The sequence below is a fragment of the Streptomyces sp. NPDC048612 genome, from assembly GCF_043199295.1.
Classification (GTDB): Bacteria; Actinomycetota; Actinomycetes; order Streptomycetales; family Streptomycetaceae; genus Streptomyces.
Genome location: NZ_JBICVV010000008.1, coordinates 1 through 112,714, shown reverse-complemented (window position 1 = coordinate 112,714; position 112,714 = coordinate 1). Strand labels below are relative to the sequence as shown.

Genomic DNA, 112,714 nt, shown 5'->3' with positions numbered 1-112,714 from the left:
TCCTTCGTGTTCGTGGTTCCGGCCGGTGCGTCGTCGGTCCGTCTACAGCCCGTGGACCGCCTCTTCGATCGCCACCGCCAGGGTGGCCAGGGCGGTGAAGCCCGGGACCGCGCCCGCGAGCGCCCTGGCGAACAGCCGCAGCTTGCCCTTGCGCGGGGTCTCCGAGGCGGCCTCCTCGCGGGCGTCCTCGGCGGCCTCGATCAGGTCGTCCCGTTCGGGGTGCTCGGACCGGCCGAGCTCGTCGATCAGCCGGGTGAGCAGCGCGCCGAGGTCCTCGGGAGAGGGCTGCTGCCCGCCGGTGTGCTGGGTCAGCCCGCTGTCGCGGACCTCCGCCTTGGCGTTCCGGCCGCTGGCGACGGCGTTGCCGACGACGTTCGAGCCGCCGGTGGCGATGATTCCGTCGTTCCTGCGCATGCGGATTCCTCATTCCTTGTGCGGTTGTCAGCCGAGTTGCGGTGGTCAGTCGAGCTTGACCCCGGGGATCTTGTTGAGGAGGTTCATCGCGATCCGGGCCCGGTCACCGGAGGCGACCGGACTGGAGTCCACGCGGGCGCCGTTGGACGCGATGATGCCGTTGTTGATGATGGCCTGCTGACGCTGGATCAGTTCGCCCGCGTCGATGCCGCGCTCCTCGGCGAACTCGACGAGGGCGTCCAGGACCCGCTTCTCCACCGTCTTCAGGACCATGCTGCTGTCGGCCTTCTGGAAATGGCGGTGGTGACGGGCGGACGCGGCCTGCCGGCGGACGCTCTGCCGCGCCCCGTAGTCGAAACAGCGCAGCCGGATGATCAGCTTGTTCTGCCGGCGCACCCGCCGGGACATCCAGAAGTCCGGGGCGAACCCCGCGACGGCGCGCGCGGGGGAGGCCAGCAGGACGAAGAAGGTGCTGATCGCTGTCCTGGGGAGCAGCGCGGCGACCTCCCCCACGGGCGGCCGGGGCATGAGGGTGTCGATGACCCGGTAGCGGTCGAGCAGCGGGAACAGCACCGTCGGGACGGCCTCCACGAAGAGGTTGGAGTCCGACCGCACGAAGCGGAGGAAGAGCGAGGTGACCAACTCGCCGCCCCAGCCGGTGGAGTGCACGGCCAGGTAGGGGCGGGCGCCTTCCTCGGGGGTCCGTTTCAGCGCGTCCATCTGGTCGAACGGAATCCGGGGCACGGGCCGGCCCAGGGGGTCGGGCAGGAAACGGGTGTCCCCCAGGATGGTCCCGCCATCGGCGAAGAGCCGCTCCTCGATCTCCAGGCAGGGCAGCGCCAGGGTGCCGACGCGTGCCGCGATATGGGTGTACAGCTCCGTCACGTCGAATTCCTGCGGCTCCTCTCCCGACTCGTCCGGCGTGGTGACGTCGAAGGTCAGTGACCAGGAGTCGAGTTCGGCGCCGTAGCCGAAGAACGGTGAGTAGCCGCTGTAGGTGGTGACGTTCCCTTCGGCGTACGCACCGATCTGGCGCAGCCGGGTCGCGATGGCGTTGTTGAGCGGCGGCGGCGCGTCCGCCGGGTCGAACCGGTCCGGGCGGAGGCTCTGGAGGTGGCGCCCGTACTTCGTGGAGAGTTCGAAGGAGAACACCGTCACCCAGGCGAGGAACAGCACCAGCAGGGTGATCAGCCCGTCGCCGAGCCAGAAGGTGAAGACGAAGGCCAGCACGAAGAGGACGGTGAGCACGAGATCCCGGCCGTGGCGGCGCGCGTTGGCCAGATAGGCGTGCCGGAGCACCACGGGGATGTCGCACGCCGGGGCCGCCGCCACACCCAGATGCGGTTCGGCGGCCACCTGTTTGATGAGCGAGGCGGCGTAGGCGCGGTCCAGGTAGGCGGCCGCGCACAAGTACCGGGTCAGCTGACGGCCGTTGCCCCACCGCGGCACGGTGGTGCGGTGGGCGGCGGCCTGCGTGGTGCCGGCCGTCGTCGCCACGGCCGGCGCGGGCGGTGGAGCACCGTCCGCCTGCTGCGGCAGCGTCAGGGTCGCGGTCCCGTCGGCCACCACGGCCGCACCGCACCTGCTGCAGAACGCGGCCTCCGGGGCGGTACTCCCGCCACATCCGGGGCATGTCGTCGATTGCGTCATATTTTCCCCCCCACACATGAGCCGGGCTCACGTCCAACAAGTGCACCACAAGAGCATTCTGAGAAAATGTCGGAGTCACTCTTTGAGGCTGGACCGTTACAGATCCGGAACGGGGTCTGGCGGGGGCGGCCGGAGAGCGGCACCGACCAGTCCCCGATCAGCGACCGAAGCGGTGGTATCCATGGCAGATCACGACCTGACCGGTTTCGAACGAGGCACCTTCACCCACGACGGCACCACCCACCGGATACTGCGGCGGGGCACGGGCCCCGCCGTGATCGTGGTGGCGGAGATACCGGGGATCACGCCCAAGGTGCTGGAGTTCGCGACGCGGGTCGCCGGCCTCGGCTGCACCGCGGTGCTCCCGGTGCTCTTCGGTACGCCCGGCCGCGATGCCGACCCCGCACACGTCGGCCGGCTGAGGGCGGGCCTCGCCATGGCCTCGTCGATCGGGAAGGTCTGTGTGAGCCGGGAGTTCACGGTGCTGGCCACCGGGAGAACCTCCCCGGTGGTGACCTGGCTGCGGGCCCTGGCCGCACACGAGCACGAGCGCTGCGGCGGCCCCGGGGTCGGGGCCGTCGGCATGTGTCTCACCGGTGGCTTCGCCCTCGCCATGGCCACCGATGAGCGGCTGCTCGCGCCTGTCGTGTCCCAGCCGTCGCTGCCGCTCGCCCTCGGCAGGAGACGGGCCGCCGCCATCGACCTGTCCGCCGAGGACCTCGCGCTCGTGCGGGGGCGCTGCGAGCGCGAGGGCCTCCGGGTCCTCGGGCTCCGCTTCCGCGGCGACCGGCTGGTGCCGGGGGACCGGTTCGCCTTGCTGCGCCGCGAACTCGGTGCGGCGTTCACCGCCGTCGAGCTGGACGATTCCGCAGCGAACCCGCAGGCCGTGCGCCCGCCGCACTCTGTCCTGACCGAACACCTCGTCGACGAGCCCGGCCAGCCGACCCGTGCGGCGCTGGACGAGGTGCTCGACCTGTTCCGTACCCGGCTGCTCGGGCAGGACCGCGGGCCGGTCGCGGAGGCGCCGGCCGCCGGAGGAGGGGAGTGAGGCCGGGGGTGCCGGGAGTGCGGTGACCGGCGGGGTCAGCCGGGTGCGGCCTCCGGGGCGGTGAGGAAGGACGTGACCAGCCTGCTCGTCTCGGGACGGCATTCCTGGAAGTAGGCGTGACGGGCGCCGGGGAAGAGGTGCGTCCGTGCGCCGGGGATGCGGGCGGCGAGCAGCGGGGCGTTGGCCGCGGGGGTGAGCCGGTCCTGCGCGCCGTGCAGCACCAGGGTGGGGGCGGTGAGCTGACGGAGGGCGTCCCAGGCGTCGTGCTCGTTGCTTGCCACCAGGTGCCCCCGGCGGGCGTGCGGCGGCATCGCGGGATCGCCGAGCGTGGTGTACGGGCCGGGGTGCTCCGCCCGCCAGGCGGGGGAGTACATCAGGTCGAGGAGGGCCCGCCGCGAGGCTGCCGGATCGGCCTGGGCCAGGGCGCGCCGTACCGAGCCGTCCTGCTCCGGCGCCCGGGGTCCGCCGGGGGAGGTGCACCCCAGGACGAGGCGGCGGACCCGGTGCGGATGGCGGGCGGCGAGCCACTGGGCGACGCGGCCGCCCATGGAGGTGCCGTACACGTCGGCCCGCTCGATCTCCAGGGCGTCCAGCACCGTGATCACGTCGTCGGCGAACAGCTGTGTGGAATACGGCCCGTCGGGTGCGCCGCTGGCCCCGGTGCCGCGGTAGTCCATGGTGAGGGTGGCGTGCGTGGCGTGGAAGTCCTCGCGTACGCCGTCCCACCAGTGGTGGTTGTTCGCCTGTCCGGCGAGGAGCACCAACGGGCGCCCGGAGCCGTGCCGTTGCCAGGCCAGGACGGTGCCGTCCTGGGCGCGGGTCGAGGTGTGGAGCTGCTGGGAGTGGTCGGTCATGCCGTTCCCGCCTTCCTGGACGGAGTGGTCCGCGTATCGTTCCGCGCCCGCCGCCGGGGCGTCGCGGCGCGTCGCGCGGAGCATGGCACCATCAGTTTGCCGAGGCTGTCATGAGTCCTCATGAGGCCCCTGCTCAGGTGGCGCTCTGCCGGAGTCCGCTCGCATGCTTCCCGCGGTGGCCGCCGGGCCGCCGTGTTCCCCTCAGGACCTGGAGGTCACCGCATGACCGAGCTTCCGCTCTCCGGCATCACCGTCGTCAGCGTCGAGCAGGCCGTGGCGGCGCCCTTCGCCACCCGGCAACTGGCCGACCTCGGCGCCCGGGTGATCAAGGTGGAGCGTCCCGGGGAGGGGGACTTCGCCCGCCGGTACGACACCACGGTGCAGGGGCAGTCCAGCTACTTCGTGTGGCTCAACCGGTCCAAGGAGTCCCTGACCCTGGACCTGAAGGCGCCGCGTGGACGGGAGATCCTGGAGCAACTCCTCGCCGGCGCCGATGTGTTCGTACAGAACCTGGCCCCGGGGGCGGCGGCCCGGCTGGACCTGGACGCGGCCTCTCTGGTGGCGCGGCATTCCAGGCTGATCCCCTGCACGATCTCCGGCTACGGCACCACCGGGCCCTGGGCCGACCGCAAGGCCTACGACCTGCTCGTCCAGTGCCAGACCGGTCTGGTGTCCCTCACCGGAACCGCCGGGGAGACTGCCCGCGCGGGGGTGTCGGTCGCCGACATCGCCGCCGGTATGTACGCCTACTCGGGCGTCCTGACCAGCCTGTACACCCGGGCGGTCAGCGGTGTCGCCCGCCCCGTGGAGGTCTCCCTCTTCGAGGCGCTGGCCGAATGGATGAACCAGCCCGCCTACTACACCCGGTTCAGCGGCACCCAGCCCCCGCGGCTCGGCACCCAGCACGCGACCATCGCGCCGTACGGGGCCTACCCCGCGGCCGACGGCCAGGAGGTGCTGTTCTCCATCCAGAACGAGCGCGAGTGGGCCGCCCTGTGCGAGCAGTTCCTCAAGCGCCCCGACCTGGTGGACGATCCGCGCTTCGCCACCGGCCCGGACCGGGTGGCGCACCGGGACGCGCTGAACGCGCTCGTCGCCGAGCGGTTCCGGCAACTGGACAGCCGGGAGGCGGAGGAACTGCTGGACGCCGCGGGCATCGCCAACGCCGGGGTCAACGACGTCGCGCAGTTCCTCGACCACCCGGTGCTGCGGGAGCGGAACCGCTGGCGCGACGTACGGATTCCCGGCGGGACCGTGCCGGCGCTGCTGCCGCCGGTCGACCTCGCCGGCACCGGCCACCGCATGGACCCGGTCCCCGCCGTCGGCGAACACACCGCGAGCATCCTGGCCGAGCTGGGACACGGCGCCGCCGACATCGAGCGCCTCCGCGCCGACCACGTCGTCTGAGGCCGCCCCGGCATCCGGCACCGAGCGTGCATCCGGCACCGCACCCACGCCCGCCAGTGAGGAGCAGCAGAGCATGAGCACTCTCGACATCCTGTCCGAGGACGAGCGGTGCATCGTCGGCACGGTGCGCGATTTCGTCGACCGGGACGTCAGGCCGGTGGTCAGGGAGCTGGAGCACGCCGACACCTACCCCGCGGCGTTGATCGAGCGGATGAAGAGCCTCGGGGTCTTCGGCCTGGCCGTCCCCGAGGAGTACGGGGGCACTCCGGTCTCGACGCCCTGCTATGTGCTCCTCACCGAGGAACTCGCCCGCGGCTGGATGAGCCTGGCCGGTGCCATGGGCGGCCACACCGTGGTCGCGAAGCTGCTGCTCCACTACGGCACCGAGGAACAGCGGTCCCGCTACCTGCCGCGGATGGCCACTGGCGAGATCCGGGCCACCATGGCGCTCACCGAACCCGGCGGCGGCTCCGACCTCCAGGCCCTGCGGACCGTGGCGCGCAGGGCCGCGGACGGGTACGTGATCAACGGCTCGAAGACCTGGATCACCAACTCCCGGCGCTCCCGGCTGATCGCTCTGCTGTGCAAGACCGACCCCGAGGCCACCCCGGCACACCGGGGCATCTCGGTCCTCCTCGTCGAGCACGGCCCCGGGCTGACGGTCTCCCGCGATCTGCCCAAGCTCGGCTACAAGGGCGTCGAGAGCTGTGAACTCGCCTTCGACGACTACCGGGCGCCGGCCGACGCGGTGCTCGGCGGCGTCGAGGGCAAGGGGTTCGCCCAGATGATGCGGGGGCTGGAGACCGGCCGGCTCCAGGTCGCCGCACGGGCCCTCGGGGTCGGCCGGGCCGCACTGGAGGACGCGCTCGCCTACGCCCAGGAGCGTGAGTCGTTCGGCAAGCCGATCTGGCGGCACCAGTCGATCGGCAACTATCTGGCGGACATGGCCACCTCGCTCTCTGCGGCGCGCCAGCTCACCCTGCACGCGGCCCGCGAGGCCGACGCCGGGCGGCGGGTGGACATGGAGGCCGGTATGGCGAAGCTGTTCGCCTCCGAGACCGCGATGCAGATCGCCCTCAACGCGGTGCGCATCCACGGTGGTTACGGCTACTCGACCGAGTTCGACGTCGAGCGGTACTTCCGTGACGCGCCGCTGATGATCGTCGGCGAGGGCACCAACGAGATCCAGCGCAAGGTGATCGCCGCCCAGCTCGTCGAGCGGGGCGGCCTGGACGGCGCCCGTTGACGGTGTGCGCCGTCCACCACCCGGAGAGCTGAGGGCCCCACCGCCGGCCCCGTCACCCCCGCCCGCAGACCCCCGCGGGCACCGGTGCCGGTGCCGGCGGTCCGCCGTTCAGTTCGGCCAGCGCGCCGTCCAGCGCCTCGACGAGATAGCTCTGCTGACTGGACGTCAGGAAGGGGTGGCAGGGCAGATTGAGGTGCTGCTCGAACCAGCTGCGTTCGGCGACCGGGCACTCGCCGCGCAGATGACCGCGGTGGCGCCACTGCGGCAGCAGATGCTGGGGGAAGTACCGCAGCTGGATCTCCACGCCCCTGCGGTCCAGTGCCAGGACCAGCCGGTCGCGCAGCTCCTGGTGCCCGGCGAAGCAGGTGTAGAGGTGGTAGGCGTGGGTGCTGTGCGCGGGCGCCGACTGCGGGGTGAGGAACGGGTAGCGGGCCAGCACCTCGTCCAGCCGCCCGGCGAGCGCGCGCCGCTGCGCCCCGGCGGCCTCGGCCCCCGCGAGCTGGGCCTGCCCGAGGGCCGCGACCGCGTCCGGCATGGTGGCGTCCCCGCCGTGCCGCCCTACGCCGCCGCGCGGCAGGGCCGTGGGGTACGAGCCCGAGAGCCCGGCCCCCCGCGGCCGGGGGGAGATCGTCCGGCCGTCCGTGCCGTGGGCGCGCAGCCGGTGCAGCCGCTCCGCCCAGTCGTCCCGGTCGCAGGTGACCAGACCGCCCTCGCCGAGCACGGTGCTGGTCCGGGCGCCGCGGAGGCTGAAGGCGGCGAGGTCCGCCAGGGACCCGGGGCTCCGGCCGCGGTAGCGGGCGCCCAGCGCGTGTACACAGTCCTCCAGCACCAGGAAGCCGTGGCGCCGCGCCAGTGCCATGACCGTGTCCATCTCGGCGGGGCAGCCGCCGTAGTGCACCAGCAGCAGGGCCCTGGTGCGCGGGGTGATCAGCGTCTCCAGCACGGCCGGGTCGAGATTGAGGGTGGTGGGGTCGATGTCGCAGAACCGGACCCGTACGTCGTGGTCGAGCAGTGGCTGGACGGTGGCCCGGTGGGTCTGCGGGGTGGCGATCACCTCGTCGCCGGGGGCCAGACCGAGCAGCTGGACGGCCAGTTGGAGGGCGGCCGGTCCGCTGTTCACCGAGACCGCGTGCCGGCTGCCGACCGACGCGGCGAAGGAGCGCTCGAACCGTGCGCGGCGGGCGCCGGCCGGCGGCGGTGTGCTCTCGTGGACCAGCTCGGCCAGCACGGCCGCCTCGGTGTCGGCCGGCAGGCCGCCCCGCCTCTCCCAGGGCACGGCGTAACTCTTGTCCAGCATCGGTTCCCCCAGGTCGTCTCCGGCGCGGCACCAACAAGGCGCGGTCCCATGACAGTCGAGGGGCGGCCGCCGGTGAAAGGGGCGGCGGCGGTCAGCAAGGTCAGTTAGGTCAGCTTCCGCCGTCCGGCGCCGGGCCGGCCCGCCGCGGGCCCGGCGGCCGGCACCGTCAGCGGGCGTTCCTCGGGTGCCGCCGCGCCGACCGTTCGTTGCCCCGCCGGTAGTTGCCCGTCCACCGGGCCATCACCAACTGGGCGTCACCGGCCGCCACTTCCCGCAGGAACCGCTCGGCACGGTCACCCCGCACCACCGCCGCCCGCCGCCCGTGATGCCGTACCACCACGGTTCCGTCGCCCAGCTCCTCGTACCCGAATCCCTGTGCCTTCGACACCCGCATGCCCCCCCTGTTCGTCCCCGCGCCGGGCCCTCATCGTGGCGCCGCGGCCGCGCCGGCGCGAGGCGTTTTCGCGGGCGGTCAGGTCGCCGCGGGCGGTGGCGCGGTGCTGCCGCGCGGGACGAGTTCGGTCGGCAGCACGATATGACGCTGGTGGGCGCCGTCGGAGTCGTCGATCACCGACCGGGCCAGGTGGACCGCGGCGCGGCCGATCTCGGCGGCGGGCTGGGACAGCGTCGTCAGGCCCAGGACCCCGGCCATGACGTGGTTGTCGAAGCCCATGACCGAAACCCGCCCGGGGACCGGGACATTGGCCTCCCGGAGCGCCGCCAGCAGCCGGAACGCGAAGTCGTCGGTCTCGGCGAACAGCGCGGTCGGCGGGTCCTGGAGGCTCAGCAGCCGCCCCACCGCGGCGCCCATCCCGCTGCCCTTCCAGTTCGGCACGCTCATCACGAGGGCGTCGTCGTGCTCCACCCCCGCCTCGGTGAGGGCCCGCAGATGGCCGGCGAGCCGGTTCTTGCTGCTCCAGGCGAAGCCGGTCCGGTCGGACGTCTGGAGGAAGGCGATCCGCCGGTGGCCGAGGTTGAGCAGATGGCGGGTGCCGCGCAGCGCCGCGTCCGCGTCGTCCACGTAGACACTGGGGCGCCCGTCGGCGTGCTGGCTGACGAAGACCAGGGGCATGCCCAGCTCGTCCAGCCGGGCCCGCTCGGCGGGGGTCAGCGCGAAGCTCACCACGAGCAGGGCGTCGGCGTTGCGGCGGGCGGGCAACCGGTCGAAGAAATCCGCGCGTTCGCGCACATCGGCCACGCTGTAGACGAGCAGGTCGAGACCCGCCTCACGCAGCGCGGGCGCCATACCGGCCAGCGCCGCGCTCAGGAACCACGTCTCCAGGTGCGGGGTGAGTACGGCGACCCGTCCGGTGCGGCCGGTCACCAGACTGGAGGCGCTGCGGGTGATCGCGAACGAGAGCTCGCGGGCCGCCTCCTCCACACGGGCGCGTGTGGTGTCCGAGACCGTCGACAGTCCGCGCAGTGTGCGCGAAACCGTGGATACCGAAACCCCCGCCCGATGGGCCACATCGGCCATCGTGGCCTCGCTCCGAGCTGAGGACATGCCGGGACGCTAGCACAAAAGGACGATGACAGCGTTGCCAGAAGTTTCTTTAGGGAAATCCGTTGTTCACGAGCCGTTGACCTGGCTACAAGGCCACTTCTAGCCTGCAAGCGCTGTCATCGAAGACAGGTAAGACGTCAGGAGCACTCATGGCCTTGAGCCGCAGAACCCTGCTTGCGGGCGGTCTCGCCGCCGGAGCCGGGCTCACCAGCGGTTGCGCGGGCAAGCCCCTGGACACCCTGCTGACCCAGGCTGCCCATGTCCCGCGTACCCCGGCCACCCTCGTCTGGTGGGTGTCCGAAATCCCCTCCCGGGACGGCCCGGTGGTGGCCGACCTGATCATCCGCGCCTTCGAACGCCGCTATCCGCACCTCCGGGTCCGGAAGTCGAACGCGCTGAGCGCCACCGACGGCAACCGCGCCGCGGTCACCACCCAGCTCGCGGGGGCCTCACCCACCCCTGACGTCTACCTCGGTGACACCACCTGGCCCGCGCAGTTCGGGGCCAACTCCCTTGCCCTGCCGGTGCAGAAACTGCTGCCGAAGGACTTCTGGGCGGACTATCCGGCCGCCCTGCGGCGGGTGAGCGAATACCGCGGAGCCGCGTACGCGCTGCCCTTCTACACCGACAGCTCCTTCCTCTACTACCGCAAGGACCTGCTGGCCAAGCACGGCCTGCCGGTGCCCCGCACCTGGGAGGAGCTGCTGCGCACCGCGCGCAGGGTGCAGCGCGCCGGGGACGCCGCGTACGGCTTTCTCTGGCAGGCCTCCGTGTCGGAGTCGCTCACCTGCAACGTCACCGAGTTCCTGGCCGACGCCGAGGCGCCCGTACTGGACGGAACCGGCACGGTGGCGCTGAACGGGCCGGGCGCGGAGCGGGCCTTCGCGCTGATGCGGGAGTTCACCGAGACCGGTGTCTCGCCCCGTACGGTCACCACCTACGCGGAAGCGGACTCGCAGGACGCCTTCGCCGGCGGCCGCGGCGTCTTCCTGCGCAACTGGTCCTACGCCTGGGGCAACGCGGCCGACCGCTCGGCCTCCAAGGTGGCCGGCCGGGTCGGTGTCGTCCCCCGGCCCGGCTTCGACGGCGACGGTCCGCGCGGAGTGAGCTGCGCCGGCGGCTGGAGCAACTTCGTCAATCCCAACTCCCACCACCTCGGGGCCGCGGTCGCCTTCGCCCGCTTCTGCGCCGGAGAAGAGGCACAGATGATCCTGCTGAGGCACGCCGGGGTGATTCCGGCACTCGACGACGTCCTGACCCGGCCGGAGGCCCGCCGGGCCGGTGACCCGACGCTGCTGCGGGCCAGGGAACTGCGGCTGGTCGCCCGGCCGGTGCAGACCCCGTACTACTCCCAGGTCAGCAAGGCGCTCTACACCCAGGCCAACGCCGTGACCGGCGGCCGGGCCACGCCCGCCCAGGCCGTGCGCGCGGCCCGCGCGGACATCCGGACCGCGCTGGAAGGCAGGGCGCTGTGAATGCCGTGACCTCCTCCGCGACCGTCCCCCGGCACCCGGAACCCCGCCCGGCCGGACCGCACGGACCCGCACCGCACGGCGGCGGCCCGGCCCGGGGCAGCCGCCGCCGGCCCGCGCGCACCGGCTGGCTCTTCGCCTCGCCGGCGCTGCTCACCATCGCCGCCGTGACGCTCTTCCCGGTGCTCTTCTCCGTGCTGCTCAGCTTCGCCGATGTCCGCCTGGAATACGGCGGGTTCAGCCTCGCGTCCCTGACCGGCGACCACTACGCCGCCGTGCTCAGCAGCCCGGAATGGCGCCATGCGCTCCTGTTCACCTTCGGCTTCACCGTCGTCACCGTCCTGCTGGAGCTGGTGCTCGGCACCGCGGCCGCGCTCGTACTGGAGCGGCTGGGGGCCGCCCGCGGCTGGGTGCTGGCGGTCCTGCTGCTGCCCTGGGCCCTGATCAATGTCGTCGCCGCCCAGTTGTGGGGCTATCTCTACAACGGCACCTACGGCGGGCTGACCTGGCTCTTCGAGCAACTCCTCGGCAGCCAGCCGGACATCCTGGGGCAGCCCGCCTCCGCCATGGGCGCCATGGTGGTGGTCGACGTCTGGAAGACCACGCCCTTCGTCGCCATCGTCGTCCTCGCCGGGCTGATGCTGATTCCCGGCGACGTCTACGAGGCGGCGGAGATCGACGGCGCCGGCGCCTGGACGACGTTCTGGCGGGTGACCCTGCCGCAGCTGCGGCCGATCATGGCCATCGCCGTCCTCTTCCGCATCCTGCAGGCCTTCGGCATCTTCGACCTGCCCTTCGTGCTGACCCAGGGCGGACCGGGCACCGCCACCCAGTCCCTGGCGATCCTCGGCTACAAGACCCTCTTCCAGAACCTCGACATCGGCCGGGGCGCGGCGGTCGCCACCACCACCGCCGTCATCGTCATCAGTTGCTGTCTGCTCTTCCTGCGGGTCTTCAGGACGCAGGCCGACGAAGGAGGGCGGGCATGAGCCGCCGCGCACCGGCGTCCGGAATCCGCCGGTACCTCAACGCCGTCAACCTCGGCGGTCTGGCGATCGTCGTGCTCTCGGCACTGCCGCTGTACTGGATGCTCGCCTCGTCCTTCAAGGGGCCGGGCGAGATCAGCGCCGCCCCGCCGAGCCTGGTGCCGGAGTCCGCGACGCTCGGCAACTACGCGGAGGCGTTCATCCGCAACGGCATCGGCCGCTATCTGCTCAACAGCGTGGTCGTGGCGTCCGTTTCGACGATCGCGGTGCTGGGACTGTCCTTCTTCGCGGGGTACGCCCTGGCCCGCACCCCGATGCGCGGCCGCGGCGCCCTCATGACCGCGCTGCTGATGCTGTCCGTCTTCCCGCCGATCGCGCTGGTCGTGCCGCTGTTCCTGCTGGAGCGGCAACTGGGGCTGCTCAACAGCTACGCGGGCCTGATCGTGCCCTACGTCGCGCTCAACCTGCCGTTCGCCATCTGGATCATGCGCAACTACCTGGTCGGTATCCCCCGTGAGCTGGAGGAGGCGGCCACCGTCGACGGCGCCGGACCGCTGCGCACCGTCCTGACCGTGATCGCGCCGCTGGCCCGGCCGGGCCTGTTCACCGCGGGCATCTTCACCTTCACCGCGACCTGGTCGGAGTTCCTGCTGGCGCTGACCTTCAACAGCGAGGACGGGCACCGCACCGTCCCGGTCGGCATCGCCCTGTTCACCAGCCAGTACACCGTCCCCTACGGGACGCTCTTCGCGGGCGCCGTGGCGGCCACCCTGCCGATCGGCGTCCTGGTCCTCGTCTTCCGCCGCTCGATCGTCTCGGGCATGACCTCGGGGGCGGTCAAGGGATGACCCCGGCCCCCGTGCCGGCCGCCCCCACCGGCCCCGCCGCACCCGGCGCGGCCCGGCGCCGCGCCGTACCCCTCTCCCAGCCCCTTCTGGGAGGTACCCCCATGCGTCCGCTACCGCCCCGAAAGGCCTCCACGTGACCGCACAGCACCTCGACCCCGCCCGCGACACCACCGACTGGTGGCGGCAGGCCGTCGTCTACCAGGTGTATCCGCGCAGCTTCGCCGACTCCGACGGCGACGGCATCGGCGACCTCCCCGGGGTGACCTCCCGGCTGCCCTACCTCGCGGCCCTGGGGGTGGACGCCGTCTGGCTGAGCCCCTTCTACCCCTCGGAGCTGGCCGACGGCGGCTACGACGTCGCCGACTACCGCGATGTCGACCCGCGGCTGGGCACCCTCGACGACTTCGACGCCATGGTCGCCGAGGCACACCGGCTGGGCCTCAAGGTGATGGTGGACATCGTGCCCAACCACTCCTCCCATCAGCACGCGTGGTTCCAGGAGGCACTGCGCGCCGCGCCCGGCTCCGCCGCCCGCGAGCGCTACGTCTTCCGCGAGGGCAGGGGCGAGCACGGTGAACTGCCGCCCACCGACTGGGTCTCCTGCTTCGGCGGCCCCGCCTGGACCCGGCTGCCCGACGGCTGGTGGTACCTCCACCTCTTCGCCCCCGAGCAGCCCGACTTCAACTGGGACAACCCCGAGGTCCGCGCCGACTTCCGCACCACCCTGCGCTTCTGGTCCGACCGCGGCGTCGACGGCTTCCGGGTCGACGTGGCACACGGCCTGGCGAAGGACCTGGCCGCACCGCTCCGCGACATCGGCACCGTCGAGGGCTACACGCCCGGCGACCTGCCCGAGGACGGCAGCCACCCCTTCTGGGACCGCGACGGGGTGCACGACATCTTCCGCGACTGGCGCAAGGTCTTCAACGAGTACGACCCGCCCCGGGTCGCCGTAGCCGAGGCCTGGGTGCGCAGCTCCCGCCGCACCGCCTACGCCACTCCGCAGGAGCTGGGCCAGGCCTTCAACTTCGACTTCCTCAAGGCCTCGCTGGACGCGCCGGAGCTGCGTGCGTCCATCGACAGCGCGCTCGCCGACGCGCGGGCCGCCGGGGCGACCGCGACCTGGGTGCTCTCCAATCACGACGTGATCCGGCACGCCTCCCGCTACGGCATCCCCGACGGCCGCGACGAGGAGGCCTGGCTGCTCTCCGACGGCCGGGAGCCGGTCCTGGACCGGGAGTTCGGCCTGCGCCGGGCCCTGGCCGCCACCCTGCTCATGCTGGCACTGCCCGGCTCGGCCTATGTGTACCAGGGCGAGGAACTGGGCCTGCCCGAGGTCGCCGACCTCTCCCGCGACAGCCTCCAGGACCCGGTGTGGACCCGCAGCGGCGGCCGGCTCAAGGGCCGGGACGGCTGCCGGGTGCCGCTGCCCTGGCGGCGCGGGGGCAGCGCGTACGGATTCGGCAGCGGCGGCTCCTGGCTGCCGCAGCCGCCCGGCTGGGGCGAGCTGTCCGCCGAGGCGCAGGAGGGCGTGGCGTCCGCGCCCCTGGAGCTCTACCGCACGGCGCTGGCCACCCGCCGCCGACTGATGGCCGACGAGGCACTGGAGTGGGCCGACGAGGCCGCGACGGGCCGGGGCGTCCTGCACTTCCGCCGCTCGGGCGGCTGGGAGTGCGTGAGCAACCTGTCCGGCGAGCCCCGGCCGCTGCCGCCCGGCGAGCTGCTGCTGAGTTCCGCACCGGTCACCGGCGACGAGCTGCCACCGTGGACCACCGTCTGGCTGCGCACCGCGGGCTGAACCACCGCGCCCCGGGGACCTGTCAGGCGCTCAGCGCGGGCAGGTCCCCGCGGGCGTGCGCGCGCACCGCCCCGTCGTAGCGCCGCAGCAGCAGCCGGGCCAGCTCGGGCGCCGGTCCGAGCACGGGGGCCAGCAGGTCGGCGCGGGCCTCACGGGCACCCGCGGCGATCCGGTCCGGGAGGAACCCCGGAGCGATGACGTACGGCGCGACGGCCACCCGCCGCACGCCCTCGGCCCGCAGGGCCCGCACGGCGTCCGCGGTGCGGGGAAGAGATGCGGAGGCGAACGCAGGACGCACTGCGCACCAGCCGGCGGTGCGCCACCACTCCCGCGCGATGTGAGCGATCACTGCGCTCGCCTCCGGGTCGGAGGAGCCCGCCGAGGCCAGGACGACCCCGGTCGAGCGGCGGTCACCGGGCCGCAGCCCGGCTTCCTCCAGCCGGCGCTCCAGCGCGTCGGTCAGGAGGGGGGACGGGCCCAGCACCTCGGCCTGACGGATGGTCAGCAAGGGCAGCCGCGCGGCCGCCTCCCGCAGGACCGCCGGGATGTCCGACTTGGCGTGGAAGGCCCGGGTGAGCAGGAGCGGCAGCGCCACCACGTCCCGGCTCCCCTCGGCCGACAGCCGCTCCAGCACCCGCGGCACCCGGGGGGCGTTGAAGTCGAGGTAGCCGACCTCGACCCGCAGCCCCGGCCGCAGCGCCCGGACCCGCGCACAGAGCGCGGAGACGGTCGCCGCGTGCCGCGGGTCGCGGCTGCCGTGGGCGATGACGAGAAGCGTGGGGCGGGTGTCCATGGGTCAGCTCTTCACGAGGAGGCCGCGGCTGCGCAGCACCCGGCGTTCGACGGGGGCGAAGATCAGCAGCTCGATGCCGATGCCGACGATGAGGATGAGCAGGATGGCGGACAGCACCCAGGACATGTCCTGCAGCTCCCGGCCCTGCTCCAGCAGCTGGCCCAGGCCGGTGCCCAGGTCGGGCGCGTTCACGATGAGTTCGGCGGCCATCAGGGAACGCCAGGAGAACGCCCAGCCCTGCTTGAGCCCGGCGATGTAGCCCGGCAGCGCGGCGGGCAGCAGCACATGCCGGACCCCGGCGAGGCCCGTGGCACCGATGGTGCGGCCGGCCCGCAGGTAGAGCGGGGAGATCTGGTCGACCCCGGCCACCAGCCCGTTGGCGATGGACGGGACCGCGCCGAGCAGCACCACCGTGTAGATGGTGGCGTCGCTCAGCCCGAACCAGATGATCGCGGCCGGGACCCAGGCCACCGAGGGCAGGGACTGCAGCCCGCTCAGGATCGGCCCGATCGCGGCCCGTACGGCCTTGACCCGGGCGACGACCAGACCGAGCACCGTGCCGAGGGCCACCGAGGCCAGGAAGCCGAGCGCACCGCGCGAGACGCTGGTCCACACGAAGCTCAGCAGGGTGCCCTCCAGCCACTTCTGCTGGAGCGAGCGGCCCACGTCGACGGGGCTCGGCAGCAGGTAGTGCGGCTTGAGCTCGAAGTGGTAGGCGAGCTGCCACAGCCCGAGCACGATCGCGATGGCGATCAGCGGGGGGAACGCCTTCGAGACGGCGGTACGCAGCCAGGGCTGCCGGTCGACGACCCTGGATTCCAGGGCGTCGAGCCCGGCCTCCAGTCCGGCGATGTCCCCGGCGGTGCCGCCGGGGGTGCCGTCGGCGGTGTCGGTGTCCCCGGCGGCGGCCGGGGACTTGGTCTCAGTGCTGGCCATGGCGGCGGATCTCCCCACGGAGCTGTTCGGTGATCTCGATGGAAAGGTCGGCGACCGCGGCGTCCTCGATGCGGCGCGGCTGCGGGATGTCCACCCGCCACTCCCGGGCGATCCGGCCGGGGCGGGAGGACAGCAGGACCACCCGCTCGGCGAGCCGTACGGCCTCCCGGACGTTGTGGGTGACGAAGAGGACCGAGAGGTTCGTCTCGCGCCAGATGCGGGTCAGCTCGTCGTGCAGCACATCGCGGGTGATCGCGTCGAGCGCCGCGAACGGCTCGTCCATCAGCAGCAGCTGACTGTCCTGGGCGAGCGCACGGGCCATCGCGACCCGCTGGCGCATGCCGCCCGACAGCTCGTGCACCCGCTTGCCGTGGGCGCCCTTGAGCCGGACGAGTTCGAGCAGCCGCTCGGCCTCCTCGCGGCGCTCGGCGCGCGGCACCCCGCGCAGCCGCAGCGCCAGTTCGATGTTGCGGCCCGCGGTCAGCCACGGGAAGAGCGCGTGCTCCTGGAACATCAGGGCCGGCCGACCGCCCGGCGTCTCGATGGCGCCGGCGGACGGCGCGTCGAGGCCGGCCACCAGGTTGAGCAGGGTGGACTTGCCGCAGCCCGAGGCCCCCAGGATGCAGACGAATTCGCCGGGCGCCACATCGATGCTGATGTCGTCCAGGACATGCTGCTGTGCGCCGGTGCGGCCGAACGACTTCGAGACATGGTCGATGCGGGCCGCGTACGGCACGGTGGTGCCCGTGTCCGCCGTGGCGGGCTGCTGCTTGGTGAGCGTGGTGGTCGTCATCGGTGTCACCTCCTGGGGGAGTGCGTGCTGCGGGCGGGCTACTTGCTGCCGAGTCCGGCGTCGTCGACGGGCGGCTTGCCCTGGGACTTGAGCACCTTGTTCAGCAGGGTGAGGTCGTAGATGCCCTTGAGGTCGGGCTTCTTGAGCAGGCCCGCCTTGACGGCGTGGTCGGCCTCCTCCTGCAGGGTGGCGGCCAGCGGGTCGTCGGTGAGGTCGACGTTCCGGAACGCCGGGTCGATGACGTTCTGCGGCAGGGCCTTGCCGGCGACGTCCGAGGAGGAGAGCTTCTCGTTGAGGGCCTTCTTCGCCTCGGCCGGGTGCGAGCGAATCCAGGCGTTGGTCTTCACCGAGGCGCGCAGCACCGCCTCGACGGCCTTCGGGTGCTCCTTGAGGAACTTCTGCGAGACGATCATGTTCGTGATGACGAACTTCCCGTCCTTCCACAGCTTCTTCTCGTCCAGGATCGTCCGGCCGCCCTCGGCGACCAGCTTGGACGCGGTGGGCTCGGGAACCCAGGCGCCGTCGATGCCGCCCTGCTGGAAGACCGTGGGCGTCACCTTGTTGTCGGTGCGCTGGACGGTGACCTCGCCCTTGCCGGTGGTCGGGTCGACCTTGTAGCCCTTCCCGGCCAGGTAGTTGAGCAGCGCGACGTCCTGGGTGTTGCCCAGCTGCGGCGTCGCGATCGTCTTGCCCTTGAGGTCGTTGATGCCCTTGACCTTCTTGGGGTTGACCACCAGCGAGACACCGCCGGAGGCCGAACCCGAGATGATCTTCAGGCTCTTGCCGTGGGACTTGGCGTAGCCGTTGATCGCGGGGGAGGGGCCGATCCAGCCGATGTCGATGGCGCCCGAGTTGAGCGCCTCGATCTCCTCGGGGCCCGCGTTGAAGACGGAGGACTTGACCTCGGTGCCGCCCAGTTCCTTCTGGAACGTGCCGTTCTGGAGGCCGATCAGGGGAGTGGCGTGCGTGGTGTTGCCGAAGTACCCGATCGTCAGGTGATCGAGCCCGTCGGTCTTGGCGCCCTTGGGGGCGACACCGGCGGAGGTGTCCTTCTTGGCCTCGGAGCCGTAGCCGCAGGCGCCCAGCGCTCCTATCAGGAGCGGGACGGTCGCGGCGGCCGCCAGCAGGCGGTGTCGAACGGCAGACACGGGAGGAGGTCCTCTCGGAGGGCCGGGCGGTGCGCGCCCGTTACGGCGCGCCCGGCGAAGCTGTGGATCTTCGGAAGGGGGGCGTGGGGGGTACGGAGTGGAGCATCGTCAGCGCACACATCGGCCGACTCCGCCCTGCCCGCTGCCCAGGGCGCCGCTGCCGATGCGGCCGCCCTCCTTGGCGAAGGTCGAGAACACGTCCTGGAGCATGCTCAGAAGTCCCATCCCTCGTCGTCCGCCGCCTCGGCCCGGTCCGCTTCCGCCGCCTCGGCCGCCTCGGCGAAGGCGGTGCCCGCCATGCCCGCGGTCAGCGTCGTCCCGTCGGCCGGGTCGATCAGCAGGAAGGAGCCGGTGCGGCGGGAGTCGGCGTAGGCGTCCAGCGCCAGCGGCCCGGCCGTGCGCAGCACGATCCGCCCGATGTCGTTGGCGGCCAGCTCACCGGGCGCCGGGTGCTGGGAGAGGTCGTCGAGGGTCAGCCGGGACGGGATGTCCTTGACGATCGCCTTGACCGTGCGGGTGGTGTGCTTGAGCAGCACCCGCTGTCCGACGGTCAGCGGACGGTCCGCCACATGGCAGACGGTCGCCTCGATGTCCTGCGAGACGCCGGGCGCGGTGGCGGTCGGGGCGATCAGGTCGCCGCGCGAGATGTCCAGGTCGTCGGCGAGCCGGACGGTCACCGACTGCGGTGCCCAGGCGACGTCCACGGACTGGCCGAGGACGTCGAGCGCCTCGATGGTGCTCGTCCGGCCCGAGGGCAGCACGGTGACGGCCTCACCGACGCGCAGCACACCGGAGGCGACCTGGCCCGCGTAGCCGCGGTAGTCGGGGTGTTCGGCGGTCTGCGGACGGATCACGTACTGGACCGGGAAGCGGCCGGGGTCCTCCGAGGGGTCGGCGACGACCGGCACCGTCTCCAGGTGCTCCAGCACGGTCGGGCCGCCGTACCAGTCCATGTGGGCGGACGGCGACACCACGTTGTCGCCCGCCAGCGCCGAGATCGGGATCGCGGTGATCTCCGGGACGCCCAGCGAGGCCGCGTACGTCGTGAACTCCTCGGCGATGGCCGCGAAGACCGGCTCGGCGTAGTCGACCAGGTCCATCTTGTTGACGGCCAGGACGACGTGCGGGACGCGCAGCAGGGCGGCGACCGCGGCGTGCCGGCGGGTCTGCTCGACCACGCCGTTGCGGGCGTCGACCAGCACCACGGCCAGCTCGGCGGTGGAGGCGCCGGTGACCATGTTGCGGGTGTACTGCACATGCCCCGGGGTGTCCGCCAGGATGAAGCGGCGGCGCGGGGTGGCGAAGTAGCGGTAGGCGACGTCGATGGTGATGCCCTGCTCGCGCTCGGCGCGCAGTCCGTCGGTCAGCAGCGCCAGGTCGGGCGCCTCCTGCCCGCGGCTGCGGGAGGCGTGCTCGACGGCCTCCAGCTGGTCGGCGAGCACCGACTTGGAGTCGTGCAGCAGCCGTCCCACCAGGGTCGACTTGCCGTCGTCGACGGAGCCGGCGGTGGCGAAACGCAGCAGCGAGGTGGCACCCGTGGCCAGGGCGTCGATCGCACTCGTGGACGTGCTCATGGTTAGAAGTACCCCTCGCGCTTGCGGTCCTCCATGGCGGCCTCGGACATCTTGTCGTCGGCCCGGGTGGCGCCCCGTTCGGTGAGCCGGGAGGCGGCGATCTCGGTGATCACGGCCTCGATGGTGTCGGCGTCGGAGTCGACGGCGCCGGTGCAGGACATGTCGCCGACGGTGCGGTAGCGCACCTGCCGGGTCTCCAGGCGCTCGCCGTCCTTCGGGCCGCCCCACTCACCGGGCGCCAGCCACATGCCGTTGCGGGCGAAGACCTCGCGCTCGTGGGCGTAGTAGATGGCCGGCAGCTCGATCTTCTCGCGGGCGATGTACTGCCACACGTCCAGCTCGGTCCAGTTGGACAGCGGGAAGACCCGCACGTGCTCACCGGGGGAGTGCTTGCCGTTGTAGAGCTGCCACAGCTCGGGGCGCTGACGGCGCGGGTCCCAGCCGCCGAACTCGTCACGCAGCGAGAACACCCGCTCCTTGGCGCGCGCCTTCTCCTCGTCCCGGCGGCCGCCGCCGAAGACCGCGTCGAAGCGGTTCTTGTCGATGGCGTCCAGCAGCGGGACGGTCTGCAGCGGGTTACGGGTGCCGTCGGGGCGCTCGCGCAGCTCACCGCGGTCGATGAAGTCCTGCACGGAGGCGACGTGCAGCCGCAGCCCGTGCCGCTCCACCGTGCGGTCGCGGTAGTCGAGCACCTCGGGGAAGTTGTGCCCGGTGTCGACGTGCAGCAGTGAGAACGGCACCGCGGCCGGCGCGAACGCCTTCAGCGCGAGGTGCAGCATGACGATGGAGTCCTTGCCGCCGGAGAACAGGATCACCGGCCGCTCGAACTCCCCCGCCACCTCACGGAAGATGTGCACCGCCTCGGACTCCAGGGCGTCCAGATGCGACAGCGCGTAGGGGTTGTCGAGGTCGTCGGTCACGGCAGCGGTGGTGGTCATGCCAGTCCCCTCTCGGTGAGCAGCGTGTGCAGCGCCGCCGCGGACTCCTGCACGGTCTGGGTGTGCGACTCAAGACGCAGATCGGGCGACTCGGGGGCCTCGTACGGGTCGTCCACGCCGGTCAGCCCGGAGATCTCGCCCGCCGCCTGCTTGGCGTACAGGCCCTTCACGTCCCGCTCGGAGCAGACCTCGACGGGCGTCGCCACATGCACCTCCAGGTAGGCGGTGCCCTCGCTCTGGTGGCGCCTGCGCACCGCCTCGCGGCTGTCCGCGTACGGCGCGATCACCGGCACCAGCGCCTTGACGCCGTTGCTCGCCAGCAGTTCGGCCACGAAGCCGATGCGCTGCACGTTGGTGTGCCGGTCCGCGCGGGTGAACCCCAGGCCCGCGGACAGGAACTCGCGGATCTCGTCACCGTCGAGCACCTCGACCCGGTGGCCCTCGCCGCGCAGCCGGCCGGCCAGCTCGTGCGCGAGGGTCGTCTTGCCCGCGCTCGGCAGACCGGTCAGCCAGATCGTGGCGCCCGTCATGGATATCTCCTGATGCTCGGTCATCCGTGCAGCCCGCACTCGGTCTTGTTGCTGCCGGCCCAGCGGCCGGCCCTGGCGTCCTCGCCCTCCAGCACCCGGCGGGTGCAGGGCGCGCAGCCGACGGAGGCGTAGCCGTCCGTCAGCAGCGGGTTGGTGAGCACCCCGTGCTCCGCCACGTACGCGTCCACGTCGGCCTGCGTCCAGCGGGCGATCGGCGAGACCTTCACCTTCCGCCGCCTGGGGTCCCAGCCGACGACCGGGGTGTTCGCCCGGGTCGGCGACTCGTCCCGGCGCAGCCCCGTCGCCCAGGCGTCGTACCCGGCCAGGCCCTCTTCCAGGGGCTTGACCTTCCGCAGCGCGCAGCACAGGTCGGGGTCGCGGTCATGCAGCTTCGGGCCGTGCTCGGCGTCCTGCTCGGCCACCGTCTGCCGCGGCGTCAGGGTGAGGACGTTGACGTCCATCACCTCGGCCACGGCGTCCCGGGTCCCGAGGGTCTCCGGGAAGTGGTAGCCGGTGTCCAGGAAGACCACGTCGACGCCCGGGAAGGCCCGCGAGGCCAGGTGCGCGACGACCGCGTCCTCCATCGAGGAGGTGACGCAGAAGCGCGGACCGAAGGTCTCGGCGGCCCAGGCGAGGATCTCCAGGGCGGGCGCGTCCTCCAGGTCGCGGCCCGCCTGCTCGGCCAGCTGCTGAAGGTCGGTAGCGGTGGTCACGAGGTACCTCCGTCGGAAGCGGAAGGGGTCCCGCCGGTGCCGCCCGGCGCCAGCAGGCCCAGGAACTTCAGCCGGAACGCCCGGCTGCAGGCCCGGCATTCCCAGGCGGCGCCCTGCCGGGGAGGGGAAGCCTCCTCGGAGGGCCGCAGGTCCTCGTCGCCGCAGTACGGGCAGTAGAACGGCGCCGCACGCTCACTCACTTCAGCGCACCTTCTTCCGCACGGGCCGCCCAGGTGGCGAAGCGCTCGCCCTCCTCGCGCTGCGCGTCGAAGTTGCGCAGCACCCGCTCGACGTAGTCGGGGAGTTCGTCGGCGGTGACCTTCAGGCCGCGGACCTTGCGGCCGAAACCGGCCTCCAGACCCAGCGCGCCGCCCAGGTGCACCTGGTAGCCCTCGACCTGGTTGCCGTCGTCGTCCAGGACCAGCTGGCCCTTGAGACCGATGTCCGCGACCTGGATACGGGCGCAGGCGTTGGGGCAGCCGTTGAGGTTGATGGTGACGGGCTCCTGGAAGTCCGGCATCCGGCGCTCCAGTTCGTCGATGAGCGAGGCACCGCGGCCCTTGGTCTCGACGATGGCGAGCTTGCAGAACTCGATGCCGGTGCAGGCCATCGTGCCGCGCCGGAACGGGGACGGCTGGACCCGGAGGTCGAGCGCCTCCAGTCCGGAGACCAGCGAGTTCACCTGCGACTCGTCGATGTCCAGCACGATCATCTTCTGCTCGGCCGTGGTGCGCAGCCGGCCGGAGCCGTGCTCCGCCGCCAGTTCGGCGATCTTGGTGAGGGTGGCGCCGTCCACCCGGCCCACGCGCGGGGCGAAGCCCACGTAGTAGCGGCCGTCGTTCTGCTGGTGCACGCCGACGTGATCGCGCCACCGCTGGTCGGGCTGGGCCGGCGCGGGGCCGTCGGTGAGCTTGCGGTGGAGGTACTCGTCCTCCAGCACCTGACGGAACTTCTCCGGGCCCCAGTCGGCCACCAGGAACTTCAGCCGGGCGCGGGTGCGCAGCCGGCGGTAGCCGTAGTCACGGAAGATCGAGATGACGCCTTCGTAGACATCGGCGGCCTCGTCACGGGAGACCCAGGCGCCCAGCCGGACACCGAGCTTGGGGTTGGTGGAGAGTCCGCCGCCGACCCACACGTCGAAGCCGGGGCCGTGCTCGGGGTGTTCGACGCCGACGAAGGAGATGTCGTTGATCTCGTGTGCCACGTCCAGCAGGGGCGAACCGGAGACCGCGGACTTGAACTTGCGCGGCAGGTTGGAGAACTCCGGGTTGCCGATGATCCGGCGCTGGATCTCCTCGATGACCGGCGTGCCGTCGATGATCTCGTTCTCGGCGATACCGGCGACCGGGGAGCCGAGGATCACGCGCGGAGTGTCACCGCACGCCTCGGTGGTGGACAGGCCGACGGCCTCCAGCCGCTGCCAGATCTCCGGGACGTCCTCGATGCGAATCCAGTGGTACTGGACGTTCTGCCGGTCGGTGATGTCCGCGGTGCCGCGGGCGAACTCCTGCGAGATCTCGCCGATCACCCGCAGCTGGTCGGTGGTCAGCCGTCCGCCGTCGATGCGGACCCGCAGCATGAAGTACTTGTCGTCCAGCTCCTCCGGCTCCAGGATCGCGGTCTTGCCGCCGTCGATCCCGGGCTTGCGCTGGGTGTACAGGCCCCACCAACGCATCCGCCCGCGCAGGTCGTTGGGGTCGATCGAGTCGAAACCGGCCTTGGAGTAGATCGTCTCAATGCGTGTCCGCACATTGAGACCGTCGTCGTCCTTCTTGAACTGCTCGTTGCCGTTGAGGGGCGTGTGGTGGCCAACGGCCCACTGGCCCTCACCGCGGTGGCGTCCGGCCTTGCGGCGGGTCGTGGCAGCTGCGGGGACTTCGGAGGAGGCGGCCATGGGTGTACGTCCTTCTGGGCGGGCTCAAGGGTCGGGACGATCGCCGGACACACGACGACCTGCGCGGACACACCGAAAGGCGGCGCGTGGCAACGCGTCGGGGAGGTCTGCGGGTCAAGGGGGTGTCAGCGCGTCCGCGACGATGGGGACGGCGTGAGATGCGGTGCTGCTGGGCGCTGCCGGGGGCGGGGAGCCCCTGGTGGAGGCAGCCTCAGCCCGCCCGACAAATGGCGCTGGACATGCGGCCGAGGTCGACGTGCCGCCGACTCACCAAGGCAATTCCAGCTCGAGACATGACGGAAGCCTGGCACGCCGTTCTCCGGCCAGTCCACCGTCATCCATTATTCGGACAACTCTGTCCCGCATGGCGAGACGGTGTGCTGTCGGTCACTCTCCGGCGGGACGGCCGGCCGTCACCGGACCCGCGCCGGGCCACGGTCCGGGAACCGGTGTCTCGGGCTCGTCGGCGACCGTGGTCTCGTACAGCCGGAAGCCGCGCCGCTGGTAGTTCGCCATCGCGTGCGGGCCGTCCTTGCTGCACGTGTGCAGCCACACCCGCTTGGTCGGCGTCCGCCCCGGCCACCGTACGGCCAGGTCCCAGGCCCGCTCGACCCCGTACGAGAGCAGCTGGCCACCGATCCGGCGCCCCTGGAACGCCGGTATCAGCCCGAAGTAGGTGATCTCCACGGAGCCGTCCGCCTCCGCCGCCAGCTCGATGAACCCGGCGGGCGTCCCGCGCTCGTACGCCACCCAGGTCTCCACGCCCGGCCGCCCGAGGAACTCCGCCCACTGGGCGTACGACCAGGTCAGCCGGTCGGTCCAGAGGATGTCCCCGCCCACCGCCGTGTAGAGGAAGCGGCTGAACTCGGGCGACGGCACCTCGGCGCGGACGATCCGGACACCCTGTCCGGCCGGCGGCGCCTGGGCGGGAGCCAGGTCGGCGGGCGAGGTCTGCTCAAGGTGCCAGGTGGTGACCGAGATGCTCATGCGGCCAGCACATCACACCGGCGCCCGGACACCGGGCGCAGCCCGCCGGGGATGGGGTACGGCGGAGGTAGGGGCGAGGGGGGCAGGGGGTGTGCGGGAGCGGTGCCCGGCCGCCGAGGACCGGGCGCGTCCCGCATCGTGAGACACCGGTTCACTTAGTGGGGCACCCCGGCCCGCCGGACCCTCCCCGGCTCCCCAGCTCCCCAGCTCCCTGGGGTCACCGGCCCGGCGGCTCCCCCTGCCCAGATCCCGTCATCCTGGCGAAGACCACCACATTGCCCGCGTAGCCGGAGCCCGCCGTGTAGGCGCCGCCGCAGGTCAGCACGCGCAGCTCGGGACGGCCCGTGGTGCCGTAGACCTTCCGGGACGGGAACTTCCGCTTGTCGAAGACCTGGGTGCCGTAGACCTCGAAGACCGCGGTCCGCCCGTCCTCGCGGGTCACCCGGATCGCCCGGCCCTTCTCCAGCGCGCCCAGCCCGTAGAAGACCGCGGGCCCGCTGCGGCTGTCGACATGCCCGACGATCACGGCGGTGCCGTTCTCCCCCGGCGTCGGCGCGTCCGCGTACCAGCCCGCCAGCCCGGGGTCCTCGGCCGGCGGGGCCTCGATCCCGCCGCGCTCGTCCAGGCCCAGCGGCATCAGCGCGGCCGAGACGTCGAGCGAGGGAATCGCCACGCGGGCCGGGGCGGAACGGGGCAGCGGCGGCGGTGGCGGGCCGGCGGGCGGAAGATCGCCGGGGAAGAGCGCCGAACCGGCTGCCGGCTGCGGCGGCCCGTCCGCCTCACCGGACAGCCCCTGCCGCACCATGCCGAGGCCGACGAGACCGGCCAGCGCCAGCGCGCCCCACCGGGGCCGACGCGGGGCCGCCGGCTCCCCGGGCGCCGCGTCCGGCGGGCCTGGCGGGCTCATCACTCACCTCCCGCGGCCGCGCGTCCGGGAGGCACGCGGCCCGCAGTCGGCACGCTAGGCGGGCCCCGGCCCGCCAGCGACAGCAGCCGGGCGAACGGGTGGCGGGGGAGGGATCGCCCCCGCCCCCGCCCCGCTACGCGCCCCGGAACACCGCCCCCGCCAGCCGCTCGACCTGGTCCGGGTCGGGGGACCAGCAGTAGAGCATCACCTCGTCCGCGCCGATCGCGCGGAACGCGGCCACCGCCTCGCGGATCTGCTGCCCCGAGGTGAGCAGGCCGTTGACCACGTGGTCGGTGTAGCTGTCCGGCGCGTAGTAGGCGCGCAGTTCCGCGCGGGCGCGGTCGAGGGTCGGCTGCGGGCCGAGTGCGGCGTTGACCTGGGCCAGCAGCCGCGGGCGGCCCGGGCGTCCGGCCCGGTCCCAGGCGTCCTCCACCTGGCGGAAGAGCGGCTCCATGTGTCCGGGCGGCAGTGCGGCGCCGAGAAAGCCGTCGCCCCAGCGCGCGACCCGTTCCAGCGCGGCGGGCACGAAACCGCCGAACAGCACCTCGGGTCCGCCGGGCCGCGCCGGGGCGGGGCCGACCGGGCCGACGTCAGCGGAGAGCGGCTCACCGGACCAGAGCCGCCGCAGGGTCGCCATCTGCGCGTCGAGCCGCCGGCCGCGGGTGCGCAGGTCGACCCCGGCGGCCAGGTAGTCGTCGTCCCGGCCGCCGATGCCGATGCCGAGGGTGAAGCGGGAGCCGGACAGTACATCGAGTGTGGCGGCCTGCTTGGCGAGCAGCGCCGTGCGGTGCAGCGGGGCGAGCAGTACCTCGGTCTGCAGCCGAATCCGGGAGGTGGCGCCGGCCAGGGCGGCCAGCGTGACCAGCGGCTCGGGGTTGGCGCACACCAGCCGGTCGAGGAGGGCGACGGTGCTGAACGGGGTGGCTTCGGCGCGCCGGGCCCAGCTCAGCAGCTGTGCGGGGTCGCCGATGGGAAGGCCAAGGCCTACGGACATGGTGGGGTCCTCCAGAAGAGCATGCGGGCATGCGTGAACACGGATCGTCGTGTCGCCCGCTCGTTCGGCTCCGCACGTGCGAGGCGCGCGGGGCTGCTCCCGTTCTGCGACGTCCTTCTGGAGAGCTGCTTCAGAGCACCGTCACTCTAGGAGCGGGCGTCGCGGCACCGCACCCTGTTTTTCCCGTACCGGTCCACGGGGGACTTCCGCCGAACGCTCCCCTCCCCGGCTACCGGCGTTCCCTGCGGGACGGCCTCAACCCCGCCGCGCCGCAGTCACCGCCGGAGCCAGTGACTGCGGCAGCAGATGCACCGGCTGTGGCGGCAGCCGGAGTTCGACCTCCACCCCGTCCGTGAAGCGGTACGGCCGGTGTGCCAGCACGCTCGGGAGATGGCGGCGCAGCCGGGACAGCTCCGCGCGCACCGTGACCGTGCGGCTGTCGTCGCCGAACAGGTCCCGGGCGAGTTCGGCGGCGCTGCGCCCCTGCGGATGCGCGGCCAGCACGAACAGCAGCTCGGCATGGCGCGGCGTCAGCTCGTGCGACCAGCTGCCGGCCGGTCCGCTGACGGTGACCGTCGAACCGGCCCGGCCGCTGACGTCCAGCACCACCCGGCTCGGCCCGGTGTCCCGCTCCCGCTGTCCGACGCGGATCAGCCAGCCGCCGGGCAGCGGCTCCAGGGCGCACATGCCGTAGCGCGGCAGCCACAGCGGCCCGGCCTCGGGCGGCTTGGGCAGCGCCACCCGGTCCGGTGGGGTCAGGCCCGTCACCCCCACCACCCAGCCGTTCGGGTCGACGGCCAGCGCCCGGCCGCCGATCCGCGCCAGCACCGGCGCCGCGGTCGACCGCAGCCGCTCCAGGGTGAGCTGATGGCGGGTGTGCAGCTCACCCTCGGCGAGCCGGGCGACCGCGGACACCAGGGACAGCGTCGTGGGGTGGAAGCCGGGCGCCGGGCCGCTGACGTCCACGGTGCCCAACAGCCGTCCGTCGCGCGGGTCGTGGAGCGGCGCCGCGGCACAGGTCCACTGGCGGTGACTGCGGACGTAGTGCTCGGCGGAGTGCACCAGCACCGGACGGCGGGCCACCAGCGCGGTGCCGATGGCGTTGGTGCCGACGACGTCCTCCGCCCAGTCGGCGCCCTTGTCGAAGCCCAGCCGGTCGGCCATCCGCCGGACCGGCGCGCTGCCCTCCCGCCACAGCACCCGGCCCTCGGCATCGGTGACGACCATGATCTGCTGCGCGGCGTCGGCCGCCGCCAGCAGCCCCTCGTTGAGCACCGGCAGCACCGGCGCCAGCCCGGAACTCTGCCGGCGGTGCTCCAACTCCGCGACGGGCAGCAGGCTTTGGGGCCGGTCGCGGTCCGGGTCCACGCCCGAGACCCGTACCCGGCGCCAGGACTCACCGATGAGCGCCCGGGGCGCGCCGGACGGACCGTCGGACGGTGCCTCGCCCCCGAGTACGGCGTCCCGGACCGAGGCGAGGCGGTGCGCGGTCACCCGGATGTCCTGGGCCGACCAGATGGCACTGTCGATCGGTCTGTCGCTCACACTGCTCTCCGTTGTGCACTGTCCCGGGGCCGCGGCCCCTCGTGCCGTCACCAGGCAGTCCTGGAACGGCCATTGTCCAGGTCCGTACCGGCGCACTGCAACGGACTGCAACCGTTGTGGCCCATGACGCGTTCCCGGGAATCTGGGCGCAGCGGCCGATGGTGCCCCGCCACTGCGGGTTCGCCGGTCACCCGTCGGGGAACCCGCCGGCAGCGCCGGGGACGCCATCGGCCGCCGTGTGTGATGTCGGCAGTGCGGGGAGGGGACCCACCAGGATGGCCGCTGCCCCGCGCGTCGTGGTGATCGGAGCGGACGAGGGCGTACGCGGTGTGCGTGCGGCCCGGCTGGCGGAGCACTACGGGATTCCCCGGCTGCCCGCCGTCGACCTGCTGATCAGGCGTCAGCCGCTGCCCGCCGAAGGCTATGTGATCGACGGCGCCCCGCAGCTCCTGGACCGGGTGGCGGGCACCGGCGGTCTGCTGCCCGCGCTGGCCTTCGCCGACCTCGTCGTGCTGCTGCTCGGCGCGGAGTGGAGCGGCGACGACGAGGCCTGCCGGGTGCTGCGCTACTACGAGGCGCGCGGGGTGCTGCTCGCCTTCCCGCCGGACGCACCGGACGGCGACATCGTCGTGGCCATCGACGCGGCGGCGCGCGGGCGCACCGCGGACCCGCCGGAACGTCCCGGCCGCCCCTGAGACCGGGGAGCGGTGCCGGGTCGGCGCGGCACCGCTCCCTGACCGGCGCGGCGGCGGCAACCCCCTGTCCCCGCCTGCTCCGTGCGGCAAGGCCCGGAGCCGGCGGGGAGCCGCCGCCGCGTCGCTGACCGGCCGGTCCGGCGCCGGCGCCGCTCAGCGGCCGACCACCGGCCGGGCCCGCTCCACCACCGCCGCCAGGTCCAGGGTGTGCGGCAGTGTGCCGAACGCTGCGCCGGCGTCGCCGCCGAGCCGGGAGGCGCAGAACGCGTCCGCGACCTCCGGCGTCGCGTGGCGCACCAGCAGCGACCCCTGGAGCACCAGCGCCATCCGTTCCACCAGCCGCCGGGCCCGCGCCTCGATGCCCTCCAGGTCGGCGAGTTCGGTGAGCATCCCCTTGATCGCCCGGTCCAGCCGGTGGTCCGCGCCCCGCGCCGCCCCGATCTCGGTCAGGAACGCGTTCAGCGCCTCGGGCTCGCGCCGCAGCGCCCGCAGGACGTCCAGCGCCTGGACATTGCCGGCGCCCTCCCAGATCGAGTTGAGCGGCGCCTCACGCAGCAGCCGCGGCAGCCCCGACTCCTCCACGTAGCCGTTGCCGCCCAGGCACTCCAGCGCCTCGGCCACCATCGGGGTGCACCGCTTGGTCACCCAGTACTTCGCCGCCGGGACCGCCAGCCGCAGAAAGTGCCGGTCCCGCTCGGTGTCACCGTCGTACGCCGCCGCCAGCCGCAGCGCGAGCGTGGTGGCCGCCTCCGACTCCAGTGCCAGGTCGGCCAGCACATTGCGCATCAGCGGCTTGTCGATCAGCGGGCCGCCGAACGCCTCCCGGTGTGCGGTGTGGTGCACCGCCTGCGCCACCGCCTGCCGCATCACCGCCGCCGACGCGCTGACACAGTCCAGCCGGGTCGCCGCGACCATCTCGATGATCGTCGCCACCCCGCGGCCCTCCTCGCCGACCCGGCGCGCCCAGGTCCGCCCGTCGAACTCGACCTCCGCCGAGGCGTTCGAGCGGTTGCCGAGCTTGTCCTTGAGCCGCTGGATGCGGAAGGCGTTACGGCTGCCGTCCGGCAGCACCCGCGGCAGCAGGAAGCAGGTCAGCCCCCCAGGCGCCTGCGCCAGCACCAGGAAGGCGTCCGACATCGGCGCCGAACAGAACCACTTGTGCCCGGTGAGCACATACTCGCCGGGCGCGGCCAGCGGCTCGGCGCGAGTGGTGTTGGCCCGTACGTCGCTGCCGCCCTGCTTCTCCGTCATGGCCATCCCGGCCAGCGCGCCGCCCTTCCTGGCGACCGGCCGCAGCTCCCGCTCGTACACCCGGGAGGTCAGCAGCGGCTCCCATTCGGCCGCCAGCTCCGGCTCGGCGCGCAGCGCGGGCACCGCCGCATGGGTCATCGACACCGGACAGCCGTGCCCCGCCTCGGCCTGGGTCCACACGATGAAGCCGGCGGTGCGGCGGACATGGCCGTCCGGCCGGGACCAGGCGTCGGTCAGTCCGGCGGTGACGGCGTGGCCGAGCAGCCGGTGCCAGGCCGGGTGGAACTCGACCTCGTCGATGCGGTGGCCGTAGCGGTCGTGGGTGCGCAGCACCGGGGGATGGGTGTCGGCCTGTTCGGCCCACCGCCGGGCGTGCGCGGAGCCGGCCGCCTTGCCCAGCGTGCCCAGCTCCTCGCGCACCTCGTCGAGCCGTTCGGGGGCGATGTACCGGGTGATGCCCTCCGTGAGGGCCGGGTCGTTCGCGAAGACGTCATAGCCGACCAGCGGCGGGGGCTGGTTCGTGACCGTGTGAGTGGTGGCTGCCATGCCGGATACGGTAAGGAGGTGCAGCAGGAGAACGAACCAACCGAGTGGCCCGCGGGCCGTCTGACCAAGGCCCGCGCCCTCTACCGCAATGTCTCCAAGCGCCGGCTGGCCTGGCTCCTGCTCAAGGACACCGTCCACTCCTGCATGAAGTACCGGGTCACCGGTCTGGCCGCCGAGGCCGCGTTCTGGAGTCTGCTGTCGCTGCCTCCGCTGATCCTCGGGCTGCTGGGCGTGCTCGGCTACACGGACGCCTGGATCGGCCACGACACCATCGACAGCGTCCGGCAGCGCATCCTCCAGGGCGCCGGCACCGTGCTGTCCGACAAGGGCGTGAACGAGATCGCCCGGCCGCTGCTCAACGACGTCTTCACCGGCCGCCGCCCGGATGTCATCTCCTTCGGCTTCGCCATCGCGCTGTGGTCCGGCTCCCGGGCGATGAACGTCTTCGTCGACACCATCACCATCATGTACGGGCTCGACGGGCGCCGCGGCATCGTCCGGACCCGGCTGCTGGCGTTCCTGCTCTACCTCGCCGCGCTGCTCGTCGGCGCCGTCGCGCTGCCGCTGATGGTGGCCGGCCCCGACACCGTGGTGAGCTGGCTGCCCGCGAGCGAGCACATCATCCGCGCGCTGTACTGGCCGGTCGTCCTGCTGCTGTCGGTCGCCTTCCTGACCACCCTCTACCACGCCTCCGTACCCGTCCGCTCACCCTGGCCGGAGGACATCCCCGGCGCGGTCGCCGCCCTCGGCATGTGGCTGCTCGGCAGCTTCCTCCTGCGCCTCTACCTCACCTCGACGGTCGAGGGCCCCACGATCTACGGCTCCCTGGCCGCCCCCGTGGCCGTCCTCCTCTGGATCGGCGTCTCCGCCTTCGCGGTCCTGGTCGGCGCCGCCATGAACGCCTCCCTCGACCGCGTCTGGCCCTCGGTCGCCACCGCCGCGGCCCGCGAGGAAATCGCCCGCCGGGCGGCGGCGAAGGGCGGGTCGGCGGGGGAGACCGAGGGCGCTTCCGACGCGGAGGAGGGGGACGCGGACGAGGGCGGTCACGGGGACACGGACGCGGACGCGGACGGGGACAGGGACGGTCACGGTGACGGGGGCGGCGAGGGCTGAGCCGGCCGGGGCCGGGAGCACATCAGCCGCCCGGCCCGACCCGCTCGGCCCGCACCATGTGGTGTGGTGCGGGCCGTTCTGCCCGGCTCCTCGCCGCTACCCCTCGGGTGGACGAGCGCGCGCCCCGGCAAGAGGCCCCTACCTGGGCCCCGGGAGCCGTCCCACCCGTCTTGTCCGTCCTTGTAACTCCCTGATTGCACTGAGTGGAAATCCGCCGTTAACTCCCCAGGGAATGGCGGGGTAATGCGACGGTTTCCAGCCGTTGTGGAGGGCGTTGCTCTGTGGGTGGGGGCGCCCTCGCCAGGCACCCCCTCATCTCCCCTTCCTCCGAACGGAGTTGCGCAAGGTGGCCGCCCGTCCCGTATTCTCGTGCAACGTACGATAATTAGTGGAGGGGAACCATGACGCCGCACACGCATGACGTCGTACCGGGGGCCCGCTGGGTCGCGCCGGACGGGAAGCCGCCGTTGTCCTCGCGGATGATGCGGGCCACCTGGAAGGGGCTCCCGGCCAGGCGGTACGAGACCGGCTGGGAGCCGGGGCTCGCGGTGCCGGCCGCGGACGGCAGCACGCTGCGTACGGACCACTACTTCCCGCGTGCGGAGGGCGACTTCCCCACCCTGCTCGTGCGTTCGCCCTACGGGAGGGGCGTGCCGTGGTCGCCGCTGTTCGGGGTGCTCTTCGCCGAACAGGGCTTCCATGTGGTGCTCCAGAGCTGTCGTGGCACCGGTGGCTCGGGCGGCCGGTTCGACCTGTGGCGCAACGAGGCCGGGGACGGGCAGGCCACCGTGGTCTGGCTGCGGCAGCAGCCCTGGTTCACCGGGGTGCTGGGCACGATCGGCCCCAGCTACCTGGGCTATGTGCAGTGGGCGCTCGCCCTGGACCCGCCGCCGGAGCTGAAGGCGATGGTGGTGCACGTCGGGCTGCACGACCCCCATGCCCTCTTCCACTCGGGCGGTGCGCTCCTCCAGGAGAACGCCCTCGCCGTCGGCCTCGGGATGAAGTACCAGCACCGGGGGGTGATGCCGTTCGGGCGGGCGGCGCTGCGCCTCCAGCGCCGGCTGCGGGAGATCACGAGCGCGCGGCCGCTGCGCCGGGCGTATGAGTCCGCCCTCGGTGACGTGCCCTGGCTGGACGGCGTGATGACCCACCCGGACGCCGACGACCCGCACTGGGACGGCGCTTCGGTGGCCGCCGCGGCGGAGCGGTCGGCCGTGCCCACCTGCCTGGTCACCGGGTGGCACGACGGGCTGGCCGACCAGAGCTTCCAGCAGTTCGACCGGCTGCGCCGGGCCGGCTGCGCGTCCTCGCTGCTGGTCGGCCCCTGGACGCACACCTCCGCGCTGCAGCAGGGCTGGCCCGAGGTCTTCGCCGAGAGCCTCGCCTGGCTGCGTGCGCACCTGTGCGGCGACCGCGCCGGGCTGCGCTCCACTCCCGTACGCGTCCACGTCGGTGGCGAGGACGCCTGGCGGGACCTCGACGACTGGCCGTCGGCCCCTGCCGCCACCGACTGGTTCCCGGCGGCGAAGGGGGCGCTCGGCACACAGGCCCCGGTGGAATCCGGCCCGTTGGCGGACTTCCGCTACGACCCGGACGACCCCACCCCGTCGGTGGGCGGGCGGCTGCTCTCCCGTGCCGCCGGTCCCCGGGACAACCGCAAGCTGGAAGCGCGGGAGGACGTCCTGACGTTCACGAGTGCGCCGCTGGCCGCGCCCGTCGATGTCGTCGGCCCGGTCTCCGCGCGGCTGCGGATCGCCACGGACACCGGTTACGCCGATGTCTTCGCCCGCCTCTGCGACGTGGACGCACAGGGCCGGTCCACGAACATCTGCGACGGGCTGACGCGGCTGCGGACCACCGGGCAGATCCCCTCGGAAGTCACCGTGCCGATGAGCTCCACCGCCCACCGCTTCGCCGCAGGGCACCGGATACGCCTCCAGGTCAGCGGCGGCGCCCATCCGCGCTACGCCCGCGGTTCCGGCACCGGGGAGGCGCCGGCCGAGGCGACCCGCTACGTGCCGGTGCGGCTCACGCTGTACACGGGATCGGCGCTCACGCTCTCGCAGGGCGGCGGATAGGGGGACGCCTGGTCGTGGACCTGGCCGGCCGTCGTCGTGCCCAGGTCCGCCTCACCCCCCTGGGCACGACGGCCCCGCGCGCCCGTGGAACGGGGCACCGCCCCGGCCGCACCAACCCCCGTGCTCCGCCGCCGCGGTCGGGGCCGCACACTGGAACGCCCCCAAGTGCCGCCCACAGGAGCCCGGATGACCCACCCGCCCGCCGCCCCGCTCCCGCACCACACCGCGGACGGACCGGAGGACGCCCCGCCGCTCCTCCTGGGGCCCTCGCTCGGCGCCTCGCTCGCCGTCTGGGACCCGCAACTCCCTGCCCTGGCCCGGCGCCACCGCGTCATCCGCTGGGACCTCCCCGGCCACGGGGGCACCCCCGCCGGAGTGCTGGGCACCGCGCCCGCCACCGTCGCCGGCCTGGCCCGGCTGGTTCTCGGGCTCGCCGACGCGCTCGGATTCGACCGGTTCGCCTATGCCGGGATCTCGCTCGGCGGCGCCGTCGGGGCCTGGCTCGCCGCCCATCACCCCGAGCGGATCGTCTCGCTCGCCCTGCTCTGCTCCTCCGCACGGTTCGGCGAGCCGGCCGGCTGGCACGAACGGGCCGCGCTGGTACGGAAGTCGGGCCTCGGCCCGATCGCCGAGGCCGCCGCGAGCCGCTGGTTCACCCCGGCCTTCGCCCACTCCCCGCAGGCCACCGCCCTGGTCGAGGCGGTGCGCCGGTCGGTGGCCCCGGCCGGCTACGCGGCCTGCTGCGACGCCCTCGCCGACTACGACCTCCGCACCGGCCTGGCCCGGATCACCGCCCCCACACTCGTCGTCGCGGGCCGCGCCGACCCGGCCACCCCGCCCGCCCACGCCCGCGAACTCGCCGACGGCATCACCGACGCGAGCCTGCTCGAACTGTCCGGCGCCGCCCACCTCGCCAATGTGGAACGGCCGGCCCCGGTGCGGACCGCCCTGCTCCGCCATCTCGCCGCCGCCGAACGGCCGGAGAGCCGGCCGGGCCGCCGCTGACCTGCGGCCCGTTCACCGGCCCGGCCGGTAGCGGACCAGCAGCATCGCCGCGTCGTCGTGCAGCGGCCCCTCGACGTGCTCCACCAGGTCCTCGCGCACCGCGCGCAGTGCCGTCTCCGGGTCGGGGTCCTTGAGCAGCGCGGCGCGTTCGTCGAGGGGGTAGAAGCGGTCCGCCGCGTCACGGGCCTCGGTGACGCCGTCGGTGTAGAAGAGCAGTTGGTCACCGGGGGCGAACGGCACCTCGTAGGGCACCGGGGCCGAGGTGCCGTGCAGGCTGAGGCCGAGCGGCAGCGCGCGGTCGGGCGGTGCGGCGAAGCCGACCGTGCCGTCGGGGCGGACGACCAGCGGCGCCGGGTGGCCGAAGTTCAGCAGCGTGGCACGCGGGCCGTCGCCGATCTCGGCGAGCACCGCCGTGACGAACCGTTCGCCGGACAGATGACGGTTCAGCGCCCGCTCCACCCGCGCGCCGACCGCCGGCAGATCCGCTTCGTCATGTGCCGCCTCCCGGAACGCCCCCAGCACCACCGCCGCGCTCTCCACGGCCTCCAGGCCCTTGCCCTGCACATCGCCGACGATGATCCGCACCCCGGCGGGCGAGGTCACCACCTCGTACAGGTCACCGCCTATCCGGGCCTCGGCCAGCGCCGAGGTGTACGACACCGCGATCCGCAGCGGGCCGGCGCCGCGCGGCACCGGGCGCAGCAGGACCCGCTGGGCTACCTCGGCGATCGACCGGACGCTGGCCAGCTCCGCCTCCCGGCGCTGCCGCATCACCGCGGCGACCACCCCGGCCGCGGTCACCCCGGCCACCGTCAGCAGGGCGGTCAGCCCGCGCCGGGTGTCGAACAGACCGTTGTAGACCCCCAGCCCGAGACAGAGCAGGAACGCCGTCAGCCCGACCACGGCCGTCCGCCGCCAGCCGCCGACCAGCCCCGCGAACGCCGGACCCAGCGACACCAGGGGCAGGAACCCGACCCCCGGACCCGCGATGAGATCGACCGCGGTGACCACGGCCATGACCGCGTACGGGAGTACGGCCAGCACCCGGGAGCCGGTGCGCCGCTCCTCGTTCTCCATGGCCAAGGCGTTCTCCGGCGGTCTCAGGTGAAGGCTTCGGACAAGAGGGTCGTCGGCCGTCGGAGTGTCCGAAAGCGCCCCTCCAGCCCTTGGCCTGAGCATATGCAACATATGCCGTACCGAAATACCTCGAATGCGCGCTGTTACCGAATCGCAGTGGCCCGCACCACCGGGGAGCGCCTGGGTCGGAGGGGTCCGGGCATCTCGCGGACCGATGATGCGGCGCCCCGGAGGTGGGGGCGGAGCGCGCTGGTGCGCCTGGCGTGACCGGCGTGCGGGTACTGGTCGCCGGCGGCGCCCGCCTGCGCCCTGTTCCCCGCCGGTGGACCTGGCTGACAGCCCAGGCAGCCCTCGCGCTCCTGGTCAACCATCCGCTGTACAGCGGATGGTGACGAGATGTCAGGAGTGAGAGGGGAAAAGGTCAGGCGAGGTAGGGGCGGGTCGAGTTCACCCGGCCGGGGCGCAGAATCCGGATCGGGCCGCGGTTGCAGGAGGGGCAGTCGGCGCGGGTCAGCGGGGAGGCGACATGGACGCCCCGGGTGAAGTAGTCGGCGCGCCGGTGGCCGGCCAGATCCGTGGTGTGCCGGATCTCGTACTCCTCTTCCCAGCCGTGCCCGCAGTGCAGGCAGACGAACGCATACGCCTCATGAACCGTCTCGGTGTCCCGTTCCATGATCACCACGCCCTTTCCCCGGGCCGTGGCGCTCGCGCCAGGCCGGATGCATGCCGCACCTCCCATTATTGCGCTCGGCAACGACTCTGGCCGGGTCGGATTTCCGGGCGGGGCGGGCACGGCGGGTGGCCGGGCCGACCGGCAGCGTCACCCGTCACCCGGCAGGTTCCCCTCCTCAGCCCCTTTGCCGCGCCAGCGCCCGGTACACCGCCCGCACCAGCCCGGCGTTGCGCGGGTCCTGGCCCGTCGTGCCGCCGCCGTACTTGTTCATGGTGTACGCGTACGACAGCCGGTTCTCCGGATCGGCGAAGGCGAACGAGCCGCCCGCGCCGCCGTGCCCGAACGCCCGCGGATTGGGCCCCGCCTGGCCCTGGTGGTTGAGCATGTAGCCCAGACCCCAGCGGTGCTCGTACCCGGCCGGGGCGAGCGCGTCGATCGTCAGATCACGCTCACCCGGCAGGCTCTGCGACCGGCGCATCGCCTCCAGGGTGCCGGGCCCCACCAGCGAGCCGCCCGCCAGCGCGCCGTACACCGCCGCCAGCCCGCGGGCGCCGGCGTGGGCGTTGCCCGCCGGGATCTCGGCCGACCGGTAGGCGGCGCTGTTGACATCGCCGGTCGGGATGTAGGTCAGCGCCAGCATCACGACGGTCAGCGGATGGTCGTCGAGCGACCGGTACGGCGGCTTCGGCGCACCGGGGAACTGCTCGGCGAGCCGCGCCTCGTCCAGCTGCCCGACCATGTCGGCGCAGCGGGCGTGCTCCTCGGCGGGCGTGCCGATGAACACGCGCGCGCCCAGCGGCCCGGTGATCTCGCTGTGCAGGAACGCGCCCAGGGACTGCCCGGTGATCCGTCGTACGACCTCGCCCACGAGGTATCCGAAGGTCACCGCGTGATAGCCCTGCGCGGTGCCCGGCTCCCACCACGGCTCGGTGGCCGCCAGGACGGCGCACACCCGGTCCCAGTCGTAGGCGTGCTCGGCGGGCAGCGGCTCACGGGGCGCGATCAGACCGGCCCGGTGGCTGAGCAGCCAGCGCACGGGTATGTCCTCCTTGCCGGCCTGCCCGAACTCGGGCCAGTACCGGGCCACCGGCGCGTCGAGGTCCAACTCTCCCCGGTCCACGAGGAGATGAGCGCACAGCGCGGTCATCCCCTTGGACGTCGAGTAGACGTTGACCAGGGTGTCGCGCTCCCACGGGCGGGTCCCCGCGGCGTCCGCGTGGCCGCCCCACAGGTCCACCACCGTCTCGCCGTCCAGCGTCACCGCGACCGCCGCGCCCACGTCACCGTGCTCGCTGAAGTTCCGCTCGAACGCGTCCCGTACGCCGGTGAATCCCGGTGCGCAGTGGCCGTTGACGGTGGCTGGCTCCACGGTGGCTCTCCTCGCGTCGTCCCGGTGCGCTCATCCCGTTCCGCCGTACGTGCGTACGGCGTTCCGTAGCGGTATCCGTATCGGATGATCCGCCCAGCTCGATGCCCGTGGCAACGATGTGCGGCCGGACGGCTCAGCGGCGCGTGTCCCGGGAGGGGCGGGGAGGGAAGGGGTGACCGGGCGGGCGCGGCGGTGGCGGCGACGGCGAGGACGGCGAGAAGGCTGGCGGAGAGCGGGCAGGCATCGGTGTCGGGGCCCCGGGCGACGCCATCGAGATCGTCGCCCGCGCCGCCGAGGCCACGTGCACCGCTGCGCGCACCGGCCGCTGAACCCTCCGCCGGCGAACTGCTCTCCGCCGCACCGATGAATCGGCCCGCCGCGCGCGGTCTACCTCACCGACCCCACAGGCCACACACCCGGAGGACGCCATGTCTGCCACCCCCGCTCCCGAACCCGTCCCCGCTCCTGATGGCGTCGCCGTCGCCGTCCAGCCGGTGATCGTCACCCTTGACCTCGACCGGCTGCAGGCCTTCTACGCCGGGCTGGCGGGTGCCGAGGAGATCACCCGGGTGCCGGAGGAGGGGCCGGTCTTCTTCGTCATGCTGCGGGTCGGCGGCTCGGAGCTGGGCATCGTGGCGGACCGGAGCGTCACGACCGGCACCCCGACCCGGATTCTGCTCAGCATCGCCGTCCAGGACGTCGATGCGCTGCTGGACCGGGTCGGGCCGCTCGGCGGAACGGTGCTGGGCCCGGCGAACGACATGCCCTGGGGCCAGCGGGTCGCCCATATCCAGGACCCGGACGGGAACGCGGTCAACCTCACCCAGCCGGTCTGACCGGCACCGGCGACCGGGCCGGGGGCGGGCGAGGACGGTAGCGGGTCCGGCCAGGACGGGCCCTGGTAGCGCCCGTAGCCCGACCCCACCCGCCCTCCGGCCCAGCCCCCGCCCGGAGCGTCAGTTCTGGTTCTTCTCCAGTGCGTTGAGGTACGCGTCCATGAAGTGGTCCCGGATGCCGTCGGAGGCGGGCGCGAGGAGGTCGGCGGTGAAGCCCTGGGCGCGGTCCATCAGCCCGTCGAGCAGCGGCATGGTGTGGTGGATGGCGCCCTGCGCGTCGATGTAGCGCAGCGCGGAGACATGGTGGAAGGCGGGCTCCGGGGGCAGCTGCGGCACGATGTCGTTGTTGTTGACGAAGCGGTACATGCGGTCGGAGAAGGCCGTGTTGAACTCCTTGGACAGCTGCCGGTCGCAGGTGCGCGGCTGGCCGAAGGTGTAGACGCCGTTGGCCGTGACACGCGGCTCCTCGAAGTGCAGCCGGGCGGCGGCCAGCATCGCCAGCGCCCCGCCGAGGCTGTGGCCGGTGAACCACACCGTCTGGCGGTTGTCGCGGAACGCGTCGACGGCGGCCCGGACCTGCGGCCAGACGGACTCCAGCGCCTGGCCGAAGCCGTAGTGGACACAGCCTTTGCCGCCAGGGCCGGGCCACGGTGGTGTGGTGGCGTCGGACAGCCAGTCGCGCAGCTCCACCGGCTCCGTGCCCCGGAAGCTGGTGATGATCATGCTGTGTCCGCCGAGGGTGTACGCCTCGGTGTCCTCCAGCGGGAACGGCGGACGGAAGGTGGTGTGGTGGTGCCGCACCCGGTCGAAGCCCCACTCCCGGGCGGTGGTTTCGATGGTCTGCTCGTCCTGGTAGGCGAGCGCGGAGGCGCGCGCCATGGAGAGTGCGTGGCGGACGGTGTAGCCGGTGGCTTTCTGGTCGATCGCGGCGCTGGTCAACGAGGGCTCCTCTGGCTGGTCCGGCTGGGGCGACGAGGGCTGTTGCGGGGGCGGGGTGCTGCGCGTGCGGCAGCTTCGGTCACAGAATGCTTGCACTGACTACGCAGCGTAACTTCCGGGGCGGGTGCCGGGCGGTTGCCGCCCGTTCAAACCACTCGTTCGTGCCTCCGGTCGCACACACCGGGCCGCCGGGCGAGCCTGGAAGCGTTCGGCTCCCGGAGGACGGCGGAAAGGCCCCACAGTGAACAGCGCGAAGCAGGCGGCACACGCGGACCATGTATCGGCCGAGGTGATGGTGGAGCTGGAGAGCTGCGCGACGGAGGACGCGCACGCCGTCTTCAGCGCGCTGCGCACCTCCTTCACCTCCGACCGGGCGGCGGACGACGTGCCCGAGGAGGTGGCCGGGGCGGGTTCGACCGTGTGGACCTCGACCTTCGACGTGAGTGAGCGCAAGGCCAGCGCCGAGCCACGCCGGCTGACCGCGCCCGTCCTGGTCAGCCTCCAGGGCGGCTACTGGGCGGTCGACCAGCTGTGCAAGGGCCTGGAGTCGGCGTTCGCCGTGAAGGTCCTCGGGACGGCGGCCGGCGACCAGGAGAAGGAAGTCGAGCTGCGGCTGGAGACCCGTTAGCGGCCCGGCTCCATGACCGAAGCGGGGGCAACCACGGCGACGGCGCAGGGCAGCGGCCCGGCTCACCCGGCCGCCCCTCGCGGCCCGGACCGGAAAGGCAGGAGTGAGTGGAGTCCACCCAACATCCGGAGGCCGGCGGTGCGCCGCCGGCGGACGGCCACCGCTCCTCCGTGGTGCTGCACATCAACGGAGTGACGCACACACTGACCGTGGACCACCGGACCACGGTCCTGGACCTGCTCCGTGAACGCCTCGGCCTGACCGGCGCCAAGAAGGGCTGCGACCACGGCCAGTGCGGCGCGTGCACCGTGCTCGTCGACGGGCGGCGCGCCAACAGCTGTCTGCTGCCGGCCGTGGCACAGGACGGGTGCCGGCTCACCACGGTCGAGGGCCTGGCCGAGGGGGAGCGGCTGCACCCCCTGCAGCAGGCCTTCCTGGAGCGGGACGCCCTGCAGTGCGGCTACTGCACGCCCGGCCAGATCTGTTCGGCCGTCGGCGTGCTGACCGAAGTGGCGGACGGCTTCCCGTCCCATGTCACCGCGCCCACCGCGGACTCCGGGACGCCGGTCGAGCTGACCGACGACGAGATCCGCGAGCGGATGAGCGGAAACCTCTGCCGCTGCGGCGCCTACCCGCGGATCGTCGAAGCGGTCCGGGACGCCGCCCTCCAGGCGGGTGGCCAGGAGGCGGCGCGATGAAACCGTTCGGGTATCTGCGGGCGACGAGCGTCGAGGAGGCGCTACGGGCCGCCGCCGACGAGCCCGGCGCCCGCTTCCTGGGCGGGGGCACCAATCTCGTCGACCTGATGAAGCTGGGCGTGGAGGCGCCGGGGCTGCTCATCGACGTCACCCGGCTGCCGCTCGACCGCGTCGAGGCACTTCCGGACGGCGGGCTGCGGATCGGCGCGCTGGTCCGCAACAGCGATCTCGCCGCGGCGGCCACCGTCCGCGACCGCTACCCGGTCCTGTCGCAGGCGCTGCTGGCCGGTGCCTCGGGACAGCTGCGGAACATCGCGACCACCGGCGGCAACCTGCTCCAGCGCACCCGCTGTCTGTACTTCCAGGACATCAGCAAGCCCTGTAACAAGCGCGAGCCGGGCACCGGCTGCCCGGCCCGTGAAGGGGCGCACCGCGACCTCGCCGTACTGGGCCACTCCGAGCACTGCGTGGCCACCCAGCCGTCCGACATGGCGGTGGCGCTGGCCGCCCTCGACGCCGAGGTGCAGCTGCAGGGCCCCGACGGGGAGCGCACCGTGCCGGTGACCGATTTCCACCGGTTGCCCGGCGACCGCCCGGAACGGGACACCGTGATCCGGCCCGGCGAACTCCTCACCGCCGTCCGGCTGCCGCCGCCGGTCCCCGGCGCGCGCTCGCGCTACCGCAAGGCCCGTGACCGCGCCTCGTTCGCGTTCGCGCTGGTCTCCGTCGCCGCCGTACTGGAGGTGCACGACGGCGCCGTACGGCGGGCGGCCCTCGCGTTCGGCGGGCTGGCGCACCGGCCCTGGCGCGCCCGCGCCGCCGAAGAGGTGCTGCGCGGCGCGCCCGCCACCGAGGACACCTTCGCCCGCGCCGCCGACGCCGAACTCACCGCCGCCCGGCCGCTGCGCGACAACGGCTTCAAGGTCGCGCTCGCCCGCAACCTCACCGTCGGCGTGCTGGCCGGACTCGCCGCCCCGCCCGACGACCGCTGACGACACCCACCCGCCACCGACCACCTCCGCACCCATCACACCCGCACCCACGACAAGGACCACCAGGACGCCACCGCCGACCCGGCCCCGCCCCCGACCCCCGACCCAAGGACGCGCGCCATGAGCCCCGACTCGTTCCCGCTCGGCCCACTCCCGTACCCCCTGGGCGCCCCGCTCGTCCGCCGGGAAGGACGGGAGAAGGTCACCGGCACTGCCCGGTACGCGGCCGAACACACCCCGCCGGGCTGCGCCTACGCCTGGCCGGTGCCCGCGACCGTCGCACGGGGCCGGGTCACCGCCGTGGACACCGCGGCGGCGCTCGCCCTGCCGGGGGTGTACGCGGTGCTGACGCACGAGAACGCGCCCCGCCTCGCGGCCGCCGACGATCCGACGCTGTCGCTCCTCCAGGACGACCGGGTGCCGCATCGCGGCTGGTACGTCGCGCTCGTCGTCGCCGACAGCCTGGAGGCCGCCCGCGCCGCCGCCGGGGCGGTCCGCGTCAGCTACGAGACCGCCGCGCACGACGTACGGCTGACCGCGGGCCATCCGGGCCTGTACGACGCGGAGACCGCCAACGGCGGCCATCCGGGCACCCGCGAACGCGGCGACTTCGAGGGGGCGTTCGCGGCCGCGCCGGTCACCGTCGACGCCACCTACACGGTGCCCCCGCTGCACAACCACCCCATGGAGCCGCACGCCTCCACCGCCCGGTGGAGCGACGGGCATCTGACCGTCCACGACTCCAGCCAGGGCGCCACCAGGGTCTGCGCGGACCTCGCCGCGCTGTTCCGGCTCGACCGGAGCGAGATCACCGTCGTCTCCGAGCACGTCGGCGGCGGCTTCGGCTCCAAGGGGACACCGCGCCCCCAGGTCGTGCTGGCCGCGATGGCCGCCCGCCACACCGGGCGCCCGGTCAAACTGTCCCTGCCGCGCCGGGAGATGCCGGCCGTCGTGGGCCATCGCGCCCCCACGATTCAGCGGGTCCGCCTCGGCGCGGGCGACGACGGTGTCCTCACCGCCCTCGCCCACGAGGCCGCCACCCACACCTCCACCGTCACCGAGTTCGTCGAGCAGGCCGCCGTCCCGGCACGCGTCATGTACACCTCGCCGAACAGCCGCACTGTGCACCGCGTCGTCCCGCTCGACGTCCCGACGCCCTCCTGGATGCGCGCACCGGGCGAGGCCCCCGGGATGTACGCACTGGAGTCGGCCGTCGACGAACTCGCCGTCCTCCTGGACATCGACCCCGTCGACCTGCGGATGCGCAATGAGCCGGACACCGAACCGGACAGCGACCGCGCCTTCAGCAGCCGGCACCTGGTCGGCTGTCTGCGGGAGGGCGCGGAGCGCTTCGGCTGGCGGCCCCGGGACCCGCGGCCGGGGGTCCGCCGCGTCGGCGACCTGCTCCTGGGCACCGGCGTCGCCGCCGCCACCTACCCCGTCCTCATCGCCGCCTCCTCCGCCGAGGCGCACGCCGCCGCCGACGGCACCTACCGCATCCGCGTGAACGCCACCGACATCGGCACCGGCGCCCGCACCGTCCTCGCACAACTCGCCGCCGGTGTGCTGGCCGTGCCCGGCGAACGCGTCCACATCGAGATCGGCAGCAGCGACCTGCCGCCCGCCATGCTGGCCGGCGGCTCCGCGGGCACCGCCTCCTGGGGCTGGGCCGTCCACAAGGCCTGTACGGAGCTGCGGCACCGGCTGCGGGACCACGTCGGACCGCTCCCGGACGACGGGCTGACGGCCGCCGCCGACACCCGCCGGGAGACGGCCGAGCGCTCCCCGTACGCCCGGCACTCCTTCGGTGCCACCTTCGCCGAGGTGCAGGTCGACACCGTCACCGGGGAGGTCCGGGCGCGGCGGATGCTGGGTGTCTATGCCGCCGGCCGCATCCTCAACTCCCGTACGGCGCGCTCCCAGTTCATCGGCGGGATGACCATGGGGCTGGGGATGGCGCTCATGGAGGGCAGCGGCCTGGACCCCGCCTTCGGCGACTTCGCCGAGCGCGACCTGGCCTCGTACCACGTGCCGGCCTGCGCCGATGTCCCGCCGATCGAGGCGTACTGGCTGGAGGAGGAGGACCCGCACCTCAACCCCATGGGCAGCAAGGGCATCGGGGAGATCGGCATCGTCGGCACCGCGGCGGCGCTCGCCAACGCGGTCCGGCACGCCACCGGGGTCCGGCTGCGCGACCTCCCGCTCACCCCGGACAAGGTCCTGCCGCGGCTCCCGGACCGGCCGGCGCGGACCGGGCCGGCGGACTCCGCTCGACCAAGATCAGTTGCGGAACCCGCCCCACCGGGTCACCATGACAAATGACCCATACGTGATTAATGCTCACTCTTCGTGTTTCGGGGTTCGTTGGTCCAACGAGGTGAAGGGCGTGAGCCTCGCGGTGAGGAGCCACGACATGACACTTCCCGGCGACCGGCACTACACGGTCGAACTGCATGCTTCGGCGGAGCGTGTGCCGCAGATCCGGCGGATTCTGGCCGCGCACCTGCGGTACTGGGACCTTGAGCTGCATATCCCGCCCGTGTGCCGGGGAGTGGCGGAACTCCTGACCAACGTCCATCGCCATATCGGCCCGGACGCCCCGTGCGTCGTCGAACTCCGCTGGACCGGCCGCCACCTCACCGCCTCCGTCGCCGACCAGGGGCCACGCCTGCCGAAGCTGCTCAGCGCCGCCGACGGCGGACTCTCCAGGGTGGCTGCGCTGAGCGACAGTTGGGGCACCTGTGGCACCCCGGACGGCAAGGTCATCTGGTTCACCCGCCGGGTCGAGGCGGCCCGCAAGTCGCCGCTGACCAGCCGCACCCCGCTGCGCAGCGTGCCCGACGCGAAGGGTCAGCCGGCGGTGCCCCCGCCGGTGCCGGTCGAACCGCTCGTCGAGCCCGTGCGGGAAGCCGTCACGGAGACCGCAGCGGAGGCCGCTCCGGCCGCCTCGGTCGCGGTGGCGTCCGAGGGCGCCCTGGTCTGACCCGCCGCCTGACACGCCGTCACGGAAACCGGTGAGGCGCTGACGCCCCTGTCGCGCCTCGCCCACCGGCCGATATGCACCCGTGGGCGCGGTCGATACCGGCCACGGCCGCCCGCCGCGGTTACGATCACGGCATGGCAACGGTCAGGGCGGCCAACGGCAGGATGCGGAACCGCGGTTCAGCGGTGCCGTTCCGGGTGCTGTGGCTGGCCGCCCTGCTGATCAGCGTGCTGGTCGCCCACGGGGCACGGGCCGAGACCGCCGAGGGCCACCTGGTGAACGCCCTGCCGGTCGCCACGGCCGCCGCCGAAGCGGGCCAGGACAGCTGGCTCGCCCCCGAACACCCGGCCCACTCCAGCCAGCCGGACGCTCCCGAGACGCACACCGACGAGCTGTGCGTCTCGGGCCAGCCGCAGCAGGGCGCCGCCGTACCGCCGCCCTGCCCCGCACCCTCGGCGGGCACGTCCTGGCGCCCGCCCGTGCAGGGCCGGCCCGGGGCGCCCGACGGTGCCCGGAGCGCCCTTCCACCGTTGCGCGGCGCAGCGTCCTCCGTCGTGCGGCAGGTCTAGATTCCGGCCGAATTCCGGATCGCCCCTGTCGATGCCGTCTGCCGGTGAGCGTGTGCCGCGCTGCCGCGGCGGTGGTCCCACGGAGTACCTGTGCCGTTCCGCGTCCCGTTGTGGCTTCCGTTCCGTCGTCCCGTCCCCAGTGGCGCCCCCTCGCTGCGCCGTGCCCGCTTCCGTAGTGGCGCCCGGCGGCTGAGGGACGCCCGCTCACGCCGCCGTCGGCCGGCCGTCCTGCTGCTCCTGGTCGCCGGACTGCTGTCCGTGGTGCTCCCGTGTGCCGACGGAGCCGACGGCCACCACCGTGCGCTCGGCGCCGCGCAGGTCGCGTCGGGCCCGTCCGCCTCCGTGGCCGTCGCGCCCGCCCGTGTGACCGCCGAAGGGGACGCCGGGCACCACGGCTCCGCGTGTGTGCCCGGCCGCTCCGGTCATCTTCCGGAGGGCCGGCCGGCCGGCGGGGCGGAGGGGGCCGCGGTGCCCGCCGTCCTCACGGGTGCCGCGCGGGTCGCGGCCGCCCGCCGCCCGGCCGCGGGGGGCCGGGCCGGGCAGCGCAGACCGGTGCGCGGCGGCCGTTCCACCCTCGCCGCTCTCTGCAGGTGCCGGATATAGGAGCCGCTGCCGCGTCCGGCCACCACGGCCGGCGTGCGAGGCGCACCCGTCCATCCCGCACCACCGAACGAGAGCGAATCATGCACTCCCTCCCCACGGCGGCCCGCTCCGCCTCTCCCGCGGTCCCCGCCGCCCCGGCGCCCGGCGCCGCCCCCGCCTCCGGCATCCCCGGCCTGGTCGGCAACACCCCCGTCCTGCACATCTCCGAGCCGCTCACCCCGCCCGGACGCGGCTTCTGGGCCAAGCTCGAAGGCCGCAACCCGGGCGGCATCAAGGACCGGCCCGGACTCCACATGGTCGAACGGGCCCGCGCCCGCGGCGAGTTGCAGCCCGGCGCCCGGATCATCGAATCCACCAGCGGCACCCTCGGCCTCGGCCTGGCCCTCGCCGGAATGGTGCACGGCCATCCCGTCAGCCTGGTCACCGACCCCGGCCTGGAGTCCTCGATGACCCGGCTGCTGACCGCGTACGGCGCCCAGGTCGAGATCGTCGACGAGCCGCACCCCAGCGGCGGCTGGCAGCAGGCCCGCCGCGACCGGGTGCGCGGACTGCTCGCGGCGCACCCCGGCTCCTGGTGCCCGGACCAGTACAACAACCCCGACAACACCACCGCCTATCTGCCGCTGGCCCTCGAACTCGCCTCCCAGCTGGGGCACATCGACGTCCTGGTATGCAGTGTGGGCACCGGCGGGCACTCCGCCGGAGTGTCCCGGGTGCTGCGCCAGCTCTACCCGCAGCTGCGGCTCGTCGGCGTCGACACCATCGGCTCGACCATCTTCGGACAGCCCGCCCGGCCCCGGCTGATGCGCGGGCTCGGATCGAGCATCTATCCGCGCAATGTCGCCTACGACCAGTTCAGCGAGGTGCACTGGGTCGCACCCGCCGAAGCGGTCTGGGCCTGCCGCACCCTGGCGTCCTCGCACTACGCCACCGGCGGCTGGAGCGTCGGGGCGGTCGCGCTGGTCGCCGGCTGGCTGAGCCGGACCGAACCGGCCGGTACCCGGATCGCGGCCGTCTTCCCCGACGGGCCGCAGCGCTATCTGAGCACGGTGTACGACGACCGGTACTGCGCCGCCCACGGCCTGCTCGACGCCCCGCCGGCGGACGGGCCGCAGACCCTGAGCCGGCTGGGGGAGCGGGAGGTCGCCGTCTGGAGCCGGTGCGCGCAGGTCGTCGATCCGCTCGGCCCGTCCGGCGTGGCGCGGCCGTCCGGCGAGGCGTCCGCCCACGGTGCGGGGGAGGTCCGGTGACCGGCATGCTCACCCAGTACCGTTCCTATGACCACAGTGCCCGGATGCTGATGGTCAATCAGTTCACCATCAATCTCGGCTTCTACATGCTGATGCCCTATCTGGCCGCGCATCTGTCCGGGACGCTCGGCCTGGCGGGCTGGCTGGTCGGACTGGTCCTGGGCGTCCGCAACTTCAGCCAGCAGGGGATGTTCCTGGTCGGCGGCACGCTGGCCGACCGCTTCGGCTACAAGCCGCTGATCGTGGCCGGCTGTGTGCTGCGGACGCTCGGCTTCGCGACGCTCGGGCTGGTGGACTCGCTGCCCGCGCTGCTGGCGGCGTCCGGGGCCACCGGACTGGCCGGCGCGCTGTTCAACCCCGCGGTCCGGGCCTATCTGGCCGCCGCCGCGGGCGACCGGAGGCTGGAGGCGTTCGCGCTGTTCAACATCTTCTACCAGGCGGGCATCCTGCTCGGCCCGCTGGTGGGGATGGTGCTCACCGGCGTCGACTTCCGGGTCACCTGCCTGGTCGCGGCCGGGATCTTCGCGCTGCTGAGCGTCGTGCAGATCCGTGCCCTGCCGGCCCGAGGCGAGGAGGCCGCGGCGGACGACGAGGCCGCGCGGCGCAACGGTCTGCTGTCCCAGTGGCGGGAGGTGCTGGCCAACCCGCCGTTCCTGCTGTTCTCCGGCGCCATGATCGGCTCGTATGTGCTGTCGTTCCAGGTCTATCTGGCGCTGCCGCTGGAGGTACGGCGGCTGGCCGGTGAGGGGGAGTCCGGCACCGTGGCGGTGGCCGGGCTGTTCGCGGTGTCCGGACTGACCACCATCCTGGGGCAGACCAAAGTGACCCGCTGGTGCAAGGCCCGGATGACGGCGGGCCGGGCCCTCGCCCTGGGCCTGCTGACCATGGGGCTGGCCTTCGTCCCGCTGCTGGCCGCCACGGCACTGCCGGTGCCGGCCGGAGGGCCCGGCCGCTGGGCCCTCGCGGCCGTCCCGCCGGCGCTCTGCGCGCTGCTGCTCGCCCTCGGCACGATGATCACCTACCCGTTCGAGATGGACACCATCGTCCGGCTGTCGGGCAACCGCCTGGTGGCGACCCACTACGGGCTCTACAACACCATCTGCGGTATCGGCATCACCCTCGGAAACCTGCTCACCGGCGCCGCGCTGGACGCCTCCCGGTCGGCCGGACTGCCCGCACTGCCCTGGATCGCCCTCGCGGCCCTGGGCCTGGCGTGCGGCGCCGCCCTCCACGGACTGCAGCGCACCGGCCGACTGGCCCCGGCGGCCGGGCTGGAGGCGGCGATGGGCTGACCCCGCCGGTGGTCACCCCCGTCCTGAGGGGCGGGGGTGACCAGCACCGGCCCTACGGGAGGGGCCCCGGAACGCCGGGGCTCCTCACCGCCGTCCGGCCGTCACCAGCCACGACGCACAGCCGAGCGTGACACCGTCCGGGCCCCGGTGGGCGGCCAGGGTCTCCCGGAGAGCGGCGAGCGCCCTGCCCCTCGCCTCCTCGCCCGCCTGGTCCAGCAGCGACCGCGTCAGCGGCATGGCGGTCAGGGACGCCACCGCGTCGTCCTCGTCGGTGCCCATCCACATCGGCTCGTCGACCGCCTCGACCGAGACCCCGCCGAACCCGGCACCGTCCAGCAGCGCCCTGATCCGGCCGGGGTCGGCGAGCGAGAAGGGGCCCGGTGCGCCCGGCGCCCCGAAGTCCGGCGGCGGCACATACGGGGCGAGGGCCTCGAACGGCACCGTCAGATAGGCGTTCAGCGCCAGGTCCCGCCAGCACAGGAAGGCCAGCCGGCCGCCGGGGCGCAGGGCCCGGGCGATATTCCGGAGGGCCCCCTCCGGATCGGCGAAGAACATCATCCCGTAGCGGCTGATCACGACATCGAACGCGGCCGCTCCGAAGGGGTGGACCTGCGCGTCCCCTTGGGCGAAGGCGACCTGCGGCAGTCCGGCCGCCGCGGCCTGTCGGCGGGCCTCGGCCAGCATCGGCCCGGAGAGGTCCACGCCGAGCACCGTCCCCGCGGCGGCGGCCCGCGCCGCCTCCAGGGCCGTCCCGCCGCTGCCGCAGCCGATGTCCAGCACCCGGCTGTCCGCCCGGATTCCGGCCGCCGCCATCAGCCGCGGGGTGAGCCGGCGGTAGCGCCGCTCCTGGTGCGCGCGCCGGCGGACCCAGTACTCCCCGACGTCCCCGTTCCAGGCCTCGGACTGGGCGGTGTTGCCGGCCGCGAGGCCGTCCGGCGGCTGCGCCGCCCCGTCCCCGTCCGCCTGCCGATCGCTGCCCCGGTCCATCACGCCCTCCTTGCCCGAAATGCCCCCGCGCCGGCCGTGCGACCTCTCCGACCAGGGAGTTCGTCGCACGTACCCCGATGTGCCATATCTGCGACACCCCCCCTTCCCTGGCGCTCGCTCCTCTTGGAACACTCTGCTGAACCGTGGTTTCGCACCACCTCACACAACCGCACAGCAGCACCCGTCATTTCGCCAACTCCCCCACACGCGAAGAGGTTCCCCAGCCCATGCCAGAACTGAATCGGCGGCGTTTCCTCCAGATCGCCGGCGCCACCGCGGGCGCCTCGGCCCTGTCGAGCAGCATCGCCCGTGCCGCAGCCATCCCCGCCAAGCGCCGCTCCGGCTCCATCAACGACATCGAGCACGTCGTCGTGCTGATGCAGGAGAACCGTTCCTTCGACCACTACTTCGGCTCGATGAAGGGCGTCCGCGGCTTCGGTGACCCGCGCCCGCTCATCCTCGACAGCGGGAAGTCCGTCTGGCACCAGCCGGACGGCGACAAGGAGGTGCTGCCCTACCACCCGGACGCCGAGGACCTCGGCATGCAGTTCATCGAGGGTCTCGACCACGAGTGGGCGGGCGGCCACAAGGCCCGCAACAACGGCAAGTACGACAACTGGATCGCCGCCAAGACGGCCGGGACGATGGCGCATCTGACGCGCAAGGACATCCCGTTCCACTACGCGCTCGCCGACGCCTTCACCATCTGCGACTCGTACCACTGCTCGTTCATCGGGGCGACCGACCCCAACCGCTACTACATGTACACGGGCCATGTCGGCAACGACGGCTCGGGCGGCGGACCGGTCCTCGGCAACGAGGAGGCCGGGTACAGCTGGACGACCTACCCGGAGCGGCTGGAGAAGGCCGGGATCTCCTGGAAGTTCTACCAGGACATCGGCGACGGCCTGGACGCGGACGGCAAGTGGGGCTGGATCGACGACGCCTACCGCGGCAACTACGGCGACAACTCGCTGCTCTTCTTCAACCAGTACCGCGACGCCAAGCCCGGCGACCCGCTCTACGACAAGGCCCGCACCGGCACCAACGCCAAGGAGGGCGACGGCTACTTCGACCGGCTCCGGGCCGACGTGAAGGCCGACAAGCTGCCCCAGGTCTCCTGGGTCGCCGCCCCCGAGGCCTTCTCCGAGCACCCCAACTGGCCCGCGAACTACGGCGCCTGGTACGTCTCCCAGGTGCTGGACGCGCTCACCTCCAACCCCGAGGTGTGGAGCAAGACCGCCCTGCTCGTCACCTACGACGAGAACGACGGCTACTTCGACCACGTCCTCCCGCCCTTCCCGCCGGCCGACGCCGACGAGGGCCTGTCGACCGTGGACACCGCACTCGACAGCTTCGGCGGCAACATCAAGTACGCGGCCGGTCCCTACGGCCTCGGCCAGCGCGTCCCGATGATCGTCGTCTCGCCCTGGAGCACCGGCGGCTTCGTCAACTCCGAGGTCTTCGACCACACCTCGATCATCCGGTTCCTGGAGCGCCGCTTCGGTGTCCACGAGCCGAACATCTCGCCCTGGCGGCGCGCCATCTGCGGCGACCTGACCTCCGCCTTCGACTTCGGCCTGGAGAACACCAAGCCGGCCTCGCTCCCCGCCACCGACGGCTTCCAGCCGCCGGACAAGGAGCGGCACGACAGCTATGTGCCCAAGCCGCCGGCCAACCCCGTGCTGCCCAAGCAGGAGCCGGGCTCCCGCCCCACCCGCCCGCTGCCCTACGCACCGCTCGTCGACGGGTCGGCGACCCCCTCCAGCGGCCGCTACACCCTCACCTTCCGCAGCGGTGACAAGGCCGGTGCCTGCTTCACCGTCGTCGGGGGCAACCGCACCGACGGCCCCTGGTCGTACACCACGGAGGCCGGCAAGAAGATCTCCGACACCTGGAACACCGCCTACTCCAAGGACGTCTACGACCTGACCGTCCACGGCCCGAACGGCTTCCTGCGCACCTTCAAGGGCGCCGGCAAGAAGGCCGGTCCCGAGGTCACCGCCCGCCATGACGCGACCGCCGGCCGCGTCGAACTCACCATGACCAACCACGGCGGCACCGACTGCCACCTCACCGTCACCCAGGCCTACGGCGGCGCCAGTGAGACCTTCCCGGTCCGCGCGGGCGCCACCGTCAAGCACGCCTTCGACCTGCGCAGCAGCAAGCGCTGGTACGACCTGTCGGTCACCTCCGACACGGACGGCGGCTTCCTTCGCCGGTTCGCCGGCCATGTGGAGACCGGGGAGCCGGGCGTGAGCGACCCGGCGCTCATCACCGGCTGAGCGGACCACGGTCCGTTCCACGACGCTCGTTCCGCCGGTCCTCCGGCGGAACACGGGGCGCCCGCCGCGGCAGGCGGGCGCCCCTGCTGCACGAACGGCCCGCCGGGAGCGCCGTCTTGCCCTGGAGTGCGCTCCAGCTCCTAGCGTGGGCGCACGACCACCGCCGTCGCGGAACGAAGGGAACCACGTGCGCTACACACTGTTCGGCAGGACCGGTCTGCGGGTGAGCGAGCTGAGCCTGGGCGCCATGACCATGGGCGAGGGCGGAGGCCGGGACGCCGCCAAGGACACCGGCGGCCGCATCCTGGACACCTACGCGGACGCCGGCGGGAACTTCATCGACACCGCCAACAACTACACCGGCGGCGCCTCCGAACGCCTCCTCGGGGAGCTGCTGGAGGGCCGCAGGGACCGCTTCGTCCTCGCGAGCAAGTACACCTGCGCGACCCGTCAGGGCGATGTGAACGCGGCGGGCAACCACCGCAAGAACCTGGTCCGTTCGGTGGAGGCCAGCCTGGAGCGGCTGCGCACCGACCACCTCGACGTGCTGTGGGTGCACGCACGGGACAACTTCACGCCCGTGGAGGAGGTCATGCGGGCGCTCGACGACGTGGTGCGCTCGGGCAAGGTGCTCTACGTCGGGGTGTCCGACTGGCCCGCCTGGGAGATCGCGCAGGCCAACACCCTTGCCGAGCTGCGCGGCTGGACCGCGTTCGCCGGCTCGCAGCTGCGCTACAACCTGCTGGAGCGGACGCCGGAGCGGGAACTGCTGCCGCAGGCCCGCGCCTTCGACCTGGCCGTGCTCGCCTGGGCACCGCTCGCGGCCGGCAAGCTCACCGGCAAGTACCGCCGCGGGGAGACCGGCCGGCTGGCCGGCGCGGACGACGGCGCCACCCCGAACCACCGCGAGGAGGAGACCCTCACCGCGGTGCTGGAGGTCGCCGAGCAGGGCGGCTGGAGCCCCGCGCAGGTGGCCCTGGCCTGGCTGCGCAGCCGGCCCGGCAACATCATCCCGATCATCGCCGCCACCAAGGAGAGCCAGCTGGCCGACAATCTCGGCGCCGTCGGCATCACCCTGGACGCCGACGCGCTGGACCGGCTCGACCGGACCAGCGAGGTGCCGCTGGGCTTCCCGCACGACTTCCTGCGGCAGCCGGGCGTCGTCGAGAACGTCTACGGCGACCGCTGGGCCGCGATCGAGGACCGGCGCTCCACCTACCGCCGCACGGCGAGTGAGATCCGCTGACACACGACGGACGCCGCCGCCCGGTCATCGGGGCGGCGGCGTCCGTATGTCTCACCTACGTGGCGCGGGGTCTCGCGGGGTCAGTCGAGCGCGCTGCGCTGCTTCCACTCCTGCCAGTTCTCCTGCCAGACCTCCAGGCCGTTGCCGACATCGGTCGTGTTGGTGTTGGTGGTGCCCTTCACCTCGACCGTGGAGCCGATCGTCAGGAAGTCGTAGGCCCGCTTGGCGTCCGAGGTGGTCATGCCGAAGCAGCCGTGGCTGTTGTTCTCCACGCCGATCGACTTGTTCCACGGGGCGGAGTGCAGGAAGGTCCCGGACGCGGTGAGGTGGGTGACCCACTTGGAGTCCAGCATCCACTCGCTGCCGTGGCCGATCGTGGCGGAGTCCATCGTCTCGGCCGCGTTCTTGCTGCGGACGGTGTGCACCCCGCCGCGGGTCGGGTCCTGCGGGGAGCCGGCGGAGCCGCGGATGCTGCCGACGTTCTTGCCGTTCTCGTACATGGTCATCGTGTGCGAGGGGACGTCGATGACGGCCTTGTGGTCGGCGCCGATGGTGAAGCCGAAGTTGTAGTCCCGGGCGAACCAGCCGCCGTCACCGGAGTTGATGCCGGACAGCGCGCCCTTCACGGAGACCTTGGTGCCGGACGGCCAGTAGTCCTTGGGCCGCCAGTCGATCCGGTCCTTGCCCGAGTAGTCCTTGACCCAGCCCCAGGAGCCCTCGACCTTCGGCTGGGTGGTGACCTTCAGCGCCCGCTCGATCTCGGCCTGCCGGTCCTTGGCTATCGGGTTGTCGAAGAGGATCGAGACCGGCATCCCGGTGCCGACGGTCTGCCCGCCGGACGGGGTGTTGGTGAGCTTGTTGACCTTGCCGGCCTTCTCGGTGGTGAACTTCGAGGTGGCCGAGGACTCCTTGCCCCCCTCGGACTTGGCCTTCGTCCGCACGGTGTACGTGGTGTCCGGCATGACCTTGCCGTCCGAGTTCCATGACGCGCCGTTACCGGAGAGCTCTCCGGCGACCTTGCCGCCCTTGTCGTTCTCGACCTCGACCGAGGTGAGCTTGCCGCCCTTGGCCCGTACGGATATCTGTGAGCCGAGCTTGGCCGGGGTGCTCCCGGCGGCCGGGGTGACGGTCACCTTGGTCGCGGGCTGGTCCGCCTTCGACGCGCCGCCCGGCCCGCACGCGGTCAGCAGCGCGGCTGCCGCGGTCAGGGCGGGTAGCAACCGGGCGGAGTGGCGACGTGGTCCGGCGTGCACGGGTATCCCTCCAGAGCAGAACAACTGTCAGTGGCGGGGCCCGGCCCCGTGAGGGGGTCGCCGTCAGGAGCCGCCAATGCCCCCGCCGCCTTAGCAGAGGGGTTGTCCGCCGAGAGGGTTGTCCCGGATGCCGGAGGATTAGGACACAGTTCGATATCGGTAGCACGAAAGGGGCGACGGACGGCCTTCCGGCCGCCCGTCGCCTCGTATCCCCTCCGGTGTGCCCGGTGTCAGGAGGACCCGCCGCCGGTCGCCCCGCCCTGGGCCGACTGACCTCCGGTGTCCCCGCCGCCGGTCGTGCTCCCGGTGGTGCTCTCGCCTGTCGTGGTCCCGTTGGTGGTCTGCCCGGTGGTGTTCCCGTTGGTGGTCTGCCCGGTCGTGTTCCCGTTCGTGGTCTGGCCGGTGGTGTTCCCGTTGGTGGTCTGGCCGTCCGTTCCGCCGTCCGGCGAGGTGCCGCCGGTCGTGGTGCCCCCGCCGGTGGAGGTCGGTCCGCCGGTGGTTCCCGTCCCGCCGCCGGTCTCCGACGGAGAGGTGCTGGTGCCCCCGTCGGTCTGTCCGGTGGTCCCGGGGCTGGGCTGGCCGGGCGGCGGTGACTGGCCGGGCGGCGGCTGGGACGAGGCGGGCCCGCTGGGCGTCTCGGGCGGTGTGCTCGTCGAGCGGTCCTCGCCGCCGGTGGTGCCGTCGGGACGCTTGAACCACTTGCCCGTCTTCGGGTCGCGCAGCGTGAACTCCTTGATCTTGGACTTCGCGGGGGTGACGACGACCGAGTTCGACTGCTGGTATCCCGGCCACTTGCTGCCGACCGTCTTCACATCGCCCTTGAGCGCCGTCGGCGGTGTCAGCGGGTTGCCGCACTTGCAGCGCACCCGCGGCACCCCGTACGAGTCGACCATGACCGCGGTGCCGGACTGCAGGACGGACTGGAAGGTGGTGGCCTTGCCGCCCTTGAAGCCGTGGTTGGTGACCCGGGTGTCATAGGTCAGCTGAACGGGCGTCAGCGTCCGCAGGTAGGAGGGGACGTCGTTCGGCTGCTTGCCCAGGACCCCGGCGAACGCGCGGTTCTTGGCGGCGTCGCCGGACAGGAAGCTGATCTGCTTCTCGACGTTGCAGCTCGCGCTGTTCTCGGTGCCGCCGTAGAGGCCGGGCGTCGCGCCCGAGAACTCGCTGTTCCCGCCGCCGGACGGCTTGCGCGGGGTGGCGGACGGGGTCGGGGTGGACTCGTTCGCCGACGACGGGGTCATCGGGTCCGGGCCGGTGGAGGCGACCGGTTCGGCGAACACCTCGCTGGTGCCGCCCCCCGGACGGGTGAGCACCACGATGAGGACCACGGCCACGATCACGGCACCCGCGATGAGCGCGACCCGCGGCACGGACTTCCACCAGGGCCCGCCGGCCCCGGCACCCCCGCCGCGGCCGCCCCCGCCTCCGCCACCGCCTCCGCCGCCCTTGCCGGGGCCGCCCGGCGGAGGCTGCTGATAGCCGGGCGCGGTGGGCGGCTCCGGCTGTGCCTGTCCGGGATACGAGCCCACCTGTGTCGGCTCGTGTCCGGGGCTGGACGGCGTACCGGAGAGCGGGCCCGACGGCGGTCCTGTCGGGTGGCTGTCAGGCGGCGGGGGAGATGTCACGGGTGCCTCTTCCGACGCGTGTGGGCCATCCGGCTATGCGAATTTTGCCCGTGTTTGTGTATGTCAAGGACATTGTGTGCCCGGGAGCGGCGCCGTCCGCAAGCGGGGCGGCAACTCGGTGCTTACGGTGGTGCGTGCATGCCCGCCATGCGGTAGATGCACGGAAATGCGTGCTCCACGGCGGAAGGTGAGGCACCATCCGCCGCCCGTCGGCGCATGCGACATCCCGCCCCGGGACCGTGGTTGCCGCCGTCCCGCGACCGGCAGAAGAGAGGTTGAGCCAGATGCGAGGCCCCGCGTCAGCCGGTTCCCCGGGCCCGGACCGCTCCCGTGGCGCACCGCCCGCCCTGCGCGCCTGGGCCCAGGCCCTCGGCGCGGCCGTGGCGGGGGTCGTCACCATGATCGTGGTCGCCGCGATCGGCCTGTGGGCGGCCGGCGCCGCCGACCTCCCCGGCGGCGCGTTCCCGTCCGTGGTCGCGGCCACCGTGCTCATCGCGGCCGGCGGCTCGGTGGGGCTGTCCGGCGACGCCGGCGTCATCGCGGAGGCCAAGGCGGCCCTGGACGTCGTACCGCTGTCGGTCACGCTCGCCGGGGCGCTGGTGCTCGCCGCCGTCTTCCTGCTGCCGCTGCGCCACCGCGCGGTGGCCGGCACCCGGGAGCTGCTCGCCCGGATCGCCCGAACGGCGGTGTGCTGGCTGGTCCTGCTGCTGCTGGTCTCGCTCGCCGCCCGGCACAGCTTCCGGATCTCGGTGGGCGACGACCTCGCCGAGCAGATCGGCACCGAGCTGGGCGCCACCCCCACCGTCGGCTTCCGCGCCGATGTGCCGGCCACGCTCGGCGTCGGGCTGCTGTGGGTGCTGGCGCTGCTCGCGCTGACCTTCCTGGTCTCCCGGCGCGCCCCGCTCTCGCCCCGGCTGCTGCACTACCAGGACTCCGTACGGCCGCCCGCGTTCGCGATGGTGCTGACGCTGCTCGGCTACGCCGTGATCGGGCTGGTCGCCGGCATCGTCGAACTCATCACCGGGGACCGCCCTTCCCAGACCCTCGCCGTCCTCTTCCTCGGGCTGCCCAACCTGGCCTGGATGGCGCTGGGCATCGGCACCGGCGGCGCCTGGGTGGGGCATGTCGACAAGGCCCTGGGACTGCCCCTGCCGCACCTCCTCGACCAGGTGCTCCGCACCCACGGGCAGCGCACCCTCGACCTCGGCTCGCTCGCCGCGCACGACCGCCGGGCCTGGCTGCTGGTGGCGTTGGCGGCCGTGGTGCTGCTCGCCGCCGCCTTCACCGCGGCGGTCCGCTCCCCGGTACGGCGCCCCGCCTGGCGGCACGGCGTCGAGATGGCCGTGGCGCTGGCGGTCACCCTGTTCGCCGTCGGTCTGCTCACCCGGATCTCCGCCCACTACGGACTCTCCGTGATCGGCGTCGGCGACCTCGGCGGCGACCTGGGCGGCGAGGTCACCCTGGAGCCACAGCTGCTCCGGCTGGTGGGGCTGGGCCTCCTCTGGGGGCTGGTCACCGGCGTCCTCGGCAGCCTGGCCGCGCGGGGCGTACGCCATCGGGGTGAGGCACCGGCGCCGCCCGGGGCACCGGAACCGTGACGGTCGCCGCCCGGAAGCCGTGACGGCCGCCGCGCGCTACCCCGCGCGGCCCGGGAACATCGGGGTCGCCCAGCGCGGCGGTGGCGGCGGCGCCGCGCTGCGCCGGCCGCCCTGGTCCACCGGGGTGTCGACCTGCGTCATCGGGTGCGGCTGCGGGGTGCCGGCCGGTACCGGGGGCACCGTGGCCCGTCCCGCCGCGCGCAGCGCCGCGACGAAACCCCGGCAGGTCTCGTAGCGGTTCTCCGGGGCCTTGGCCAGGGACTGGGCGAACACCGCGTCGACGGTCTCCGGCAGGTCCGGCCGCAGCTCCGTCATGGCCGGCGGCGGATCGTACTGATGCGCCCACAGCAGCGCCATGTCGTCGTCGCGGCGGAACGGCGGCGCCCCCGTCAGCATCTCGAACAGCACACAGGCCAGGCTGTAGACATCGCAGCGGCCGTCCACCGGGCGGCCGGAGATCTGCTCGGGCGCCACGTAGTCCAGGGTGCCGACGAACTGGCCGACGCTGGTGAAACCGGTCAGCGACAGGGACTTCTTCGTCAGCCCGAAGTCGGTGAGGTAGGCGTGCTCGGGGCGGTCGCTGTCGGTGCCCTCGGCGATCAGGATGTTGCCCGGTTTGACGTCCCGGTGCACCAGGTCGTGCGCATGCGCGGCATCCAGCGCGGAGGCCACCTGGAGGGCGATCCGGCAGGCGGTCTCCAGCGGCAGTGGCCCGTCACGGTCGAGCAGCGCCCGCAGGTCCCGCCCCTGCACGTAGCGCATCGCGATGAAGAGCACGCCCTCGGTCTCCCCGGCCTCGAAGACCGGCACGATGTGCGGGTGGTCGATCGCCGCGGCGACCCGTGACTCATGGGCGAAGCGCTGCCGGAAGGTGTCGTTCCGGGCGAGTTCGGGCGCCAGCAGCTTCACCGCCACGGTACGGCCCAGCCGCAGGTCCTCCGCCCGGTAGACCACCGCCATCCCGCCCCGGCCGATCTCGTCCTGGAGCAGGTACTCGGCGATCTGCCGCCCGCGCAGCCCGGAGGAGTCGGGAGCGGTGGAGCGCTCCTGGGACGGCCCGGGCCCGCCGTTCACCGGATGTCACCCACGGGGTTCGGCGGCGGGGGCGGCCGCTCGCCGGGCTGCACGGCGCGGGTCGGCGGCGCGGACGGCCCGTCCGGGGGGCCCGGCGTTCCGGCGCCCGCTTCCGGCCCGGCGGCACCGGCGGCCGAGGGGGCGGGCGGATACCCGGCCGGCGCCGGCTCGTCCCGTGCCTCCGGGCTCACCCCGGACCCCTGCCGCTCCCCGGACCGCGAGGACGGCCCCGCCGTCACCGCGTAGGTCTGCAGCGACACCCCGTCGCAGTAGCACCACCGCTCGTGCCGGGCGTCGTAGAGCCAGAGCGCATCGCCGTCCACGACCACGCCCAGCCGGGTGCCGCGGGTGCGCGCGGTGAACGACTCGCCGTCCAGCTGCCCGGCGGCCAGCTCCTCGATCAGCTTCCGGTACCGGCTCAGTTCCCCCTCGGCGGCGCCCAGCAGCGGGCGGGGGTCGGCGGTCCGGGCGCCGCCCTGCGCGGCGGCCGGCGGGTCGCGCGGTACGGCCAGCAGCAGCCGGCCGTCGACCCAGGTCGACCAGCCGTTGGAGCACATCGCCAGCGCCCAGTCGCCGCGGCGGTCGACGATCTGGACCGGCAGCAGCGGATCGAGCGGCGCCGACGGCCGGGTGGTGTCCGGGGCCGACCAGCTCGCCATACCCTCCGGGGGGACGACATGGCTGGGGAGGAATTCCGGAGAGGTCACGAACGGCTCCTCGGCGCTACTTGCGCATGATCTCGGGCTCGTGCCGCCGCAGCAGCTTGGTGACCACGAATCCCAGGAGCAGGGAGAGCACGATCATCATCCCCATGTTCAGCAGCCAGGTCCCCGGCTTGTGCTGGAACAGCGGGTCGGCGGTGCCCTGCGGCATGATGCGGTGCAGATCGATGGTGCCCGCCATGGCCCCGAGCGCCCACCGGGACGGCACCAGCCAGGCCAGCTGCTCCAGCACCAGCACACCGTTCAGTTTGAGCAGCGCACCGCAGAACACGACCTGGACGATCGCGATCAGGACCAGCAGGGGCATGGTGACCTCTTCCTTCCGCACCAGCGCGGAAACGAACAGGCCGAGCATCATGGCGGTGAACGCCAGCAGCGCCACCGCGAGGGTGATTTCGATCAGTGGCGGCATCAACACCCCTTTGCCGCCGGGCGCGTTCAGATTGACGCCGATCAGCGCCACCAGGGTCAGCACCACGGCCTGCACGATCGTGATCAGCCCCAGCACCAGCACCTTGGACATCAGATACGCCGAGCGGGACAGGCCGACGGCTCTCTCCCGCTGATAGATGGTCCGCTCCTTGACCAGCTCCCGTACCGCGTTGGCGGCACCGGTGAGCACCGCTCCGACACACAGGATCAGCAGTGCGTTCACCGCCGAGTCCTGGGTGAGCGCGGACCCGGCCAGGGCGTGCGCCATCGCTCCCATCACGAACGGCAGCGCGACCATGATGATCAGGAAGGTCCGGTCGGCGGTCAGCGCCGCTGCGTAGCGCCGCACCAGCGTGTGCAGCTGCTTTCCCCAGCTCTGTGCCTTCGGCGCGGAGACCGGGCCGGCCGGGGCCTCGGGCGGGCGCAGCGGCTGACGGGAGTCCCCGGCGACATAGCGCCGGTGCTGCGGCGAGGCACGGAATTGGCCCGCCCAGTCGCGGTCCCGGTCGTTCTCGAAGGCCTCGAAGGCCTCCGGCCACTGCTCGTACCCGAAGTACGACAGCGCCTCGTCCGGCGGCCCGTAGTAGGCGATGGTGCCGCCCGGCGCCAGGACCAGCAGCCGGTCGCAGACGTCCAGGCTCAGCACGCTGTGGGTGACGACGATGACCGTGCGGCCGTCGTCCGCCAGCCCGCGCAGCATGTGCATCACGGAGCGGTCCATCCCGGGGTCGAGGCCGGAGGTCGGCTCGTCGAGGAAGAGCAGCGAGGGCTTGGTCAGCAGCTCCAGGGCCACGCTCACCCGCTTGCGCTGGCCGCCCGAGAGACTGTGGATCGGCTGGTCCACGCGCTGGTCGAGGCCCAGTTCGTGGACCACCTCGTCGACCCGCGCCTGCCGCTCCTCCTTCGCGGTGTCCTCGGGGAAGCGCAGCTCCGCGGCGTAGCTGAGGGCCCGGCGCACGGTCAGCTGCAGATGCAGGATGTCGTCCTGCGGGACGAGTCCGATGCGCTGGCGCAGCTCGGCGTAGTCGCGGTAGAGGTCACGGCCGTCGTAGAGCACCGTCCCGTCGTCCGCGGGGCGCAGCCCGGTCAGCGCGTTGAGCAGGGTCGACTTGCCAGCGCCGCTCGGTCCGACCACGGCGAGCAGCGTCTTCTCGCCCACCGGGAAGGACATCTGCTCCATCAGCGTCTTGCGGCCGTTGTCGACCCGTACGGCCAGGTCCTGTACGTCCAGCGAGACCTCGCCGGTGTCGATGAACTCCTGGAGTTCGTCGCCGACCAGGGCGAACGCGGAGTGGCCGATGCCGACGATGTCGCCGGGGATCATCGGGGCCCGGTCCACCGGCTGGCCGTTGAGGTAGGTGCCGTTGTGGCTGCCCAGGTCGACGATCTCGAAGCCCTCGGCGCCGGCGCGCAGCTCGGCGTGCTTGCGGGAGACCGAGAGGTCGTCGACGACCAGGTCGTTCTCGGGCGCGCGGCCGATCCGGGTGGTCCGGGCGGCCGGCAGCGGCCGTACCGAGCTGGGCCGGCGGAAGGTCCGGGTGCCGGCGGGGTAGGAGACGGCGGAGGGCCGCTCGGTGCGGGTCGGTGGCGGTGGTGCCGACGGCGCCGGCGGGGTGGGCGCGGCCGGCGGTGGTGGTGACACCCCGGAGAGCACCGCACACGGACCGTCCGCGGGGTTGCCGAACCGGATCACGCTGCCCGGCCCGATACCGGTCTCGTGCACCCGCCGTCCGTCGGTGAAGGTGCCGTTCGTGCTGTCCTCGTCCTCCACCGTCCAGTGGCCCGACTTGGTCCGCAGCACCGCGTGATGCCAGGAGACCCGGGCGTCGTGCAGTACGAGTTCGCACGCCGGGTCCCGTCCCACGTGGTAGACGCGGCTGGGGCTCATCACCTGGGTGCTGCCGTCGGACTCGACGACGAGTTCCGGCGCGGAGGGCGCATCCTGCCGCTCAGCCATACCAAAATGCTACGGCTGCGGGCCGGGCTCCGCCTGTTGTCGCCGCGGCGGCGCCGCGACGCGCGAAGTCCCCTTCCCAAAACGGTATTTCGGGCCACGATCAGCCTTTATCCGAGCGAATACGACCGGTTACTCGCGAGAAAGGGCACAGGTCAACTAGGGTGAACGCCCCGATTGGTCCCACCTGCAAATTCCATGGAAATGCCGGAATTTGCCGCGCAGGTCGAAACACGTCCTGTGGACCCCGGGACGCACAGTGCAGTGCAGGGCTACGTGGTGTCGGTGACACCGCTGAACGTCGGCTTTGTAAGACCCAGCCGGCCCGTCCGTCCTCCGGGACACGACGGGCCGGTCCCTTCTTATTCACCTACCTCCCGAAGGCAAGGCAGAGATGGCACGAGTCTCCCGACAAGACCCCGAGCAGTTCCCCCCGGAGCGGGCTCACCCCGTCGACGAGGTCCTCCCCGTCGGCAAGCTCACCCTCTACGGCTTCCAGCACGTGCTCGCGTTCTACGCGGGCGCCGTGATCGTCCCGATCATCCTCGGGAACGCCCTGGGTCTCTCCCGCGAGGAACTCGTCTACCTGATCAACGCGGACCTGCTGACCTGCGGTGTCGCCTCGATCATCCAGGCCCTCGGGGTCTGGAAGATCGGCGCCAGGCTGCCGCTGGTCCAGGGCGTCACCTTCACCGCGGTCTCCCCGATGATCGCCATCGGGCTGGGCGCGGGCGGCGGCACCGCCGGTCTGCTCGTCGTCTACGGCGCGGTGATCACCGCGGGCATCGCGACCTTCCTCTTCGCGCCCTTCTTCAGCAAGCTGGTGAAGTACTTCCCGCCGATCGTCATCGGCACGATCCTCACCGTCATCGGCCTCACCCTGATACCCCAGGGGCTGCAGGACGCGGCCGGCGGCGCGCAGTTGAAGGGCCACGCCGAATACGGCTCCGCCAAGAACCTCGCCTATGCGCTGGGCACCCTGCTGTTCATCCTGCTCGTGGTCCGGCTCGGGAAGTCCTACCTGAGCAGCCTCGCCGTGCTGCTCGGGCTGGTCGCCGGCACCGGTGTCGCCTGGCTCCTCGGCGATGTGGATTTCGGTGCCGTGGGCAATGCCGACTGGTTCGGCGTCAGCACGCCCTTTCACTACGGAATGCCGAAGTTCGAGCTGTTCCCGATCCTCGCCATGGTCGTCGTCATGCTGATCACCATGGTGGAGACCACCGGAGACGTCTACGCGATCGGCGAGATCACGCGTAAGAAGGTCGACAACACCACCGTCGCCAATGCGCTGCGCGCCGACGGTGTCGCCACCGTCCTCGGCGGAATTCTCAATTCCTTCCCCTACGTGGCCTTTGCCGAGAACATCGGCCTGGTGCGGATGTCAAAGGTCATGAGCCGGTTCGTGGTGGTCGCGGCCGGCGGATTCATGATCATTATGGGGCTGCTGCCGAAGGCGGGCAGTGTGGTGGCCGCCATTCCGCATCCGGTGCTCGGCGGTGCCGCGATCGCGATGTTCGGCATGGTCGCCGCGGTCGGCATCCAGATCCTCGGCAAGGTGGACCTCCGCGAGGAGCGCAACGCCCTGATCCTCGCGGTCAGTCTCGCCGCCGCCCTGCTGCCCAACGCGGTCGAGCCGTTCTTCGCGCGGATGCCGGAGGACGTCCGGGCGGTCCTCAACAGCGGTATCACCCTGGGCAGTCTGACCGCCGTCCTGCTGAACCTCTTCTTCAACGTCTTCACCCGCCGCAAGACGATGGAGATCGACTGGGACGAGATCGAGGCCGACGAACCGGCCGAGACGCACGAGCCGTTCGGCGCGCCCGCCCCGGCCGCCCCGTACGCCCCGCAGACGCCCCACCGGCCGGGCCCGGCCACCCCTCCGGGCCCGCCGCACCCGCAGGGCCCGTACCCGCAGGGCGGGCCGGACTGGGGAGCCCCCGGCCGCTGAGTCCGTCGACGCCCGCGGGCGGGGAGGGAGCCGGACATCCGGTTCCCTCCCCGCCCGCTTTTCCGTCGCTGCCCGCCGCCCGTCAGTAGGTGGGCACGGTGTTGAACGGCGGCGCCTCGCCCGCGTCCCCGATCAGGTCCCAGAAGTGGTCGACCAGCCGGCGCAGATACGCCGAGCGCTCGGCCGCGACCTCCTTCAGCCGGGAGTCGTCGTTCCGCGCCACCACATGCCCCATGTAGCGCTCGGAGAACTCCGCGAACTCCGCGTGCATCGTGCGCAGCGCGTCGCTCACCCGGGTCTTGTTCAGCGTCGTGATCTTGGCGACCGGCCCGACATGGGACTTCCAGCGCCCGTCGAGGGCCGACCGCAGATGCCCGGACAGCTCCTCGTCCCGGCCCATCACCCCGATCAGCTTCCGCAGCGACAGCCCCAGCGCCTCCACCAGCGCCTTGGTCTGCCGGTAGTCGCCGCTCCACTGGGAGGCCGACTCGGCCGCCCAGTAGTGGGCCGGGTCCATGCCGATCAGCTGTGACAGCCGCTCCACGCTCAGCTGGCGGGCCATCCGGTGCTCGGCCAGGGTCCGCGGCTCGACGCCCATCAGCACCGTCAGCGGGCACCACAGGACGTCGGCCAGGGCGAACAGCTGCGGCTCGGTCGGTATCTGGGAGCCGTACTCCCAGGCCTCGACCAGCTCGGGGTGCACCGGCGCGCCGCACGCCGTCATGGACTGGGCGACCTGAGCCGTAGTCAGGCCCACCCGGGCCCGCGCGGATCTGGCCCCGGCGGGGGAGAAGGGAGTGCTGTACACGTGGCGGGACACCTCGCTGCACCCGGCGAACGAGGGGTGCTTGGGGGGAGAGGGCATGGAGGAACATCCAGGAGCGGGCAGATTAACAGATGGTCGATAGGTACGAATCCACCATTGCCCTGCGACTCGAAGGCGAGCGGTGCCGCGCGGGCGGACGGGTGGGAGATGTGCGCTATCTGTCCGATTCCACGCCGCAACTCGCTTACTGGGTATAGCCGGTGCCTCGGTGCTTACCGGGCGGTAGCGCCGCGTCGAGACCGGCTGGACGACGGGACGTGATCAGAGCGTTACGTGGCGGCAGGTGTGGTGTCACGGTCCGCGCCGAGGCTGAAGAGGCCGACCGGCCCCGCCGCGCGGAGCCGGCGACGGCGCACCTGGCATCCGGTCCTCCCTCCCAACCCGATCAGGAGGGGGCCCACATATGCGATCAGTGCTGAAATGGCTGTCCGCGTATCTGCTGACGCTCTCGTACGTACGGGCCGGCCTTGATCAGTGCAGCGTGCGCCGGTCTCCGGCGAAGATCCGGTCGAGGTGGTAGTCGAGGGTGCGGCGCACCTCGTCCAGCGTGCGGCGCCCGTGGAGCACATCGCTGCCCAGGCCCACCACACCGGACACCAGCAGATCGGCCTCGCGCCACGGATCGAGGCCGGGCGCGGTCCGCCCGTCGGTCTGTGCCGCGGCGATCAGCTCGGCCACCATCCGCTCCAGCGGCTGCTCGGCCGGCAGGAAGGCCCTGGCGAGTTCGGGGTCCGTCAGGCTCCGGGCGTAGTACGCGGCGAACACCCGCAGCGCGGTGGTGCGCTGGGCGTCCACGGGCAGGAACTCCTCCAGCACCGCCCGCAGCAGACCCCGGGGCTGCGAGGCGTCGAACCGGATGCGGGAGCGGGCGATGCGCTCGTTCTCCGCGTGCAGCAGATGCAGTGCGTCGACGAGGAGCCGGTGCTTGCTCGCGAAGTGGTACTGCACCGCGCGGAGCGACACCCCGGCCTCGGCCGCCACCTCCCGCAGGCTCGCCGCGTGCAGCCCCCGCTCGGCGGCGATCCGCCAGAGCGCCTCGGCGATCCGCAGCCGTTTGCCCGACGGGGCCGGTGCCGCGGGGCGCTCGGCCACCGGGTCCGGCGTCTGCTTGCGCCGCCGGTAGGCCTTGGCCTGGCAGCTGCGCGAGCAGTAGAGCGCCGGCCGCCCCCGCCCCGCCGGGGGGAGGGCCGTACGGCACATCCGGCACACCGGCTCTCCGGCCCGCCCCTTTTCCGCACGCACAATTCCCCTCCCGAATCCCTGAATTGTGTGACGTAATTCGAATTCCGCAGTACTGGAGCGGCCAATAGCCGCTTTCTCAATGGTACGTTCGTAACGTCCTCGGGGGAACAGAGGGCCTTTCGACAGGACTTGGGGGACGGATGAAGTACGACATCCTGCAGATCGTGGGCGCCGTGGTGATGGTGGTTTTCGCGCAGGGCGCGATCCGGCTGCTCATCGACCACGACGACACCGGACTGCTCGGCGGGCTCGACGGCGGCTTCGGCCTCGCGCTGGCCGTGCACCTGGCGCTGGTCACCGTGGGCGTGCTGCTGACGGGCTGGTCCCATACCCGGGCGAAGGCGCTCGGCCGGCGGACCTGACCGGACGGCAGGACGCGGGGCTCGGGGAGAAGTTGCGTCATACCGCAAGAAGGTGCCGGGCCGCGCGGAGGACCCGCGTGGTCCGGCACCCCGGGTCTCAGAACGCGGAGTTGGTGAACCAGCGGGTCAGCAGCTCCGCGTCACCCGTGGTCGTGAAGGCGTCCGCGGCGTGGTCCAGGCGCCCGTACAGGAGCAGCAGCAGATCCGCCGCGGTGCCCTCGACACCGGCGTCCGCGGAGGCGGCGGCCGCGTCCCCGGTCAGCGGCGCGGCGGCGAAGCCGTCCGGCCGCAGGCGGACCAGCCAGTCGCCGTCCGTGTCGGTGCACCGGAAGCGGAGCGTCTCGCCCTCGCCGCGCAGCCGGGCCACCTGGGGCGCGAAGGGTGTGGCGTGCGGCAGATTGGTCAGGAACTCGTCGACGCCGTCCGCCGCGAGCACGGGGTCGATCACCGGGCGGCGGCCGACCGCGCACTCCGCGTCGGTGCGGTGCACCAGCGTCTCGAACAGCATCCGCCGCATCCAGAACCGGGCGTGCTGATCGACGCCCCACGCCCACATCGGCGCGTCCGGGTCGGTCCCGGCGAACGCCTCCTCGGCCACCGCGGCACTCGCCGACAGCCAGCCGGCCCAGCCGTCCTCCGCCGCCGGCAGATCCAGCTCCACCTCGCGGCTGCGCGGCGGTTCCTGGACGAGCCGCCGCAGCAGAACGGAGAACATCCGCTGCACGCTCCCGGTGTGCCGGACCAGGTCCCGGAGCGTCCACTCCGGGCAGCCGGGCACCGGCGCCGACAGATCCGCGCCGTCCAGCACCGCCACGAACGCGGCGGTCTCGGTCGCGACGGCGGCGCGGTGTCCGGCGGGGCCGACGGCCGCCCGGCCCGTGGGGTGCGAGGTGTTCATGGACGGTGTTCCCGCTCTCTCCGGCCCGGCGACCGGACCGGCCGGGCATCTGCCCGCAGCCTGTCACAGCGGGCGGGCGGGACGGCGGGCGCCCCGGCCCGCACCGCCGCGAGGACCGGGGCGTGGGCCCGCCTCGGCACCGGCCGCTCCACCCTGGCATCAAGGCGGCGTCAGAAAGCGCCCGCCGCCCGTACGCACGGCGTCAAGGACCGCGCCGCGGCGCTCCCGTACGTCCCGCGGCGGGCAGTCTGGGAGCGAGGGTCCACCGCGGGTCCCGGGACCGCACACCGCACCGGTCCGCCGCACCGGGCCGCAGCAGGAGGTGTTCCCATGACCACCGTGCACCGCCCGGCGCCCGCGCTCCGCCCGTACCGCCCCCGCACCACCCGGTTCCCGCGGGTGAACCCGCCCGCCGCCGCCCCGGTCCGCCGGGTGCCGCAGGACCGCACGCTCGCCCGTGATCTCGCGCTGCCGCTCGGCGCCGTCGGTGCGGCGCTGCTGGTGACCGCCCTGATGCTGGCCGGCGCGACCGGCCAGGAACCGGTGGCGCTGGTGCTGTTCGCCCTGCTGACGGCGGCCGTGGCGGTGCGCACCCGGCCGGTCCTGGCGCCCGTCGCCGCCCTGGTGTCCTGGATGTTCTACGACGGCTTCGTGCTCCATCAGCGTGCCGAACTGGCCTTCCAGGCACCGGACCGGACGAGCCTGTGCGTCCTCCTCCTCGCCGGCGTCGTGGGCGCGGGCTGCGCGGCCGCCGTACGGGCCGTCCGCCGGTCCTGACTCAGTGACGGCAGCCGCAGCGGCGGCGACGGGAGCGGACCGCGTGCCGGTAGCGGGACACCGCGGCCCGGCGCCGGCGGCTCGCCGCACCCAGGAACCCCAGTCCGATGCCCAGCATCCAGACGTCCTTGGCCACGACCATGCCCTCCGGGGTCGGCCGCAGACTCCCCGGCTGCCGCATCCCGGGAGTCCGCAGATACAGCCCGACCAGCCCGCCGGAGAACCCGGTCAGCGCGAGCCCGGCCAGCCGGGTGGGGACGAGCGGCGCCAGCAGCGCACCGCCGACCGCGACCTCGGAACATGCCAGCAGCCGGGTGAACGGCACGGCGCGGATCTTGGTCAGGAACGGATAGGCCACACACGCCGTGCTGTGCACACCCTCGGCGGTCTCCCGGTCGGCCCGCAGCAGCGTCAGCCCGGAATCCAGGACGAAGGCGCCGACGGCCAGACGCGGAGCCAGATCACGCGCTTCGGGCAACTGCACCATGGGAGCCTCCAAGATCAGCGTCGGCCCCCCGGCCGAGCTTAGCCAGGGGGCACGGGCGCTGCATCCGGCGGCCGCCATGCGGGGGCGGCGGCGCGTACGGGCGGCGGGCGGCGGCGCGTACGGAGGGGCGGACGGCGGCCTCCCACGTCCTTGCGGCCGCGTGCCCCGAGCCCGGCCCCGCGCCCGCGCCGGAGCCGTCACAGCGCGGGGACGTCGTCCCACTGGTCGAGGACGTCATCGGCCGAGTCCGGACCCGGCTCCGGACGGCCGCCGTCCAGCGACTGCTCGGTCCAGATGACCTTGCCGTCCGTGGTGTAACGGGTGCCCCAGCGCTGGGCGAACTGGGCGACGAGGAAGAGGCCCCGGCCCCCCTCGTCCGTGGTGGCGGCCCGGCGCAGATGCGGGGAGGCGCTGGTGCCGTCGGAGACCTCGCAGATCAGGGCCCGGTCATACAGCAGCCGCACCCGGATCGGCTGGGCACCGTAGCGGATCGCGTTGGTGATCAGCTCGCTGAGGATCAGCTCGGTGGTGAAGTCGATCGCCGCCAGCCCCCAGGACTCCAGCATGCGCAGACAGGCCGCCCGGACCGGGGCGACGGCCGCCGGATCGGAGGACACCTCCCACTCGGCGACCCTGGTGGGCTCCAGCAGCCGGGTGCGAGCCACCAGGAGCGCGATGTCATCGCTGGGGTGGGCGGGCAGCATCGCGTCGAGGACCGCCGTACAGGTCTCCTCGGGCGTGTGCTCCGCCCCGGACGCCAGGGCCGTACGGAGCAGCTCCAGCCCGGTGGCGATGTCGCGGTCGCGGTTCTCGACCAGCCCGTCGGTGTACAGCACCAGCCGGGAGCCCTCGCTCAGCGTCAGCTCCGTGGTCTCCACCGGCACGCTGCCGCCCAGGCCCAGCGGCGGGGAGACCGGCACCTCGGGGAACGTGACACCGCCGGCGGGGCGGATCACGGCCGGTCCGGGATGGCCCGCGGTGGCCAGGGTGACCCGGCCGGTGACCGGGTCGTAGATGGCGTACAGGCAGGTCGCGCCGGTGATGCCGGTGCGTCCCGGGTGCGCCGGTGCCCCGTCGGAGTCGCCGTCCGTGCCGCCGGGCCAGGCCCCGGCGACGTCGCGGCCGTCCTCGTCGCCGGTGCCCGGACCGGCCGCCCGCGCCTCGTCCGTGTCGATGTGGGTGACCAGCTCGTCCAGGTGGTTCAGCAGCTCGTCGGGCGGCAGGTCGAGGGCGGAGAAGTTGTGGACCGCGGTCCGCAGCCGGCCCATGGTGGCGGCGGCGTGCAGCCCGTGCCCGACCACGTCACCGACGACCAGCGCGACCCGGGCGCCGGGCAGCGGGATGACATCGAACCAGTCGCCGCCGACCCCTGCGTGCGCGGGCAGATAGCGGTGGGCGACCTCCAGGGCGGACTGCTCGGGCAGGGTCTGCGGCAGCAGACTGCGCTGCAGGGTGACGGCCGTGGTGTGCTCGCGGGTGTAGCGGCGGGCGTTGTCGACCGCGACGGCGGCCCGCGCGGTCAGCTCCTCGGCGAAGGCCAGATCCTCCTCCCCGAAGGCGTCCGAGGCGGCGGACCGCCAGTAGTTGACCAGCCCCAGCACCACACCCCGCGCCTGCAGCGGTACGGCGGCCAGCGACCGGAGACCGGCGTCCAGCATCTGCCGGGTACCCTCCCGGTCCTGTTCATGCCAGGCGTCCGCGTCGCGCAGATCGCCGACGAGGACGGGCCGGCCGCTGGTCAGGCCCGTCGCCATCGGCGTCCCGGGCCCATGCCGGAGCACCTCGCCGACCCGGTGGAGCGCCGCGTCCTCCGGGGCCCCCCGGACCGCCATCCGCCGGAGTTCGGCGCCCGCCCCGGCCGTCGGTTCGTCGCCCCGCAGCACCGGCTCCAGCAGCTCGACGGTGACCACATCGGCGAACCGGGGCACCGCGACCGCGGCCAGCTCCTCGGCGGTCCGTTCCACGTCCAGCGTGGTGCCGATCCGCAGCCCCGCGTCGTAGATCAGCTTCAGCCGCTCCTGTGCCACGCCCGCCCGCCCGGCCAGCGCCCGCAGTTCGGTGGTGTCCCGCAGCGTCACGGCACTCCCGGCGGGCCCGCCGTGCGGGGCGGTCGGCCGTACGTTGACCGCGAGCAGCCGGTCGCCGGCCAGCAGCACCTCGTCGGTCGCCGTCCGCCCCGACGTCAGCAGCGCGCTGAGCTGCGGTTCCAGGCCGAGGTCGGCGACCGGGCGGCGTTCGGCGTCCGCGGGCAGTTCGAGCAGCCGCCGGGCCTCGTCGTTGGCCAGCAGCAGCCGCCCGTCACTGCTGATGATCAGTACGCCCTCCCGTACGGCGTGCAGCACCGCGTCATGGTGGTCGTACATCCGCCGCACCTCGGCCGGATGCAGCCCCCGCGTCTGACGGCGCAGCCGGCGGCTCACCAGGGCCGCCCCGCCGGCGACCAGCAGCAGCGCCCCGGCGGCGGAGCCGAGCAGCAGCGGCAGCTGCTGCCCCACCTCCGCGTCCGCCCGCTGGACGCGGATGCCCACGGCCACCAGCCCGAGGAGCGAGCCGTCCGGTTCGAGGACCGGGACCGTCGTGGTCACCGCGGGGCCGAAGGTCGAGGTGAAGGTCGCGGTGTACGGCCGCCCCTTGAGCGCGGGGCGGTAGTCGTCGCCGGTGACGCGCTTGCCGATCAGCCGGGGATCGGGGTGGGTCCAGCGCATGCCGTCGGGCCGCAGGACGACGACATAGTCGACGCCGGCGGCCTTCCGGGCCGCCTCCGCCTGGGGCTGCAGCGCCGTGCTGGGGTGGGCGGACCGCATGGCGGCGCGGGTGCCCGGGGCGTGCGCGAAGGTCTCGGCCCCGACGGCCGAGAGCTGACGGGCCTCATGGGCGGTCGCGTCCCGGGCCTGGAAGACGAGCGCCAGGACGGCCGCGATGACCAGCAGCACCGCGAGGGCGAGCTGCAGCACGAACACCTGGCCCGCGACGCTGTGACCGTTCAGCAGCGACCGCAGGCGTTGCCCCGGGGAGCGTGGTGACGCCGATGTGTCGTCACCTTCTCGCCCGAAATTTTCCGTCATGACCCATATCTAGCATTGTGCTCCACCGCGGGGTGGTCGGCCGTCCCGGGACCGCACGCTTCCACGGCACCCTGCCCTGCCCCGTTGAGCAATGCTCAGCCGGGTTGGCGGCGGTGTCCGGCGTCTGGCGTACGGGGTCCGGGGTCCGGGGTCCGGCCGGCACGCCACACCGGCGAGCCGGTCACCGCTCTCGATCACCGCTCCGGGCACCCGCTCCGCCGCATCCGGACCGGTTGTCAGTGCCCTGTGCGAGCCTGACGGACATGGGAACGACACCTGACGGGCGGCCCGTTCCGCCCCCGCACGCCGATGAACGCGCCATGCTGGAAAGCTGGTTGGATTTCCACCGCGCCACGCTCCCGCTGAGGTGCGCGGGCCTGGAAGACCGGCAGCTCCGCCTCGCCTCCGCGGCCCCGTCCACGATGACGCTGCTCGGCCTGGTCCGGCATCTCGCGGAGGTCGAACGCAACTGGTTCCAGCGGGTGTTCGCGGGCCAGGACGTGCCGCCGCTGTACGGGGAGGGCGGCGGGTTCACCCTCGCGCCGGACCTCGGGATCGACGCGGCGCTGGCCGACTGGCGCGCGGAAGTCGCCCGGAGCCGCGAGCTGATCGCCACCGCCTCGCTCGACGACTCGGGCACGCTCTCCGAAAGGGAGGCCGGATTCCTCGGGGACCAGCGGGTTTCCCTGCGCTGGATTCTGGTCCACATGATCGAGGAGTACGCACGCCACAACGGCCACGCGGACCTGCTCCGGGAGCGCATCGACGGGGCCACGGGTGCCTGAGGTTCGCCGCCCGACCGGACCGGATCACGGGGAACGGAAAATACCTGGCGCCACCGCGTGGGACCGGTCTACAGTCGGCAGCGTTCGGAGGACGGTCTGACGCCGTCCTCGTCGGCTGTCCGAGAAGAGCGGGAGGTGAGTACTGATGGCTGTCGTTGCGAAGGGCGCTGCCCGCATCCAGCAGATCATCAACCTCCTCCCTGTGGTCTCCGGCTGACCCGACGTCATCTCACGTCGCCCGCGCCTCGCGCGGCACGGCCGGGACCGCTCCTTCTCGAAGGGCCATCCCGTTGTTCGACCTTTCTTCCTCTGCCGCGCACCCGCTGACCGCCTACGGCTGGGACGACGGATTCGCGCAGAGCTTCACCCCCTTCGCCGGGCCGGGACGCGTGCCCGGCCGTATCGTCCGCGTGGACCGCGGGCGGGTGGACGCCGTCGTGGCCGACGGCGACGGCATCCGTACCGTGCTGGCGGACACCGCGCTGGTGGCGACCTCCGACCCGATGCGGGTGCCGTGCACCGGCGACTGGGCCGTCATCGACCTGGAGAACGGCCGCGGCGGCGATCATGTCGACGGTGTCGTACGGGCGTTGCTGCCGCGCCGGACGGCGTTCGTGCGGTCCACCTCGTCGAAGCGCTCCGAGGGCCAGGTGCTGGCCACCAACATCGACCACATCGTCATCTGTGTCTCACTCGCGGACGCCCTGGACCTCGGGCGGATCGAGCGGTTCCTCGCGCTGGCGATGTCCGGCGCGGGCGAGGACGGGCCGCAGCACCCCTCCGCACCCGCAGCGGAGGGCGGCGCACAGCCGGTGGTCGTGCTGACCAAGGCGGATCTGGCCGGCGACCCGGACGGCCTGGCACATCTCGTCGAGGACGCGGAGACCGTGGCGCCCGGGGTGCCGGTGCTGGCGGTCAGCTCGGCGACCGGTGACGGGCTCGATGTGCTCGCCGCCGTCCTCTCGGGCGGTACGTCCGTCCTGCTGGGGCAGTCCGGCGCGGGCAAGTCCACACTGGTCAACGCCCTGCTCGGGGAGGACCTGCAACGGGTGCAGGCCATCCGCGACCGGGACGGCAAGGGCCGCCACACCACGACCACCCGGGACCTGCGGGCGCTGCCCGGCGGCGGGGTACTGATCGACACCCCCGGGCTGCGCGGCGTCGGCATGTGGGACGCCGAGAGCGGGCTCGCCCGCACGTTCTCCGAGGTCGAGGCGCTGGCCGAGGAGTGCCGCTTCCACGACTGCGCCCACCACTCGGAGCCGGGCTGCGCCGTACAAGAGGCCGTCGAGAGCGGGGAGTTGCCCGTCCGGCGACTGGAGAGCTACCGGAAGCTGCAACGCGAGAACCAGCGCATCGTGGCCAAGACGGACGCCCGGCTGCGCGCCGAGATCCGCCGCGACTGGAAGCAGAAGCAGGCACTGGGCCGGCACCTGATGGAACGGAAGCGCGGCCCGCAGCGGTGACCTGAGCGGTGGGGGAGGGCTGTCCGCGGACGGGCCTTCCCCCCCCGTGAACGTGCGGTTCGTCCCGTCGGCGGCCTATGCGGCACGGGCGGCCGCCGGGGCGGCCGCACTGTTCGCCGTACTCGCCGAGGGCGCGGCCACGCCGGCCGCGGGCGCGGACCGCGACCCCACCGAGCGGACGCCGGCCGCCCTGCCCGCCGTCGGCCCGCGCACCGCCGCCCACCTCAGGATGCGGGCGCTGGCGACCCCGACGTTGCGCCCCCGATGTGGCGAGCGCCCCGGGTCCGGGCCGGGAGCGGGGCGGGACGGCGGTCCCGGCCGCGCGGCGGCCGTCCGCGACGCCGGACCCACCCACGTAAGCCCCCACCACCCCCGCCACTCCCACCGGGCCTCCTCAGCCCGCCACCACCGCCCCGGTCCAGGCGCCGACGACCAGCAGACAGGCGAACAGTTCGACCAGCACGCTCAGGCCGATGGCGCGCAGGGCCGTACGGGTCGAGGCCCAGGCGTCGCCGTGGCTGCCCAGCCGGATGCGCTCCAGCAGATAGAGCCCGCCGACGGAGCCCAGCAGGCCCCCGACGACCGGGATCACGAAGAACCCCACGATGCCGGCCACCCCGGCCAGGAACAGCGCCCGGTACGGCGTGCCCACCGCCCGCAGATCGCGGGCCGGCAGCAGCCACTTCACCACCTGGTTGAGCAGCAGCAGCGCGGTGGCGGCCATCAGCACCACCCAGGCGAGCGCGGACCTCTCGGACAGCGTCCACCACATCACGCCCGCCCAGACGATCAGCGGCCCGGGAATGCCGGGCACCAGCACCCCGAGCAGCCCGAGCAGCATCACCAGACCGGCCGCGACCAGCTGCCAGACGTTCATGCGCCGGCCGCACTTCGCCCGGCCCGCCTGCCGTCGCCCCGCGCGCGCCGTCCCGTGGTCCGCTCACCGCACCCGGTCACGCGCCGGCCTCACTCCCGGCGGGCGCGCGCCCGGTGACGGCCTGTCCGCTGCACACTCTCATGGGCCCAGGGTGCCGGAAGCGGCCCGGAAGCGCTTGCCGGCGGGCGGCCGGAGCACGGGCCCCGGGGGAGCGCGCCTGACCCACCGGTCACACCGGAGCCGAACCGACCGCCGTCCACCACGGCTCGCCCGCCCGCCTACACGGACCCGCGCTGGTCAGCGACTACCGCGGCCGGTCACTCTTGTGAGGCCGAACGCCCGGTGGACGCTCTTTTGCGCCCTGTTGAGGGCACGGCCGCGCAGGGACAATACGGCGCATGAACCAGCAGGAGGCCGGGTGCGGCCAGGAGGACGACTGGTGGCGGGAGTTGTACGGGGAGGGAGGGGGAGACGATGCGCCGGGGCGCGCCGCGGTGCACGACGCCGGGCCGGCCGACACCCCGGACACCCTCGATGACCGGGTGGCCTCGGCGCTCCGGGCAGTGGCCGCGCCGCGCCGGGCGGTCCCGAGGCGACAGCCCCCGGCGGCCCGCCCCACGGCATCCCCGTCAGCGCCGATCCCGCTCCAGGCCACCGGTCCGGGCCACCGCCCGGCGCCTCCCACCCCGCCGGCCGCCCCGTCCGCGCCGGAGCCGCCCCGTGACACCCCCGCGCCGGCCGGCACCGGCACCCCGCACGACCGCCCGCCGCTCTCCGGCGAGCTGGGCACCCTGCCCGCCGCCGACCCGGCCGCCCTCGACGACCTGGTGCCGGACACCGCGCTGGACGGCGCCCGGTACGGCTCACTGACGCTGCTCGCCGCCTCCCGGCGCGGCGACCTCGCCCGCCACCGCGGCGACGTACGCCGCGACGCCCTGCTCACCGCCCGCTTCGGCGCCGGCCGGCACGCCCTGATCCTGGTCGCCGTCGCCACCGGCCGGCCCGCCGCAGCGGGCGGCCACCGCGCCGCCCAGGAAGCCTGCGCCCGCATCGGCGGCGCGGTCGGCCGCAGCTACACCCGACTGGCCGAGGACATCCGTACGGACCACCGCAGCGCCCTCAAATCCGGGCTCCAGCGGCTCACCGACCGCAGCTACGGCAGGCTGCGCGACCGGTCACCGGAGCCCGACGACGCACCGGAGCGGTACACCCCCGCACTCCGCTGCCTGCTGCTGCCCGCCGACCCGGACTGCCGGACCCGGGTGTTCTTCGGCGTCGGCGCCGGCGGCCTCTTCCGGCTCCGCGAAGGCGCCTGGGAGGACCTGGCGCCCGCGGTACCGGAGCAGGCAGCCAGGACGGGACCGGACGACGGCGCCGACGGGGCCGAGCCGTTCCTCTTCCGTACCGCCTTCGCCCGCCCGGGGGACACCCTGCTGCTGTGCAGCGCCGGTCTCGCCGAGCCCCTCCAGCAGGACCCCGCGTTCGCGGCCCGGCTGGCCGGCGAGTGGTCCGCCGCCGCGCCTCCGGACCCGCTGTCCTTCCTCGCCGCCGCACAACATCCCGTGGCGGGCCACCCGAAGGACCGTACGGCCGTCGGGGTGTGGGAGTCCTAGCGACGGGCAAACCCGGACCGGGGCACGGCCGGCGCGGCGGCGCAGCGGAGGCGGGCCGGGGGACCCCATGGGTTCATGGGACGAGGCCACCGCGCCAGCGGGCAGCCACCCAGCGCCGGACACCCGTCGAAGGAGCGACAGCGACATGGCGAAGCAGACCGTGGCCGAGCAGTTCGTGGACATCCTCGTACGGGCGGGGGTACAGCGGCTCTACGGCGTGGTCGGCGACAGCCTGAACCCGGTGGTGGACGCCATCCGCCGGAACCCCGCGATCGACTGGATTCAGGTCCGGCACGAGGAGACCGCCGCCTTCGCCGCCGGGGCGGAGGCCCAGCTCACCGGCTCCCTCGCGGCCTGCGCGGGCTCCTGCGGCCCCGGCAACCTGCACCTCATCAACGGCCTGTTCGACGCGCACCGCTCCATGGCCCCGGTCCTCGCCCTGGCCTCGCACATCCCCGCCGGCGAGATCGGCACCACCTACTTCCAGGAGACCCACCCCGACCGGCTGTTCGTCGAGTGCAGCCACTACAGCGAGCTGATCTCCAGCACCCGGCAGATGCCGCGGGTGCTGCAGACCGCGATCCAGCACGCCATCGGGCAGAGCGGGGTCGCGGTCGTCGCCCTCCCCGGCGACATCGCCGGCGAGGAGGCCCCGGAGCGGGCCATCGAACACGCCCTGGTCACCACGCGCCCGTCCGTCCGCCCCGGAGAGGCCGAACTCGACGCGCTGGCGAGGATGATCGACGAGGCCGACCGGGTCACGCTGTTCTGCGGCAGCGGCACGGCGGGCGCGCACGCCGAGGTGATGGAGTTCGCCGAGCGGGTGAAGTCCCCGGTCGGCCACGCGCTGCGGGGCAAGGAGCACATCCAGTACGACAACCCCTACGACGTGGGCATGAGCGGACTGCTCGGCTACGGCGCCGCCTACGAGGCCACCCATGAGTGCGATCTGCTGATCCTGCTCGGCACGGACTTCCCGTACAACGCGTTCCTGCCCGATGACGTCAGGATCGTCCAGGTCGATGTCCGGCCCGAACACCTGGGCCGCCGCACCACGCTCGACCTCGCCGTCTGGGGCGATGTCCGCGAGACGCTGCGCGGCCTGATCCCGAAGGTCCGGCCGAAGCAGGACCGCAGGTTCCTCGACCGGATGCTGAAGAAGCACACCGAGGCACTGGAAGGCGTGGTCAAGGCCTACACCCGCAAGGTCGAGAAGCGCACCCCGATCCACCCCGAGTACGTCGCCTCCGTCCTGGACGAAGAGGCCGCCGACGACGCCGTCTTCACGGTCGACACCGGTATGTGCAACGTCTGGGCGGCCCGCTACCTCACCCCCAACGGCCGCCGCCGGGTGATCGGTTCGTTCAGCCACGGCTCGATGGCCAACGCGCTGCCGCAGGCGATCGGCGCCCAGTTCACCGACCGCGGCCGCCAGGTCGTCTCCATGTCGGGCGACGGCGGGTTCTCGATGCTGATGGGCGACTTCCTCACCCTGGTCCAGTACGACCTGCCGGTGAAGGTGGTGCTGTTCAACAACTCCTCGCTGGGCATGGTGGAACTGGAGATGCTGGTCTCCGGCCTGCCGGCGTACGGCACCACCAACCGGAACCCGGACTTCGCGGCCATCGCCCGCGCGGCCGGTGCCCACGGCGTCCGGGTGGAGAAGCCCAAGCAGCTGCGCGGCGCCCTGCGCGACGCCTTCCGCCACAAGGGCCCGGCCCTGGTCGACATCGTCACCGACCCCAACGCCCTGTCCATCCCGCCCAAGATCAGCGCCGAGATGGTGTCCGGCTTCGCCCTCTCGGCCGGAAAGATGGTGCTGGACGGCGGCGTCGGCCGCATGCTCCAGATGGCCCGCTCCAACCTGCGCAACATTCCCCGGCCTTGAGGCGCCTCCGCAGGCCCCGGACCGGGCCCGCGAGTGCGCCGCGCCGACCGGCCCGCCCGGCCGCTCAGCGGTCTCGGAACAGCCCCTCATGCCCCTCCGCCTGCTGAATCGCCCGCACCAGTCCGGCGACCAGCTGTGCCCGCTCGGCCATGGAGTCGATCAGCAGGTACTCGTGGTCGGCGTGGGCGCCGCCGCCGACCGCGCCGAGGCCGTCGAGGGTGGGTACCCCCAGCGCGGCCGTGAAGTTGCCGTCGCTGCCGCCGCCGACGGCGCGGGCCTCGACGCCGGGGAGCAACCGCTGTGCCACCGCGAACAGCCCGGCCGCCGCCGACTCGGGCATCGGGGGCCGGCCGATGCCGCCCCGTACCGTGATCTCCGCCTCGTCGAGATGCGGCGCCAGCGCCGCGAAGGCGGCTTCGACGCGGTCCTTCTCGTCGGCCGTCTCGACCCGGACGTCGACGGTGACGGTCGCCTCCGCGGGGACGACGTTGTCCAGGGTGCCGGCGGCCGCGACGGTCGGGGTCACGGTCGTGCCGGTCCCGGGCCGGCCGAGCGCCGCGATGTCCAGGACCTGATGTGCCGCTTCGACCAGGGCGTTGACCCCGGCCGCGGGTTCGAGGCCCGCGTGCGAGGCCCGGCCCCGGACCGAGACCTGGAAGGTGCCGCAGCCCTTGCGGCCGGTCTTCAGGGCTCCGCCGTCCGCGGCCCCCTCCATGACGAGGACCGCGCCGCAGGCCAGGGCGCGCTCTTCGAGGAGGGCGCGGGAGGCGTGGGAGCCGACCTCCTCGTCGGCGGTCAGCAGGATCTCGACGCCCGACCGGTCGTCGAGCGTCGCCAGGCCGTGAACGGCCTGCACCACACCGCCGAGCATGTCGAAGACCCCGGGGCCGGTCGCCCGCCCGTCCGCGGCCCGGAACGGGCGGCGCTCAAGACTGCCGAGCGGGAACACCGTGTCGTGGTGACCGAGGATCAGGACCTTCGGGTCGCCGCCGGCCGCCCAGTGGACATGCGGTCCGGCCTCGCTCTCCACGAGGACGGCCTGCCCGCCGAGGCGGCGTTCGAGGACGGCCGCGACGGTTTCGGCCGAGGCCCGCAAGGCGTGGAGGTCGCGTGAGGGGGACTCGACCTCGACGAGCGTCCTGAGGTCCTCGATCATCGCGTCCACGCTGGCGGTCCGGTGCGTCGTCACGGGAACAAGAGTACGTGGCGCTCCATAGGCCCAACTTGGTTCCTTCGCCAGCTGAAGCGATCTCTAAACCACATTTATAACCGGAAAGAGTGAAATGTTAGCAAAGGGACTCAATGTAGTCCCGTATACGCCGAAAGGAAGAGCAGGAAGCGGCAGTGAGCCGCTTGGAGCGATCGGGAGATTGTTATGTCACGGATCACGCGGGTGACTGCCATGGCCGCACTGGCGGCGAGTACTGCCCTGGCCGGTATGTCGCCGGCGTTCGCGGACAGTGGCGCGTCCGGCGGCGCGGCCAATTCGCCGGGTGTGGTGTCGGGTAACGCGATTCAGGTCCCGGTCCACATTCCGGTCAATGTGTGCGGCAACACCATCAACATCGTGGGGCTGCTGAACCCGGCCTTCGGCAACACCTGCCTCAACGGCGGCATCGAGCGCCGGGTGGTGCACCGTCACACCGTCGTCAAGCACCACCACAAGCACGTCAAGCACGTCAAGCATGTCAAGAAGCACCACCCGAAGAAGCACCACCACCACAAGCCGGTCGGTGGCGTGCACACCGGTGGCGGCGGCCTGGTCGACGTCGAGCGCTGAGCCACTCGCTTGGATCATCTGGTCATCGCGAGCGTGCGTGCACCGCGCTGACGGCCCGGCCGACGCCGAGAGGGCCTGAACCGAGCGGTCCGGTGGGCTTCACCACCCGCATGCTCACCAGCACACGACGGCCGGGACCCCACCACGGGGTCCCGGCCGTCGGGCTGCCCGGCCGCCCCGCCGGGCTCACCCGGCGGGCGGACGCTGCGGACGGAGCCGGAGGGTCAGGATCTGGAACGGGCGCAGCTCGACCGTCACATCCGAGGTCGGGCCCTCCTCCTCCTCGTGCAGCGGACGCTCCAACAGGTCCGTCACCGTGGCGTGTGCGACGGGGAAACCGGGAGAGAGGGTGCCCGTCGCGCGGCCGCCACGGGACTCGTACAGACGCACCACCACATCGCCGCTGCGGTCCTCGGCGAGCTTGACCGACTCGACCGTGACCGCCGGGTGGTCGACGCGGACCAGCGGGGGCACGGGCGGCACGGCGGCCGCCCTGAGCGGCAGGTTGAGGGCCAGGCCCCCGGCGACCGCGTCGCCGACGCCGGCCCCCGGCAGGAGTGCGTAGGTGAAGCGGTGGGCCCCCTGGTCGGTCTCCGGGTCGGGGCTGTGCGGGGCGCGCAGCAGGGTCAGCCGTACGGTCGTGCCCAGGCCCTCGGGGTGCGGGGTGCGGGTCACGTCATGGCCGTAGGTCGAGTCGTTGAGCAGCGCGATGCCGTAGCCCGGCTCGGCGACCCGCAGCCAGCGGTGCGCACAGATCTCGAAACGGGCCGCGTCCCAGCTGGTGTTGGTGTGCGTGGGGCGGTGGACATGGCCGAACTGCACCTCGGAGGTGGACCGTTCGGCGTGCACATCCAGCGGAAAGGCGGCCTTGAGGACCTTCTCCGACTCGTGCCAGTCGATGTCGGTGGTGATGTCGAGACGGCGGGAGCCGGCCCGCAGGGTGAGTTCCTGGGTGAGCCGGGAGGCGCCGAACGCCCTGGTCACCCGTACCGTCGCGGACAGCGGCCCGGCCGCGGTCAGCTCCACGGACTCGGCGTCGGTCAGATCGGTGTGCCGGTGGCGGTAGTGGCGGTCGAGGTCCCAGGCGTCGTACCGGGTGGGGTGGTCGGGGTGCAGTTGCAGCAGATTGCCGCGGGCGTCCGGTGCCAGCACCTCCCGTCCGGCGTGCAGATCGCGTACGGAGGTCAGCAGGCCGTCGGTGTCGAGTTCCACCCGCAGCAGCCCGTTGTCGAGGGTGAGGGTGCCGTCGGAGCCGGTGTCGGCCCGTACGGGCGGCGGCGGTGGGGTGGGGGAGTCCGGGCCGGGCGGACGGACGGCGGCCGAGCCCAGTGCGGGGACATGGACCGCGACGGCCGACGGCCCGTCCGGCCCGGTGCCTGCCGTCCCGGCCGGCAGCTCGACGATCTCGTCCCGGGGGTAGGGCGAGGCGTTGAACACCGTCGGGACGCCGGGCGCCGCGCCCCCGGGCCCGGCCGGCGCCGCGAGCGCCGTTTCGATGATCCCGGTGAGCTCCGCCTCCACCGCCGCGTAGGTGGCACGGGCCTCGCGGTGCACCCAGGCGATGGACGAGCCCGGCAGGATGTCGTGGAACTGGTGCAGCAGCACGGTCTTCCAGAGGCGGTCGAGGGCGTCGTACGGGTAGGCGTACGCGTCGCCCCCCGCCCGCACCGCCGCCGTGGCCGCCCACAACTCCGCCTCGCGCAGCAGGTGTTCACAGCACCGGTTGCCCTGTTTGGTCTTCGCCTGCGAGGTGTACGTGCCGCGGTGGAACTGGAGGTACAGCTCGCCCGACCAGACCGGTGCCGCCGCCCCGTACTCCTCGTGGGCGGCCTCGAAGAACCGGGCCGGCGGCTCGACCCCGACCCGCGGTGAGCCCTCCAGGGACCGCAGCCGGCGGGCCCGCTCCAGCATCTCGCGGGTCGGGCCGCCCCCGCCGTCACCCCAGCCGAACGGGACCAGGGAGCGGGTGGCCCGTCCCTTGTCCGCGAAGTTGCGTTCGGCGTGGGCCAGTTCGCGTCCGTGGAGCTGGGAGTTGTAGGTGTCGACCGGCGGGAAGTGGGTGAAGATCCGGGTGCCGTCGATGCCCTCCCACCAGAAGGTGTGGTGCGGCATCCGGTCGGTCTGGTTCCACGACAGCTTCTGGGTCAGGAACCACTTCGCGCCGGCCAGCCGGGCCAGCTGCGGGAAGGCGGCGGTGTAGCCGAACGAGTCCGGCAGCCAGATCTCCTCGGTCTCCACCCCCAGCTCCTCCAGGAAGAACCGTTTGCCGTGCACGAGCTGCCGGGCCAGCGCCTCACCGCCGGGCATGTTGGCGTCGGACTCCACCCACATCGAACCCACCGGCGCCCAGTTCCCGTCCCGTACGGCCTCCTTGATGCGCTCCCAGATGTGCGGCTGGTGCTCCTTGACCCAGGCGTACTGCTGCGCCTGGGAGCAGGCGAACACCAACTCCGGGTAGTCCTTGGCGAGATGGGTGACGTTGGCGAAGGTGCGGGACGCCTTGCGGACGGTCTCGCGCAGCGGCCACAGCCAGGCCGAGTCGATGTGTGCGTGCCCGGTGGCCGAGACACGGTGGGCGCTCGCGGCGGCCGGCCGGCTCAGGACATCGGCCAGCGCGGCCCGCCCCGTGGCCGCCGTGCCGCCGACGTCGTGCAGGTCCAGCGCGTCCAGCAGGTCCTCCAGGGCCCGCAGGATCTCGTGCCGGCGCGAGCCGTCGGCGGGCAGTTCGTGCATCAGCTCCGACAGCACCTCGATGTCGAGGACCAGCTGCCAGACGGTCTCGTCGAGCACCGCGAGGTCCGCCGAGGCGAAGCGGTACAGCGGACGGGCGGGCGCGGTCCGTACATCGCCGAGGTCCGTGGGGCGGAAGTCCCGCAGCACCGCCGGGTTCGCGGCCGCCTCCAGCAGCAGCCGCACCTCCTCACCGCCGCTGACCGGCGCACCGACAGGAAGGTGACGGTTACGCGGATGGATGCCCTTGAGCGGCACCCCGTCGGCGTCGTACAGCAGGCCCTCGGCCTGGAACCCGGGCCCGTCGCCGCTGAACCCGGGATCGATGACGGCCTCCACCCGGTGCCCCGCCCACTCCCGCGGCACCTCACCCGTCAGCCGGAACCAGCTGGTGGACCACGGCGGCCCCCAGGGCTCGCCGGCCGTGAACGGCTCGTACGTGGCCGCGAGGGCCTCGCTCACCGGCCCCGGCTCCCCGGGCGCGTGCCAGACGGCGAGCCGCAGCGGCACCCGCGCCGCGTACTGGGCGGGCCGGATGAACTGCCCCAGCGCCCGCTCCAGGCGCCCCTCCACCAGCAGTCGGTCGTCGTGCACAGCGGCTCCTCACGCTCGTACTCCCCGCGCTGCCGGGGCGCGGGCGGGTTCCCGGCGGCAACCGGAGGAGTGCTTCCGTACCCGGTGCCGGGGCCGGGCTTCGCGACAGGCTCGGATCAGGCATACCCACCGCGGCCCCGCCCGGCTCACCCGGCATGAGGGTGACGGACCGGCGGGACGGGGAGCACAGAAGCGGCACACCCGAAGCATGGCGACAGATCGGATGGGCATGCTGACCGTGAGGCTGTTCGAGGCAGAGCGCCGGAGTTCGTTGGGGGCGGGGGAGAGAATGCGTCAGCCTGTGCGGCGCGAGGAACGGAAGAGAACGCAGGAAGCGGCCGAGGGGGGCCGGAACGGGGAGACCACCGCGCGGGCGCCGGGGGTGCTGGAGCGGAAGGTACGGCACGCGGATCTGAAGGCGGTCGGAGAGGTGCGCAGGGAGCTGCGCCAGCTGCTGAGCCGCTGGACGGCGCCGGGCGTCGGCGAACTCGCGGAGGTCGCGACGCTGCTCACCAGCGAGCTGGTCACCAATGCCCTGGTGCATGCCGAGGGCGGCGCCGTCGTCACGGCCCGGGTCAGCGACCGGTTGCGGGTGGAGGTCAGGGACTTCGTCCCCGGACGGCCCGAGCCACGGCCGCCGACCACCGACGGGACCTCCGGCAGGGGGCTGATGCTGGTGCGTTCCTTAGCCGACGCCTGGGGGATACGCACCGAGACCCTGGGCAAGAGCGTGTGGTTCGAACTGGGCGGCGGACCGGCCTGACGCGGGGGCGGGGGCGTCGGTCGGCGCGGTCCGCCACCAAGCGGTCCGCCACCAGGCGGTCCGCTACCGGTCAGCCGAACTGCCGCTCGATCTCGGCGAGTTTCTCCTCCAGGGAGTCCAGACGGGGAATCGTCTGGGTGTCGTCCTCCGCGGTGAGATCCACGGTCCGCGGAGCCCCGGCCGGGGCCCCGGCACCCTCGGCCTCAGCGCCGGCCACGGCCTTGAGAGCCGGGCGGGAGGGCGCCGGCAGCGCTCCGGTGAGCAGCGGCTGAGGATCGCCGGCTATGGCGGGGTCGGGCCCGGCCACCTCCGCGGCCGCGGCCGCAGGCTGCGGCACCGCCAGCTGCCGGCCGCCACCCCGGCCGACGCCCCAGGCGCGGTGCTGCCGGTTGAGGGCCTTGATGCGGGCCCGGTCGAGCTTGCCCTGCTCACGCCGCCGGAGACGGGCCTGCTCCTTCTCGCGCCGGTCCTCGCGGACCTCCTCGACCGCCTCGTCCAGCGTCCGTACGCCCTCCAGCAGCATCAGCGACCAGGCGGCGAAGGTCTCACGGGGCGCGCGAAGCCAGCGGACGATCCGGATCTGCGGCAGCGGCCGCGGCACCAGACCCTGCTCCCGCAGCGCCGCCCGGCGGGTCTGCTTGAGCGCCCGGTCGAAGAGGACCGCCGCCGACAGCGACATCCCGGCGAAGAACTGCGGTGCACCCGCGTGGCCCAGGCCGCGCGGCGCATGCACCCAGTTGAACCACGCCGCGGCACCCGCGAACGTCCACACCAGCATCCGCGACCCCAGTGCCGCGTCACCGTGGCTGGCCTCCCGTACGGCGAGCACGGAGCAGAACATCGCCGCACCGTCGAGCCCGAAGGGCACCAGATACTCCCAGCCCCCGGAGAGGTTGAGGTTCTGCACGCCGAAGCCGACCAGCCCGTGGAAGGACAGTGCGGCGGCGACCGCCGCACAGCAGAACAGCAGCAGATACGAGGCCGAGGCGAAGACGGCCTCCTTGCGCCGCCGCCGCTCCTCGCTGCGCTCCCAGGAGTCCTCCGCGACGGACCGGGCCGCCGCCCGCTTCCCGCGCACCACCAGCGCCACGGCCGCAAGCACACCGAAGAGCAGCACGGCACCGGGAACCAGCCAGTCCAGCGATATGTCGGTCATTCTCATTCTGGAATCCCTTTGCCTCGGGTACGCGATTTCCGCGACATCCTGGCGGAATCCGATCCCCGCCCAGGGGGTTTCGGGGCAAGAGAACGCCTAGGGGTACGGGGGAGGCGCCTTGGGGTCGAACTGTCGTCCGTCAAAGGGAAGTTGAGTTCGATCGTGACTGCCCTGGCGGGCGCCGCGCCCGCAGCGTCTCAGCCCGTGCGGTCGTCCGCGCCCTCCGGTCCGGGAGGGAGTGGGATCTCGAAGTGCACGGTGCCGAAGCCTGCCCCGTGTTCGCCGGTGGTTCTGGCGTCGAAGACCTCCTTGGCGATGCTGTTCCAAAAGCCCTGTGCGCCGGGGATGTTGACGTTGGTGTGCAGGTAGACGCAGTCGTAGCCCGGTGTGGCGGCGGCGAACGCGCAGGCCTTCCGCACCATGGCGCGGGCCAGGCCGTGCCGCCGGTGCTCGGGCCGGACGTAGACGCGGACGAGTTGCGCGGCGGAGGCGTAGCGCTCGGCCAGCCGGCGTGGATGCGGGGGGTGTGCCGGTCCGCGGGACAGCAGTCCGGTGGTGGCCACCACCTCGCCGTCCGACAGGGCGACGATCAGCTGGTGCCGCGGGTGGTCCAGGTAGGTGCCCCGGATGTCGATGACGTCGGCGTGCCAGGCGGGCACGTATCCGTAGTCGAACTCGCGGTAGAAGGTGTCCAGCATGACGCTGCGCGCGCCGTCGCAGTCCTGGGGTTCGGCCGGGCGGATCGTGTAGGTGCCGGTCTCGTGCGTCTGGGGTTGTGGGTCGTGCATGCCTTGTCCGTGGGGGAGGGGGTGGGGTGGGGGTTCCGGGTATTCGGGGGTGTGGGCGGGCGTGGGGTGGTCCTGGGGCGCGTGACCGGAGTGACCAGCAGTGCACAGCATATGGATATGGAAATCATTTTCAACTTGGCCTCGCGGCTCTGCCCGTGCTGCATGTGCCTGCGGTGGGAGTGGTGTGTCGGCGTCGCGCCGGTTTGAGGGGGTGTCAGGTGGCGGTGGTCAGGCGTCTGATGCGGTCCTCGTCGCGGGTGCGCGGGCAGGTGACGCAGGTGTCCTCGGGGCGGAGCGTGTAGTACATGCAGCAGCTGGCGCGGTCCCGGGTGGGCAGCGCCTCGCCGCCGGGTCCGGTCAGCTCGCGGAATGCCGCGCCTCCCACGTAGGGCGCGGTGGCGCCGGGCAGCAGCCGCTCCAGCGCGATCCTCGCCCGCGGTTCCTCGCCCAGCAGCTGAGCCACGTACCAGAGGCCCTCGACGATCTCGTCGGACGCCATGCCCCACAGTGCCCGCGGCCCGCGCCGCACCCGGGTGCGGAATCCGTCGAGGACGGGTCCGAGGTGCGCGGCCACCGCCGCCCGGACCTCCGCGCGCAGCGCCTCCTCGTCCGGTACGACCCGGGCCCCGGGCAGCGCCGCCGCCGGATCGTCCGGAAGGCAGGCGAACGCGCTGAGGCGTACCGCCATCCGGAGGGGCTCGCGCCGGACCGAGACGTCCTGGACGGGCAGATGCGGGACCCGGCGGTGCAGGAACCAGGGGAGGGTGATCAGCAGACAGGCGGGCCAGGCGTAGCGGTGCAGGGCGAAGCTCGCGACCACGTCCGGCCGGGCGGACCGGCCGTGGTCGCGGACGATCTGTGCGTCGTCCCAGGCGAGGAAGGCGTCGAGGGCCTCGCCGCCGGCCGCCAGCCCGGCCGCGCACACCCAGCCGTCGCCACTGGGCGGTGCGGTGTGCCAGGTGGTCACCTGCAGACCGGGAAAGACCTCGGTGAGCCGGGCGTAGGACTCGGCGACGGGGTGGGTCGCGGCCGGGGCGGCGAGAGCAGAAGTCATGGGGAGACCACCGAATCGCGATCGTTAGCAGGTAAGGCTTACCTTACCCGAACTCTCTACCCGCGCCCGCTCGGCGCCAGTCCCGGCAGCCCGGCGAGGTTCCGGTACCGGTGCACGGATTTGTACTGTGGCCCGCGCCGCCTATGGTGCTGGGATACGTCAGAAGGAGCCGTCATGGAACAGGGCACAGCGGAACAGGAGCCGGCCGCGCGGGCATGGGTGCCCGCGCAGCCCGGCCCTGCCGCGCCCCGGCGGCACTCCGTCCGCGGCCAGGTGCTGGCCGCGCTCCGCCGTGCCCTGGCCGGCGGGGAGCTGACCCCCGGCGAGGTCTACTCCGCGCCCGCGCTCGCCGAGTGCTACGGCGTCTCCGCGACCCCGGTCCGTGAGGCCATGCAGCAGCTCGCCTGCGAGGGTGCCGTCGAGGTCGTGCCCAACCGCGGCTTCCGGGTCGCCGAGTGCAGCTCCCGCGACCTCGCCGAGCTGGCCGAGGTCCGGCGGATGCTGGAGGTGCCCGCGATCATCCGGCTGGCGCGGGCGCTGCCCCCGGAGCGCTGGGAGGAGCTGCGCCCGCTCGCCGCCGCGGGTGTGGCGGCCGCGGCCCACGGGGACCGGGCCGCCTACGCCGAGGCCGACCACGCCTTCCATGTCGCCCTGATGGCGCTCACCGGAAACCGCCGGCTCACCGAGGTGGCCGGCGATCTGCTGCGCCGCACCCAGTGGCCGGCGGGTGGCTCCCGGCTGCGCACCGCCGAGCTGCTGGCCGACGCCTCCGAGCACACCGCGCTGCTCGACGCCCTGGTGGCCCAGGAGTACGCGGTGGTCGAACGGATCGCCCGCGAGCATGTCTCGGCGGCCCGGCACCCGCACTGAGACCGGTGGCTCAGTCGGGCAGCAGCTCCTCCAGGGGCAGCGCCGCGACATCGGCGGCGGGACGGGAGAGGTAGAGCTCGGCGTGGTAGAAGCCGTCGGACTCCTTGCCCGCGGTGGACAGGCCGAGGCCCGCCAGCGCGTCGAAGCTCGCCCGCCGCTCACCCTCGTCGGCGAACCGGCGCTGCCGGAACGTGCGGGTGGTGAGCTTCTCCGTCACCAGGCCGGCCCGGGCCAGCAGCGCGGAGACCGGCTGGTAGGACACGGTCCGCAGGACGAACGCGGCGACCCAGGGCGGCGCGGACACGTTGTCGATGAGGTGGCCGAAGGTACGCGCGGTGATGTAGCCGACGCCGCCGGTGACGGTGATCAGGTCGGTGCCCGCGAGGACCTTCCGGAGTTCCGGGCTCGGCTCGTCGAGTTCCAGGTTCTCCGCGAAGCCGTGGTCGAGCAGACCGACCGACTGCGCGTAGCCGGCCGCGCGGTCCGCCGAGTCGATGCCGCTGATCCGGAAGGGCGCCGCGCGCCGCCGGTTGGCGAAGAACGTGCGGTCCTCGTCGATGAGTTGGCGGGTGGTCGGCATGCCCGGACCGGGCGCGGCGTAGCGGCCGTAGAGGTCCGAGAGTGACAGCTGGTGATTGAGGAGCGCCGCGTTGACCCCGTACGAGCAGCAGAGGTCGACGACGTTCAGTGGGGGGCGGTCGCTCCGGTGCCGTTGGAGGGTCTCGGCCACGGCGCGGAAGACCGCTTGGCCGTGGTGCGGAATCTGGTAGTCCAGGGGGTGCAGTGTGGTGAAGTACCGACGGGGATCAGGGCAGTTGTAAATCGCCTCGAAATCTGCCTTGCCCCAGTCGGTTCCAGCGGTCGTATGCGTCACTCCTGCTGTCATCTATGGCCTCCTGCCAAGGCTGTAACAGTGGGTGGGGGCTGAGCTGGTCCCGGACCAGCATCCAAGTCCCTGCCGCCGCCTCACAGTGCGACTTGCGGCCATTCTCGGGGTCTGTGGGGCGGGATGGAACACCGCGGCCCCCGGCTTCCGCCCATGGTCCCACCTCATGGTTCCCCCGGCGCGTCGACCGCGGAGGCCGTTGGCAACCATCGCGCCCCGGCCGATCCGCCGCGCCGACCGTCCAGATCCGGCCAATCGCGGCGCGAGCGGGCATGGCTGAGGAAGGGGGGTTGACGGGGAGGAGGGAAGCAGTGCAGGGGGAAGTGGCGAGGGGCGGGAAAGGGGGCGGCGGTCCGCATCCCGCGGCCGGAAGGCGCAGGGGCGGGGAACGGCGGGGGGAACGGGCGACGGCCAACCACCCGTGGTCGCGGGGTGATTGGCCGTCGCGGGCGAGCGGTGCCCAGGGGGGCGCCCCTAGGTCGCCGGGAGGGCGGTGGAGAGATGGTCGGCGAGCCAGGTGGGGACGCCGCCCATGAGGCGGAACAGCCGGGCGGCCTCGGCGCGCAGCCGGGGCGCGTCGGTGTCCGGGGCGGCGTCGGCCAGTGCCGCGAGGGCCGGTGCCGTGCCGATGAGGAAGCCCAGCTCCTCGCGAATCCGCAGCGACTCGGCGAAGCCGTGCCGGGCCTCCGCCACGTCGCCGTCGCGCAGGGCCAGCCCGGCCAGATGACGCCAGGTGAAGGACAGCAGCAGGGTGTCACCGTGTGCGGTGGCACCAGCGTGCGCGCGGCGGTAGGCGGCGCGCGCCGAGTCCGGGCTGTCGGCGACATGCTCGGCCATCAGCCCGCGGCGGAAGTCCAGCAGCGGGCGGCCGGGCGCGGCCGGCGCCAGCAGCGCGGCGGCCCGGCCCAGCGCCGAACGCGCCTCGTCGGCCCGGTCACGGACGCCCAGGACCGTGGCGGCGTAAGCGAGGTGGCCGCGTTCGCAGGCCGCGCCGCCCCGCTCGTCGTCGTCGCCCGCCAGCGCCTCGGCGCTGCGCAGCGCGTCCTCCGCCTCGGCCCAGCCGGTGGCCGTGAACATGCAGCGCTCCACCAGGAGCGCGGCGCGACGCAGCGCGGACGGGGCGTGACGGACGGAGTGTGGTTCCAGCAGTGCGGCCGCGTCGTGCCAGCAGCCGCGGGAGCGCAGACGCCAAACGGCACGGTCGAGGGGACTGTCACCCTCGACCGTGCCGTTCGCCGGTGCCTCCGGTGCGGGTGCGGGTCCCGGTACCGCGAGCGGCACCGGCTCCGCGGAACTGACCGGATCAACGGGACTCGCCCCTGACATGGCGGTATCCGCCACATTGCCCTCCCCAAGCGCGCCATTGAGCTGGAAGTTGCAGACCGTGCGCGCATCTCAGCACGGATTCCGTCGTGCGGCCAAGGGGGCGGGTGAATGTTTTCACAATCACCGGGTGCACGTTTCCGGCGGGGGCGCGGCGATGATCAGGTGCGCCGTGGGGTGCCGCGTACGGCAGCCGTCCGGCCGCCGGGATCGGGTACCGCCCGATCGGATTACCCCGAACGGTGGAGTCCGGTCCGGCCGGGTCGCTTCCGCCGCGTCAGCTCATCCGCAGGGCGAGGAAGAAGTCGAGCTTGTCCTCCAGGCGGGACAGGTCCCGGCCGGTGAGCTGCTCGATCCGGCCCACCCGGTAGCGGAGCGTGTTGACGTGCAGGTGAAGGCGGCCGGCGCAGCGGGTCCAGGAGCCGTCGCAGTCGAGGAAGGCCTCCAGCGTGGGGATCAGCTCGGCGCGGTGCCGGCGGTCGTAGTCGCGCAGCGGGTCCAGGAGCCGGGCGGTGAAGGCCCGGCGGACGTCGTCCGGCACGAACGGCAGCAGCAGGACGTGCGAGGCCAGCTCCTCGTGCCCGGCGGCGCAGACCCGGCCCGGACGGGCGGCGGCGACCCGGCGGGCGTGCCGGGCCTCCTCCAGCGCGCCGCGCAGCCCCTCCGCCGAGTGCACCGAGGCGCTCACGCCGACCGTCAGCCGCCCGTCGTCCGCCAGACCGCGGCCGAGCGGCTGCCGGACGACGGCGAGCAGCTCATCGGCGTGCAGACCGGCCGCCGCGGAGTCCCCGGGCTCGTCCGGGACGGGCAGCGGCACCAGCGCCACCGCCTCGTCGCCGGTGTGGGCCACGGCGATCCGGTCGGAGGGCTCCGGACCGAACGTGCCCGGATCGACCAGCACCTCCTCCAGCAGGCTCTGGGCCACCGGGCCGCCGGGGACGTCGCCGTCCGCCCACTCGACGCGGGCCACCACGATCTGCCAGTGCGGCGCGGTGCCCAGGCCGGGCAGCAGCACGGGGGCCGCCACCCGCAGCCGGGCCGCGATCTCGGCGGGCGGGGCACCCGTCTGGACCAGCTCCAGCACCTCCTGGGCGAGCCGGCGGCGGACCGTACGGGCCGCGTCGCGCCGGTCGCGTTCCACGGCGATCAGCTGGGTGACCCCGTGCAGCAGGTCGAGGCGCTCCTCTGGCCAGTCGCCGGCATCCGCCTCGACGGCCAGCAGCCAGTCGCTGAGCAGGGTCTGCCGCAGGTCACGGCCCTCGTGGCGGATCGGGAACAGCGAGAAGGTGCCGCCCCCTTCGAGCGTGACGCGGTGCGGGCCGCGGCGGCCGCTGCGGGCGGCCGCCAGGTGCTCGCCCGCGAGCCGGGCGGCCACCTCGGCGGACAGCTCGGGCCCGGCGCCCGCCAGCGTCGAACCGGCGATCTGCCGGCCGGTGGGGGAGAGCACCCAGGCCCGCAGATCCAGGTCTGAGCCGAGCAGGTCCAGGACCACCTCCGGGCCGCCGCCGGCGGGCCCCGACGTCATCAGCCGCCGGTGACGGTCCACCACGGCCGCGAGGTCACCGGCCCGTTCGCTGGAGACCTGGCGGACGACATGCTCGGTGATGGAGGCGAACGAGACGTCCTCGACGACCGAGAACAGCGGCAGCCGGTGCTGCGCGCAGGCCGTGACCAGGTCCTCCGGGACCGAGCCCAGTTCCGCCTCGCCCGCGGCGAGTCCGGCGACCCCGGCCGCGGCCAGGATGCGGACGAACCGCTCGGAGTCCTCGGGCGCCCGGCGCCAGGCCAGGCCGGTCAGCACCAGTTCGCCACCGGAGAGGTAGCGGCTGGGGTCGCGCAGGTCGGTGGTCATCACGCCGCGTACGGTGCGGTCCAGCTCGTCCTCGCCCCCGAGCAGCCGAAGGCCCAGGGATGGGGTGTCCAGGAGTGCGCGGAGCCGCATGACCTCGCCCGCCGTTCTTTGCTGTCTGGTGTTGCCGGTGGAATGCCGCGAGGTTTCAGATCCTCGTCTTTCGTTCGAATCTACAAGACGGGTGCCCTGGCCAGCCAACCGCTTCATGGTTTCGGTGACTGCACCGGGTGGGTCCGGGGCGCGTTCACTAAGGCTCAACCGTTAACGAGACATGAACCGCTCCATGGCGATGTGGGCGCAGCGTCCTCACCATGAGTAACGAATGACCGATTTCGCAGAAGAGGCCAACCATGGACTTCCTTCGCCCCGCCAGCTGGGAGGAGGCGCTCGCCGCCAAGGCCGAGCACCCTACCGCTGTGCCGATCGCGGGCGGCACGGATGTGATGGTCGAGATCAACTTCGACCACCGCCGCCCCGAGTACCTGCTCGACCTGAACCGCATCGGTGACCTGAACGAGTGGGAGGTGGGCGAGAAGACCGTACGCCTGGGCGCCTCCGTTTCCTACACCCGGATCATGGAGAACCTCCGGACCGAACTCCCGGGCCTGGCCCTGGCGTCGCACACCGTCGCCTCCCCGCAGATCCGCAACCGCGGCGGCGTCGGCGGCAACCTCGGCACCGCCTCCCCGGCCGGTGACGCGCACCCCGCGCTGCTCGCCTCGGGCGGCGAGGTCGAGGTCGAGTCGGTACGCGGCCGCCGGATGATCCCCGTCGACGACTTCTACGTGGGCGTCAAGCGCAACGCCATGGAGCCGGACGAGCTGATCCGTTCGGTGCATCTGCCGAAGGCCGACGGGCCGCAGCAGTTCTCCAAGGTCGGCACCCGCAACGCCATGGTCATCGCGGTCTGCGCCTTCGGTATCGCGCTGCACCCCGAGACCCGCACGGTGCGCACCGGCATCGGCTCGGCCGCGCCCACCCCCGTACGGGCCCGCGAGGCCGAGGACTTCCTCACCGCGGCGCTGGACGAGGGCGGCTTCTGGGAGTCCGGCAGCACCCTTCCGCCGTCCGTCGCCAAGCAGTTCGCGCAGCTCGCCGCCGGCGCCTGCAACCCGATCGACGATGTGCGCGGCAGCGCCGCCTACCGCCGGCACGCGGTCGGCATCATGGCGCGCCGCACCCTCGGCTGGACCTGGGAGTCCTACCGGGGCAACGAGAGGAGCGCCCAGTGCGCGTGACATTCACCGTCAACGGCCGCCGCCAGGAGGCCGACGACGTCTGGGAAGGCGAGAGCCTGCTGTACGTCCTCCGGGAGCGGATGGGCCTGCCCGGCTCGAAGAACGCCTGTGAGCAGGGCGAATGCGGTTCCTGCACGGTCCGTCTCGACGGTGTGCCGGTGTGCTCGTGTCTGGTCGCCGCCGGGCAGGCCGAGGGCCGTGAGGTGGTCACGGTCGAGGGCCTGGCCGATTACGCCAAGCACCGCGAGGACGCCCACCCCGGCGCGGGCTGTCCCTCCGGCGCCTGTGGCACCTCCCTGCAGGACGCCCAGCGGTGGCAGGCCAAGGGCGACTCGCAGACCGGTGAAGGCGGTGAACTCTCCCCGATCCAGCAGGCGTTCATCGACGCGGGCGCCGTCCAGTGCGGCTTCTGCACGCCCGGCCTCCTGGTCGCCGCCGACGAGATGCTGGAGCACAACCCGCAGCCGACCGACGCGGACATCCGCGAGGCGCTCTCCGGCAACCTCTGCCGCTGCACCGGCTACGAGAAGATCCTCGACGCGGTACGGCTCGCGGCCGCCCGTCAGGGCCAGGAAGAGGTGGTCTGACCATGGGAACCACCGGAACCCCCACCAAGATCACCCAGGGTTCGCAGACCAAGGGCGGCATCGGCGAGTCCACCCTGCGTCCCGACGGGACGCTGAAGGTCACCGGAGAGTTCGCGTACTCCTCGGACATGTGGCACGAGGACATGCTGTGGGGCTTCACGCTCCGCTCCACCGTCGCGCACGCCGAGATCGTCTCCATCGACACCTCCGAGGCGCTCGCGCAGTCCGGCGTCTACGCCGTGCTGACCTACGACGACCTGCCCACGTCGATCAAGAACTACGGCCTGGAGATCCAGGACACCCCGGTTCTCGCGCACGGCAAGGTCCGCCACCACGGCGAGCCGGTGGCCCTGGTCGCCGCCGACCACCCGGAGACGGCGCGGCGCGCGGCCGCCAAGATCAGGATCGAGTACCGGGAACTGCCCGTCGTCACCGACGAGGCCTCCGCGACCGCGGCCGACGCGCCACTGCTCCACGAGGGCCGCAACGACCACCACGCCGGGCACGTCGCACACCCCAACATCGTCCACCGTCAGCCGATCGTCCGCGGCGATGCCGGCGCGGCCGCCGAGAGGGCCGATGTCATCGTCTCCGGCGAGTATGTCTTCGGCATGCAGGACCAGGCCTTCCTCGGCCCGGAGTCCGGCCTCGCGGTGCCCGCCGAGGACGGCGGGGTGGACCTCTACATCGCCACCCAGTGGCTGCACTCCGACCTCCGCCAGATCGCCCCGGTCCTCGGCCTGCCCGAGGAGAAGGTCCGGATGACGCTCTCCGGCGTCGGCGGCGCGTTCGGCGGCCGCGAGGACCTGTCGATGCAGATCCACGCCTGCCTGCTGGCGCTGCGCACGAACAAGCCGGTCAAGATCGTCTACAACCGGTTCGAGTCCTTCTTCGGCCATGTCCACCGGCACCCGGCGAAGCTCTGGTACGAGCACGGCGCCACCAGAGACGGCAAGATCACGCACATGAAGTGCCGGATCGTGCTGGACGGCGGCGCCTATGCCTCCGCGTCCCCGGCCGTGGTCGGCAACGCCGCCTCGCTGGCGGTGGGGCCGTACGTGATCGACGACGTCGACATCGAGGCCGTCGCGCTCTACACCAACAACCCGCCCTGCGGCGCCATGCGCGGCTTCGGTGCTGTCCAGGCGTGCTTCGCCTACGAGGCGCAGATGGACAAGCTGGCGGCCGAGCTGGGCCTGGACCCGGTCGAGCTGCGTCAGCTCAACGCCATGGAGCAGGGCACGATCATGCCGACCGGCCAGCCGGTCGACTCGCCGGCCCCGGTCGCCGAGATCCTGCGCCGCGTCAAGGCCCGCCCGCTGCCGCCGGAGCGGCAGTGGGAGTCCAGCGAGGGCGCCGACGTCCGTCAGCTGCCCGGCGGCCTGTCCAACACCACCCACGGCGAGGGCGTCGTCCGCGGTGTCGGCTACGCGGTCGGCATCAAGAACGTCGGCTTCTCCGAGGGCTTCGACGACTACTCCACCGCCAAGGTGCGGATGGAGGTCATCGGCGGCGAGCCGGTCGCCACCGTCCACACCGCGATGGCGGAGGTCGGCCAGGGCGGTGTCACCGTCCATGCACAGATCGCCCGCACCGAGCTCGGTGTCACCCAGGTGACGATCCACCCGGCCGACACCCAGGTGGGCAGCGCCGGTTCGACATCGGCCTCCCGTCAGACGTACGTCACCGGCGGCGCGGTCAAGCACTCCTGCGAGCTCGTCCGCGAGAAGGTCCTGGAGCTCGGCCGCCGCAGGATGGGCACGTATCACCCGGCCTGGGCCACCGCCGAACTCCTCCTGGAGGGCGGCAAGGTCGTCACCGACGGCGGTGAGGTCCTCGCCGACCTGGTGGATGTCCTCCAGGGTGAGGCGGTCGAGATCGAGGCCGAATGGCGGCACCGGCCGACGGAGGCCTTCGACCTGGTCACCGGCCAGGGCCACGGCCATGTCCAGTACTCCTTCGCCGCCCACCGCGCGGTCGTCGAGGTGGACACCGAACTCGGCCTGGTCAAGGTCATCGAGCTGGCCTGCGCCCAGGACGTCGGCAAGGCGCTCAACCCGCTGTCCGTCGTCGGCCAGATCCAGGGCGGTACCACCCAGGGCCTGGGCGTGGCCGTCATGGAGGAGATCCTCGTCGACCCCAAGACCGCGAAGGTGCGCAACCCCTCCTTCACGGACTACCTCATCCCCACGATTCTCGACACCCCGACCATCCCGGTCGATGTGCTCGAACTCGCCGACGAGCACGCCCCGTACGGGCTGCGCGGCATCGGCGAGGCCCCCACCCTGTCGTCCACCCCGGCCGTCCTCGCGGCGATCCGGAACGCGACCGGGCTGGAGCTCAACAAGACGCCGGTGCGCCCCGAGCACCTCACCGGTACATAGCGAGCCGTCCGGGGACCACCCCGGACACCGGCCTCCGGGCGGTACGTGTCAGGGGTGTCCCTGTCCGTCCTCCTCCGCGTACCGCCCGGAGACCACAACCCCCGCAGTACGCAGTTGCTGCTCCGGTCCGCCGGAGCCAGCCCCCCCCGTTCGTCTCGGGCCGTCCCCCGGGTCGTGCAGCCGGAGTTCTTTCCCAAATCTCGCGATGCGAGTGCCCCTTTGAACCTTGGGAGCAAGGCACCATGACCCAGCAGTCCACAGAGCCGAGGACGACGGCGGAAGACGCGGGCGCCGGCTCGCGGCAGCCCGCCGGCCGCTCCTGGCTCGACCGGTACTTCCACATATCCGACAGAGGCTCGACGCTCGCGCGAGAGGTGCGCGGCGGCATCACCACCTTCATGGCGATGTGCTACATCCTCCTGCTCAACCCGCTGATCCTCTCGACGGAGGACGTGGCGCACCACACCCTCGCGCACGCGGGCGTGGTCACCGCGACCGCGCTGGCCGCGGCGGTCTCCACCCTGCTGATGGGGTTCATCGGCAAGGTGCCGCTGGCGCTGGCCGCCGGTCTGAACGTCTCCGCCGCGCTGACCGCCCAGGTCGTCCCCAACATGACCTGGCCGCAGGCCATGGGGATGTGTGTGGTGTACGGCGTGATCATCTGTCTGCTGGTGGTCACCGGACTGCGCGAAATGATCATGAACGCGATCCCGCTCGCGCTCAAGCACGCGATCACCATGGGCATCGGGATGTTCGTCGCCCTGCTGGGGCTGGTGAAGGCCGGATTCGTGGGCAAGGGGGAGGGCGGCCCGGTCACCCTCGGCCTGAACGGTCAGCTGTCCGGCTGGCCGGTCCTGTTCTTCTGCCTCACCCTGCTGCTGATCTTCATGCTGCAGGCCCGCAGGGTGCCCGGCGCCATCCTCATCGGCATCGTCGTCGGCAGCGTCCTGGCCATCGCGGCGACCCGGATCGGCGGGCTGACGGCCAAGGACTGGGGCGGCACGCCCCCGGAGCTGACCGGCAACGCCGTCGCGATGCCCGACTTCGGCCTCTTCGGCCAGGTGGAGTTCGGCGGCTGGGGCTCCATCGGCGCCCTCAGCGTCGGCATGATCGTCTTCACCCTGGTGCTGGCCGGTTTCTTCGACGCCATGGCCACCATCATCGGCGTCGGCACCGAGGCCAAGCTGGCCGACGACAAGGGCCGGATGCCGGGCCTGTCCAAGGCGCTGTTCGTGGACGGCGCGGGCGGTGCCATCGGCGGTGTCGCCGGTGCGTCCGGCCAGACCGTGTTCATCGAGTCGGCGAGCGGCGTCGGCGAGGGCGCCCGGACCGGGCTGTCGTCCGTCGTCACCGGCCTGTTCTTCGCGGCCTGCCTGTTCTTCACGCCGGTCACCCAGCTCGTCCCGGCCCAGGTGGCTTCGGCCGCCCTCGTCGTCATCGGCTCGATGATGATGAGCGCCGCGGGCCAGGTGGACTGGCGCGACCGCTCGGTGTCCATCCCGGTCTTCCTGACCGTGGCCCTGATGCCGTTCACCTACAGCATCACCGCGGGCGTCGGCGCCGGCGTCATCGCCTACACCGCCATCAAGGCGGCCCAGGGCAAGTGGCGCGAGGTCGGCGGCTTCATGTGGGTGCTGACCGCCGTCTTCACCGTCTATTTCTCGCTCCATCCGATCGAGCAGTGGCTGGGCGTCAAGTAGCGCCCCGCCCTCCCCCACCCCATCCGTGAGGAGACCGACATGCTGGACATCGCCGAGGAGCTGCACCGGTGGGTCGAGCAGGGCCGCGCGTTCGCGGTGGCCACCGTGGTGGCCACCCATGGCAGCGCGCCCCGCCAGCCCGGGGCCGCGCTGGCCGTCGACCGTGACGGCACAGCGATCGGGTCGGTCTCCGGCGGATGTGTGGAGGGGGCGGTGTACGAACTGTGCCAACAGGCGCTGGAGACCGGGGAACCGGTGCTGGAGCGCTTCGGCTACAGCGACGAGGACGCCTTCGCCGTGGGCCTGACCTGCGGCGGCATCATCGACATCCTCGTCCAGCCGGTACGGGCGCCCGCCCCCGCGACCGCCGGTGACGGCATCGCGGGGGAGTGGGCGGACCGTACCGGCGGCACGCTCGCCGCCGGGCTGGCCGCCGCCGCGTCGGGCGAGGCGGTGGCGGTCGCCCGGGTCGTCCAGGGCCCCGCCGGACTCCTCGGCCGCGCCCTGCTGGTGCGCGCCGACGGCCGCCACAGCGGCACCCTCGGCGGCCACCCCGCCCTCGACCGCACCGCGGTCGCGGAGACCCGCGCCCTGCTGGACGCCGGGCGCACCACCAGCCTGGAGATCGGCACCGGCCTCGCGCCCGGCGAGGAGGCGGAGGGCGGCGAGGGCGCACGGCCCGGCGGGGCGCGCTGCGGCCAGCCCGTCGTCCTGCTCGTCGAGTCCGCCGTCCCCGCGCCCCGCATGATCGTCTTCGGCGCCATCGACTTCGCCGCCGCGCTGGTCAGGGTCGGCAAGTTCCTCAACTACCACGTCACGGTCTGCGACGCCCGCCCCGTCTTCGCCACCAGGACCCGCTTCCCGGACGCCGACGAGATCGTCGTCGACTGGCCGCACCGCTACCTGGACTCCCAGCGGCTCGACGCCCGCACGGTGCTGTGCGTGCTGACCCACGACGCCAAGTTCGACGTACCGCTGCTGGAGCGGGCGCTCCGCCTCCCGGTCGCCTACGTCGGCGCGATGGGCTCACGCCGCACCCATCTGGACCGCCAGCAGCGGCTGCGGGACGTCGGACTGACCGAACTCGAACTCAACCGGCTGCGCTCGCCCATCGGACTCGACCTCGGCGCCCGCACCCCGGAGGAGACCGCCCTGTCCATCGCCGCCGAGATCGTCGCCAACCGCCGCGGCGGCACCGGCGTCCCCCTGACCGGCGCGCACACCCCGATCCACCACGACACCGGCCGGTCCCTGGGGCGGATCGGATCGGTGGCCTGAGGCGCCCCGCCGCGGGGAGTGCGCCCGGCTGCGCGGGCCGGAGCCGCGCCGCCCCCGCCCCACGGCAAAAACCAGGTGAAGCGCCCCGGACCCCGGGTTAGCGTCCCCGGGTGACCAGTGACGACGACGCGCGCACGCCCACGGATGTCCGGGAACTCCCCGACGCCGACCTCGAACAGGCCCTGGACCTGATCCATCTCGCCTTCCACCTCGCACTCCCCGACAAGACCCGCGCGTACCACCGGGACATGCTGCGGGCCTGCTCCCGTATCGGCGCCTACGACGACGGGCGGCTCAGCGGGGTGGCCGGCGCGCACCGGCTCACCCTCTCCGTCCCCGGCAACCAACTCCCGTGCGCCGCACTGGACTTCGTCTCCGTCGCACCCACCCACCGGCGCCGCGGCGTCCTCACCGCGATGCTGGACGAACTCTGGCGCCGCTGCGCCGACGAGGGCCGGCCGGTGTCCTGTCTCTGGGCGTCCGAGAGCGCCATCTACGGCCGCTTCGGCTTCGGCGCCGCCACCGAGTCCTACCGCGTCGAGATCGACTCCTCGCGCCCGCTCGCCCTGCGCGTCACCCCCGACAGCCGCCCGCTGCGGCTGATCGACCCGGCCGACGTACCCGCCGTGCTCGGCCCGCGCTACGACGCGACCCTGCCGCAACGGGCCGGCCGCTTCACCCGCGACGCGACCTGGTGGCGCCGGCAGGTGCTGGACCTCGACGGGGCCCGCTGCGGCGACGACCGCGACGGGTTCGGCACGGCGCGGGTGGTGGTGCTGGGCGAGCGCGGCGAGGTCCCCGCCGGCTACGCCGTCTACCGCACCCGCGGACCGGGCGAGAGCCGTCCGGGCGCGGTCCAGGTCGAGGAGTTGGAGGCGGAGACCGCCCCGGTCGCCGCCGCCCTGTGGTCCTACCTCGCCTCGATCGACCTCACCTCGACGGTACGCGTCCAGGCCCGCCCCGCCGACGACCCGCTCCTGCACCTCGTCGCCGACCGCGACCAGGTACGCGTCACCGGCCAGGAACCCTCTCTGTGGCTCCGGCTCGTGGACGTCCGCACCGCGCTGACCGCCCGCTCCTGGGCGGCCCCGGTCGACCTCGTCCTCGACCTGTGCGACACCGCCCTGCCGGTCAACGCGGGCCGCTTCCGGCTGACCGCGGGCCCCGACGGCGCCACCTGGCAGCACACCGAGGAGGCGCCCGACATCGCCCTGAACGTACGGGAGTTGGCGTCCTGCTACCTCGGCGGCACGCCGCTGCGCCGCTTCGTCCAGGCCGGTCTGGCCACCGAGCACACCCCGGGCGCGGTCCGCAGCCTGGACGCCGCGCTGGAGACCGACCGGCTGCCCTTCACCGGGGAGAACTACTGAGCCACGGGCCGCGGGCGGGCCGGGGCGCCCGTCGTCCCGGACCCTCAGCCCGCGCCCCCGGCCCGCCCCGGCCGCAGCGCCGCCATCACCAGCACGTCATGCCATGCGCCGTCCCAGTGGAGGGCCTCACGCATCCGGCCCTCCACCTCGAAGCCGCACTTCTCGTACGCCCGCCGGGCGCGTGGGTTGTAGTCGAAGACCTCCAGCTGGACGCGGTGCAGGCCGACCCGCTCGAAGGCGTAGTCCAGCAGCAGCCGGATCGCCTCACTACCGATCCCGCGGCCGGTGGCCTCCTGGACGAGTGCGATCCGGAAGACCCCGTGGGCGTTCGGTGGATCGATCTGGCTCAGGGCGAGTTCGCCCAGGAATGTCCCCGTCTCCCGGTCCTCTACGGCGAGGTCCAGACGCTCCGTGCGGTCGGCGCTGCCGGCGCACCACGCCTGCAGCTCCGCCAGGGTGAAGTCGTGGTGGGTCCCGGTCAGCCGGCGCATCTCCGGGTCCTGGCAGGCGGCGTGAAAGGCGGCCGCATGCCGTGCCGACAGCGGTACGAGACGGACCCGGTCGCCGGTGAGCACCGGGTTCTCGGCGAGTGCGGTGGTATCGATCATGGGGGGATGATGTCCGGGCGGTGGCCCCGCGGCAACGGAATTGAGCGGACCCGGGCGCCACCGGGGACCGAGGGGAGCGGCCGGGCCGTACGGGGGAGGCCCGGCCCCGCCCGCGAGGCGGGACACCGCAACGGCGCGGGGCCGGGCCCGGGCGTCAGAACGCGCTGGACACCAGCCACATCACACACACGTAGGCGCCGCCGCTGACCCCGAGAATGATGCCGAGCCACAGCAGCGCCCCGAGCGGCCACGGGGCGGGCACCTCGGGCTTGGGCGGTTTGACGGGGCAGCACTTCGAGCAGTGGGCGTCGGGCATGGCAGCATCATGGCGGCACGCCGTCCGGGGCGGGAGGGCGTGAACGGGTGCACACGGCAAAGCCCAGTGACGCGCGCGCGGGATCACGCGCGGGTCGTGCCGCTCCCCACGCGGCCGGAGTCGTCGTCCGGCATCGTTCCTGAGCGTGCTACTACGGCAGCATCCCCGCCCGCCGTGCCGCGACCGCTGCCCCCGGACAGCGGCCCGCCGAACGCCACCGGCAGCCCGCCGGTCCGCCGCAGCCGAGGAAGCGCCGCCCGCCCGCCGTCGCGTGCGCATCCGGGTCGAGCCGCACGAGGAAACCTCCGCTTCCCCCCGTTCGGGGGTGGTGGGACCTGCGCCACTGATTACACGATGGCAGCTAGCGGTGCGGCAATGAGGAGGACGGATGACGGAGACGGAAGCCGGGACGACGGGGCGGGCCCCGGACGCCACCGAGGAGTTCCGGGCGGCGCGGGACCTGCTGCTACGGCACCGGGAGGACTACGAAGCGGCCCGCGCGGAGTTCCGCTGGCCCCGCCCGGAGTACTTCAACTGGGCGCTGGACTGGTTCGACACCCTCGCCCACGGCAACGACCGCACCGCCCTGCACCTCGTCGAGGAGGACGGCAGCGAGACGAAGCTGAGCTTCGACGCCATGCGCCGCCGCTCCGACCAGGCCGCCAACTGGCTGTCCGGCCACGGGGTGCGCGCCGGTGACCGCATCGTCATGATGCTCGGCAACCAGGTGGAGCTGTGGGAGACCGCGCTCGCCGCGATGAAGCTGCGCGCCGTCGTCATCCCCGCGACGCCGCTGCTCGGCCCCGCCGACCTCGCCGACCGGATCGAGCGCGGCCACGCCCGGCACGTCATCGTGCGCGCCGCGGACACCGCCAAGTTCGACGGCGTGGCGGGCGACTACACCCGGATCGCGGTCGGCGGCGCCCCGGACGGCTGGCTCTCGTACGAGGACGCCTACGACGGCCCCGAGACCTTCGAGCCGGGCGGGCCGACCCGGGCGGACGACGCCCTGATGCTCTACTTCACCTCCGGCACCACCGCCCGCCCCAAACTCGTCGAGCACACCCACGCCTCGTACCCCGTCGGCCATCTCGCGACGATGTACTGGATCGGTCTGCGGCCCGGCGACGTGCATCTGAACATCTCCTCGCCCGGATGGGCCAAGCACGCCTGGTCCAATCTCTTCGCGCCCTGGAACGCCGAGGCCACCGTCTTCCTCCACAACTACACCCGCTTCGACGCGGCCCGGCTGATGGCGGAGATGGACCGGGCCCGCGTCACCAGCTTCTGCGCCCCGCCGACCGTCTGGCGGATGCTCATCCAGGCCGATCTGTCCGCGCTCCGGCATCCGCCGCGGGAGATCGTCGCGGCCGGCGAACCGCTCAACCCGGAGATCATCGAGCAGGTGCGGCAGTCCTGGGGCGTCACCATCCGGGACGGCTTCGGGCAGACCGAGACCGCCGTGCAGGTGGCCAACACCCCGGGTCAGACCGTCAAGCCGGGCTCCATGGGCCGTCCCACCCCCGGCTTCGACGTCGTCCTGCTCGACCCGGTCAGCGGCGCACCGGCCGACGAGGGCGAGATCGCCCTCGACCTGACGGCCCGGCCGGTCGGCCTGATGACCGGCTACCACGGGGACCCGGCCCGCACCGCGGAGGCGATGGCCGACGGCTACTACCGCACCGGCGACATCGGCACCCGTGACCGCGACGGCTGGATCACGTATGTGGGGCGGGCCGACGACGTCTTCAAGGCCTCCGACTACAAGATCTCCCCCTTCGAGCTGGAGAGCGCCCTGCTGGAGCACGAGGCGGTCGCCGAGGCCGCCGTGGTGCCGGCGCCGGACCCGCTGCGGCTGGCCGTGCCCAAGGCGTATGTGGTGCTGGCGGCCGGCTGGTCGCCCGGACCGGAGACCGCGAAACTGATCTTTGAGCACTCCCGTGCGGTCCTGGCACCCTACAAGCGCATCCGGCGGCTGGAGTTCGCCGAGCTGCCGAAGACCGTCTCCGGCAAGATCCGCCGTATCGAGCTGCGCGAACGCACCGCGCAGGGCGACGGCGGCGCCGAGTACTGGGAGGAGAACCACCGATGAGCCAGCAGCAGGAGCTGTCGTACGCCTGCGGGGCTGCCGGGGGGCGGCTGCTCGGCCACACCATCGGCACCGATCTGGCCCGCACCATCGCCCGGTTCGGTGACCGCGAGGCGCTGGTCGAGGCCGAGAGCGGCCGCCGCTGGACCTACACCGCGCTGGGCCGCGCGGTCGACGAGGTGGCGCGCGGACTGCTCGCCAAGGGCGTCACCAAGGGCGACCGGGTCGGCATCTGGGCACCCAACTGCGCCGAATGGGTCCTCGTCCAGTACGCCACCGCCCGGATCGGGGCGATCCTCGTCAACGTCAACCCCGCCTACCGCGTCCATGAGCTGGGCTACGTCCTGCGGCAGGCCGGCATCGCCGTCCTGGTGTCCGCGACCCACCACCGGACCAGCGACTACCGCGGCATGATCGAGCAGGTGCGCGAGGAGTGCCCGGCGCTGCGCGAGGTGGTCTACATCGGCGACGAGACCTGGGGCGGGCTGCTGGCCGCCGGCGCCACCGTCCCGGAGCACCGGCTCGCCGCCTGCGAAGCGGAGCTGACCGCCGACGACCCGGTCAACATCCAGTACACCTCGGGCACCACCGGCTTCCCCAAGGGCGCCACCCTCTCCCACCACAACATCCTCAACAACGGCTACTGGGTGGGCGAGACCCTCGGGTACACCGCAGAGGACCGGGTGTGTCTGCCGGTGCCCTTCTACCACTGCTTCGGCATGGTCATGGGCAACCTCGGCGCCACCTCACACGGCGCCTGCATCGTCATCCCGGCCCCCGCGTTCGACCCCGCCGCCACCCTCAGGGCCGTACAGGACGAGCGCTGCACCTCCCTCTACGGCGTCCCCACCATGTTCATCGCCGAACTCGACCACCCCGGCTTCGCCTCCTACGACCTCTCCTCACTCCGCACCGGCATCATGGCGGGCTCGCCGTGCCCCGAGGAGGTGATGAAGCGGGTCGTCGCCGAGATGCACATGACCGAGGTCTCCATCTGCTACGGCATGACCGAGACCTCACCTGTCTCCACCCAGACCCGCCGCGAGGACGACCTCGCCCACCGCACCACGACCGTCGGCCGGGTGCTTCCCTACCTGGAGGTGAAGGTCGCCGACCCGTCGAGCGGGGTGACCGTGCCCCGCGGCACCCCCGGTGAACTGCGCACCCGCGGCTACAGCGTGATGCTCGGCTACTGGGACGACCCCGAGCGCACCGCCGAGGCCATCGACGCGGCCCGCTGGATGCACACCGGCGACCTCGCGGTGATGAACGACGACGGCTACGTCCGGATCGTCGGCCGCATCAAGGACATGATCATCAGGGGCGGGGAGAACGTCTACCCCCGGGAGATCGAGGAGTTCCTCTACTCCCACCCCAAGATCGCCGACGTCCAGGTCGTCGGGGTCCCCGACGAGAAGTACGGCGAGGAGATCGCCGCCTGCGTCATCCTCCGCGACCCCGAAGACCCCCTCACCCACGAGGAGTTGACCGACTACTGCCGCTCCCGCCTCGCCCACTACAAGGTCCCGCGCCACCTGGAGATCCTCGACGCCTTCCCCATGACCGTCAGCGGCAAGGTCCGCAAGATCGAACTCCGGGAACGGCTGAACTCGGCTCGCGGTGGCCTCGGATCTAGCTGACCTCGGATCTAGCTGACCTCGCGTCGCGGTGAGTCGACGGAGGCGGACTGCCTGTCCCCTTCGTCGGCTCGGCACGCGACATCCTTCAGAGGACGTTCCGCAGCAGCAGACACAGGGCGATGGCCAAGGGATAGCAGCCGACGCCCGCCCAGGTGAGCGGCCGTTGTGACCTGCGGCGCCCGAGCCAGATGAGCGCCAGCCCCGCGTGTGTCACCGCCAGGGCAAGGAAGGGGAGCGCCTTGGGGAGGTCATATGTGAACGCGAAGTACACCCACATCCAGGGAAGCAGCAGCGCGAAGAAGAGCGGGAGCAACGCCCAGGACCGCACCTGGCGTTGAAGGTATTCGTCAGCTGGTCCTGGTGTGTCACCGCCGAGTTCAAGCGATGGATACTGGTTGCCGTCATCGCCGAAAATTTTCACCGAGGTATAGTATCAGCGCGTAATGGGAGAGTCAAAGCGGCGAATTGGGGGGCAGAGTTGAGCTTTTCGGTTGATTCGGACGACCTGAGTGGCTTCGGTAAGCAGGTGAAGCGGGCTGCGGATGATGTCGAGGAATCGCGCGATTACGTGAAGAAGTCGTGCGAGATGATCGACTCGGACGTCGGCCCCATTTCCACCATTGCGCAGATTTGGAGTGGTGGCCATGAGGACGTGGTGAACCGTGTTCAGAACACACTCAAGACGCTTCACAAAATCCTCAGTGCATCGTCCGATGAATTGATCAAATCCGCGAAACACTACAACTCGACCGATGCGTCCGAGGCCCGAAAAATGGATGCTACGTATCCGGCATCCAAGCGCTAGTCCGTAATGCGCTCATTTCGGGAGGAAGTGAAACATGGGATTCGCTGACGTAGCAAAGCCGACCAGTCGTCTGGTGGCGCCGAAGGTTGACGACGACAAGGAGGAGCCGGAAGGTGGGGTCGTCAAGGACCTCCTCTCCTTCGGTGACGTGTTGAGCCCGTCCTGGGTGATCAGCAAGGGGCTGGAGATCGCCTTCGACTTCAATCCGGTCGACGAGGCGAAGAAGTTGATCGCCGGCGACTGGACGGAGTATGCGCAGTGCGCCAAGGCATGGAAAGCCATGGGGAACTTCTGCGAAGACCTCGCGGAGAACATCAAGGCCGGGAATACGGCGCTGGACAAGTCGTGGAACGGCAACGCTGCGGACGCCGCGTACATCTACTTCGAGACGCTCTCGAAGGATATCGAGGAAATGAAGAACTCCTTCGTTGAGCTGAAGGAGAACTACGAAAAGACAACTGAAGCGGTCTGGAATGCTGCGGAGGCGTGCGGTGACCTGCTTCAGGGCATTCTGGATACTGCGGCGATCGTCGGGTTGACTGCACTGGCAGGTGCTTCGACGAGCTTTACCCTGTTCGGCCCGGCGATCGCCGCGGGGGCGATTGCTGGGGAGGTTGTTGCGATGATCAACATGTGGTCCAAGCTGACTACGGTTATCAGTGAACTCCAAACCGCGATCAACGGCTCGGTGGCGCTCGTCACCGGCATCAGCTCCTCGATTGAGAACAAAGCTATCAAGTTCCCACTGCCTGGTAAGTCCTACGACAGCCCGGTGGCTTGAATCGTCCTCGGTGACCTTATGGTGCCTTTGGGCGTAAGGCCAGAAATTGACACGGAAGATTCGGGGAAGGCGTGCAGTCCAACGAAAATCAGCGTGAAGTCGGCGATGTCGAATTCATGGACCTGGCCAAGGATGAGGCCAGGGCTCGCATGCTGCGGAAAATGTTGAAGAATCTCGCACAGGGAGACGAACGCGATCCGCTGGCAGAGATGGCCAGGGGTGTCATGACAGGTCGTCGAGGAATTCGGGAAGCCATCGATGGCCTTCCGCGGGATGAGTCACTCGAAGTGCGCTTCGACAACTTCCAGCAGCGTTGGGATGCGATGTCGGAGAGCGAGCGCCTGGCAGCGGAACGCGAAAGTGCCGAGTTCCTGGAGGAACAGCGCCGGGAGATCAAGGCGGAGCGTGAGTCGGCCGGGCGCTGGGATGCGACACCGCCCCGCCACCGCGGCTGACCACACCAGGCACCCCTGGGGGCTCCCCACGGCCCTTTGAAGGCAGAGCCGCCAAGCCCTCTGGGGGGCGGGTGCAGGTGTGTCCCGTCCCGGTTCGCGGGCCGGACGGCCGTTCACCGTGCCCGTGTGCCCTCGGTCTCCTGGAGCAGGACCGCGCAGAGTTCCGCCGGCGCGCCGGTGTGGGGGATGTCCTCGTTCAGGAGTCGGGCCCAGGCCGGGCGTCGGTGCGGTGGGCGGCGGTTCATCTCCCGGGTCAGGGTGCCCGGCCAGGCCATGGCTCCGCCGTGGCGGGCCTGCCACCACGGGGGGAGGTGGTCATGGGCGCGGTCCACGGTGACGCCGTCGGCGCCGATCTCCACCCGGACGTAGAGCCAGCGGCCGTACGTGTCGCCGCCCGCGGCCGCCGCGTCCGCCTCCCGGAGGTCCGCCAGCAGCTCGCAGAGTTCCTCGCCGAGCCACCACCCCTGCTCGTCGAGGAAGACGTCGCGGCGGTACCGGTTGCCCGGGTCGGTGCCGTCCGCGAACGCGGCGGCGAGCGTGCCACTCCCCTCTGACGACGGGCGATGGGCGCGCAGCCATGCCACCAGCCGCTCCTCGGCACCGCTTCCGCCGGGCAGCGGGCGCTCCGCCTCCGCCGCGGCACGCATCGCGCCCGCGAGCACGCCCGCGTACTGCTCGGGCAGCGGGCACGGCACCCGACGGCCCGCGGGCTCGCCGCTGCCGGCCGGAAGCTCCGGCCGGCCGATGCCGCGCACCGCGGTGGCCCGCGCCTCCTCCGTCCCCCTACGGCGCAGCTCCTCCGCGTCGGCCCCGTCCTCCCGTAGGGCCGCGAGGACCGCGCGTACCTCGGCGTCGTCGGCGGGGACCATGGCGGACACCCCGTCGTCGACCGCCTCCGACGGGTACCGGGTCCGGCCCCACGCCCCGTCGGCCCACCAGTACACGAACCCGAGTTCCTCGTTCCCGTCGACCACCGCCGTCAGCCACTCCCACGGCAGCCAGTGCGGTCCGCCGGCCAGCAGGTCCAGCGGCGGAGTGCGGGAGACGGTGTCGCTGTAGTCGAGGTCGACGCCGTAGAGCACCGCCCGGCCGCCCTGGACGCGGGCCAGTGCCCACCAGCCGTTGCCGATGTCGTCGGAGCGCAGCCCGGCCTCGTCCACCCGGTAGTTGTGCACGGGCAGCGGGTGCTCGGCGCTCCAGGCGGCCAGGGTGGCGGCGTGCTGCCAGAGCACCTCGGGGGAGGGAAGCGGGGCGGCGTGGCCCGGGGTGCCGTCGGCGGTCATCGGGAACTCCTGGGGCGGGGGAGAGGGGAGGAGGTGGTGCGGTTCGGTGACCGGCGGGGTGGTCCCGGTCAGTGGGGCTGGGCAGGGGCGGAGTTCGGTACGTAGCCCAGGTCGACGGGGGCGGGGGCCGGGGTGGTGGGGTCCGTGTCGTGCCAGGGGCGCAGCAGGGCGGCCAGGGACGGCGGCCAGAGGGCGTCCGGGGACCCGGCCAGGTCGGCGGGGCTCCACCATCTCCAGCCGAGGATGCGGTCGTCGGCGTGTGCAGCGGCCACGCCGTCGGTGGGCTCCCGGCGCGGGCCGTGGGCGAGGTAGAGGTGCTCGTGCTGGCGTACCGGGACGCCGGCCCGGGTGAAGTCGTGCTCCCAGGTGCACAGCAGGGGGCCGGGCTCCAGGTCCGTCCAGCCGGTCTCCTCGCGCATCTCACGCAGCGCGCCCGCGCGCGGGGTCTCGCCCGGGTCGAGCCCGCCGCCGGGCATCGCCCAGTGGGCCCCGACCTCTTCGTTGTCGTACCGGAGCAGGAAGACCGATCCTGCGGGGTCCAGGACGGCAACGCGTGCGGCACGGCGGGGAGTTCTTCGCATGGCCGAAGCCTATGCCGCGGTGCTCACACCCGGGCCCGCGCCGCCGCCGGCCGCCTCGCCGGCTCAGGGCTGCCGCTCTCCCGGCCAGTCGAGGCGCAGTCGTTCGGCGCGTGGCAACGACGCCACCACCAGGTCGTACGAGTCCTCGATCAGGTCGAGCACCAGCCGGTCGGGGAGGTCACCGGCCAGGGAAACGGTGTTCCAGTGCCGCTTGTTGAGGTGATAGCCCGGCACCACCTCGGGGTGTGCCGCCCGCAGCCGTTCGGCCAGCTCGGGATCGCACTTGAGGCTCACGGTGAGCGGGGTGTCCGTCAGCGTGCTCAGCGCGAAGATCTTGCCGCCGACCTTGAAGGTCGATACGTCCGGGTGCCGTGGGAAGGGGAATTCCTCGGTCGCGCCGTTGAAGTCCAGGCAGACGGCCCGCAGGGCGTTCGCGTCGATCATCCCGTCATTATGTGCGGCCGGCGCCCGCGCCCCGGGCGGGGCGTCCCGCGGCGGGCCCGTCACCGCCCCGCAGCGCCGTACTTGATCAGCTCGTCGGCCGGGTCGTTGATCGGCTGCGGGGTGCCGGTGAGGTCCATGACGAACAGCGGGAGGTGCAGGGCGTCGGCGCGGGCGCGGGCGTCGTGGGCGTAGCCGGCGAGGGAGAAGAAGACCGCGAGGGCCGAGTCGTTGAGGCCGTTGAGCCAGACGCATTCGATCTCGCGCAGCTCGGTGGCGCGGGTGGTGGGGTCGACCTGGGCGACCACACCCGTGCCGCGCAGGTCCAGCCCGGAGGCGGTGCGCTCACGGGTCCGGGCGACATCGGCGTAGCCCAGCCACTTCAGATACTGCTCGGCGGCCGTGACGCAGTCGCGGGCGGTACGGATGGTGACCGGGCGGAACGCGGGCCGCGGGGCCGCGCTTCCGGGGTCGGCGGCGGGTGGCGGCGCGGGCTTCGGCGCGGATTTCGGTACAGGCCGTCCGGAGCGCGGGAAGTTCGGCGGTGGCAGCGGGGGCGCCGGGGCGACCGGGACCCGGACGACCGTGCCGCAGGCGCAGCCGGACTCCGGCGCCGGCCACTCGTCCTGCCGGCCGCAGACCTCACAGCGCACCTCCACCCAGGAGGCCTGCCAGGTGCGGTGGAGTATCTCGACGGGTACTCCGCCGCGCAGCACCGGCAGGGTGAGCGGGGCGCCGCAGGCACACGGGAAGGTGGGCGGGGTGAAGGCGTTCTCGCGGCGGCACGTGGGGCACCGCACCGGCACGCTGTCGGCCATGGTCGGCTCCTGGCAGGTCGGGCGGCAGACCGGTCGGATCTGCTGCTTCCCCCATGGTCTCTCCAAAACCGGCCGCCGGGGGCCGAATTGGGGCCGAAGGGTGGCCGGGAGCCGCAGGTGCCGTCAGAAGCAGTCGGGGGCCGTCACGGGTCGCGCCGCCCCGGTGACCGACAGCCGCAGGGCCCGGCATCCGTGTGACCGTACGGATGCCGGGCCCTGTCGTGGATTCCGTCCGGCAGTGCGGGCGATCGGGCGCGACGTGACATCGCACCGCCGGACGGAGCATGGGGTGGGAGGAGGCGGGCTCCGCGGCGGGGGAGCGGCTCACCCTTCCTGTCGGGTGAGCGCTGCCACCGCACTGATGCTCCCCGTGGTGCCGCGGAGCTCGCGCTCCCACTCCGTACCGGCCGGCCACCCCTCAACGGGCCGCCGGTACGGACGCGCGAGCGACCGACCTCCCGTCAGTCCTCGCGCAGCTCGTTGACCCTGGCCTCCACGCGCTTGCCGTAGTCGGGGTCGGCGGCGTGGAAGTGGGCGAGGTTCTTCTCCAGCACATCGTCGCGGCTGACCTGGGAGAGGCCGCCGGCGATGTTGTTCACCAGGCGCTTCTTCTCGTCCTCCGACATCAGGCGGTAGAGCTCACCGGCCTGGAAGAAGTCGTCGTCCTTGGTGTGCGCGGGGGCCTCATGGGTGCCGACGTGGCCGGAGACGGCGAGCGGGGCGGACAGCGGCTGACCGGTCTGCACCGGGCCGCCGTAGGAGTTGGGCTCGTAGTTCTTGGCGTACCGGTCGTAGCCGTTGGTGGCCATCAGGCCGTCCCGGCCGTAGTTCTCGGCCTCGGTCGCCTTGGGGGCGTTCACCGGCAGCTGGGTGTGGTTGACGCCCAGGCGGTAGCGGTGCGCGTCGGCGTAGGCGAACAGCCGGCCCTGGAGCATCTTGTCCGGGGACGGGCCGATGCCCGGCACGAAGTTGTTCGGGGAGAACGCGGACTGCTCGACCTCGGCGAAGACGTTGTCGGGGTTGCGGTCCAGGACCAGGCGGCCGACGCGCTGCAGCGGGTAGTCCGCGTGCGGCCACACCTTCGTCAGGTCGAAGGGGTTGAAGCGGTAGTGCGCCGCCTCGGCCGCCGGCATGATCTGCACGTACAGCGTCCAGGACGGGTAGACGCCCCGCTCGATGGACTGGAGCAGGTCGGTCTGGTGGCTGTTGGGGTCCGTGCCGGACAGCTCGGCGCCCTGCTCGGCGTCCAGGCAGCGGATGCCCTGGTTGGTCTTGAAGTGGTACTTGACGAAGAAGGCCTCGCCCTCGGCGTTCGTCCACTGGTAGGTGTGCGAGCCGTAGCCGTTCATGTGGCGGTAGGAGGCCGGGATGCCGCGGTCGCCCATGAGCCAGGTGACCTGGTGGGTGGCCTCGGGGGAGTGCGCCCAGAAGTCCCAGACGTTGTCCGGCTCCTGCTTGCCCGTGAAGGGGTCGCGCTTCTGGGAGTGGATGAAGTCGGGGAACTTGATGGGGTCCTTGATGAAGAACACCGGGGTGTTGTTGCCGACGAGGTCGTAGTTGCCCTCCTCGGTGTAGAACTTCAGCGCGAAGCCACGCGGGTCACGGGCCGCGTCCGGGCCGCCGAGGCTGTCGGCGACGGTCGAGAAGCGGATGAAGGTCTCGGTGCGCTTGCCGACGGCGTTGAGGAAGTCTGCGCGAGTGAAGCCCGTGACGTCGTCGGTCACCTCGAAGTAGCCGTACGCCCCGGAGCCACGGGCGTGCACGACGCGCTCCGGGATGCGCTCGCGGTTGAAGCGGGCGAGCTTCTCCAGCAGGTGCTGGTCCTGGAGCACGATCGGGCCGCCGACGCCGGCGGTGGCGGAGTTCTGGTTGTCGGCGACGGGGGCGCCAGCCTCCGTAGTGAGAAAGCGCGACGTCAGCGTGGGCTTCGACATGGTGACCTTCCGTACGAGAGCGCGGAAGTTGGCTTCCGCAAGTCGGAGCGTAAGAAGGGCTCCGACCAAACGTCAACAGTTTGTTGAAACAAACCCGAGGGGTGTCCAAAGGGGTTCCGGACGGCGGCCACGCCTGGGCGCGACAGGACAAGTGTCGGCGCGGCCGCCGCCCGGAAGCTGGGGGGAAGCGGGTACCGGAAGCCGGGCTCCGGTCCGCTTGCGGGGCGCCGGCTCAGCTGTGGGTGGTGTGTCCGGAGAGGCGTTCGACGCCGCGCAGGAGGGCGGAGTGGTCGAGGCTGCCGTCGCCTTGGTTGCGCAGGGCGGCGA

Annotated in this window: 100 protein-coding genes and 1 pseudogene; 45 read left to right on the top strand and 56 right to left on the bottom strand. The window is 72.7% G+C overall.

Features of this window, described 5'->3' with window-relative positions; all coding sequences use genetic code 11:
• Nucleotides 1–42 precede the first annotated feature (42 nt).
• Both ACGFN2_RS14930 and ACGFN2_RS14925 read right to left on the bottom strand, forming a co-directional pair.
• Complete coding sequence (locus tag ACGFN2_RS14930) at nt 43–414, bottom strand: hypothetical protein (protein WP_362604875.1); 372 nt, start codon at nt 412–414, stop codon at nt 43–45.
• 45 nt (nt 415–459) lie between these two features.
• On the bottom strand, nt 460–1,983 hold the full coding sequence (locus tag ACGFN2_RS14925; protein ID WP_393360366.1) for a zinc ribbon domain-containing protein: 1,524 nt from the start codon (nt 1,981–1,983) through the stop codon (nt 460–462).
• A gap of 262 nt (nt 1,984–2,245) precedes the next feature.
• Between ACGFN2_RS14925 and ACGFN2_RS14920 the strand changes: the two genes are divergently transcribed.
• Nucleotides 2,246–3,112: a dienelactone hydrolase family protein gene (locus ACGFN2_RS14920; RefSeq protein ID WP_393360364.1), complete on the top strand. Its 867-nt coding sequence runs from the start codon at nt 2,246–2,248 to the stop codon at nt 3,110–3,112.
• Between the two features lie 35 nt (nt 3,113–3,147).
• Here the strand turns inward: ACGFN2_RS14920 and ACGFN2_RS14915 are convergent, their stop codons facing one another.
• Nucleotides 3,148–3,966, bottom strand: a complete 819-nt coding sequence (locus ACGFN2_RS14915) for an alpha/beta fold hydrolase (protein ID WP_393360599.1) — start codon at nt 3,964–3,966, stop codon at nt 3,148–3,150.
• A 222-nt stretch (nt 3,967–4,188) separates the two neighbouring features.
• Between ACGFN2_RS14915 and ACGFN2_RS14910 the strand changes: the two genes are divergently transcribed.
• Both ACGFN2_RS14910 and ACGFN2_RS14905 read left to right on the top strand, forming a co-directional pair.
• A complete protein-coding gene (locus ACGFN2_RS14910; protein WP_393360362.1) occupies nt 4,189–5,373 on the top strand; it encodes a CaiB/BaiF CoA transferase family protein in 1,185 nt (394 codons plus the stop codon).
• A gap of 73 nt (nt 5,374–5,446) precedes the next feature.
• Nucleotides 5,447–6,619 (top strand): acyl-CoA dehydrogenase family protein, encoded by a 1,173-nt coding sequence (locus tag ACGFN2_RS14905; RefSeq protein WP_393360360.1) that lies wholly within the window; start codon nt 5,447–5,449, stop codon nt 6,617–6,619.
• Between the two features lie 52 nt (nt 6,620–6,671).
• Here ACGFN2_RS14905 and ACGFN2_RS14900 read toward each other — a convergent pair whose 3' ends face one another.
• The 3 genes from ACGFN2_RS14900 to ACGFN2_RS14890 form a co-directional block, all read right to left on the bottom strand.
• Entirely contained in the window at nt 6,672–7,916 is a 1,245-nt protein-coding gene (locus ACGFN2_RS14900) for a DegT/DnrJ/EryC1/StrS family aminotransferase (protein WP_393360358.1), read from the bottom strand.
• A 166-nt stretch (nt 7,917–8,082) separates the two neighbouring features.
• On the bottom strand, nt 8,083–8,304 hold the full coding sequence (locus tag ACGFN2_RS14895; protein WP_362604885.1) for a hypothetical protein: 222 nt from the start codon (nt 8,302–8,304) through the stop codon (nt 8,083–8,085).
• Nucleotides 8,305–8,388: 84 nt separating this feature from the next.
• On the bottom strand, nt 8,389–9,420 hold the full coding sequence (locus tag ACGFN2_RS14890; protein ID WP_393360356.1) for a LacI family DNA-binding transcriptional regulator: 1,032 nt from the start codon (nt 9,418–9,420) through the stop codon (nt 8,389–8,391).
• Between the two features lie 149 nt (nt 9,421–9,569).
• On the opposite strand from ACGFN2_RS14890, the gene ACGFN2_RS14885 reads away from it, so the two are divergent.
• The 4 genes from ACGFN2_RS14885 (at nt 9,570) to ACGFN2_RS14870 (ending at nt 14,524) form a co-directional block, all read left to right on the top strand.
• Nucleotides 9,570–10,895: an extracellular solute-binding protein gene (locus tag ACGFN2_RS14885; protein ID WP_393360354.1), complete on the top strand. Its 1,326-nt coding sequence runs from the start codon at nt 9,570–9,572 to the stop codon at nt 10,893–10,895.
• Nucleotides 10,892–11,881, top strand: a complete 990-nt coding sequence (locus ACGFN2_RS14880) for a sugar ABC transporter permease (RefSeq protein WP_362604891.1) — start codon at nt 10,892–10,894, stop codon at nt 11,879–11,881. The genes ACGFN2_RS14885 and ACGFN2_RS14880 overlap by 4 nt, the downstream gene beginning before the upstream one ends.
• A complete protein-coding gene (locus ACGFN2_RS14875; protein WP_393360352.1) occupies nt 11,878–12,726 on the top strand; it encodes a carbohydrate ABC transporter permease in 849 nt (282 codons plus the stop codon). Before ACGFN2_RS14880 ends, ACGFN2_RS14875 begins: the two co-directional genes overlap by 4 nt.
• A gap of 133 nt (nt 12,727–12,859) precedes the next feature.
• The gene (locus ACGFN2_RS14870; protein ID WP_393360350.1) at nt 12,860–14,524 is read left to right on the top strand and encodes a glycoside hydrolase family 13 protein; all 1,665 of its coding nucleotides are present in this window, start codon (nt 12,860–12,862) and stop codon (nt 14,522–14,524) included.
• A 22-nt stretch (nt 14,525–14,546) separates the two neighbouring features.
• Here ACGFN2_RS14870 and ACGFN2_RS14865 read toward each other — a convergent pair whose 3' ends face one another.
• The 15 genes from ACGFN2_RS14865 to ACGFN2_RS14795 form a co-directional block, all read right to left on the bottom strand.
• Complete coding sequence (locus ACGFN2_RS14865; protein WP_393360348.1) at nt 14,547–15,317, bottom strand: sirohydrochlorin chelatase; 771 nt, start codon at nt 15,315–15,317, stop codon at nt 14,547–14,549.
• A 3-nt stretch (nt 15,318–15,320) separates the two neighbouring features.
• Nucleotides 15,321–16,253: an ABC transporter permease gene (locus tag ACGFN2_RS14860; protein WP_362604899.1), complete on the bottom strand. Its 933-nt coding sequence runs from the start codon at nt 16,251–16,253 to the stop codon at nt 15,321–15,323.
• On the bottom strand, nt 16,240–17,046 hold the full coding sequence (locus tag ACGFN2_RS14855; protein ID WP_181018675.1) for an ABC transporter ATP-binding protein: 807 nt from the start codon (nt 17,044–17,046) through the stop codon (nt 16,240–16,242). Before ACGFN2_RS14855 ends, ACGFN2_RS14860 begins: the two co-directional genes overlap by 14 nt.
• A 38-nt stretch (nt 17,047–17,084) precedes the next feature.
• Nucleotides 17,085–18,194: an aliphatic sulfonate ABC transporter substrate-binding protein gene (locus ACGFN2_RS14850; RefSeq protein WP_393360346.1), complete on the bottom strand. Its 1,110-nt coding sequence runs from the start codon at nt 18,192–18,194 to the stop codon at nt 17,085–17,087.
• A 212-nt stretch (nt 18,195–18,406) separates the two neighbouring features.
• Nucleotides 18,407–19,768 (bottom strand): sulfate adenylyltransferase subunit 1, encoded by a 1,362-nt coding sequence (locus ACGFN2_RS14845; RefSeq protein ID WP_393360344.1) that lies wholly within the window; start codon nt 19,766–19,768, stop codon nt 18,407–18,409.
• 2 nt (nt 19,769–19,770) lie between these two features.
• Nucleotides 19,771–20,706, bottom strand: coding sequence for a sulfate adenylyltransferase subunit CysD (cysD, locus tag ACGFN2_RS14840; RefSeq protein ID WP_393360342.1), 936 nt, complete (start codon nt 20,704–20,706; stop codon nt 19,771–19,773).
• The gene (gene cysC / locus ACGFN2_RS14835) at nt 20,703–21,236 is read right to left on the bottom strand and encodes an adenylyl-sulfate kinase (protein WP_362605000.1); all 534 of its coding nucleotides are present in this window, start codon (nt 21,234–21,236) and stop codon (nt 20,703–20,705) included. The genes cysD and cysC overlap by 4 nt, the downstream gene beginning before the upstream one ends.
• Nucleotides 21,237–21,256: 20 nt before the next feature.
• Nucleotides 21,257–21,949, bottom strand: a complete 693-nt coding sequence (locus ACGFN2_RS14830; RefSeq protein WP_362604907.1) for a phosphoadenylyl-sulfate reductase — start codon at nt 21,947–21,949, stop codon at nt 21,257–21,259.
• Nucleotides 21,946–22,149: a hypothetical protein gene (locus ACGFN2_RS14825; RefSeq protein ID WP_362604909.1), complete on the bottom strand. Its 204-nt coding sequence runs from the start codon at nt 22,147–22,149 to the stop codon at nt 21,946–21,948. Before ACGFN2_RS14825 ends, ACGFN2_RS14830 begins: the two co-directional genes overlap by 4 nt.
• Nucleotides 22,146–23,843 (bottom strand): nitrite/sulfite reductase, encoded by a 1,698-nt coding sequence (locus ACGFN2_RS14820; protein WP_393360339.1) that lies wholly within the window; start codon nt 23,841–23,843, stop codon nt 22,146–22,148. The genes ACGFN2_RS14825 and ACGFN2_RS14820 overlap by 4 nt, the downstream gene beginning before the upstream one ends.
• A gap of 211 nt (nt 23,844–24,054) precedes the next feature.
• Complete coding sequence (locus ACGFN2_RS14815; protein ID WP_350257049.1) at nt 24,055–24,138, bottom strand: putative leader peptide; 84 nt, start codon at nt 24,136–24,138, stop codon at nt 24,055–24,057.
• Nucleotides 24,139–24,230: 92 nt separating this feature from the next.
• The gene (locus tag ACGFN2_RS14810; protein ID WP_393360337.1) at nt 24,231–24,830 is read right to left on the bottom strand and encodes a GNAT family N-acetyltransferase; all 600 of its coding nucleotides are present in this window, start codon (nt 24,828–24,830) and stop codon (nt 24,231–24,233) included.
• 217 nt (nt 24,831–25,047) lie between these two features.
• Entirely contained in the window at nt 25,048–25,737 is a 690-nt protein-coding gene (locus tag ACGFN2_RS14805) for a class F sortase (RefSeq protein ID WP_393360335.1), read from the bottom strand.
• Nucleotides 25,738–25,870: 133 nt separating this feature from the next.
• A complete protein-coding gene (locus ACGFN2_RS14800; RefSeq protein WP_393360333.1) occupies nt 25,871–26,731 on the bottom strand; it encodes an LLM class flavin-dependent oxidoreductase in 861 nt (286 codons plus the stop codon).
• A 255-nt stretch (nt 26,732–26,986) separates the two neighbouring features.
• Nucleotides 26,987–28,276, bottom strand: a complete 1,290-nt coding sequence (locus tag ACGFN2_RS14795) for a GAF domain-containing protein (RefSeq protein WP_393360331.1) — start codon at nt 28,274–28,276, stop codon at nt 26,987–26,989.
• Between the two features lie 275 nt (nt 28,277–28,551).
• Here ACGFN2_RS14795 and ACGFN2_RS14790 point away from each other — a divergent pair, with 275 nt between their 5' ends.
• On the top strand, nt 28,552–28,971 hold the full coding sequence (locus ACGFN2_RS14790) for a hypothetical protein (protein WP_362604921.1): 420 nt from the start codon (nt 28,552–28,554) through the stop codon (nt 28,969–28,971).
• Between the two features lie 153 nt (nt 28,972–29,124).
• Here ACGFN2_RS14790 and ACGFN2_RS14785 read toward each other — a convergent pair whose 3' ends face one another.
• Nucleotides 29,125–30,768, bottom strand: coding sequence for an acyl-CoA dehydrogenase family protein (locus ACGFN2_RS14785; protein WP_362604923.1), 1,644 nt, complete (start codon nt 30,766–30,768; stop codon nt 29,125–29,127).
• Nucleotides 30,769–30,786: 18 nt separating this feature from the next.
• Between ACGFN2_RS14785 and ACGFN2_RS14780 the strand changes: the two genes are divergently transcribed.
• The 3 genes from ACGFN2_RS14780 (at nt 30,787) to pcaD (ending at nt 34,964) form a co-directional block, all read left to right on the top strand.
• On the top strand, nt 30,787–31,881 hold the full coding sequence (locus tag ACGFN2_RS14780; RefSeq protein ID WP_393360329.1) for a YihY/virulence factor BrkB family protein: 1,095 nt from the start codon (nt 30,787–30,789) through the stop codon (nt 31,879–31,881).
• A gap of 401 nt (nt 31,882–32,282) precedes the next feature.
• Nucleotides 32,283–33,959, top strand: a complete 1,677-nt coding sequence (locus tag ACGFN2_RS14775) for a CocE/NonD family hydrolase (RefSeq protein ID WP_393360327.1) — start codon at nt 32,283–32,285, stop codon at nt 33,957–33,959.
• A gap of 186 nt (nt 33,960–34,145) precedes the next feature.
• A complete protein-coding gene (gene pcaD, locus ACGFN2_RS14770; RefSeq protein ID WP_393360325.1) occupies nt 34,146–34,964 on the top strand; it encodes a 3-oxoadipate enol-lactonase in 819 nt (272 codons plus the stop codon).
• Between the two features lie 12 nt (nt 34,965–34,976).
• On the opposite strand, the gene ACGFN2_RS14765 is transcribed toward pcaD, so the two are convergent.
• Nucleotides 34,977–36,041, bottom strand: a complete 1,065-nt coding sequence (locus ACGFN2_RS14765; protein WP_362605004.1) for a PP2C family protein-serine/threonine phosphatase — start codon at nt 36,039–36,041, stop codon at nt 34,977–34,979.
• 263 nt (nt 36,042–36,304) lie between these two features.
• On the opposite strand from ACGFN2_RS14765, the gene ACGFN2_RS14760 reads away from it, so the two are divergent.
• On the top strand, nt 36,305–36,433 hold the full coding sequence (locus ACGFN2_RS14760) for a hypothetical protein (protein WP_393360323.1): 129 nt from the start codon (nt 36,305–36,307) through the stop codon (nt 36,431–36,433).
• A gap of 29 nt (nt 36,434–36,462) precedes the next feature.
• Here the strand turns inward: ACGFN2_RS14760 and ACGFN2_RS14755 are convergent, their stop codons facing one another.
• Nucleotides 36,463–36,714, bottom strand: a complete 252-nt coding sequence (locus ACGFN2_RS14755; RefSeq protein ID WP_362605006.1) for a hypothetical protein — start codon at nt 36,712–36,714, stop codon at nt 36,463–36,465.
• Nucleotides 36,715–36,889: 175 nt separating this feature from the next.
• A complete protein-coding gene (locus ACGFN2_RS14750; RefSeq protein WP_393360321.1) occupies nt 36,890–38,083 on the bottom strand; it encodes a serine hydrolase domain-containing protein in 1,194 nt (397 codons plus the stop codon).
• A 428-nt stretch (nt 38,084–38,511) separates the two neighbouring features.
• Between ACGFN2_RS14750 and ACGFN2_RS14745 the strand changes: the two genes are divergently transcribed.
• Complete coding sequence (locus ACGFN2_RS14745) at nt 38,512–38,919, top strand: VOC family protein (protein WP_393360319.1); 408 nt, start codon at nt 38,512–38,514, stop codon at nt 38,917–38,919.
• A 120-nt stretch (nt 38,920–39,039) separates the two neighbouring features.
• On the opposite strand, the gene ACGFN2_RS14740 is transcribed toward ACGFN2_RS14745, so the two are convergent.
• Nucleotides 39,040–39,858, bottom strand: a complete 819-nt coding sequence (locus ACGFN2_RS14740; protein WP_393360317.1) for a lipase family protein — start codon at nt 39,856–39,858, stop codon at nt 39,040–39,042.
• A gap of 241 nt (nt 39,859–40,099) precedes the next feature.
• Between ACGFN2_RS14740 and ACGFN2_RS14735 the strand changes: the two genes are divergently transcribed.
• The 6 genes from ACGFN2_RS14735 to ACGFN2_RS14710 all read left to right on the top strand — a co-directional run bounded on the left by ACGFN2_RS14735 (nt 40,100) and on the right by ACGFN2_RS14710 (nt 45,728).
• Nucleotides 40,100–40,486, top strand: a complete 387-nt coding sequence (locus ACGFN2_RS14735) for a hypothetical protein (protein ID WP_362604936.1) — start codon at nt 40,100–40,102, stop codon at nt 40,484–40,486.
• 107 nt (nt 40,487–40,593) lie between these two features.
• Entirely contained in the window at nt 40,594–41,184 is a 591-nt protein-coding gene (locus ACGFN2_RS14730; RefSeq protein WP_393360315.1) for a (2Fe-2S)-binding protein, read from the top strand.
• Nucleotides 41,181–42,176 (top strand): FAD binding domain-containing protein, encoded by a 996-nt coding sequence (locus ACGFN2_RS14725; RefSeq protein WP_393360313.1) that lies wholly within the window; start codon nt 41,181–41,183, stop codon nt 42,174–42,176. The genes ACGFN2_RS14730 and ACGFN2_RS14725 overlap by 4 nt, the downstream gene beginning before the upstream one ends.
• 120 nt (nt 42,177–42,296) lie before the next feature.
• Nucleotides 42,297–44,498 (top strand): xanthine dehydrogenase family protein molybdopterin-binding subunit, encoded by a 2,202-nt coding sequence (locus tag ACGFN2_RS14720; protein WP_393360311.1) that lies wholly within the window; start codon nt 42,297–42,299, stop codon nt 44,496–44,498.
• 91 nt (nt 44,499–44,589) lie between these two features.
• Nucleotides 44,590–45,159: an ATP-binding protein gene (locus tag ACGFN2_RS14715; RefSeq protein ID WP_393360308.1), complete on the top strand. Its 570-nt coding sequence runs from the start codon at nt 44,590–44,592 to the stop codon at nt 45,157–45,159.
• 134 nt (nt 45,160–45,293) lie between these two features.
• Nucleotides 45,294–45,728, top strand: coding sequence for a hypothetical protein (locus ACGFN2_RS14710; RefSeq protein ID WP_393360306.1), 435 nt, complete (start codon nt 45,294–45,296; stop codon nt 45,726–45,728).
• A 204-nt stretch (nt 45,729–45,932) separates the two neighbouring features.
• Here ACGFN2_RS14710 and ACGFN2_RS14705 read toward each other — a convergent pair whose 3' ends face one another.
• Nucleotides 45,933–46,118, bottom strand: a complete 186-nt coding sequence (locus ACGFN2_RS14705) for a hypothetical protein (RefSeq protein ID WP_393360304.1) — start codon at nt 46,116–46,118, stop codon at nt 45,933–45,935.
• A gap of 293 nt (nt 46,119–46,411) precedes the next feature.
• On the opposite strand from ACGFN2_RS14705, the gene ACGFN2_RS14700 reads away from it, so the two are divergent.
• The gene (locus ACGFN2_RS14700; RefSeq protein WP_393360302.1) at nt 46,412–47,581 is read left to right on the top strand and encodes a PLP-dependent cysteine synthase family protein; all 1,170 of its coding nucleotides are present in this window, start codon (nt 46,412–46,414) and stop codon (nt 47,579–47,581) included.
• Between the two features lie 5 nt (nt 47,582–47,586).
• On the top strand, nt 47,587–48,873 hold the full coding sequence (locus ACGFN2_RS14695; protein ID WP_393360596.1) for an MFS transporter: 1,287 nt from the start codon (nt 47,587–47,589) through the stop codon (nt 48,871–48,873).
• Between the two features lie 84 nt (nt 48,874–48,957).
• Here ACGFN2_RS14695 and ACGFN2_RS14690 read toward each other — a convergent pair whose 3' ends face one another.
• Nucleotides 48,958–49,860, bottom strand: a complete 903-nt coding sequence (locus tag ACGFN2_RS14690) for a class I SAM-dependent methyltransferase (RefSeq protein ID WP_393360300.1) — start codon at nt 49,858–49,860, stop codon at nt 48,958–48,960.
• A gap of 227 nt (nt 49,861–50,087) precedes the next feature.
• Here ACGFN2_RS14690 and ACGFN2_RS14685 point away from each other — a divergent pair, with 227 nt between their 5' ends.
• Both ACGFN2_RS14685 and ACGFN2_RS14680 read left to right on the top strand, forming a co-directional pair.
• Nucleotides 50,088–52,145 (top strand): phosphocholine-specific phospholipase C, encoded by a 2,058-nt coding sequence (locus ACGFN2_RS14685; RefSeq protein ID WP_362604954.1) that lies wholly within the window; start codon nt 50,088–50,090, stop codon nt 52,143–52,145.
• Nucleotides 52,146–52,332: 187 nt separating this feature from the next.
• On the top strand, nt 52,333–53,391 hold the full coding sequence (locus ACGFN2_RS14680; protein ID WP_393360298.1) for an aldo/keto reductase: 1,059 nt from the start codon (nt 52,333–52,335) through the stop codon (nt 53,389–53,391).
• Between the two features lie 80 nt (nt 53,392–53,471).
• Here ACGFN2_RS14680 and ACGFN2_RS14675 read toward each other — a convergent pair whose 3' ends face one another.
• Together ACGFN2_RS14675 and ACGFN2_RS14670 are read right to left on the bottom strand one after the other, a co-directional pair.
• Nucleotides 53,472–54,644 carry an Ig-like domain-containing protein gene (locus tag ACGFN2_RS14675; RefSeq protein ID WP_362604958.1) on the bottom strand — a complete coding sequence of 391 codons (1,173 nt, stop codon included), beginning with the start codon at nt 54,642–54,644 and terminating at the stop codon, nt 53,472–53,474.
• A 230-nt stretch (nt 54,645–54,874) separates the two neighbouring features.
• Entirely contained in the window at nt 54,875–56,014 is a 1,140-nt protein-coding gene (locus ACGFN2_RS14670; RefSeq protein ID WP_393360296.1) for a DUF6777 domain-containing protein, read from the bottom strand.
• Between the two features lie 539 nt (nt 56,015–56,553).
• On the opposite strand from ACGFN2_RS14670, the gene ACGFN2_RS14665 reads away from it, so the two are divergent.
• Nucleotides 56,554–57,867, top strand: a complete 1,314-nt coding sequence (locus ACGFN2_RS14665; protein WP_393360594.1) for a streptophobe family protein — start codon at nt 56,554–56,556, stop codon at nt 57,865–57,867.
• A 36-nt stretch (nt 57,868–57,903) separates the two neighbouring features.
• Here ACGFN2_RS14665 and ACGFN2_RS14660 read toward each other — a convergent pair whose 3' ends face one another.
• Genes ACGFN2_RS14660 through ACGFN2_RS14650 form a run of 3 tightly spaced genes read right to left on the bottom strand, consistent with a single transcriptional unit; the run spans nt 57,904 to nt 62,052 of the window.
• The gene (locus ACGFN2_RS14660) at nt 57,904–58,941 is read right to left on the bottom strand and encodes a serine/threonine-protein kinase (RefSeq protein WP_362604963.1); all 1,038 of its coding nucleotides are present in this window, start codon (nt 58,939–58,941) and stop codon (nt 57,904–57,906) included.
• Nucleotides 58,938–59,648 (bottom strand): hypothetical protein, encoded by a 711-nt coding sequence (locus ACGFN2_RS14655; RefSeq protein WP_362604964.1) that lies wholly within the window; start codon nt 59,646–59,648, stop codon nt 58,938–58,940. The genes ACGFN2_RS14660 and ACGFN2_RS14655 overlap by 4 nt, the downstream gene beginning before the upstream one ends.
• Before the next feature lie 16 nt (nt 59,649–59,664).
• Nucleotides 59,665–62,052: an FHA domain-containing protein gene (locus tag ACGFN2_RS14650; protein ID WP_393360293.1), complete on the bottom strand. Its 2,388-nt coding sequence runs from the start codon at nt 62,050–62,052 to the stop codon at nt 59,665–59,667.
• A 391-nt stretch (nt 62,053–62,443) separates the two neighbouring features.
• On the opposite strand from ACGFN2_RS14650, the gene ACGFN2_RS14645 reads away from it, so the two are divergent.
• Entirely contained in the window at nt 62,444–63,997 is a 1,554-nt protein-coding gene (locus ACGFN2_RS14645) for a nucleobase:cation symporter-2 family protein (protein WP_362604968.1), read from the top strand.
• An 82-nt stretch (nt 63,998–64,079) separates the two neighbouring features.
• On the opposite strand, the gene ACGFN2_RS14640 is transcribed toward ACGFN2_RS14645, so the two are convergent.
• Both ACGFN2_RS14640 and ACGFN2_RS14635 read right to left on the bottom strand, forming a co-directional pair.
• Nucleotides 64,080–64,805 carry a transcriptional regulator gene (locus ACGFN2_RS14640; protein ID WP_393360290.1) on the bottom strand — a complete coding sequence of 242 codons (726 nt, stop codon included), beginning with the start codon at nt 64,803–64,805 and terminating at the stop codon, nt 64,080–64,082.
• Nucleotides 64,806–65,294: 489 nt separating this feature from the next.
• Complete coding sequence (locus ACGFN2_RS14635; protein ID WP_393360288.1) at nt 65,295–66,065, bottom strand: TetR/AcrR family transcriptional regulator; 771 nt, start codon at nt 66,063–66,065, stop codon at nt 65,295–65,297.
• A 140-nt stretch (nt 66,066–66,205) separates the two neighbouring features.
• On the opposite strand from ACGFN2_RS14635, the gene ACGFN2_RS14630 reads away from it, so the two are divergent.
• Nucleotides 66,206–66,427 carry a hypothetical protein gene (locus ACGFN2_RS14630; protein WP_393360286.1) on the top strand — a complete coding sequence of 74 codons (222 nt, stop codon included), beginning with the start codon at nt 66,206–66,208 and terminating at the stop codon, nt 66,425–66,427.
• Nucleotides 66,428–66,524: 97 nt separating this feature from the next.
• On the opposite strand, the gene ACGFN2_RS14625 is transcribed toward ACGFN2_RS14630, so the two are convergent.
• Nucleotides 66,525–67,325 (bottom strand): maleylpyruvate isomerase family mycothiol-dependent enzyme, encoded by an 801-nt coding sequence (locus ACGFN2_RS14625; protein WP_393360284.1) that lies wholly within the window; start codon nt 67,323–67,325, stop codon nt 66,525–66,527.
• A gap of 330 nt (nt 67,326–67,655) precedes the next feature.
• Between ACGFN2_RS14625 and ACGFN2_RS14620 the strand changes: the two genes are divergently transcribed.
• Entirely contained in the window at nt 67,656–68,102 is a 447-nt protein-coding gene (locus tag ACGFN2_RS14620) for a DUF4118 domain-containing protein (RefSeq protein WP_393360281.1), read from the top strand.
• Nucleotide 68,103: 1 nt separating this feature from the next.
• On the opposite strand, the gene ACGFN2_RS14615 is transcribed toward ACGFN2_RS14620, so the two are convergent.
• Nucleotides 68,104–68,589 carry a hypothetical protein gene (locus ACGFN2_RS14615; protein ID WP_362604978.1) on the bottom strand — a complete coding sequence of 162 codons (486 nt, stop codon included), beginning with the start codon at nt 68,587–68,589 and terminating at the stop codon, nt 68,104–68,106.
• 197 nt (nt 68,590–68,786) lie between these two features.
• Nucleotides 68,787–71,654: a SpoIIE family protein phosphatase gene (locus ACGFN2_RS14610; RefSeq protein ID WP_393360279.1), complete on the bottom strand. Its 2,868-nt coding sequence runs from the start codon at nt 71,652–71,654 to the stop codon at nt 68,787–68,789.
• Nucleotides 71,655–71,917: 263 nt separating this feature from the next.
• Between ACGFN2_RS14610 and ACGFN2_RS14605 the strand changes: the two genes are divergently transcribed.
• A complete protein-coding gene (locus ACGFN2_RS14605; RefSeq protein WP_393360277.1) occupies nt 71,918–72,439 on the top strand; it encodes a DinB family protein in 522 nt (173 codons plus the stop codon).
• A 290-nt stretch (nt 72,440–72,729) separates the two neighbouring features.
• Entirely contained in the window at nt 72,730–73,905 is a 1,176-nt protein-coding gene (gene rsgA, locus ACGFN2_RS14600; RefSeq protein WP_393360275.1) for a ribosome small subunit-dependent GTPase A, read from the top strand.
• Nucleotides 73,906–74,299: 394 nt separating this feature from the next.
• On the opposite strand, the gene ACGFN2_RS14595 is transcribed toward rsgA, so the two are convergent.
• Nucleotides 74,300–74,782, bottom strand: a complete 483-nt coding sequence (locus ACGFN2_RS14595; protein WP_393360273.1) for a DUF456 domain-containing protein — start codon at nt 74,780–74,782, stop codon at nt 74,300–74,302.
• A gap of 398 nt (nt 74,783–75,180) precedes the next feature.
• Between ACGFN2_RS14595 and ACGFN2_RS14590 the strand changes: the two genes are divergently transcribed.
• The gene (locus tag ACGFN2_RS14590) at nt 75,181–76,395 is read left to right on the top strand and encodes a protein phosphatase 2C domain-containing protein (protein ID WP_393360271.1); all 1,215 of its coding nucleotides are present in this window, start codon (nt 75,181–75,183) and stop codon (nt 76,393–76,395) included.
• A 145-nt stretch (nt 76,396–76,540) separates the two neighbouring features.
• Nucleotides 76,541–78,283, top strand: coding sequence for a pyruvate dehydrogenase (locus ACGFN2_RS14585; RefSeq protein ID WP_393360269.1), 1,743 nt, complete (start codon nt 76,541–76,543; stop codon nt 78,281–78,283).
• A 64-nt stretch (nt 78,284–78,347) separates the two neighbouring features.
• Here the strand turns inward: ACGFN2_RS14585 and ACGFN2_RS14580 are convergent, their stop codons facing one another.
• Nucleotides 78,348–79,439: a M20 family metallopeptidase gene (locus tag ACGFN2_RS14580; protein WP_393360592.1), complete on the bottom strand. Its 1,092-nt coding sequence runs from the start codon at nt 79,437–79,439 to the stop codon at nt 78,348–78,350.
• A gap of 219 nt (nt 79,440–79,658) precedes the next feature.
• On the opposite strand from ACGFN2_RS14580, the gene ACGFN2_RS14575 reads away from it, so the two are divergent.
• On the top strand, nt 79,659–80,063 hold the full coding sequence (locus ACGFN2_RS14575) for a chaplin (RefSeq protein WP_362604990.1): 405 nt from the start codon (nt 79,659–79,661) through the stop codon (nt 80,061–80,063).
• Nucleotides 80,064–80,249: 186 nt separating this feature from the next.
• Here ACGFN2_RS14575 and ACGFN2_RS14570 read toward each other — a convergent pair whose 3' ends face one another.
• Complete coding sequence (locus ACGFN2_RS14570; protein WP_393360267.1) at nt 80,250–83,387, bottom strand: alpha-mannosidase; 3,138 nt, start codon at nt 83,385–83,387, stop codon at nt 80,250–80,252.
• A 289-nt stretch (nt 83,388–83,676) separates the two neighbouring features.
• Here ACGFN2_RS14570 and ACGFN2_RS14565 point away from each other — a divergent pair, with 289 nt between their 5' ends.
• Entirely contained in the window at nt 83,677–84,150 is a 474-nt protein-coding gene (locus tag ACGFN2_RS14565; protein ID WP_362612102.1) for an ATP-binding protein, read from the top strand.
• 70 nt (nt 84,151–84,220) lie between these two features.
• Here ACGFN2_RS14565 and ACGFN2_RS14560 read toward each other — a convergent pair whose 3' ends face one another.
• The 3 genes from ACGFN2_RS14560 to ACGFN2_RS14550 all read right to left on the bottom strand — a co-directional run bounded on the left by ACGFN2_RS14560 (nt 84,221) and on the right by ACGFN2_RS14550 (nt 87,148).
• Complete coding sequence (locus ACGFN2_RS14560) at nt 84,221–85,312, bottom strand: DUF2637 domain-containing protein (RefSeq protein WP_362612104.1); 1,092 nt, start codon at nt 85,310–85,312, stop codon at nt 84,221–84,223.
• Between the two features lie 191 nt (nt 85,313–85,503).
• Nucleotides 85,504–86,094: a GNAT family N-acetyltransferase gene (locus tag ACGFN2_RS14555; RefSeq protein WP_393360265.1), complete on the bottom strand. Its 591-nt coding sequence runs from the start codon at nt 86,092–86,094 to the stop codon at nt 85,504–85,506.
• A gap of 214 nt (nt 86,095–86,308) precedes the next feature.
• Nucleotides 86,309–87,148, bottom strand: coding sequence for a (2Fe-2S)-binding protein (locus ACGFN2_RS14550; protein WP_393360263.1), 840 nt, complete (start codon nt 87,146–87,148; stop codon nt 86,309–86,311).
• A gap of 174 nt (nt 87,149–87,322) precedes the next feature.
• Here ACGFN2_RS14550 and ACGFN2_RS14545 point away from each other — a divergent pair, with 174 nt between their 5' ends.
• Complete coding sequence (locus tag ACGFN2_RS14545; protein ID WP_393360261.1) at nt 87,323–88,018, top strand: GntR family transcriptional regulator; 696 nt, start codon at nt 87,323–87,325, stop codon at nt 88,016–88,018.
• A gap of 10 nt (nt 88,019–88,028) precedes the next feature.
• Here ACGFN2_RS14545 and ACGFN2_RS14540 read toward each other — a convergent pair whose 3' ends face one another.
• The 3 genes from ACGFN2_RS14540 to ACGFN2_RS14530 all read right to left on the bottom strand — a co-directional run bounded on the left by ACGFN2_RS14540 (nt 88,029) and on the right by ACGFN2_RS14530 (nt 92,169).
• A complete protein-coding gene (locus ACGFN2_RS14540) occupies nt 88,029–88,892 on the bottom strand; it encodes a hypothetical protein (RefSeq protein ID WP_362612154.1) in 864 nt (287 codons plus the stop codon).
• Nucleotides 88,893–89,378: 486 nt separating this feature from the next.
• Nucleotides 89,379–90,230 carry a hypothetical protein gene (locus ACGFN2_RS14535; RefSeq protein ID WP_393360258.1) on the bottom strand — a complete coding sequence of 284 codons (852 nt, stop codon included), beginning with the start codon at nt 90,228–90,230 and terminating at the stop codon, nt 89,379–89,381.
• A gap of 274 nt (nt 90,231–90,504) precedes the next feature.
• Entirely contained in the window at nt 90,505–92,169 is a 1,665-nt protein-coding gene (locus ACGFN2_RS14530) for a PucR family transcriptional regulator ligand-binding domain-containing protein (protein ID WP_362612116.1), read from the bottom strand.
• Between the two features lie 260 nt (nt 92,170–92,429).
• Between ACGFN2_RS14530 and ACGFN2_RS14525 the strand changes: the two genes are divergently transcribed.
• The 6 genes from ACGFN2_RS14525 to ACGFN2_RS14500 all read left to right on the top strand — a co-directional run bounded on the left by ACGFN2_RS14525 (nt 92,430) and on the right by ACGFN2_RS14500 (nt 100,636).
• Nucleotides 92,430–93,317: a xanthine dehydrogenase family protein subunit M gene (locus ACGFN2_RS14525; protein ID WP_362612118.1), complete on the top strand. Its 888-nt coding sequence runs from the start codon at nt 92,430–92,432 to the stop codon at nt 93,315–93,317.
• On the top strand, nt 93,308–93,904 hold the full coding sequence (locus ACGFN2_RS14520) for a (2Fe-2S)-binding protein (RefSeq protein WP_393360256.1): 597 nt from the start codon (nt 93,308–93,310) through the stop codon (nt 93,902–93,904). Before ACGFN2_RS14525 ends, ACGFN2_RS14520 begins: the two co-directional genes overlap by 10 nt.
• A gap of 2 nt (nt 93,905–93,906) precedes the next feature.
• Nucleotides 93,907–96,288, top strand: coding sequence for a xanthine dehydrogenase family protein molybdopterin-binding subunit (locus ACGFN2_RS14515; protein WP_393360254.1), 2,382 nt, complete (start codon nt 93,907–93,909; stop codon nt 96,286–96,288).
• A gap of 242 nt (nt 96,289–96,530) precedes the next feature.
• The gene (locus ACGFN2_RS14510; RefSeq protein ID WP_393360252.1) at nt 96,531–97,988 is read left to right on the top strand and encodes an NCS2 family permease; all 1,458 of its coding nucleotides are present in this window, start codon (nt 96,531–96,533) and stop codon (nt 97,986–97,988) included.
• A 39-nt stretch (nt 97,989–98,027) separates the two neighbouring features.
• Nucleotides 98,028–99,266: an XdhC family protein gene (locus tag ACGFN2_RS14505; protein ID WP_393360250.1), complete on the top strand. Its 1,239-nt coding sequence runs from the start codon at nt 98,028–98,030 to the stop codon at nt 99,264–99,266.
• Nucleotides 99,267–99,376: 110 nt separating this feature from the next.
• Entirely contained in the window at nt 99,377–100,636 is a 1,260-nt protein-coding gene (locus ACGFN2_RS14500; RefSeq protein ID WP_393360248.1) for a GNAT family N-acetyltransferase, read from the top strand.
• 44 nt (nt 100,637–100,680) lie between these two features.
• On the opposite strand, the gene ACGFN2_RS14495 is transcribed toward ACGFN2_RS14500, so the two are convergent.
• Complete coding sequence (locus ACGFN2_RS14495) at nt 100,681–101,244, bottom strand: GNAT family protein (RefSeq protein WP_362612132.1); 564 nt, start codon at nt 101,242–101,244, stop codon at nt 100,681–100,683.
• Nucleotides 101,245–101,398: 154 nt separating this feature from the next.
• Nucleotides 101,399–101,560 (bottom strand): hypothetical protein, encoded by a 162-nt coding sequence (locus ACGFN2_RS14490; protein WP_362612133.1) that lies wholly within the window; start codon nt 101,558–101,560, stop codon nt 101,399–101,401.
• 388 nt (nt 101,561–101,948) lie between these two features.
• Here ACGFN2_RS14490 and ACGFN2_RS14485 point away from each other — a divergent pair, with 388 nt between their 5' ends.
• Nucleotides 101,949–103,652: an AMP-binding protein gene (locus ACGFN2_RS14485; RefSeq protein WP_393360246.1), complete on the top strand. Its 1,704-nt coding sequence runs from the start codon at nt 101,949–101,951 to the stop codon at nt 103,650–103,652.
• Nucleotides 103,649–105,289 carry an AMP-binding protein gene (locus ACGFN2_RS14480; protein WP_393360244.1) on the top strand — a complete coding sequence of 547 codons (1,641 nt, stop codon included), beginning with the start codon at nt 103,649–103,651 and terminating at the stop codon, nt 105,287–105,289. The genes ACGFN2_RS14485 and ACGFN2_RS14480 overlap by 4 nt, the downstream gene beginning before the upstream one ends.
• Nucleotides 105,290–105,374: 85 nt before the next feature.
• Here the strand turns inward: ACGFN2_RS14480 and ACGFN2_RS14475 are convergent, their stop codons facing one another.
• Entirely contained in the window at nt 105,375–105,617 is a 243-nt protein-coding gene (locus tag ACGFN2_RS14475) for a hypothetical protein (RefSeq protein WP_393360242.1), read from the bottom strand.
• Between the two features lie 6 nt (nt 105,618–105,623).
• On the opposite strand from ACGFN2_RS14475, the gene ACGFN2_RS14470 reads away from it, so the two are divergent.
• From ACGFN2_RS14470 to ACGFN2_RS14460, 3 genes are all read left to right on the top strand, one after another.
• Entirely contained in the window at nt 105,624–106,094 is a 471-nt protein-coding gene (locus tag ACGFN2_RS14470; RefSeq protein ID WP_393360240.1) for a hypothetical protein, read from the top strand.
• Nucleotides 106,095–106,128: 34 nt separating this feature from the next.
• Nucleotides 106,129–106,875, top strand: a complete 747-nt coding sequence (locus tag ACGFN2_RS14465; protein WP_393360238.1) for a hypothetical protein — start codon at nt 106,129–106,131, stop codon at nt 106,873–106,875.
• Between the two features lie 71 nt (nt 106,876–106,946).
• The gene (locus tag ACGFN2_RS14460; protein ID WP_393360236.1) at nt 106,947–107,330 is read left to right on the top strand and encodes a hypothetical protein; all 384 of its coding nucleotides are present in this window, start codon (nt 106,947–106,949) and stop codon (nt 107,328–107,330) included.
• Between the two features lie 113 nt (nt 107,331–107,443).
• Here the strand turns inward: ACGFN2_RS14460 and ACGFN2_RS14455 are convergent, their stop codons facing one another.
• The 6 genes and pseudogenes from ACGFN2_RS14455 to ACGFN2_RS14430 form a co-directional block, all read right to left on the bottom strand.
• Nucleotides 107,444–108,613: a hypothetical protein gene (locus ACGFN2_RS14455; RefSeq protein WP_393360234.1), complete on the bottom strand. Its 1,170-nt coding sequence runs from the start codon at nt 108,611–108,613 to the stop codon at nt 107,444–107,446.
• 68 nt (nt 108,614–108,681) lie between these two features.
• Nucleotides 108,682–109,194, bottom strand: a complete 513-nt coding sequence (locus ACGFN2_RS14450; RefSeq protein ID WP_362612147.1) for an NUDIX domain-containing protein — start codon at nt 109,192–109,194, stop codon at nt 108,682–108,684.
• Nucleotides 109,195–109,257: 63 nt separating this feature from the next.
• Nucleotides 109,258–109,638 (bottom strand): MmcQ/YjbR family DNA-binding protein, encoded by a 381-nt coding sequence (locus ACGFN2_RS14445; RefSeq protein ID WP_393360232.1) that lies wholly within the window; start codon nt 109,636–109,638, stop codon nt 109,258–109,260.
• Nucleotides 109,639–109,697: 59 nt separating this feature from the next.
• Nucleotides 109,698–110,453: a hypothetical protein gene (locus tag ACGFN2_RS14440; RefSeq protein WP_393360230.1), complete on the bottom strand. Its 756-nt coding sequence runs from the start codon at nt 110,451–110,453 to the stop codon at nt 109,698–109,700.
• Between the two features lie 461 nt (nt 110,454–110,914).
• Nucleotides 110,915–112,372 (bottom strand): catalase, encoded by a 1,458-nt coding sequence (locus tag ACGFN2_RS14435; RefSeq protein WP_362612156.1) that lies wholly within the window; start codon nt 112,370–112,372, stop codon nt 110,915–110,917.
• Nucleotides 112,373–112,619: 247 nt separating this feature from the next.
• Nucleotides 112,620–112,714, bottom strand: a pseudogene (locus ACGFN2_RS14430) (2-hydroxy-3-oxopropionate reductase); the annotation flags it as partial.

Coding starts and splice junctions, on each gene's coding strand:
- ACGFN2_RS14930 (WP_362604875.1), bottom strand. CDS start 414: ATGCGCAGGAACGACGGAATCATCGCCACCGGCGGCTCGAACGTCGTC.
- ACGFN2_RS14920 (WP_393360364.1), top strand. CDS start 2,246: ATGGCAGATCACGACCTGACCGGTTTCGAACGAGGCACCTTCACCCAC.
- ACGFN2_RS14915 (WP_393360599.1), bottom strand. CDS start 3,966: ATGACCGACCACTCCCAGCAGCTCCACACCTCGACCCGCGCCCAGGAC.
- ACGFN2_RS14910 (WP_393360362.1), top strand. CDS start 4,189: ATGACCGAGCTTCCGCTCTCCGGCATCACCGTCGTCAGCGTCGAGCAG.
- ACGFN2_RS14905 (WP_393360360.1), top strand. CDS start 5,447: ATGAGCACTCTCGACATCCTGTCCGAGGACGAGCGGTGCATCGTCGGC.
- ACGFN2_RS14900 (WP_393360358.1), bottom strand. CDS start 7,916: ATGCTGGACAAGAGTTACGCCGTGCCCTGGGAGAGGCGGGGCGGCCTG.
- ACGFN2_RS14890 (WP_393360356.1), bottom strand. CDS start 9,420: ATGTCCTCAGCTCGGAGCGAGGCCACGATGGCCGATGTGGCCCATCGG.
- ACGFN2_RS14885 (WP_393360354.1), top strand. CDS start 9,570: ATGGCCTTGAGCCGCAGAACCCTGCTTGCGGGCGGTCTCGCCGCCGGA.
- ACGFN2_RS14875 (WP_393360352.1), top strand. CDS start 11,878: ATGAGCCGCCGCGCACCGGCGTCCGGAATCCGCCGGTACCTCAACGCC.
- ACGFN2_RS14865 (WP_393360348.1), bottom strand. CDS start 15,317: ATGGACACCCGCCCCACGCTTCTCGTCATCGCCCACGGCAGCCGCGAC.
- ACGFN2_RS14860 (WP_362604899.1), bottom strand. CDS start 16,253: ATGGCCAGCACTGAGACCAAGTCCCCGGCCGCCGCCGGGGACACCGAC.
- ACGFN2_RS14855 (WP_181018675.1), bottom strand. CDS start 17,046: ATGACGACCACCACGCTCACCAAGCAGCAGCCCGCCACGGCGGACACG.
- ACGFN2_RS14845 (WP_393360344.1), bottom strand. CDS start 19,768: ATGAGCACGTCCACGAGTGCGATCGACGCCCTGGCCACGGGTGCCACC.
- cysD (WP_393360342.1), bottom strand. CDS start 20,706: ATGACCACCACCGCTGCCGTGACCGACGACCTCGACAACCCCTACGCG.
- cysC (WP_362605000.1), bottom strand. CDS start 21,236: ATGACGGGCGCCACGATCTGGCTGACCGGTCTGCCGAGCGCGGGCAAG.
- ACGFN2_RS14820 (WP_393360339.1), bottom strand. CDS start 23,843: ATGGCCGCCTCCTCCGAAGTCCCCGCAGCTGCCACGACCCGCCGCAAG.
- ACGFN2_RS14815 (WP_350257049.1), bottom strand. CDS start 24,138: ATGTCTCGAGCTGGAATTGCCTTGGTGAGTCGGCGGCACGTCGACCTC.
- ACGFN2_RS14810 (WP_393360337.1), bottom strand. CDS start 24,830: ATGAGCATCTCGGTCACCACCTGGCACCTTGAGCAGACCTCGCCCGCC.
- ACGFN2_RS14805 (WP_393360335.1), bottom strand. CDS start 25,737: ATGAGCCCGCCAGGCCCGCCGGACGCGGCGCCCGGGGAGCCGGCGGCC.
- ACGFN2_RS14800 (WP_393360333.1), bottom strand. CDS start 26,731: ATGTCCGTAGGCCTTGGCCTTCCCATCGGCGACCCCGCACAGCTGCTG.
- ACGFN2_RS14790 (WP_362604921.1), top strand. CDS start 28,552: ATGGCCGCTGCCCCGCGCGTCGTGGTGATCGGAGCGGACGAGGGCGTA.
- ACGFN2_RS14785 (WP_362604923.1), bottom strand. CDS start 30,768: ATGGCAGCCACCACTCACACGGTCACGAACCAGCCCCCGCCGCTGGTC.
- ACGFN2_RS14775 (WP_393360327.1), top strand. CDS start 32,283: ATGACGCCGCACACGCATGACGTCGTACCGGGGGCCCGCTGGGTCGCG.
- pcaD (WP_393360325.1), top strand. CDS start 34,146: ATGACCCACCCGCCCGCCGCCCCGCTCCCGCACCACACCGCGGACGGA.
- ACGFN2_RS14765 (WP_362605004.1), bottom strand. CDS start 36,041: ATGGAGAACGAGGAGCGGCGCACCGGCTCCCGGGTGCTGGCCGTACTC.
- ACGFN2_RS14755 (WP_362605006.1), bottom strand. CDS start 36,714: ATGGAACGGGACACCGAGACGGTTCATGAGGCGTATGCGTTCGTCTGC.
- ACGFN2_RS14745 (WP_393360319.1), top strand. CDS start 38,512: ATGTCTGCCACCCCCGCTCCCGAACCCGTCCCCGCTCCTGATGGCGTC.
- ACGFN2_RS14725 (WP_393360313.1), top strand. CDS start 41,181: ATGAAACCGTTCGGGTATCTGCGGGCGACGAGCGTCGAGGAGGCGCTA.
- ACGFN2_RS14720 (WP_393360311.1), top strand. CDS start 42,297: ATGAGCCCCGACTCGTTCCCGCTCGGCCCACTCCCGTACCCCCTGGGC.
- ACGFN2_RS14715 (WP_393360308.1), top strand. CDS start 44,590: ATGACACTTCCCGGCGACCGGCACTACACGGTCGAACTGCATGCTTCG.
- ACGFN2_RS14710 (WP_393360306.1), top strand. CDS start 45,294: ATGGCAACGGTCAGGGCGGCCAACGGCAGGATGCGGAACCGCGGTTCA.
- ACGFN2_RS14700 (WP_393360302.1), top strand. CDS start 46,412: ATGCACTCCCTCCCCACGGCGGCCCGCTCCGCCTCTCCCGCGGTCCCC.
- ACGFN2_RS14695 (WP_393360596.1), top strand. CDS start 47,587: ATGCTCACCCAGTACCGTTCCTATGACCACAGTGCCCGGATGCTGATG.
- ACGFN2_RS14690 (WP_393360300.1), bottom strand. CDS start 49,860: ATGGACCGGGGCAGCGATCGGCAGGCGGACGGGGACGGGGCGGCGCAG.
- ACGFN2_RS14685 (WP_362604954.1), top strand. CDS start 50,088: ATGCCAGAACTGAATCGGCGGCGTTTCCTCCAGATCGCCGGCGCCACC.
- ACGFN2_RS14665 (WP_393360594.1), top strand. CDS start 56,554: ATGCGAGGCCCCGCGTCAGCCGGTTCCCCGGGCCCGGACCGCTCCCGT.
- ACGFN2_RS14650 (WP_393360293.1), bottom strand. CDS start 62,052: ATGGCTGAGCGGCAGGATGCGCCCTCCGCGCCGGAACTCGTCGTCGAG.
- ACGFN2_RS14645 (WP_362604968.1), top strand. CDS start 62,444: ATGGCACGAGTCTCCCGACAAGACCCCGAGCAGTTCCCCCCGGAGCGG.
- ACGFN2_RS14630 (WP_393360286.1), top strand. CDS start 66,206: ATGAAGTACGACATCCTGCAGATCGTGGGCGCCGTGGTGATGGTGGTT.
- ACGFN2_RS14625 (WP_393360284.1), bottom strand. CDS start 67,325: ATGAACACCTCGCACCCCACGGGCCGGGCGGCCGTCGGCCCCGCCGGA.
- ACGFN2_RS14620 (WP_393360281.1), top strand. CDS start 67,656: ATGACCACCGTGCACCGCCCGGCGCCCGCGCTCCGCCCGTACCGCCCC.
- ACGFN2_RS14615 (WP_362604978.1), bottom strand. CDS start 68,589: ATGGTGCAGTTGCCCGAAGCGCGTGATCTGGCTCCGCGTCTGGCCGTC.
- ACGFN2_RS14610 (WP_393360279.1), bottom strand. CDS start 71,654: ATGACGGAAAATTTCGGGCGAGAAGGTGACGACACATCGGCGTCACCA.
- ACGFN2_RS14605 (WP_393360277.1), top strand. CDS start 71,918: ATGGGAACGACACCTGACGGGCGGCCCGTTCCGCCCCCGCACGCCGAT.
- ACGFN2_RS14595 (WP_393360273.1), bottom strand. CDS start 74,782: ATGAACGTCTGGCAGCTGGTCGCGGCCGGTCTGGTGATGCTGCTCGGG.
- ACGFN2_RS14590 (WP_393360271.1), top strand. CDS start 75,181: ATGAACCAGCAGGAGGCCGGGTGCGGCCAGGAGGACGACTGGTGGCGG.
- ACGFN2_RS14585 (WP_393360269.1), top strand. CDS start 76,541: ATGGCGAAGCAGACCGTGGCCGAGCAGTTCGTGGACATCCTCGTACGG.
- ACGFN2_RS14580 (WP_393360592.1), bottom strand. CDS start 79,439: ATGATCGAGGACCTCAGGACGCTCGTCGAGGTCGAGTCCCCCTCACGC.
- ACGFN2_RS14575 (WP_362604990.1), top strand. CDS start 79,659: ATGTCACGGATCACGCGGGTGACTGCCATGGCCGCACTGGCGGCGAGT.
- ACGFN2_RS14565 (WP_362612102.1), top strand. CDS start 83,677: ATGCGTCAGCCTGTGCGGCGCGAGGAACGGAAGAGAACGCAGGAAGCG.
- ACGFN2_RS14560 (WP_362612104.1), bottom strand. CDS start 85,312: ATGAGAATGACCGACATATCGCTGGACTGGCTGGTTCCCGGTGCCGTG.
- ACGFN2_RS14555 (WP_393360265.1), bottom strand. CDS start 86,094: ATGCACGACCCACAACCCCAGACGCACGAGACCGGCACCTACACGATC.
- ACGFN2_RS14550 (WP_393360263.1), bottom strand. CDS start 87,148: ATGACTTCTGCTCTCGCCGCCCCGGCCGCGACCCACCCCGTCGCCGAG.
- ACGFN2_RS14545 (WP_393360261.1), top strand. CDS start 87,323: ATGGAACAGGGCACAGCGGAACAGGAGCCGGCCGCGCGGGCATGGGTG.
- ACGFN2_RS14535 (WP_393360258.1), bottom strand. CDS start 90,230: ATGTCAGGGGCGAGTCCCGTTGATCCGGTCAGTTCCGCGGAGCCGGTG.
- ACGFN2_RS14530 (WP_362612116.1), bottom strand. CDS start 92,169: ATGCGGCTCCGCGCACTCCTGGACACCCCATCCCTGGGCCTTCGGCTG.
- ACGFN2_RS14525 (WP_362612118.1), top strand. CDS start 92,430: ATGGACTTCCTTCGCCCCGCCAGCTGGGAGGAGGCGCTCGCCGCCAAG.
- ACGFN2_RS14515 (WP_393360254.1), top strand. CDS start 93,907: ATGGGAACCACCGGAACCCCCACCAAGATCACCCAGGGTTCGCAGACC.
- ACGFN2_RS14510 (WP_393360252.1), top strand. CDS start 96,531: ATGACCCAGCAGTCCACAGAGCCGAGGACGACGGCGGAAGACGCGGGC.
- ACGFN2_RS14505 (WP_393360250.1), top strand. CDS start 98,028: ATGCTGGACATCGCCGAGGAGCTGCACCGGTGGGTCGAGCAGGGCCGC.
- ACGFN2_RS14495 (WP_362612132.1), bottom strand. CDS start 101,244: ATGATCGATACCACCGCACTCGCCGAGAACCCGGTGCTCACCGGCGAC.
- ACGFN2_RS14490 (WP_362612133.1), bottom strand. CDS start 101,560: ATGCCCGACGCCCACTGCTCGAAGTGCTGCCCCGTCAAACCGCCCAAG.
- ACGFN2_RS14485 (WP_393360246.1), top strand. CDS start 101,949: ATGACGGAGACGGAAGCCGGGACGACGGGGCGGGCCCCGGACGCCACC.
- ACGFN2_RS14480 (WP_393360244.1), top strand. CDS start 103,649: ATGAGCCAGCAGCAGGAGCTGTCGTACGCCTGCGGGGCTGCCGGGGGG.
- ACGFN2_RS14465 (WP_393360238.1), top strand. CDS start 106,129: ATGGGATTCGCTGACGTAGCAAAGCCGACCAGTCGTCTGGTGGCGCCG.
- ACGFN2_RS14455 (WP_393360234.1), bottom strand. CDS start 108,613: ATGACCGCCGACGGCACCCCGGGCCACGCCGCCCCGCTTCCCTCCCCC.
- ACGFN2_RS14450 (WP_362612147.1), bottom strand. CDS start 109,194: ATGCGAAGAACTCCCCGCCGTGCCGCACGCGTTGCCGTCCTGGACCCC.
- ACGFN2_RS14445 (WP_393360232.1), bottom strand. CDS start 109,638: ATGATCGACGCGAACGCCCTGCGGGCCGTCTGCCTGGACTTCAACGGC.
- ACGFN2_RS14440 (WP_393360230.1), bottom strand. CDS start 110,453: ATGGCCGACAGCGTGCCGGTGCGGTGCCCCACGTGCCGCCGCGAGAAC.